Below are 111,146 nucleotides of genomic sequence, written 5' to 3' on the forward strand. Positions count from 1 at the left end.
GGTGTACAGCAGCAATGCCCAGCCGACCGGTACTAATAGGCCGAGGGCTTGTCCCAACACCGTACAAAACACATCACCACATGGAGCATGTGACGCGTCCACTAGGCAGTTCCCAACCAACAAACCCCAGGGGTTTGAAAAGTTGACAGAGTTACGGCGGCCATAGCGAAAGGGAAACACCCGGTCCCATACCGAACCCGGAAGTTAAGCCTTTCAGCGCCGATGGTACTGCAACCGCGAGGCTGTGGGAGAGTAGGACGCCGCCGGACAAACATTCAAGCAGGGGCCATCTGAATAGGTGGCCCCTGCTGCATTTCCCCGTCCGGGGACTAGGTTGGTCCCCGACACGCACGCCATCTGCGTGCACATCTGCACAGTGATCAGGACAAGGAAGGACGGCCACCGTGCCCGAGGAGCGTCGTAGCAAGGGGCCCGCACGAGGGGCCGGCCGGCCCGCTGCGCGGGGAGCCTCGTCAGCTGGTCGCGGTCGCAGCGCCGAGGGCGGCCGCGGCGGCCAGCCCAGCCGTGGCGGGCAGGGTGGCCGCGGGGCATCCGGGAGCCGCAGCAGCCAGGGCGGTGGACCTTCGCGCCAGCGCGACTGGAAGCGTCCCGCGGAGAAGCAGGGCCCGCGCAGCGACGAGCAGTCTCGCTACGACGGCCCGCCGATCCCCGAGGAGATCACCGGCAAGGAGCTCGACCGGGGGATCGCCGCCCATCTCAAGGGGCTGCCCGAGAAGCTCGCGGCCCGGGTCGCCCGTCACCTCGCCGCCGCCGGCATGCTCATCGACGAGGACCCGGAGGCGGCCTACCAGCACGCCCTCGCCGCTCGGTCGCGCGCGTCCAGGCTGGCCGTCGTCCGCGAGGCCGCCGGCGAAGCGGCCTACGCCGCCGGCCACTATGCCGAGGCGCTTGCGGAGCTGCGTGCCGCCAAGCGGATGAACGGCGCCACCGACTACCTGCCGATCATGGCCGACTGCCACCGGGCGCTCGGCCAGCCGGAGCAGGCGATCAAGCTGGCCAAGAGCCCGTCCGTCGTGAACTTCGCTCCGGAGGCGAAGGCGGAGATGACCATCGTCGAGGCCGGTGCGCGCCGGGACATGGGCCAGCTCGACGCCGCGCTGCGCACGCTGGAGCTCGCGCCGCTCACGTCCAAGAGCCGCGCCTCGTGGGTCGTGCGGTTGCGCTACGCCTACGCCGACACCCTCGAGGCTGCCGGCCGGGAGAGCGACGCGCTGGCCTGGTTCCACCGCACCCACGCGATCGACAGCGACGAGATCACCGACGCGGCGGCGCGAGCCGACGCTCTCGAGCGCCGACAGGCCTGACCCGGGCGCAACCCCGGGTGCGCCGGGTGAGGATCGACAGGACACGGTCACCCGTCACAGTGCTCACTGGCATTCCTGCGCCACATCAGTCACAATGAGACCAAACCACATACGTGTCATCCGACCCTGTTCCTTGAAAGTCCGGTCGCCAGGTCGCTGGGGAAGGCGCCGCTGGAGCGCCGGTACTTCAAGGAGGTCACGGTGACCACACGCACTGCAACCCGCCCGGACGGACCCGGGACACGCGGGATCCTCTTCGTGCACTCTGCTCCCTCCGCGCTCTGCCCGCACATCGAGTGGGCGGTCGCCGGAGTGCTGGGCGTTGCCGTCAGCCTCGAGTGGACCCCGCAGCCCGCCCAGCCCGGCTGCTACCGCGCCGAGCTCTCGTGGACGGGGGCTGCCGGCTCCGCCGCGGCCGTCGCCTCGGCGCTGCGAGGCTGGAACCACCTGCGCTTCGAGATCACCGAGGAGCCCACCCCGTCCAGCGAGGGTGCCCGGTTCTCCTTCACGCCCGAGCTCGGCGTCTTCCACGCGGTCACCGGGCTGCACGGAGACATCATGATCCCCGAGGACCGGCTCAAGGCGGCTGTCGTCAAGGCGGCCCTCGGCGACACCACGTTGCTCAACGAGATCGACAAGCTGCTCGGCAAGCCGTGGGACGACGAGCTGGAGACCTTCCGCCACGCCGGCGAGGGCGCGCCGGTCCGCTGGCTGCACCAGGTGGTCTGAGTCCGGCTCAGGGGCGGCGGAGCCGGAACGTCGAGATCGGCAGCATGACCTCGTGGGGCTCGAGCGGGTCGTCGTACCAGGACAGCTTGCCCGTGATCGTGAACCTGCCGGGGCGGGTGGCCCACCTGCACAGGCTGTAGGTGCCCCGGCCCGTGGTCTCGTCGTCGTCGCTCACGAACATGTGGGCGTGCACCGCCCTGCCGCGCGGATCGATCACCGAGGTCTCGAGGGTCCAGTCGTCGGTGGGCAGCTGCAGGGCGTAGCTGAGCCAGTAGGTGTGGCAGCCTCGCCGCAGGCGACGGTCGGGCGCGTGGGTCGTCCCGGTCGCGTCGGCCTGCTGCTCCGCCTGCGCCTCGGACGACGGCGAGCTGCCGAGGAGAGCGGACGTCAGGGTCTCCGGCAGGTCTTCCTGGGCCGGAGCCGGAGAAGTCACTCCCACGCTCGCGAGGGCGAGCAGGGCGGCGATGGCGGCGCGCTTCATGTGGGTTCCTCCCGGGCGGTTGCTCCGAGGACCAACGTCACGCACTGGGCGGGGTTACGCCGGCCCAACATCCCCGAGGCGCGTCACAGAGGGATGTTGCCGTGCCGCCCGCGGTGCACGCCCGAGGTGTCGATCTCGCGGCGGAAGGCGGCGGCGATCGCGCTGCGGGTGCGGGCAGGCTCGACGACCTCGTCGACCACGCCGATCTCGACGGCCTTGTCCACGCCGCCGGCGATGCGCTCGTGCTCGGCAGCCAGCTCGGCCTCGACCTGGGACCGGATTTCGGGGGAGACCTCCGCCAGCTTGCGGCGGTGGAGGATCCGGATGGCCGCCACGGCGCCCATGACGGCCACCTCGGCACCCGGCCAGGCAAGCACCCGGGTCGCGCCGAGGGAGCGCGCGTTCATCGCGATGTAGGCGCCGCCGTAGGTCTTGCGGGTCACCAGCGTCACCCGCGGCACCACGCACTCGCCGAACGCGTGCAGCAGCTTGGCGCCACGGCGTACGACTCCGTCCCACTCCTGGCCCACGCCCGGGAGGTAGCCCGGGACGTCGACCAGCACGATCAGTGGCACGCCGAACGCGTCGCACATCCGCACGAACCGCGAAGCCTTCTCCGCCGACAGCGAGTCGAGGCAGCCGCCCAGGCGGAGCGGGTTGTTGGCGACGACGCCGACGGTGCGGCCGCCGAAGCGACCCAGCGCCGTCACGATGTTGGGGGCCCAGCGCTCGTGCAGCTCCCGCATCGTGCCCTCGTCGAGGACCGCGTCGACGAGCGGGTGCACGTCGTAGGCGCGCTTCCTGGACTCCGGCAGCATCGCCGCCAGGTCGCGGTCGTCGACCGCGTCCTCGTCGAGGCTGCCCTGGGCGCCGAGCAGGGACGCGACGTCGCGCGCCTTGTCGAGCGCCTCGCGCTCGGACTCCGTGAGGATGTGTACGACGCCTGAGCGGCGGCCGTGTGGCTCGGGCCCGCCCAGGCGCAGCATGTCGACGTCCTCGCCGGTCACCGAGCGCACCACGTCGGGGCCGGTGACGAAGATCCGGCCGTCGGGCCCGAGGATCACCACGTCGGTGAGGGCTGGGCCGTAGGCGGCGCCGCCTGCAGCCGGGCCGAGCACGACGGAGACCTGCGGGATGACGCCGGAGGCCTGGGTCATCACCTGGAAGATCCGGCCGACGGCGTGCAGGGAGAGCACGCCCTCGGCGAGCCGGGCACCACCGGAGTGCCACAGGCCGATGATCGGCACGCCGTCGGTGATCGCCCGGTGGTAGGCGTCGACGACCACGCGGCAGCCGAGATCGCCCATCGCGCCACCCATCACCGTGGCGTCGCTGCAGAACGCGACCGCTGTGGTGCCGTGCACGCGGCCGATGGCCGCGAGCATGCCGGAGTCGTCGTCGGGGCTGAGCAGCTCGACAGTGCCCTCGTCGAAGAGGGCGGCGAGCCGGTGGAGCGGGTTGCGCGGATCCTGCTCGCGCGGGAGCCTGCCCGGGCGGGCGGGGCTTGCGGCCGGCGCTTCCTGCGCCGTCGTGGCCGCAGGGGTCACGAGGCGCTACCGAAGGCGACTGCGACATTGGCGCCGCCGAAGCCGAAGGAGTTGTTGAGCGCCACGATGTCGCCCTCGCGCAGCGGCCTGGCCTCGGTCGGGATGTCGAGGTCGACCTTGGCGTCCTTCTCGTCGAGGTTGATCGTCGGGGGGCTCACGTGCTCGCGGATCGCCAGCACCGTGGCCACCGCCTCGAGGGCGCCCGCGCCGCCGAGCAGGTGGCCGGTCATCGACTTGGTGCTCGTGACCACGCACTGGTCGACGGCGTCACCGAGCACGGCGTGCAGCATCAGGCCCTCGGCGATGTCGCCCTGGGGGGTGGAGGTGGCGTGCGCGTTGACGTGCACCACGTCGCGGGGGTCGATGTTGCCCGCCTCGAGCGCCGCCTTGATGGCGCGGGTGCCGCCGCGGCCCTCGGGGTCGGGCTGGGCGATGTCGTGGGCGTCGTTGGAGATGCCGGCCCCGAGCGCCTCGGCGTAGACCCGGGCGCCGCGCGCGCGGGCGTGCTCCTCGGACTCGAGGACGAGGATGCCGGCGCCTTCGCCGAGGACGAAGCCGTCGCGGGCGACGTCCCAGGGACGGGACACGGTGGTGGGGTCGGCCTCGTTCTTCGACAGTGCCATCATCTGCGCGAACGCGGCCATCGGCAGCGGGTGGATCGCCGCCTCCGTGCCGCCGGCGATCACGACGTCGGCGCGGCCGAGGCGGATCAGGTCGATCGCCATGGCGATCGCCTCGTTGCCGGACGCGCAGGCAGACGTGGGGGCGTGCACGGCCGCGCGGGCGCCGTAGGCGAGGCTGATGTTGGCGGCGGGTGCGTTGGGCATCAGCATCGGCACGGCCAGCGGCGAGACGCGGCGCGAGCCCTTGTCGCGGAGGGCGTCGTAGTTGGAGAGCAGGGTGGTCACGCCGCCGATGCCGGAGGCGACGGCGACGGCGAGGCGCTCCTTGTCGAGCTCGGCGGAGTCGAGGCCGGCGTCGGCCCAGGCCTCCTGGGCGGCGACCATCGCAAACTGGGTGGAGCGGTCCCAGCGGCGGGCCTTCACGCGGTCGAGCACGTCGGCGGGCTCGACGGCGATGCGGCCGGCGATCTTCACGGGGATCTGCTCTGCCCACTCGTCGTCGAGGTGGCGGACGCCGGAGCGACCGTCGAGAAGGGCTCGCCACGTCGTGGGCACGTCGCCGCCGACGGGGTTGGTGGTGCCGAGGCCGGTGATCAGGACGCGGGTTGTCATGCTCGATCCGTTTCGCTGGAGGGCTGTTCGATGGGAGGCGAGGGGGAGACTCGCCCGGTCCGCCGGCTGCGAGAGCGAGGGGCGGACCGGGCGGGAGGCTCAGCCCTGCGCGCGCTCGATGTAGGCGACGGCGTCGCCCACGGTCTTGAGGTTCTTCACCTCGTCGTCGGGGATGGTGACGCCGAACTTCTCCTCGGCGGCGACAACGACCTCGACCATGGACAGCGAGTCGACGTCGAGGTCGTCGACGAACGACTTGTCCATCTCGACGTCATCGGCGTCGACGCCGGCGACCTCGTTGACGATCTCGGCGAGGTCGGCGCGGATCTCTTCGGTGGTGGCCATCTGGGCCTTCCTTTCGGGGTGGGTGATGCGTTGGGCTGGGAGGGAAGCTCAGGGGACGGTGACGACCTGCGCGGCGTAGGCGAGCCCGGCTCCGAACGCGACGAGCAGGGCGGTGTCTCCGCTGCGCGCGTCGCCCTCGGCGTACATCCGGTCCAGCGCGAGCGGGATCGACGCCGCCGACGTGTTGCCCTGCTCGGCGATGTCGCGGGCGATGCGGACGTGCGGGGGGAGCTTCATCGAGCGCGCCATCGCGTCGATGATGCGCATGTTGGCCTGGTGGGGGACGAAGAGGTCGAGGTCGTCGATCGAGACGCCGGCGCGGTCGAGCGCCTGCTGGGCGACCTTGGCCATCTGGAAGGAGGCCCACCGGAAGACCGGGTTGCCCTGCATGACCAGGTGCGGCATCACGCCGGATCCGGGGGAGTCCTCGGTGCCGACGACGTCGCGCCAGTCCTCGCGCTGGCGGATCAGGTCGAACTGCTCGCCGTCCGAGCCCCACACGACCGGACCGATGCCCGGCTCGTCGCTGGGTCCGACCACCATGGCGCCCGCGCCGTCGGCGAAGATGAAGGCCGTGCCGCGGTCGGCCAGGTCGGTGATGTCGGTGAGTCGCTCGACGCCGATCACCAGAACATGGCGGGCGCTGCCGGCCCGCACCATGTCCGCGGCCAGCGCGACGCCGTGGCAGAAGCCGGCGCAGGCGGCCGAGATGTCGAACGCCGCGGCCTGGTCGGTGCCGAGCTCGTGGGCGATCGCGGTGGCGACGGCGGGGGTCTGGAGCAGGTGGCTGACGGTCGCGACCAGGACGCAGTCGACCTGGGCGGCCTCCAGCCCGGCCCGCTCGAGCGCCTGCCGGGAGGCGGCGACGGACATCATCTGCACCGTCTCCTCGGGCGTCGCCCAGCGGCGCTGCTTGATGCCAGAGCGCTGCTGGATCCACTCGTCGCTGGAGTTGATGGCCTCGATGACGTCGGCGTTGGGCACGATCCGCGACGGGCGGTAGGCGCCGAGGCCGAGGATGGCGGCGTGCGGCCCGCCGGTGACTGCTCCGATGCGGGTCATGAGCTGCTCCCCTCGGGGTGAAGGCGCACCAGCGGCTGGCCGGGGGAGACCAGGTCGCCGTCGTGGACCAGCCACTCGACCACCTGTCCGCCGTGGGGCGCCAGGACCGGGGTGCGGTCGCGGAGGCTCGCGACGTCGCCGATCGTAGCCCCCGCCGCGAGGACGTCGGACTCCGCAGCCTGCGCGTCGAGGTGGAAGGTGCCCTTGGCGGGGGCGACGACCATCCGCCACGTCGGCGTGGTCTCGATCATCGAGGCCTCACCGTGCTTGGCGCAGAACTCGCGCGCCGCCTCGAGCTGGTCGGGCGTCTTGAGGGCGAACGTCTCGACGCCCTTCATCGCGCGCTTGGCGATGCCGGTGAGGGTGCCTGCGGGCGGCATCTCGAGGATGCCGGTGACGCCGAGGTCGAGCATCGTCTCCATGCACAGGTCCCAGCGGACCGGGCTCGCGATCTGGCCGACGATCCGGGCCAGGACCTCGCGGCCGTCGTGCACGACCTGGCCGTCGCGGTTGGAGATGACCGGGGTGCGCGGGTCGTGCGTCGACACCGAGCGCGCCAGGCCGGCCAGATGGCTCACGGCAGGCTCCATGTGGACGGTGTGGAAGGCGCCCGCGACGCTCAGCGGCACCAGGCGGGCCTTGGCGGGCGGGTCTGCCGCAAGGGCTGCGAGCTGCTCGGCCGTGCCGGCGGCGACCACCTGGCCGGGGCCGTTGTCGTTGGCGGCGGTGAGGCCGTGGCGCTCGAGCGCGGAGAGTACGTCGTCGCGGTCGCCGCCGAGGACGGCCGTCATGCCGGTCGGGGTGGCCTCTGCGGCGGCGGCCATCGCGGCGCCGCGCTCGCGGACCAGCACCATCGCCTGCTCGGCGCTGATCGCCCGGGCACCCGCGGCCGCGGTCAGCTCGCCCACGCTGTGGCCGGCGACGGCACCCACGTGGCGGAACGCGTCGCCCGGGTGGGGGAACAGCTCGAGGGCGGCGACCAGGCCCGTGGCGACCAGGAGGGGCTGCGCGATCCGCGTGTCGCGGATCGTCTCGGCGTCGGCCTCGGTGCCGTAGTGGGCCAGATCGAGGCCCGCGACGGTCGAGAGCCAGTCGAACCGGCTGGCGAACGTGGGGTCCTCCAGCCAGGGGCTGAGGAATCCGGGGGACTGGGCCCCTTGACCGGGAGCGACGATGACGAGCACACGTCAAGACTGCCGGGACCGGCGCTGGCAGACGGGGTCGGCGCCGACGAAAGTGCACCGCCAAGTTTGTAGGGATCCTACAATTGCGCGCGCCCGAGGTTACGGGTAGACGTGCAGCAGGTTACGACCGCCCGGACTGTCGGCCGAGCACCAGGGCGATCTGGAGCGTGAAGCCGTCGCGGGGAGTCGCCGGGGCCAGCCCGGTCACGTCGGCCACTTGCCGGAGCCGGTAGCGCACGGTGTTGGGGTGCACGAAGAGCGTGCGGGCGGTCGCCTCGATCGAGCAGCCGTGCTGCATGTAGGCCGACAGGGTCTCGACGAGGGTGCCCCGGGCGCCGAGGAGGGGCAGGTAGACCTCATCGACGAGGTGCCGCCGTGCGTGACCGTCGCCCGCCAGCGCCCGCTCGGGCAGCAGCTCGTCGCTGCACACCGGTCGCGGCGCCTCAGGCCAGCCATCCGCGGCCCGGTGGGCCGACAGGGCCGCCCGGGCCGAGGCGTGCGCCCGGCTCAGGTCGTCGGTCACCGGGCCGACCACGACCGGCCCCTCGCCGAACAGGCCCGCCACCACGTGCGCCGCCTTCCGGGCGTCCTGCACGCCGCCCAGCACGACCACCAGCCGCTCGCCCTGCGTGGCGCACAGGGCGTCCATGCCGGCGGCCCGCGCCACGCGGCGTACCTCCTCGAACACGTCGGTCTCGGCGCGCTGCCCGGGGACCGCGCCCAGCACCACCGCGACGTCGCCACGCGCCCCCCAGCCCAGTGCGCTGGCGCGGGAGAGCACCGTCTCGTCGGCCTCGGAGCGCACCACCGCGTCCACGACGAGCGCCTCGAGCCGGGCGTCCCACGCGCCGCGGACCTCGGCCGCGCGGGCGTAGACCTCGGCGGTCGCGAACGCGACCTCCCGGGCGTAGCGCAGGATCGACTGGTGCACGTCGGGAGCGTCGGCGGGATCGAGGAGGTGGTCGATGTTGGACTCCACGACCTCGATGCTGACGCGGATCAGGTCCACGGTCTGCTTGAGGGTGATCACGCCGGTCAGCTCGCGCGGGGCGGCACCGAAGACCATGGTCGCGAGCTCAGGCGTGTCGACCTCGGGGTCGTACCACTCCACGAAGCCGCGGATGCCGGCCTGCACGATCATGCCCACCCAGGAGCGGTGCTGGGCGCTGAGCTCGTTGAACCAGGGCATGTCGCTGGCCATCCGCGCCGTGGCCGCGGTGCTGAGCGCTCCCGTCGAGCGCTGGAGGACGCTCGCCGCGCGACGACGGGAGGGGGACATATCGGTGAGGCTAGTCACATGTGCCTCGGCGGTCACTCGGGGGTGGAGGTCCCATAACGAATTGGCTGCATCCGCCTCCGTGAGGGGTCGGCCGCTCGTGACCTGGGTATCGATATCTGGTTGAATCGCGAAACATCAGATCTGAGGAGGCGTCATGTCCGAGGTCGAGTTCGTCACCATCCACGGGCATCGGCGAGCCTTCGTCAGGAAGGGCAGCGGGCCGGTGCTCCTGCTGCTCCACGGCCTCGCGTGCGACCACACCACGTGGTCCCCGGTCATCGACCGGCTGGCGAAGCACTACACCGTGATCGCACCCGACCTCCTCGGCCACGGGCTGTCGGACAAGCCGCGCGCGGACTACACCCTCGGCGGCTACGCCAACGGGATGCGCGACCTCCTCACGCTGCTGGGCATCGACCGGGTGACGGTGGTCGGCCACAGCTTCGGGGGCGGCATCGCGATGCAGTTCGCGTACCAGTTCCCCGAGCGCACCGAGCGGATGCTGCTGGTCGCCCCAGGGGGCCTCGGGCCCGAGGTCACGATGCTGATCAAGCTGATCCAGGCGCCGGGCTGGGAGCCCGTCATGCGGCTGCTCACGCAGCCCGGGCTGCGCCACGCGAGCACGACTGCGCTGCGCGTGCTCTCCACGGTCGAGACCGCCCACACGCGCGACCTCGACGAGATCGCCGACATCCTCGAGTCGTGGAAGGACCCGCGCACCCGCTTCGCCATCCGCCACCTCGTCCGCGCTGCCATCGACTGGAAGGGCCAGATCGTCACGATGTCCGACCGCGCCTACCTCACCGAGACGGTGCCGGTGGCCGTGGTGTGGGGCCGCGACGACCAGGTGCTCCCGGTCCACCAGCTCGAGAGCGTCGCTGTCCTCGCGCCCCGGGCGGCGACGTACGTCTTCGAGCTTGCCGGCCACTTCCCGCACAAGGACCACCCCGAGCGGTTCGTCGAGGTGGTGCACGACTTCGTGCGCACCACCCAGCCGTCGAAGTACAGCCGCGCGCGGATGCGCCAGCTGCTCCAGCGCGGGAGCCTGACGCCCGTGCGCCAGGCCGAGGGCGGCGAGGCTCCGGTGGAGCCGGTGCGCGCCCTGGCCTGACGCCGGGTCGGCGTCAGGCGTCGCCGCCCTCCTGCATCACGCCACGGACTGCGGTCGGGTCGTCGATCCGGTACCTCGCCGCGGCCTCGGCCACCTTCGCCACCGGCACCTGGCCCGCGTCGGCCAGCGCCTGCAGCGCCTGGACGACCACGCACTGGGCGTCGACGTGGAAGTAGCGTCGGGCGGCGGGGCGGGTGTCGGCGAAGCCGAACCCGTCGGTGCCGAGCACGCGGTAGTCGGCGGGCACCCAGCGGGCGATCTGGAGAGGTACGGCGCACATGTAGTCGGAGACGGCGACCACCGGGCCCTCGACGCCCGCGAGCTTGTCGGCGACGTAGGCGGTGCGCTTGGCCTCGGTCGGATGGAGCAGGTTCCACTCCTCCGCCGCGACGGCGTCGCGGGCGAGCTCGTTCCACGAGGTGACCGACCAGGTGTCGGCCTGCACGCCCCACTCCTCGGCGAGCAGGCGCGCGGCCTCCGCCGCCCACGGCATGCCGACGCCCGAGGCCATCAGCTGGACGCGCGGGCCCTCGCCCTGCGCCACGCCCACCCGATGGATGCCGCGCAGGATGCCCTCGACGTCGGCGTTCTCGGGCTGCGCGGGCTGGTCGACCGGCTCGTTGTAGACGGTGACGTAGTAGATGACGTCCTCCGCCTCCGGGCCGTACATCCGCTCCAGGCCGGCCTTCATGATGTGGCTGACCTCGTAGGCGAAGGCGGGGTCGTAGTGGACGATCGCCGGGTTGGTCGAGGCGATGAGCGGCGAGTGTCCGTCGGCGTGCTGGAGACCCTCACCGGTCAGCGTCGTGCGGCCGGCGGTGGCACCGATCAGGAAGCCGCGTGCGAGCTGGTCGGCCATCGCCCAGATCGAGTCGGCGGTCCGCTGGAAGCCGAACATCGAGTAGAAGATGTAGAACGGGATCATGTGCTCGCCGTGGGTGGAGTACGCCGATCCCGCGGCCGTCGCGGAGGCCATGGCCCCGGCCTCGGAGATGCCCTCGTGCAGCATCTGGCCCTGCGCGGACTCCTTGTAGGCGAGCAGCAGTTTGCGGTCGACCGACTCGTACTGCTGGCCGCCCGGGTTGTAGACCTTGGCGCTCGGGAACATCGAGTCCATGCCGAACGTCCGGTACTCGTCGGGCGCGATCGGCACGATCCGGTCGCCGATCTCCGGGTCCTTCATCCAGTCCCGGAGCAGCCGGACGACGGCCATCGTGGTGGCGATCTTGTTCTTGCCGCCGCCCTTGCGCAGGTCGGCGTAGACCTCGTCGCCGGGCAGCTTCAGCGGCTGGGCCCGGACGACGCGGCGGGGGAGCGAGCCGCCGAGCGCGTTGCGGCGCTCGAGCATGTACTGCGTCTCCGGGGCCTCGGCGCCGGGGTGGAAGAACGGCGCGCCGCCGGTCTTCTCGTAGGACTCCTCGAGATCGCGGTCGCTGATCGGGAGGTAGAGCCGGTCGCGGAACCGCTTGAGGTCCGCCATCGTCAGCTTCTTCATCTGGTGGGTGGCGTTCTTGCCCTCGAGGGCGTCGATCGTCCAGCCCTTGATGGTCTTGGCCAGGATCACCGTCGGCTGGCCGACGTGCTTGGTGGCGGCGTCGAACGCGGCGTAGACCTTGCGGTAGTCGTGGCCACCGCGCGGCAGCTTCTCGATCTGGTCATCGGACATGTGCTCGACCATCGCGCGCAGACGGGGATCGTCGCCGAAGAAGTGGTCGCGGATGTAGCCACCGGTCTCGGTGGAGTAGGTCTGGAACTGGCCGTCCGGGGTGCTGTTCATCCGGTTGACCAGGACGCCGTCGACGTCGCGGGCGAGCAGGGCGTCCCACTCGCGGCCCCAGACGACCTTGATGACGTTCCAGCCGGCGCCGCGGAAGTTGGCCTCGAGCTCCTGGATGATCTTGCCGTTGCCCGTGACCGGGCCGTCGAGCTGCTGCAGGTTGCAGTTGATCACCCAGGTGAGGTTGTCCAGCTCCTCGCGCGCGGCGACGCGGATGGCGCCGAGCGACTCGGGCTCGGCCATTTCGCCGTCGCCGAGGAACGCCCACACGCGCTGGTCGGAGGTGTCCTTGATGCCGCGGTTGGCCAGGTAGCGGTTGAAGCGGGCCTGGTAGATCGAGTTGATGCCGGTGAGGCCCATCGAGACGGTGGGGAACTCCCAGAAGTCGGGCATCAGGCGGGGGTGCGGATAGGACGAGAGGCCGGCGCCCTTGCCGTGCTGGACCTCCTGGCGGAACCGGTAGAGCAGCTCCTCGTTCAGACGGCCCTCGAGGAACGCACGGGCGTAGATGCCGGGGGAGGCGTGGCCCTGGATGAAGACCTGGTCACCGCCGCCGGGGGCCTCCTTGCCGCGGAAGAAGTGGTTGAAGCCGACCTCGTAGAGGCTGGCGCTCGACTGGTAGGTGGCGATGTGGCCACCGACCTCGAGGCCCTTGCGGTTGGCGCTCGACACCATCACCGCGGCGTTCCAGCGGATGAAGGCGCGGATGCGGCGCTCGACCTCCTCGTCGCCGGGGAACCACGGCTCCCGCTCGGACGGGATGGTGTTGATGTAGTCGGTGCTGCGCAACGCCGGCACCCCCACTTGCTTCTCGCGAGCGCGCTCGAGCAGGCGCAGCATCACGTAGCGGGCCCGCTCGCGCCCGCGGTCGTCCAGCAGCGCGTCGAACGAGTCGAGCCACTCGAGGGTCTCGTCGGGGTCGATGTCGGGAAGCTGGGTGGGGAGGCCCTCGTGGATGACCGACGGGGTGGCGCCGGAGTGCATCGCGGGGCGGGACTGGTCAGGGTGGGACACGTCACTCACAGGGGCATCGTGTCACCTTCCGACAGCGGACGAAATCTACCGATGAGTACGTGATCCCTGCGCGGACAGTGCGCGACACGGGGCCCGCGGACCGGGACAGGGTTGCGCCCCCGCGTCAACTCCGGTGGACTACGTTCACTTCCCGCGTGACGCGCGGGCCGGCAAGTCCGCAGATTGCGGAGATCTTCGAACGACGGAGGCGTGGCGTTGAGCTCGACGGTGGGTGGCGGAGCCGCCCCGACAGCAGGACCGGCAGAGCGGCTTGGCTTGAAGCCCGGGATGGTGATCCAGGAGCTCGGCTGGGACTCCGACACCGACGACGAGCTACGGGTCGCGATCGAGGACGCCATCGACGCGGACATGGTCGACGGTGACTACGGCAACGTCGTGGACGCCGTCCTGCTCTGGTGGCGCAGCGAGGACGGTGACCTCGTCGACGGCCTCGTGGACGCGCTCACCGACCTCGTGGGGGGCGGGTCGATCTGGTTGCTGACCCCCAAGGTGGGACGAGCCAACAGCGTGGACCCCGCCGACATCGCCGAGGCTGCGCCGATCGCGGGCCTGTCCCAGACCACCACCGCCTCGGTGTCAAAGGACTGGATGGCGACCCGGCTGGTCGCGCCCAAGACTCCCGCCTGACCTCCGCACGGCGGATCCAGACTCAGGACTGACGACTTGAACAAGCTCCGTGGCCGTGCGGCCGACGCTGCCACCTCGCTGCGCGTCCTCGCCTCCTCCGGCGTCATCCGGCCCTACGGCCCGGGCACGCTCGCCGGCCTCGTCGGGGTGCTTCGCAACTGGGGCACGGGCCCGGCCGGTGGCTTCATCTCGCTGGCCCTCCGCGAGCCCGGTCGGGTCGGCCTGATCGACGAGCTCGGCGAGCTCACGTTCGGGCAGCTGCACCAGCGCAGTAACGCGCTCGCGCGCGGGCTGGCGGGCCTGGGCGTCCGGGAGGGCGACTCGGTCGCGGTGATGTGCCGCAACCACCGCGGGTTCGTGGACGCCACCGTCGCGGTCGCCAAGCTGGGCGCCGACATCCTCTACCTCAACACCGCGTTCGCCGGCCCGCAGCTGGTCGACGTGCTGGCGCGCGAGGACCCGACCGTCGTCATCCACGACGAGGAGTTCACCGGCCTGCTCGCCGGCGCCCACGTGGAGCGCCGCGTGATCGGCTGGTCGGAGTCGGGGGAGGGCACCACCCTCGAGTCGCTCATCGCCTCGCACGACGACCGCGACGTCACGCCGCCGTCGCGGCACTCGCGCCTCGTGATCCTCACCTCGGGGACGACCGGCACACCGAAGGGCGCCCCGCGCAACGAGGCCGGCATCGACGCCGCCGTCGCGCTGCTCTCGCGGATGCCGCTGAAGTACGGCTGGCGCACGCACATCGCTGCGCCGCTCTTCCACACCTGGGGCTTCGCTCACCTCGCGCTCTCGATGCTCCTCGGCTCCACCGTGGTGCTGCGCCGCAAGTTCGAGCCCGAGGGCGCCCTCCAGGTCGTCGAGAGCCACGGCTGCCAGTCGATGGTCGTGATCCCGGTGATGCTCCAGCGGATCCTGGCGCTCGACCCCGAGGTGCTCGACCGCTACACCCTGTCCTCGCTCGAGGTCGTCGCGGCGTCGGGCTCCGCCCTGCCGGGTGAGCTCGCGCTGACCTGGATGGACCGCTTCGGCGACAACCTCTACAACATCTACGGCTCGACGGAGGTCGCCTACGCCTCGATCGCCATGCCGTCGGACCTGCGCGCGGCGCCGGGCGCGGCGGGCAAGCCGCCCCACGGCACCGTCGTACGCATCTATGACGAGGCCGGCCGGCCGGTGCCGGACGGGCAGAGCGGGAGGATCTTCGTCGGCAACAGCCTGCTCTTCGAGGGCTACACCGGTGGCGGCGGCAAGGAGATGATCGACGGCCTGATGTCCAGCGGCGACGTCGGGCGCTTCGACGAGCACGGCCGCCTGCACATCGAGGGCCGCGACGACGAGATGATCGTCTCCGGAGGGGAGAACGTCTTCCCCAAGGAGGTCGAGGATTGCCTCGTCGGCCACGACGCGGTGCTCGAGGCGGCCGCGGTGGGCGTCGACGACCCCGACTTCGGCAAGCGGCTCCGGGCGTTCGTCGCCACCTCGGCCCAGGTCACCGAGGACGAGCTCAAGGAGCACGTGAAGGCCAAACTGGCCCGCTACAAGGTGCCGCGTGAGATCGTCTTCGTCGACGAGCTGCCGCGCAACGCCACCGGAAAGATCCTCAAGCGCGAGCTCACCGAGTGGGCCGGCAGCCAGGACGTGGGCACGGCATGACCGAGCTCGAGATCGGCGGCCCGGCGCCTGACTTCACCCTGCGCGACCAGTTCGGCCAGGACATCACGCTGTCGTCCTACCGGGGCAGCAAGGCCGTCGCGCTGGTCTTCTACCCCGCGGCCTTCTCGGGCGTCTGCACGGGGGAGATGGCCACCATCCGCGCTCGCCTCGACGAGTTCATGACGTTCGACACCGAGGTGCTGGCCATCTCGTGCGACCCGACCTACTCGCTGCGCGCCTTCGCCGATGCAGAGGGACTCAACTTCCCGCTGCTCTCGGACTTCTGGCCGCACGGCGCGGTGACGTCGGCGTACGGCGTCTTCGACGAGACCAAGGGCAAGCCGCGCCGTTCGACGTATGTCGTCGACCGGCAGGGGCTGGTGCGCTGGTCGGTGCACAACCCCAGCCCGGAGGGCCGGGACCTGGACGAGCTCCTGGCCCAGCTCCGCGCGGCCGTCTGAGAGCGTCGGGAGGCGGCCCGGGGCGGGCCAGCAGAAAAAGTTCCTGCGATTTTTTCAAGATTTCAATGACAGGACTTGAACCGGACACGTAAAGTTCAACGTGTCGAGCCGCTGGTGACCCGAGACGCCAGCGGCTCGACATTAATTTTGCCCCGGGGCGGCGGTTCCGCCGGTGCGGAGCCGCTCGCGTAGGCTGGGCCGGCCCGCTCGCCACGCGCAGCGCGGGCACGCGCGTCGGTAGCTCAGCGGTAGAGCACTCGGTTTACACCCGAGCGGTCGGCGGTTCGAAACCGTCCCGACGCACCATGCCTTCCCCGGGTCCTCGTCGGTCCGGGTCCTCGTCGGTCTCCGGCACCGATGAGAGGGCTCTCATCGGTGGCTCATGGCCACCTCACCGCACCCCGGCACGGTGGTGCTCGTCCACAGCCGAAAGAAACCGGGCCGGCGTGGCTGGGCAGCTGGCCCAGCCCCGGTGCCGGGCTCTGACGAGAGGAACACCATGAAGAAGCTGATCCCCACCGCCCTGCTGGGAGTCGCGGGCCTCACCACCGTCGGGCTCCTCGGCCTGCAGGCCCCCAGCGTGCAGGCCGACGAGCTGGCCAAGCGCGACGAGGACGTGGTCGAGCTGGTGCTCGTGGCCGACGACGACGATGACGACACCAACACCGACGACGGTGGCGGCGACGACACCGACACCGGTGCCAGCGCCAGCACCCACGACGGCACCCGGAGCAACTTCACCGGGGTGAGCCGCGACCGCGACATCAGCCGCTCGGACAAGACGCGCGACTGGACCCGCGAGGGCAACGGCAAGAAGCGGGACTGGTCGGCCAACAGGACCAACGACCGCAGCCGCAACGACACCCGCGGCTGACGATGGCGCGGCACGAGGACAGCTGGGGCCTGCGCGAGGGGGACGCGCTGGCACCCGAGCTGACCGCGGTGCGTCTGCTCGGGGGCGGCCACGCCTACGAGGCGTGGCTCGCCTTCGACGAGGTCACCTGGTCGCCGGTGGTCGTCAAGGTCCTCCGGCCGTCGCAGGTCGACGACGCCTCCTCCCGGCGCGGACTGCGCCGGGAGGTGGCGGCCCTGGCCGAGGTGAACCACCCGGTCGTGGTGCGGGCCCTGCGCCACGACCTCGACGGTGACCGCCCGCACGTGGTGCTCGAGCAGGTCGACGGCCCGCGGCTCTCCACGCTGATCCGGAGGTACGGCCCCCTGCAGCCGCAGCAGTACCTGCCCCTGGCGATCGACGTCGCTGCGGCGCTGCACTACCTGCGGCGGGTCGGGTGGGTGCACCTCGACATCAAGCCCAGCAACGTGATCATGGGCGCCCCCGCACGGCTGATCGACCTCTCGGTCGCCCGGCCGGAGGAGGAGGCGCGGACGCTCACGCACCTGATCGGCACGGACGCCTACATGGCGCCGGAGCAGTGCGACCCGGGCGCCCGCGTCCCGTCGTACGCCAGTGACGTCTGGGGGCTGGGGGCCACGCTGCACCACGCGGTGTCGGGCAGCCGGCCGTTCGCCGACGGCGACCCCGACGCCGCGGACCTGGCGGACCGCTTCCCGCAGGTGGCCGGCCGGCCGCGGCGGCTGCCCGCGGGCGTGGCGCCCGAGGTCGCGAAGGTGGTCGAGGCCTGCCTCGACCCCGACCCCGATGCCCGGCCGCTGCCGCACGAGGTCGCCGACACGCTCGCGCCGGTGCTGGCGAGCCAGCCCCGCGGGTCGCTGGCGGGCTTCAAGGTGCGCGGCTGAGTCAGGCCCGGAAGCGGTAGCCGACGCCGCGGACCGTCTCGATGGCGTCGGTGCCGACCTTCCGGCGCAGGTAGCCGACGTAGACGTCGACGACGTTGGATCCCGGGTCGAAGTCGTAGCCCCAGACGTGGTCGAGCAGCTGCTCGCGGGTGAGCACCTGCCCCGCGTTGAGCATGAAGATCTCGGCGAGCGTGAACTCCCGCGCCGACAGGTCCAGTTCGCGCCCACTGACCGTGACCCGCCGGGTGCGCCGGTCGAGGGTCACGGCGCCGGCCACGAGCAGGTCCTCGTGGGACCCGGCGTCGGCGCCGTCGGCCTGCCGCAGCCGCACCCGCACCCGGGCGACCAGCTCGGCGAAGCGGAACGGCTTGGGCATGTAGTCGTCGGCGCCGCCGTCGAGCGCGGTGACCGTGTCGGTGACCGAGTCGCGGGCCGTCAGCACGATCACCGGCATCCGGCTGCCCTGGGAGCGCAGCTGGTCGAGCACCTCGAAGCCGTCGATGTCGGGGAGCCCGATGTCGAGGACCATCAGGTCGAAGCGGCCGGACAGCGCCTCGTCCAGGCCCGCCAGCCCAGAGCCGACCACGGTGGGGTGGTGGCCCTCGGCGCGCAGGCCCTTGGCGACGAACGAGGCGATCCGCTGCTCGTCCTCCACGATCAGGATCTGGGCCATGCTGCCTCCTCGGGGTCCAGGGTGATCACGAAGCACGCTCCGCGCGGGGTGGCGTCCTCGACGTGTACGGCGCCGCCGTGGGCCGTCACGATCGCCTGCACGATCGACAGGCCCAGCCCGAAGCCCTCGTCGTCCGGAGCCACGACGCTGCGGCCGAACCGCTCGAAGATGAGCTGGTGGTCGGCCGCCGGCACGCCCGGGCCGGTGTCGCGCACCCAGAGGTGCACGCGTCCGCCGCGCAGCTCGGAGCCGAGCGCGATCGTGTCGCCGTCGCGGGTGTGCTTGACGGCGTTGTCGGCGAGCTGGAGCACCGCCTGGGTGATCCGCTGCTCGTCCATCGGCACCTGGCCGGCGGCCGCGGCGTCGAGCCGCCAGTCACGCTCGCCCAGCCCCCGCGCCTTCGCGAGCAGCATGTGGGTCAGGTCCTCGAGCTCTACGGGGGCGACGTTGAGGAAGTCGGGACGCCGGCTCTTGGCCAGCAGGATCAGGTCGCCCACCAGGCGCGCCATCCGGTCCACCTCGTCGAGCAGCAGCTCGCGGGTGCGGTCGAGCTCGGCCGGGTCGTCGGCGTCCAGGAGCTCCAGGTGGCCCCGCAGCACGGTCAGCGGCGTGCGCAGCTCGTGGCCCGCGTCGTCGAGGAACTGGCGCTGCGCGGCGAAGCCGGAGTCGAGCCGCTCGAGCATCCCGTTGATCGTGCGGGTCAGCGCCGTGATGTCGTCGTTGCCGCGCTCGGGGATGCGGCGCGAGAGGTCGGTGGCGGTGATGTCGCGCGCCGTCTCCTCGAGCGTGCGCAGCGGCGCCAGCAGCCGGCCGGACTGGAACGCCGCGATCGTGGTGATCAAGCCGAGCGAGAGCAGGGCGACGAGCGTGTAGGTGCGCAGCGTGCGGTTGAGCTCGGCGTGCTCGTCCTCGAGGAAGTTGACGATCACCAGGGCTCCGCGCCCCTGGTTGTTGGAGATGGGCACCGCCGTCACCCACACCTCGCCGAACTGGTCCGAGTGGATCCTCGTCGTGCCGCCGTCCGCCGCGGTCTCCTCCACGGCCCGGACGTACGCCGGGTCGTCGAGGACCTCCTCGCCGTACCTGTTGCGGGTGATGATCGGCTGCGTGCCGCTCACGTAGCCGACGAGCATCTCGTCGTCGTCCGGGACGTTGCGGGTCAGGAAGACCCGCAGCACCCGGCCCACGTTGTCGAAGGGATCACCCGTGCGGGGGTCGACGCGGAGCGCGCGGAACTCGGCGATCTCCTGGTCGATCTGGTCGTTGACGGCGCGCTCGATGCGGGCGGACTCCAGGGTGTAGACCAGCAGGCCGGCGCCGGTCATGGAGAGCGCGGTCAGCAGCGCGATGACGACCGCGATGCGGGTGCGGACCGACACCTGGGCCAGCCTGCCGCGACGGCGCTCAGTCTTCCCCTTCGTCGTCCTCCCCGCCCCCGTCGTCGGCGCCGTCGTCGGAGCCTTCGTCGGTGTGGGAGCCGTCGTCCCGTCCGTCGTCGTCCGCGGAGCCGTCGCCCGTCGTGGAGTCGTCATCGTCCTCCTCCGGCTGGCGCTCGCCCTCGTCGCTCCCGACCTGGCTCGGCCTGGGTGTCACCACACGGACCTCATTGTCGTCCGTCTCCCGCCCGTCGTCATCCGGCGCGCGGGGGCGGGCCCCTCGCGGCGCCGGCTCGCTGGCCGGGGCGTCGCGGATGATCACGGGGTCGCGGTCGGAGGGCTCGCCGGCGCCGGACGCGACGAGCGAGCCCACGACGTACGCCATCATCGGCAGCACCAGGGCGAGAACCACCAGCACCTTCACCAGCGAGCTCATGGCGCGAGTCTGGACGGCGCAGGTGGGGCCGTGGTGAGACGACGATGAGAAGGCTCTCATCAGCGGGACGGGGTGCGCCCACTCGTCGCACGAGTCCGGCCGCCGGGCGACGAACCTCTCGGCAGCGGGCCGTCCCGCGTGCCACAGTGATCGTGACCACACCCGAGCGCAAGGGAGCCCCATGTTCGTCCCCTTCTCCGTCAACGACTTCCTGGACCGGGCGCGCACCGTCTACGGCGAGCGTGTCGGCGTGGTCGACGAACCGGTCCAGCCGGCGCCGTCCCTGGGCGACGTGACGTACGCCGAGCTGGCGACGCTCGCCCGCCGGCAGGCCGCGAAGCTCGACGAGCTCGGCCTCGAGGTGGGCGACCGGGTCGCCGTGGTCTCCCAGAACAGCGCCCGGCTGCTCACGTCGTTCTTCGGGGTCTGCGGCTCGGGGAGGGTCCTGGTGCCCGTGAACTTCCGGCTCCGGCCGGACGAGGTCTCCTACATCGTCCAGCACTCCGGGGCGCGGGTGGTCTACGTCGACCCCGAGCTCGACGAGGCACTGGCCTCGGTCACCGCCGAGCACCGGTTCGTATTGGGCGACGACGACGACCTGTTCGCCCCCGAGGGCGTGGAGCCGCGGCCGTGGGAGCCGGACGAGGCCGCGACCGCCTGCATCAATTACACCTCCGGCACGACCGCGCGCCCCAAGGGCGTGCAGATCACCCACCGCAACATCTGGGTCAACGCCGTCACCTTCGCCATGCACGCCGGGGTCAGCGACCGCGATGTCTACCTCCACACGCTGCCGATGTTCCACGCCAACGGGTGGGGCATGCCGTTCGCCACCACCGGGCTGGGCGTCCCGCAGGTCGTGCTCCGCAAGGTCGACGGCGCCGAGATCCTGCGCCGGGTCGAGCAGCACGGCGTCACGTTCCTGTGCGCGGCGCCGGCCGTCGTCGCGTCCGTGCTCGACGCGGCAGCCACCTGGGAGGGGGAGATCCCGGGGCGCGACCGCGTGCGGATCATCTGCGCCGGCGCGCCGCCGCCGACCCGCACCATCGTGCGGGTGCAGGAGGAGCTCGGCTGGGAGTTCATCCAGATCTACGGCCTCACCGAGACCTCGCCCCTGCTCACCATCAACCGGACGCGCTCGGAGTGGGACGACCTGCCGGCCGAGGAGCGGGCGTCGCGGCTCGTCCGCGCGGGCGCCCCGGCCCTCGGCGTACGCCTCGACGTGGACAAGGAGGGCGAGGTGCTCGCCCGGTCCAATGTGGTGCTCGAGGGCTACTGGGAGCAGCCCGAGGAGTCGGCGAGGGCGCTCGAGGGCGGCTGGTTCCACACCGGCGACGGTGGAGTGCTCGGCGACGACGGCTACCTCACGATCAGCGACCGCAAGAAGGACGTGATCATCACCGGCGGTGAGAACGTCTCGTCCATCGAGGTCGAGGACGTGCTGTTCTCCCACCCCGCGGTCGCGGAGGTCGCGGTGATCGGCGTGCCGGACGAGAAGTGGGGCGAGACGATCAAGGCGCTGGTGGTGCTGGCCGACGGGGCCTCCGCCACCGAGGCCGAGCTGATCGCCTGGTGCAAGGAGCGGGCCGCGGGCTACAAGGCGCCCACGTCGGTGGAGTTCCGCGACGAGCTGGCCCGCACGGCGACCGGCAAGCTGCAGAAGTTCATGCTCCGCCAGCCCTACTGGGAGGGTCGTGAGCGGCAGGTCGGCTGACAGGGCGGCCGTCGCGGCCTACCTGGGCGCACAGGCCCAGGAGATCGCGGCGCAGCACGCCGCCCTGCTCACGGGTGCGGAGTCCTCGGTGCACGACCTGCGGGTGGCCGTACGCCGCTTCCGCAGCACGCTGCGCACGTTCGGGGCCGAGCTGCCCCCGGCCGACGAGCTCGACGCGCGGCTCCGCGCCTGGGGAGCCGCGCTCGGCGTGGTGCGTGACCGCGAGGTGCTGCTCGAGGTGCTCGCGGGCGCGCCCGCCGGACAGGTGCGCGACACCCTCCTCGAGGAGGTCGGGGGAGACCTGGCGGTCCGACGCGTGCTGGTGCAGGCCGGGCTCCGGTCGCCGGAATGCATCCGGCTGGTGTCCGAGGCCGCGGCGTACGCCGGTGGCGTGCCCGCCGACGACCGGGACGTCTCCCGCCACGTCACCAAGGCCTGCAAGCAGGCCCGCCGCCGCCTCCGCAAGGCCGGCACGGAGGTCGAGCGGCTGCACCGGGCGCGCAAGGCCGCCAAGCGCGCGAGGTATGCCGCGGAGGTGGTCGGCTGGAAGAAGAAGCGGCGCCGCCACCAGCAGGTGCAGCAGCTGCTGGGCGTGCATCGCGACTGCCTCGTGGCGCTCGCCCACGTCGACGCCGCAGGCGGGCTGGCAGACGCCGGTGCGACCGCGATGGTCGCCGACCTGGCCGGCCGCGCGGAGGCAGCCCGCCTGAGCGCCCTGGAGGCGTCCTAGCCCCTGCGGCCGGTGCCGTGCGCCCCTCTACGCTCTGGTCCATGCCCGCACTCGCCGACGTCGTCGACCTCCTCCACGGCTGGTACCCACCCGCCACGGCCGACTCGTGGGACGCCGTCGGCCTCGTCGCCGGCGACCCCGCCTCCGAGGTCCGCAAGGTGATGCTCGCGGTGGACCCGACGGCCGACGTCGCCCGGGAGGCGGTCGACTGGGGCGCCGACCTGCTGCTGGTGCATCACCCGCTGTTCCTCAAGGCCGTGCACGGGGTGCCGGCGACGACCCCGAAGGGCCGCACGCTGCACACCCTGCTGGCCGGGGGCTGCGCGCTGCTGGCCGCGCACACCAACGCCGACCAGGCGGCCGGCGGGGTCTCGGAGTCGCTGGCGCTCGCGCTCGGTCTCACCGACCTGGCGCCGATCCACCCGGCTCCCGGGCCGCGGCTCGACAAGGTCGTCACCTTCGTCCCGCACGAGCACGCCGAGGCGGTGCGCTCAGCGATGGCCGCCGCCGGCGCCGGGGCGATCGGCGACTACGACTCGTGCTCGTTCTCCACGAGCGGCGAGGGCCGGTTCCGGCCGCTGGAGGGTGCAGGTCCCGCCCTCGGCAGCGTCGGCAGCCTCGAGGTGGTCCCGGAGACGCGCGTGGAGACCGTGGCCCCGCGCTCGCGGCGTACTGCCGTCGTCCGCGCGATGCTCGCGGCGCACCCCTACGAGGAGCCCGCCTTCGACGTCATCGAGCTGGCCGACCCCGGCACGTCCTCGACCGGCACGGGCCGGGTCGGGTCGGTGGAGCCGACCACCTTGCAGCACTTCGCCGAGTCGGTGGCCGCCGCGCTGCCCGCCACCGCGCACGGCGTGCGGGTGGGGGGCGATCCCGACCGGGAGGTACGCCGCGTGGCGGTCTGCGGCGGCGCGGGCGACTTCCTCCTCGACGACCTGGTGGGCAGCGACGTCGACGCCTACGTCACCAGCGACCTGCGGCACCACCGTGCGGGGGAGTTCCTCGAGCACGGCGGACCGGCGCTCGTCGACGTGGCGCACTGGGCGGCCGAGTGGACCTGGCTGCCGGTGGTCGCGGCGCGGCTGTCCGAGGCCCTGGGCGATACGGTGAGCACTCGCGTCAGCACGCTGTGCACCGACCCCTGGCAGTTCCGTATCTGAGGAGATCGACGTTCCCTTGAAGGCCGACCCGTCCGACCAGCTCAAGCTCCTCGACGTGCAGGAGCTCGACGCCCGCGCCGACCAGCTGCGCCACCAGCGCCGCTCACTCCCCGAGATCGCCGAGATCGCCGGCCTCGAGGCGCAGCGCCGCACGCTCGCCGACCAGCTGCGCGACGCCAAGATCCTGGTGGACGACCTCGCCGTCGAGCAGCGGAAGGCCGACGCCGACGTCGAGCAGGTCAAGGCCCGCCGCACCCGGGACCGGGAGCGGATGGACGCCGGGCTGATCAGCAACCCCAAGGACCTCGAGCGGATGCAGCACGAGCTCGAGTCCCTCGAGCGGCGGATCACCACGCTCGAGGACGAGGAGCTCGAGGTGATGGAGCGGCTCGAGGACGCACAACGCACCCTCGACCAGCTCCAGGCCGAGAGCGCCCACCTGGAGGAGCGGCTCGCCACCCTCGCAGAGGAGCGCGACCGCAAGCTCGCGCATCTCGACACCAAGCTCGCCGACGTCGAGTCCGAGCGCGGCCCGGCGGCCGAGGGACTGCCCGCCGACCTGCGCGCACTCTACGACCGGCTCCGGGAGCAGAAGGGCGGAGTGGGCGCCGCTGCCCTGCGCGCCCGCCGGTGCAGCGGCTGCCAGCTCACGCTCGACGCCGCCGAGCTCGCGACCATCAAGGCCTCGCCCGGCGACGAGGTGATCCGCTGCGAGGAGTGCCAGCGCATCCTGGTGCGGACGCCCGAGTCCGGTCTCTGACACCACCGGTGCGATGACGCAGGTCGACGCCTACTGGGAACGCGGCCGGACCTCGCTGCGGGCCCGCGTCGACCGGCTGCGGGGCAAGGCCTGGGCTGTCGGGCAGTGCGCCGTGGCTGCCGGGATCGCCTGGTGGCTGGCGGCCGACGTGCTGGACCACCAGTCGCCCTTCTTCGCGCCGATCGCCGCGGTCGTCTCGCTCGGCACGTCCTACGGACAGCGCCTGCGCCGGGTCGCCGAGATCACGGTGGGGGTGGCCGTCGGCGTCTTCCTCGGCGACCTGGCGACCCACGTCCTCGGCACGGGCGCCTGGCAGATCGCGCTGATCGTGGGCGTGGGGATGACCGCGGCGCTGCTCCTCGACGCCGGCGTCCTCCTCGTCACCCAGGTCGCCATCCAGGGCATCATCGTGGCCGTGCTCGCCCCCGCACCCGGCGACGCCTTCCTCCGCTGGACCGACGCGCTCATCGGCGGCGGCGTCGCCCTGGTCGCGGCGACCGTCGTGCCCCGGGCCCCGCTGCGCCGGCCGCGGGAGCAGGCGGGCGCCGTCGTGCACCGGATCGCCGAGCTGCTGAGGGCTGCGGCCGAGAGCCTCGTCGACGGCGACGTCGACAGGTCGCTCGAGGTGCTCCGCGACGCCCGGGGGACGGACGCGCTGATGGAGGAGCTGCGGGCCGCGTCGTCGGAGGGGCTGTCGGTGGTGCGCTCGTCACCCTTCCGGCGCCGCCACATCGAGCGGATGCGGGTGCTGGCCGAGCTCACCGAGCCCCTCGACTTCGCGCTGCGCAACACCCGCGTCCTGGTCCGCCGGGTCGCGGTCGCCTGCTATCGCCGCGAGCCCGTCCCCGCGTCGTACGCCGCCATCACCCGTGACCTCGCCGACCTGGCCGACCTCGTGGCCCGCGAGCTGGAGCAGGGCCGCATGGCGACCCGAGCCATCGACCCGCTCATCGCGCTCGGCCGCGCCACCGCCACCGTCGACCCCACGGACGACCTGTCGGCGGCGGTCATCCTGGCGCAGGTGCGCTCGCTGATCGCCGACCTGCTGGCGATCTGCGGGATGGACCCCTTCGAGGCGACCGACGCCATCCCGCTGCGGTGAGGGCTCGCTGCGTCAGACCTCGGTGACGACGACGTCGAGCCGGGTCCCCTTCGGGGTCGGCTCGCCGAGCTCGACCTTCCAGCCGAGCCGGGTCAGCTCGTCCGCCAGGGCTCCGGGCGTGCGCGGGTCGGCGCCGTCCTCGAGCAGGTCGCGCACCAGCCGGCCCTTGGTCGCCTTGTTGAAGTGGCTGACCACCTTCCGCACGCCGCCCACCTCGTGGAGCACGCGGACCGTGGCCACGCGCGGCGCGAGGGCGCCGGACGGCCGCCAGAACGCGGCGTACGTCGTGGACCGCAGGTCGACCAGCAGCCCGCGGCCGACGGCGGCCTCGACCACAGGGCCGAGCGCCTCACGCCAGACGCCGGCGACCGGGCCGAGGCCGGGGAGGGACACGTCGCCGGACAGGCGGTAGGCGGGGATGCGGTCGCCCGGGCGGACGAGCCCGAACGCCGACGAGGTGATCGCGACGCGGGTCGCGGCACCGCGGCGCGCGGCGGGTGAGAGGGAGCCGAAGCCCAGGGCGTCGAAGAGCACGCCGGTGTAGACGGCGTCGGCGCGGGCGGTGGGTGAGGAGTGCAGCCGCGCGTTGAGGTCTACGAGGTCCGCCTGCGTGCCGCCGAGGCCGAGGACCTGCGCGGCCCGGTCACGGTCACCGCCGCAGAGCGCGACCAGGGCCTCGAGCACGCGCGCCCGCGCATGGGTGAGGCCGGGGGAGGTCTGCCCGGAGAATGACAGCGTGGCGAGATCGAGGGGGCGGCCGCGACGCGGCTGCGCCTTGCCCTCGCTCGGCGGAAGCAGGATCAGCACGCGCCAAGGGTAGGGACCCTTGCAGCCCGCCGCCCTGCGCGGGGGTCACCTGCCTCCGCCGGCGTGGGTTCACATCTGCCGGGTTACTTGAAGGCGTCCTTGACCTTCTCGCCTGCCTGCTTGAGGTCGGCCTTGGTCTGGTCGGTCTTGCCCTCGGCCTCGAGGCTCTCGTCGTCGGTCGCCTTGCCGGCGGCCTCCTTGGCCTTGCCCTTCGTCCCCTCGGCCATGTTCTCGAGCTTGTCCTTGTCGCCCATCGCGGGCCTCCTTTTGTCTGCCAACGTGTCGTCGGACCACCGTCCGGTAACCGTGGGCGCGAGCAGCCAAACGTCAAGGGGGTCTGGCTAGGGTGCTGGTCATGCCGAGCAACCGCGTGGTTACAGTCCGCACCGTCGACGACACCGTCAGGGCCGAGGCCCTGCGCGAGGGGATCGCGGCGATCCAGGCCGAGATGAAGCTGTCGTCCGACTTCCCGGAAGCCGTCGAGAAGGCGGCCGCCGAGGCGGCGGCCAACCCGCGCCTGCCCTCGCTGGACCGGACGGACATCCCGTTCGTGACCATCGACCCGGAGACGGCGAGGGACCTCGACCAGGCACTCCACCTCGAGCGGGACGGGGACGGCTACGTCGTGCACTACGCCATCGCCGACCTGGCGGCGTTCATCACCGCCGGCGACCCGATCGACGTCGAGTCGCACCGCCGCGGGGAGACGCTCTACGGCGCCGACTCCAAGATCCCGCTGCACCCGAAGGCCATCTCGGAGGACGCCGGCTCGCTGCTGCCCGACCAGGTGCGCCCCGCCTTGCTCTGGACGATCAAGGTCGACTCGACGGGCGAGGGCATCGAGGCCAACGTCGAGCGGGCGCTCGTGAAGTCGCGGGCCAAGCTCTCCTACGACGACGTGCAGAAGCAGATCGACGACGGCACGGCCGACGGGGTGTTCACCCTGCTGCGCGAGGTGGGCGAGCTCCGCCTCGAGCGGGAGGCGGCCCGCGGCGGCGTCTCCCTGCCGCTGCCCGAGCAGGAGATCATCGACGAGGCCGGCAGGTGGCACCTGGAGTTCCGCAGCCTGCTCCCCGTCGAGCAGTGGAACGCACAGATCTCGCTGCTCACCGGCATGGCCGCCGCCTCCCTGATGGTCTACGCCCGCGTCGGGCTGCTCCGCACGCTCCCGCCGGCCGATCCGCACGACGTCCAGCGCCTGCACCGCACCGCCCGGGCGCTCGGCATCGAGTGGCCCGCCGAGCTGCTCTACCCCGACTTCATCCGCACGCTCGACCCGACGAAGCCCCACCACGCCGCGATGGTGGTCGCGTGCACGCGGCTGCTCCGCGGGAGTGGGTACGTCGGGTTCAACGGCGAGCTGCCCGAGCTGGCCCAGCACTCGGCGCTGGCCTCGGAGTATGCCCACGTCACCGCGCCCCTGCGCCGCCTCGTCGACCGCTACGCGCTCGAGGTCTGCGTCGCGCTCTGCGCCGGCACCGAGGTGCCCGACTGGGTGCTCGCCAAGCTGCCCGAACTGCCCGAGACCATGCGGGAGAGCGGCCGCCGGGCCAACCAGTACGAGAACGCGGTGCTCAACCTCGCCGAGGCCCACCTGCTCGCCGACCGGGTGGGCGAGGTCTTCACCGGGGTCGTCGTCGAGGCCGAGGAGAAGGACGAGCGGCGGGGCGCGGTGACGATCCAGGACCCCGCCATCGAGGCCCTCGTCGTCGGCTCCGCCCCTCTCCCGGTGGGCGAGGAGGTCAGGGTCACGCTCGCGAAGGCCGACCCGGCGACGCGCGAGGTGGAGTTTCGGCTCGGCTGACCTCGCCTCCCGGCGTACCGGCTCTGTTGCCGGGGCGGCGGGGAGAATGTGGCGAATGGGCTGGCCTGTAGGCCGGGTTCTGTCCGCCGAAGCGTGGCGACCATCCATCTCGGGCGACCGTTGCCGGCCGCCTCGTGCGGTCTACCCGTGTGCTCGGACGGGCCGCCCTCGCACGCACACTGTCTGACCTTGCTCCGGGTGGGGTTTGCCGAGCTGCGACGGTCGCCCGCCGCACTGGTGGTCTCTTGCACCACCGTTTCACCCTTACCACTGCACGCAGTGGCGGTCTGTTCTCTGTGGCACTTTCCCGCGGGTTGCCCCGGATGGCCGTTGGCCATCACCCTGCCCTGTGGAGCCCGGACCTTCCTCGGCGCCACCTGCCGTGAAGCAGGGAGCGACGCGGTCGCCCGGCCAGCCCATTCGCACACACAGTCTAGTGCAGGGAGGTGCCCTGCACCGCCCCACCGGACGGGTGCTCAGGACGCGTCCTCCAGGATGCGCGTGATCGGGCCGCCCGCGAGGGCGGGGGAGTTCGCCGGTGTCGCCCAGACGGTCTCCCGGAGGAAGGCGAGGAAGCGCTCGGCCTGGTCCGTCCCGGTGAACTCCAGGTCGACGAGGACGTAGGCGTCGTCGTCGACCGGACGGCGTACGTGGTAGGCGAGGACCCCGGCCTGCTGGCGGGCAGACTCGAAGCGGTCGAAGGCCGATCGCCAGGTGGGGTAGTCGCTGATCGGGTGCTCGATGCGGAGAGTGGTCATGCCTCACGGTCGCGCCGTTCCGGAGTCGGCACCATCCCCGGAACACGGGGGTAGCGTGCGGGGATGTCCCCGTCGGCATCGGAGCTCTCCGCGCGCGTGGAGGCTGCGGTCCGCGACCAGCACGACAGCCGGTCGCTGCGCGTCCGCGCGTTGGGTGTGGTGCGCTCCGTCGTGCCGTACGACGCGTTCGCGTGGCCGCTGACGGACCCGGAGACCTCGGTCGGCACGGACCCGCTGGCAGACGTCCCCAGCCTGAGCGAGCTGCCCACCCTGATCCGCCTGAAGTACCAGGCGCCGCACAGGTGGACCTCCCTGAACGGCGTGCAGACGCTCGCCGGCGCGGGGCCGTCACCGTGGCGCGAGCTCCTCGCCGGCCACGGGATCCGCGACGTTGCCTCCCTCGCGTTCACCGACCGCTTCGGGTGCTGGGCCTTCCTCGACCTGTGGCGGGAGCGGGAGTTCTCCGCGGAGGAGGTCGCGCTGCTCGCGGCCGTCCGCCCGGCGCTCACCCGGGCCCTGCGCGACTGCATGGCGCACGGCCTGCGGGTGGCGCCGGCACCCTGGGCGGAAGCGGGACCGGCTGTCCTGCTGCTCTCACCCGCGCTCGACGTCCGCGAGCAGACCGAGCAGGGCGAGCTCCTGCTGCGCCAGCTGCTCCCGACCGAGGCCGACCGGGCGCCAGTGCCCGCCGGCGCCTACAACGTGGCAGCCCAGCTCGAGGCGGTCGAGACGGGCGTCGACAGCCACCCGGCGGTGGCGCGGTCCCTGCTGCCCGACGGTCGGCTGGCGCGCTTCCGCGCGGCGCGCCTCGGTGGGCCCGAGGGCGACATCGCGGTGACCATCGAGCCGGCACCGCCCGCCGACCGGCTGGCGTTGTTCGGGGTGGCCCACGGCCTGACGCCGCGTGAGCGTCAGGTGCTCGCCTGCCTCGCCGACGGCGACGACACGCGCGGGGTGGCGGCCCGGCTGTCGATGAGCGAGCACACCGTCGGCGGCCACCTGAAGGCGATCACGGCCAAGACGGGGCTGCGCAGCCGCCGTACGCTGCTGGCGCGCGCGACGGCCTGACGGCCACGTCAGGGGTTGGTCAGCACCTCGGCGCCGTCCCTGGTGACGAGCAGCGTGTGCTCGAACTGGGCGCTGCGCCGGCCGTCCTTCGTGACGACGGTCCAGCCGTCGTTCCACATCTCCCACTCGTGGGTGCCGAGGTTGAGCATCGGCTCGATGGTGAAGGTCATGCCGACCTCGATCAGGTCGGCGAAGTGGGGCGAGTCGTAGTGGGGGACCACCAGCCCGGAGTGGAAGTGCGTGCCGATCCCGTGGCCGGTGAAGTCGCGCACCACGCCGTAGCCGAACCGGTTGGCGTAGGCCTCGATGACCCGGCCGACCACGTTGATCGTGCGGCCCGGCTTGACCGCCTTGATGCCGCGCTCGAGCGCCTCGCGGGTGCGCTCGACCAGCAGCCGGGTCTCCTCGTCGACGTCGCCGGCGAGGAAGGTGGCATTGGTGTCGCCGTGCACTCCGTCGAGGTACGCCGTGATGTCGATGTTGACGATGTCGCCGTCCTCGACGACACGACTGTCGGGGATGCCGTGGCAGATGACCTCGTTGACGCTGGCACACAGCGACTTCGGGAAGCCCTTGTAGCCGAGCGTCGACGGGTAGGCGCCGTGGTCGCACAGGAACTCGTGGCCGATCCGGTCGAGCTCGTCGGTGGTGACGCCCGGGACGACGTGCGACCCGACGAGCTCGCGCGCCTGCGCGGCCAGCCGGCCGGCGATGCGCATCTTCTCGATCGTCTCGTCGTCCTTGACCTCGCGGCCCTCGAACTTCGCGGGCGCGGGCTTGTCGACGTACTCCGGCCGCTCGATGTGGGCGGGCACGGGACGACGCGGCGAGATCACACCAGGGGCTACGGCTGTCACGACGGTCGAGTGTAGTTTCAGTGGCATGAGGGACTCGGAGCCGGAGTACTGGTACTGCCTCGTGCACAACACCGTCGAGGGCCGGGAGGGCTGCCGCAACGCGGACCGCCTCGGTCCCTACTCCTCCGCCGAGGAGGCCTCTCGCGCTCTGGAGAAGGTGCAGGAGCGCAACGAGGCCTGGGAGAACGATCCCGTCTGGAACGACGACGTCGAGCCGCCGGCCGACGGGGCCCAGTGACCGCAGCGCCCACGCCTCGTCCGGAGGCCTCGCCGTGGGCCTTCGCCGGGATGGTCGGCATGGCGGGGGCCTTCTTCCTGCTCGCCGCGACGCCCACGATCCTCGACGCCCCGTGGTGGGTCACCGCGCTGCTGTTGGCCGCCTGGGCGGTGGCGCTCTACTTCGCCTGCTCGTGGTTCGTACGCCGCCCGCGTGCGGTCGTCGTGCTGCCGCTCGTGCTCGCGGTGTGCTGGTTCGCCGTCGTGCTGCTCGGGGCGCGCTTCCTCGACTGGGCCTGAGTCCGCCTCAGCGCGGGGAGACCCGGAGCACCCGGTCGCGCGCGCCGTTGCTCGTGGTGACGAGCAGGTCGCCCGAGGCGGTGCTGGTCACCGAGCGCAGCCGGCCGAACTGCCGCATCGCCCGTGGCGCGCGGGTCCACTGGAGCCGGCCACGGTCGTCGAACTTCATGAACACCAACCGCGAGGCCTTGAGGGCGGCGACGGCCAGGGTGCCCTGCAGCCGCCCCCACTCGCGGCCGCGGACCCACGCCGCCCCCGACGTGGCGAGGGTCGGGCGGCCCGAGCTCCACCGGGCCTCGACCTGCCGCCCGGGCAGCCGGTGGTCGGTCATCGGGACGCGTTCGTCATAGCCCGGCCCGGGGTCCCACCCGTAGTCGCCGCCGGACTGGAGCAGGTTGACCTCGTCATCGCGGGACGAGCCGTGCTCGACCGACCACAGCGTGCCGTCGGCGCGCTGGGCCAGGCCCTGGACGTTGCGGTGTCCGTAGGTCAGCACGTAGCGGCGCCGCCGCTCGTCGCCCGCCCAGGGGTTGGTGGGCCAGGGGTCGCCGGTCGCGGGGTCGAGCCGGAGCACCTTGCCGCCGAGGCGGTCGAGGTCACGCGACACCCCACTCCTCGCCGAGTCACCGGTGCCCACGAGCAGCGAACCCTCGCTGTCGACGAGCAGCCGGCAGCCGCCGTGCCGTCCGCTGGTCGAGGGCAGGCCCTTCACCAGCACGCGCCGGTCCGCGAGCCGGTGCCCCTCGAGGCGCCAGGACACGACTCGCACGTCGTGCCCGTCCGCGCGCCTGCCGCCGTGGCACAGGTGGATCCGCCGGTTCTGGGCGAAGCCCGCGTCGACGGCGAGCGACATCAGCCCGGTCTCGCCCGACACCCAGACGTCGTCGCGGGGGAAGGAGACGGTGTGCCGCCGGCCGTGCACGACGAGGCTGAGCCGCGCCCGGTCCCGCTCCGTGACGAGCAGCCGGCCACGGTCGAGCTGCTGGACGTCCCACGGGACCTCCAGCCCGCCGACGACCTGCTGCACCCGGAGTCGCGGCAGCCGGGACTCCTCCGCCGACGCCGGGACTGACGTCATCAGCGGGAGGGCGAGGACGAGAGTGAGGAGCGTCGTACGGCAGCAGCGCATGGCCCGACCGTAGTGGGGCGGCTGCCGCCCGTGAAGGTCAGAAGGTGTGCTCGGGTCCGGGGAAGGTGCCGGCCCGGACGTCGTCGGCGTACGCCCTGGCTGCCTCGAGCAGGACGCCGTGGACGTCGGCGTACTGCTTGACGAACTTCGCCATCCGGCCGGTGCGGAGGCCGAAGGCGTCCTGCCAGACGAGGACCTGGCCGTCGCAGCCGTTGCCGGCGCCGATGCCGATGGTCGGGATCTCCAGCTCCTTGGTGACCCGGGTGGCGACGTCGCCGGGCACCATCTCCATGACGACCGCGAAGGCGCCGGCGTCCTGGACGGCGCGTGCGTCGGCCAGCAACCGGTCGGCGGCCTCGCCGCGGCCCTGGACGCGGTAGCCGCCCAGCGCGTGCTCGGACTGCGGCGTGAAGCCGATGTGTGCCATGACCGGGACGCCGCCGCGGGCGCACTTCTCGATCACGGGGGCCATCTCGGCCCCGCCCTCGAGCTTGATGGCGTGGGCGCCGGCCTCCTTCATGAAGCGCACGGCCGTGAGGTAGCCCTGCTCCGGCGAGGCCTGGTAGCTGCCGAAGGGCAGGTCGCCGACCACCATGGCGCGCTTCGCCGATCGGGCGACCGCACGGGTGAGGGGGAGCAGCTCGTCGACGGTGACGGGCAGCGACGTCTCGTTGCCGTAGACGTTGTTGGAGGCGCTGTCGCCGACGAGCAGCACCTCGATGCCGGCCTCGTCGAAGGTGGCGGCGGTGTACATGTCGTAGGCCGTCAGCATCGTGAACTTCTCGCCCCGCTCCTTCATCTCCCGGAGGTGATGGGTGCGGATCCGCTTGACGGGCGCCGCGGGCGCCGGTGCTCCGGTGCCGTAGGGCGCGGTCTCTTCGGCCATGGTGTGACTCCTCGTGATCTCGAGGCTCCCTGGTGGAGTCCCCGGACGCTGGGTTCAACGCAGAACCACGATCAGGCTAGTCCCGGGGGAGGCATACGGCGCTGTGGCGGCGCTCACGTGCGGGTGCGCCCGGGGGCGTCAGCGGAGGAAGCCCAGATAGTCCGTGGGTGGGGCCTGCTCGGCGTACTCGTCGTCGCCGCCCGCTGCATCGAGGGTGTTGAACTCCAGAGTGGCCGTGGAGATGGCGGCGCCTTCGTCCCATGACACCGACACGCGCACGTTGCCCTGGGTGGCCGTGATGTCGGACGTGGTGCCGGGACGTTCGACCGGCATGCCGTGGTCGGTGAGGACCTGCTCGACCTTGTCAAGGCGTGGCTCTCCCTTGACCTCCCACGTGGACCCGGCCTGGTAGTCCCACACGCCGAAGCCGCCCCGCTCGATGAAGCGGGCCTCGAGCTCCTCGGGCCGGCTGCCGATGGCCTCGACGAGGTCGGGCAGCAGTTCTCTGGCCAGGGAGTCCATCTCCGCCTTGAACTCCTTCGCCTCGCCGCCGGCGGACTCCCCTCCACCCGACTCGTCGTCGCCGGAGGCATCCAGCGAGCAGGAGGTCAGCGCTGCGAGAACAGCCAGCGCCAGGGCGACTCCGAGAAGGGTGCGGGCCATGGGCAGCATGCTAGACACCCGGTTCACCGCCACAGGCCGCTGAAGTCGTCGTAGCGGTCGCCGACCCAGTCGGTCCCCTTGTCCCAGGAGTCCTTGATCTCCTCCTTGGTCGTCTCGATCTCCTTCTCGACCTGGTAGGTGACCTCGTCCTTGACCCAGTCGAACGCGTAGTCGTTGGCGTCCTTCTCGCGGCCTTCCACGACCTGAGGCTCGTCGCCCTGGACGATCTCGGTCAGATTGGCGAGGGAGGTGCTGTCGGGGTTGAAGTAGGACGTGTGGTTCTCGATGCCCTGGCCGATGTCGTCGGCGTGGAACTCCGGACCCGGATCCACGGGGAAGACCTTGGCGCCGAAGTCCTTCTGGGCAGGGTCCTCACCCATCCCGACGTCACCCTCCCTGCCCAGCCAGGTGACGAAGTCGTTGTCAGCAGAGCCGACGTAGACCTTGCCCTCGGGCATGCCGAGGTCGGAGACGTCGTGGACTCCGCCACTCGCGCCGGGGCTGCCGATCAGGGTGAGGGAGTCGGCATGGAGCCCGTGGTCGTGGGCCGCGTTGGCGGCCGTGGTCGATCCGTAGCTGTGGCCGATCACCGAGAGGTGCGACCTCTCGCCCTCGTCCGTGGCCCGCAGGCCGTCGACGAACTGGCTGAGCAGGAGTCCGCCCGCCTCTGCCTTGTCCTCCGTGATGACGCTGCCCATGTCCCAGATCTCCTCGGGCGTGTCCCAGGCGTCCGCGGGATTGACGCTGGGCGCGTCGTAGCCCATCCAGGCGATGGTGGCCATCGAATCGCCCTTCTGGTTGGCCTCGTCGAAGAGTCGATAGGCGTCCTCGGCGTTCCCGACGATGGTGCTGCCGTCGTTGGTGATGCCGGGCACGATGACTGCAGTGTTGTCGGCGGTGTCGGGGTCGCCGTAGCTGACGGCTACGGCGCCGTCGCCGTCGAAAGCGGCGGGCTGGTAGACGAGCAGGTTGACGTCGACCGGCTCTCCTGTGTTGCGGTCCTTGTCGCTCCCGGGTAGGGCGAGCGCGTCCTCGGCGGCCTCGGCCCTCTTGAGCAGCTCCTTCTCCTCGGTGGACAGCTCGTCCTCGGGCACGTTCCGCAGCCGGTCGAGGTCGCGTGCGAGCGACGTGCGGTTGGACTCGTCCCGGTCGCCGGTGGGGATGCCGTTGGTGTTGCCGACCAGGTCCGGGTCGGAGATCTTGAGCGCCTCCCTCTCCGCGGGGGAGAGGTCCTTCCACCAGTCGTTGACGGCGTCGGCGTCGTCGCCGAGGCCGGCGAGCTCGTCCTTGAGCGCCGCGGTGTCGACGCGACCCTTCCCGGTCGCGGCCTTCGCGCCCTCGCCGACGGTGTCCACGGACGTGAGCGCGGCGATCACCCGGTCCTCGGCCCGCTCCACACGCTTCCAGAACGTGTCGATCCGCTCGACGAGGTGGTCCACCCGCTCCTTGAGGCGGTCGGCGCGGGCCTGGAGCGGCTCGGTCTGCGAGGCGTCGGCCCCTTCGATGTCGGCAATGAGGTCGTCGATGGCCTTGTTGAGGTCGACCCGGTCGGTGACGAGCTGGTCGCGATCCTCGTGGAGCTGCACGACCTGGTCGGCGTAGACGTCGCAGGCGGTGGTCGCCTTCTCCAGGGCCGCAGTCATCGCGTCGCAGTCCCTGGCGAAGATCGTCATCGCGTGGTCGGCCGCATCGGCGGCGTTGCCCGACCAGTTCGCGGGCACGCCATGGGCTCGCGTCCACGACGTCACGTCGCTGACCGCGGTGGCACATCCCCGAAGGGCCGAGGCGAACGAGGATGCGGTCTTGCTCGCCTGGAGCGGGTCGATGGGCCCGACCCTGGCGGGCACGTGGATGGTCGTCATCAGTAGCCCCCCGCCGGATCGACGTGGCGGTCGCTCCACTGCATGAGCGACTGCATGCGGTCGACCGTCTCCTGGTCGGCGTAGTCGAGGTCGGCCGCCGTGTCGTCGAGCGCCTTGCCGTGCTTGCCGGCGGTCTCGACCAGCCGGTCGAGCTCCTTGCGCCACGCCTCGAGGAAGTCGTCGGCGACGGGCGAGACGCGGGGACCGAGCACGCCGGAGTCGGCCTCGGCGAGGGTGGTGCGGGCGCCCACGAGCTGCTCGCCCTGGTCCTCCCACTGGGTGGCGGCCTTCTCCAGGGCCGCGAGGTAGGCGATCAGGGTCATGCCGGAGCCCCCTGCTCTGCGACCTGCGCGATGACCGGCTCGGTCAGGTAGAAGGGCTGGCCGACGACCTGCAGCCCCACGGCGTACGGCGCGGCCCGCGCGACCAGCCGCACCGGACCCGCGAGCGCGGTGAGCTCGGGAGGCTGGTTGCCGGTCGGGCGCGCGTCCCAGCGCAGCTCCAGGAGGAGGTTGCCGAGGCTGCGCAACACGTCGACGCTGCCGTCACCGCGCTGCTCGTCGCCCAGGTCCTCGAAGCGGGTGCGGACGACCCAGCGGCGTACGAGCGGGTGCCGCTGCTGCCACCAGAAGCCGATCCGTGAGCTGGTCTCCAGCCCGAGGCGGCCGGCGACCGCGTCGAGGACGGCGTCCGCGTGCCGCTGGGCGGCGAGGCACTGGCCCACCGTCGCGGGCGGCAGGCCGGGGTCACCGGTGTGCTCCGGCGGCAGCATCACGATCTCCACGTCGGGGTGCTGCTCACGCAGCCGCCTGAAGAAGGGGTCCTGCAGGGCCGGATCCATCGGCGCCTCACTCATGGACGGGTTCTACCGCCGAGGAGGCCGCCGCAAACCCGGGACGCGCGGAGCGTCACCCGATGTTCTAGATTCGATGTGTGAGTGCCCAGGCCCCGTCCGCCGTCATCCTGATCCGCGCGAGCAACTTCATGCCCAACCCCGCCACGGCGGCGGACAACGCGTTCCAGCGCGACGTGCCCGAGGGGCAGAGCGACGCCACCACCGCGGCGAAGGCGCTGGCGGAGATGGACGCGGTCGCCCAGGCGCTGCGCGACGCCGGCGTCACCGTGCACGTCTTCGACGACGACGACCACACCAGGCCGGACAGCGTGTTCCCCAACAACTGGCTGTCCACCCACTCGGGCGGCTACGTGGCGGTCTACCCGATGTATGCCTCCAACCGCCGGCACGAGCGTCGCGCCGACATCCTGGAGATGCTCAAGTCGCACTACCGCGTCCAGACGATCGTCGACTACTCCGGCCTCGAGCCCGACGGCATCTTCCTCGAGGGCACCGGCGCGATGGTCCTCGACCATGTGTCGCGGGTTGCCTACACCGCGGTCAGCTACCGGGCCGACACCCACGTCCTCGAGCGGTTCTGCGCGGACTTCAACTACGAGCCAATGGCCTTCGAGGCGGTCGACTCCCACGGGGTGCCCGTCTACCACACCAACGTGATCGCCTGCGTCGGCACGGACGTCGCGCTGATCGCGCTGGGGATGATCCCCGACGTCGACCGCCGGGAGCAGGTGCGCGAGCGCCTCTCGGTCAACGGCCGCACGATCGTGGAGCTGACCGAGGAGCAGGTCCGCGAGTTCGCCGGCAACGCGGTGGAGCTGTGCGGGCGTACGCCGGAGGGCAAGCGCCGCTACATCATGGCCATGTCCGGCCGGGCCCGGCGCAGCCTCCGCCCCGACCAGATCGCCGTGATCGAGGAGTCCTGCGACATCGTCGCGATCGACATCCCCACCATAGAGCTGGCCGGCGGCTCCGTGCGCTGCATGATCGCGGGCATCCACCTCGACCGGCGTCCCCAGCAGGCGCCGGTCCTCACCGAGGCGGTGGAGGCCATCAACGAGGACAACCCCGTCACTCCCGACGGGCGCTATGTGGCCATGGCCGACGCCTGAGCCTACGCATCGACGAGCTTCTGATCCCGCTCAGCCTGATCGATAACGAGCGAGTCCCACGACGCTCCATCTTGCCCCCGCCTGAGCGGGGCAAGACGGAGCGCGACCACCGTCGGTTCGACAGGGTGGACCCGGTGTCTCCGGGTGACGCCATCGCCACCCGGTCGAGGACGGCGTGGACAGATGCTCCTCCCCGGCGCCTCTAGACTCGCCGACGTGGACTTCTACTCGGCCTACGCCCAGGGCTTCGCCCGCGTCGCGGCGGTGACCATGCCGATCGGCGTGGCCGACCCGGCTGTCAACGCCGCCACCGTGATCGAGCAGGCGCGGGCCTGCCACGACGAGCACGTGGCGGTCGCGATCTTCCCCGAGCTGTGCCTGAGCGGCTACGCGATCGACGACCTCTTCCTGCAGGACTCGCTCCTCGAGGCGGTCCAATCCGGACTGGCCGAGATCATCGCGGCGAGCGAGGACCTGCTGCCGGTGCTCGTCGTGGGCGCCCCGCTCGCCCAGGGCACCCGGGTGCTCAACTGCGCGATCGTCATCCACCGCGGCGAGGTGCTCGGCGTCGCCCCGAAGTCCTACCTCCCGACCTACCGCGAGTTCTACGAGCGGCGCTGGTTCGCGCCGGGCGACGACCGGTCCGGTACGGCGATCGCCGTCGCGGGTCGTGAGGCGCCCTGTGGCCCCGACCTGCTCTTCGCGGCGACCGACCTGCCGGGGCTCACCCTGCACGTCGAGGTCTGCGAGGACATGTGGGTGCCGATCCCGCCGAGCGCGCAGGCGGCGCTGGCCGGCGCGACCGTGCTGGCCAACCTGAGCGGCAGCCCGATCACCATCGGGCGGGCGGAGGAGCGCCGGCTGCTCGTGCGCAGTGCGAGCGCGCGCTGCCTCGCGGCGTACCTGTATGCCGCCGGAGGCCAGGGTGAGTCGACCACGGACCTCAGCTGGGACGGCCAGACGATGGTCTACGAGGTGGGCGACCTGCTGGGGGAGGGCGTGCGCTTCCCCGAGGGGCCGGTGCGCACGGTCGTCGACGTCGACCTCGACCGGATCCGGCAGGAGCGGCTGCGGCAGGGCAGCTTCGACGACAACCGCCGCGGGGTGGGCCTGGAGGCGATCGGGGCGGAGTTCCGCGTCGTCGACTTCACGCTCGAGGCGCCGACCGGCGACATCGGGCTGAGGCGCAAGGTCGACCGGTTCCCGTTCGTGCCGGACGACCCCGAGCGGCTGGCGCTGGACTGCTACGAGGCCTACAACATCCAGGTCTCGGGCCTGGAGCGGCGGCTGCAGGCCATCGCCGAGGGGAGTGGGCACAACTCCAAGCCGGTCATCGGCGTGAGTGGCGGTCTCGACTCGACCCACGCGCTGATCGTGGCGGCCAAGGCGATGGACCGGCTCGGCCGGCCGCGCAGCGACATCCAGGCCTTCACGATGCCGGGCTTCGCGACGGGGGCGGCGACGAAGTCCTACGCGACCCGGCTCGCCACCGCGCTCGGCGTGACGTTCGAGGAGATCGACATCCGCCCCGCTGCCGAGCAGATGCTCGCCGACCTCGGTCACCCCTACGCGGAGGGCGAGAAGACCTACGACGTCACGTTCGAGAACGTCCAGGCCGGCCTGCGCTACGACTATCTCTTCCGCCTCGCCAACCACCGGCGCGGCATCGTCGTCGGCACCGGCGACCTCTCCGAGCTCGCGCTGGGCTGGTGCACCTACGGCGTCGGCGACCAGATGTCGCACTACAGCGTCAACGCCGGCGTGCCGAAGACCCTCGTGCAGCACCTGATCCGGTGGGTCATCTCGCACGGGGAGTTCGCCGACGACGTCAACGCCGTGCTCACCGAGATCCTCACCCAGGAGATCACCCCCGAGCTGATCCCGACCGAGGAGGGCGTCAAGCCGCAGGCGACCGAGGACTCGGTCGGGCCCTACAACCTGCAGGACTTCACGCTCTTCTGGGTGATGCGCCACGGCTTCCGGCCGAGGAAGATCGCCTTCCTCGCCTGGCACGCGTGGCGCGACGCCGCCTCCGGTGAGTGGCCGCCCGGCTACCCGGACGCCTCGCACGTCGAATACGACCTGCCGGCGGTGAAGAAGTGGCTCGAGGTCTTCGTGCGCCGCTTCTTCGCCAACCAGTTCAAGCGGTCGGCCCTGCCCAACGGCCCGAAGGTCAGCGCCGGCGGCACGATGAGCCCGCGCGGCGACTGGCGGATGCCGAGCGACGCGAGCGCCGCGGCGTGGCTTGCCGATCTGGCGGACATCCCCGACTGAGTCGGCGGACCGGCCCGGTGGTGTAGGACCGCCCGGACCGGGTGGCAATGGGGCATGACCGAACCCCCTGGAGCTGGAGAGCGCGCAGACGACCAGCCAGGTCGCGACGCTGGTCGGTGACCTGGCCGAGGACCTGAAGGCCGCCCAGGACTCCATGGCTCAGGTGCGGCAGAGGCGAGGAGCGGAAAGCTGACGGTCGACGGGTTCTGGGTGCGCAACCCGGAGGCCGGCCCGGCGTCGGCGGGCATGCTCGCCGCCGACGCCACGCCCGCGGAGCGCGAGGCATGGGTCCGTCAGCCGGGGCTTCCGTGGCCATGGGCCTGATCGGAACGGTCTGGGGGCTGGGCCTGACACTCGCCGCACTCTTGGTCGAGTCCGTTCCGCTCGCAGTGATCCTTGGCGTAGTCGCCCTGTGCATGCTCGTCCTGGGCCTCGAGGGATGGCGCATCCTGCTGCGTCGTCCCGAGCTGCGGATCAGCGCCGACAAGATCGACTTCCACGGCCCGGGAATTCACTCCGAGCTCGCGTGGGAGGACGTCGGCACCGTCGAGCTGCGTGACCTGGGCACCCGCTGGTCGGCGGTGCACGTGTCCGCCCGGCGGGGCGCACCGTCGTACCGCGCCGAGCTCAGCCGGCTGATCCTGCCGACGGACCGCATGCCGCAGCCACCCGGGATCGCGGTGCGCCTGGGGCTCGTGGATGACCCGGCACGACTGCTCAAGCTGCTCCGGGCGATGCACCCGGGAGAGCGCAGCGGCCGGGAGGCCATGATCAGCCGTGGTCTCCCGGCCGACTCGGGCTACCAGCTCAGCCCTCCGTGTGGTGCCACTTCGTGGCGAGCCGCGCCATCGCGACGGCGCAGACGCCGACGGCGAGGGCGCCGATGCCGAGCATCATCATCCCGTCGACCATGAACAGGGAGATGGCGGTCAGCAGCATCCACAGCGCGAGCACGTCGCCGCCGATCCTCGGGACGAAGAGGATCAGGGCCGCGATGACGATCTCCGCAGCGCCGATCCACATCACGGCGTCGGCCATGGTGCCGGGGAGCACGTCGTCGACCCACGTGGCCAGGAACTGCGTCCAGGCGGTGTCGGTGAACGCGATCAGCTTGTCGAGGCCGAACAGCAGGGTCCCGGCGAAGAAGGCGACCCAGAGTCCGAGAAAGGCCTGGCGGGCGGCATCCACGCGGGCGATGCTGCCGAGGTCGTGCAACTCGTCCCGGAAGTCGTGGCCCATGTCGTGCCAGGCATGCGTGAGTGCAGCCATGACGGATCCTTTCCGAAGGCCCGTCTCGGTGCCCGGGACGGGCAGTTTTGTAAGGGACTGTTGCTTTGACGATAGACCTGCCAGACTGTAAGAGCAAGGAGTGTCTCTGCTAGAGATGGTGACCATGTCCGAGGAGGCCCTCGCCCGCCGCGTGCACCGGGTCGGCGCCCTGGCCGACCCCGTCCGGCGCGCGCTCTACCGGTTCGTCGCGGCCCAGCCGGGGGCGGTCAGCCGCGACCAGGCGGCCGACGGGATCGACGTGCCCCGCCACACCGCCAAGCACCACCTCGACAAGCTGGTCGACGAGGGGCTGCTGGTCACCGAGTTCAGGCGGCTCACCGGGCGCACCGGGCCCGGCGCCGGACGGCCCGCGAAGCTCTACCGCCGTGCACGCCGCGAGATCGGCGTGAGCATCCCCGCGCGTCGCTACGACCTGGCCGGCTCGGTGCTGGCCGACGCCGTGCACCGGACGCTCGGCGGCACGCCGATGCGGGGCGCGCTCGAGGAGGCAGCCGCGCACGCCGCGGCGGAGGCGGTCGCCGACCTGGCCACCGCCGAGGAGGCTCGTGCGGGGGAGACGCCGGTCGAGCGCACGGCGGCCGCGCTCGCGCCGTACGGCTATGAGCCCAGCGTCGAGAGCGAGGTCATCGAGCTCGCCAACTGTCCCTTCGACCGCCTCGCCCGCGACCACCCCGACGTCATGTGCGGGCTCAACCGCGAGTTCCTCGGCCGGGTGGTCGGGGTGACGGGCGACGGCGAGCTCGAGGTGGAGCCGCGTACGCCGGCGCGCGAGTCCTGCTGTGCGCGCGTGCGTCGCGCGGGCGGAGCCGGGGCCGCGCCCACGCGCTCCGCCGGTGTGACCTGCCCCTAGGCTGTGCCCATGGGCAAGCAGGAAGACTTCGTGCTCCGGGCGCTCGAGGAGCGCGACGTCCGCTTCGTGCGGCTGTGGTTCACCGATGTGCTGGGCTTCCTCAAGTCTGTCGCGGTGGCCCCGGCGGAGCTCGAGGGTGCCTTCAGCGAGGGCATCGGGTTCGACGGCTCGGCGATCGAGGGCTTCGCCCGGGTCTATGAGGCCGACATGCTCGCGATGCCCGACCCGTCGACGTTCCAGATCCTGCCGTGGCGCTCGGGCGACGGCCCGTCGACCGCCCGGATGTTCTGCGACATCAGGATGCCGGACGGCAGCCCCTCCTACGCCGACCCGCGCCACGTCCTCAAGCGCACCCTCGGCAAGGCCGCCGAACAGGGGTTCACCTTCTACACCCACCCCGAGATCGAGTTCTACCTCTTCCAGGACAGCCCCGAGCCCGGCATCGAGCCGCGCCCGGTGGACCGCAGCGGCTACTTCGACCACACCGCACAGTCGAGGGGCGCCGACTTCCGCCGCGAGGCGATCACCATGCTCGAGGCGATGGGCATCTCCGTCGAGTTCAGCCACCACGAGGGCGGTCCCGGGCAGCAGGAGATCGACCTGCGGTACGCCGACGCGCTGAGCACGGCGGACAACGTCATGACGTTCCGCACGGTCGTCCGTGAGGTCGCGCTGAGCCAGGGCATCTGGGCGAGCTTCATGCCTAAGCCGTTCACCACCCACCCGGGCTCCGGCATGCACACCCACGTGAGCCTCTTCGAGGGCGACCGCAACGCCTTCTTCGAGGCCGGCTCGGAGTATCAGCTGTCCAAGACCGGCCGCCAGTTCATCGCCGGCGTGCTGCGCCACGCGCGCGAGATCACCTGCGTCACCAACCAGTGGGTCAACTCCTACAAGCGCCTGATCGGCGGCGGCGAGGCCCCGTCGTACATCTGCTGGGGCCACAACAACCGCAGTGCGATGATCCGCGTCCCGATGTACAAGCCCAACAAGGGCCAGTCGACCCGCATCGAGCTGCGCACGATCGACGCCGCGTGCAACCCCTACCTCGCCTTCGCGGCCACCCTCGCCGCGGGCATGAAGGGGATCGAGGAGGGCTACGAGCTGCCCCGCGAGGCCGAGGACGACGTCTGGTCGCTCACCGAGAAGGAGCGCAAGAGCCTCGGCATCGAGCCGCTGCCCAAGAACCTCTCCGAGGCGATCTCCATCGCCGAGGACTCCGAGCTGCTGGCGGAGACGCTGGGCGAGCACGTCTACGACTTCTTCCTGCGCAACAAGCGCGCCGAGTGGGAGGCCTACCGCGGCCAGGTCTCGGCCTACGAGCGCGACACCATGCTGCCGGTCCTCTGACCGACGACGACCCGCCCGATGCCCCCCACCGCAGGTCAGCTGGTCCGGCTCGGCTTCGCCGACTCTGCGCGGGCCGCCGACCGGCTGGCCGCGCTCGGTGACCCCGGGCCGCCGTTGCTGACCGCGATCGGCACGGCCGCCGATCCCGACCAGGCGCTGGCCGGGATGCTGCGGCTGGCTGCCGCCGTCGAGGCGCACGAGGGCGTCGAGGGCCGCCGCGCCATGCTGGCCGAGATCGCCGACGACGAGGGCACGGCGATGCGCCTGGCCGCCGTGCTCGGCGCCAGCGTCGCGCTCGCCGACCACCTGGCGCGGCATCCCGAGCAGTGGCGCGAGCTCACGGACCCGACGCTCGGCAGCACCCGCCCAGCGGCGTACGCCGTGCGCGCGGCGCTGCTGGAGGCGGTCGGCGCCGACCCGGCGGACCCGGAGCCGGTCGCCACGCGTCCCGACGCGGAGGCCGTCGACACGCTGCGCGTGGAGTATCGGCGGATCCTGCTGCGGCTGGCGGCCCGCGACCTGGCCCACCACCTCGGCGTCGACGACGCCGCGGCGGAGCTGTCCGACCTCGCGGCCGGGACCCTGGAGGCGGCGCTGGCGATCGCCCGCGCCCGGATCGGCGAGCCGGCAGCCAGCGCGCGGCTGACCGTGGTCGCGATGGGCAAGTGCGGAGGCCACGAGCTCAACTACGTCTCCGACGTCGACGTGATCTTCGTCTTCGAGCCCGCGGCGGGGGCCTCGGAGTCGCTGGCGCTGCGCTCCGCCACGCAGCTGGCCAGCCACCTGATGCGGATCTGCTCCGAGCACACCGCCGAGGGCACGATCTGGCCGGTGGACGCGAACCTGCGCCCCGAGGGCTCGCAGGGTCCGCTCGTGCGCACGCTCGCCAGCCATCTGGGCTACTACGAGCGGTGGGCCAAGACGTGGGAGTTCCAGGCGCTGCTCAAGGCCCGGCCGGTGGCCGGCGACCGGGCGCTCGGCGCCGCCTACGTCGCGATGGTGCAGCCGCTGATCTGGTCTGCGGCGGAGCGGGCCGGGTTCGTCGAGGACGTGCAGGCGATGCGGCGGCGGGTGCTCGACCACACCCAGTCATCCATGGGGGAGGCGGAGGCCGAGCGCCAGCTCAAGCTCGGCTCGGGCGGGCTGCGCGACGTGGAGTTCGCCGTCCAGCTGCTGCAGCTGGTGCACGGCCGCGCCGACGAGTCGCTGCGGGTGGGCGCCACCCTGAGTGCGCTGACCGAGCTGACCCGCGGCGGCTACGTCAACCGGCAGGACGGCGAGCAGCTGCACCGGGCCTACGCCTTCCTGCGGACCCTCGAGCACCGCATCCAGCTGCACCGCCTGCGTCGCACCCACGTCGTACCGGACGACGAGGAGTCGCTGCGGCGCCTCGGCCGGTCGCTGGGGCTGACCTCCGACCCGGTCGAGGCGCTCGAGCGGGAGTGGCACCACCACCGGCTCGAGGTGCGGCGGCTGCACGAGAAGCTCTTCTACCGGCCGCTGCTGGCGGCGGTCGCGAAGATCCCGGGCACCGACGCGCGGCTCTCGCTCGAGGCGGCGGAGCAGCGGCTGTCGGCGCTGGGCTACGTCGACCCCAAGGGCGCGCTGCGCCACCTCGAGGCCCTGACCCGCGGCGTCACGCGCTCGTCCGACATCCAGCGCACCCTGCTGCCGGTGATGCTCGAGTGGTTCGCGGACACGCCCGACCCCGACGCGGGCCTCTTCGGCTTCCGCCGGCTCAGCGACAGCCTGGGCCGCACGCCGTGGTACCTCACGATGCTCCGCGACGAGGGCGAGGTCGCCCAGCGGCTGGCCTTCCTGCTCGGCACGTCGCGCTACGCCACCGACCTGCTCGAGCGCGAGCCGCAGGGGGTGAAGATGCTCGGCGAGGACCTCGCCCCGCTCTCGGCGGAGGCGCTCACCACGGAGATGCGGTCGGTGGCCGGGCGGCAGGCCGGCGCCGAGGACGCGGTGCGTGCGGTCCGTGCCGTCCGCCGCCGCGAGCTGCTGCGGATCGCGTCCGGCGAGCTGCTCGGGCTGACCGACGTCGAGGACGTGGGCCGCGGACTGTCGCGCCTCACCGATGCCACGCTGGAGGCGACGCTCGGCGTCGCGATCGAGGCGGTGCGCCAGCGGCGCGGCCTCGACGCCGCGCCGACGCGGATGGCAGTCGTCGCGATGGGCCGCTACGGCGGCTTCGAGCTGTCCTACGCCAGCGACGCGGATGTGATGTTCGTCCACGAGCCCGAGCCGGGCGTGGAGCCGCAGCGGGCGGCGTCCTTCGCGCAGGCGGTGGTGGGGGAGCTGCGCCGGCTGCTGGCGATGCCGGCGACCGACCCGCCCCTCGAGATCGACGCCGACCTGCGCCCCGAGGGCAAGCAGGGCCCGATGGTCCGCACCCTCGACGCCTACGCCGCCTACTACGCCAAGTGGTCGCACGTGTGGGAGTTCCAGGCGCTGCTGCGCGCCGACGCGGTGGTGGGCGACGAGGGCCTGCGGCGCCGCTTCACCGAGCTGATCGACCCGCTGCGCTTCCCGCCGGGCGGGATCGACGCCGGCACGGTCGCGGAGGTGCGCCGGGTCAAGGCCCGGGTCGACGAGGAGCGGCTGCCGCGCGGCGCCGACCGGCACACCCACCTCAAGCTGGGCCGTGGCGGGCTCGCCGACGTCGAGTGGACCGTGCAGCTGCTGCAGATGCAGCACGCCGGGACGGTGCCCGGGTTGCGGACCGCGCAGACGCTCGCCGCGCTCGAGGCCGCGTGCGAGGCCGGGCTGGTCTCGGCCGGGGACGCCGCGACGCTGACCGAGGCGTGGCGCCTAGTCAGTCGGGTGCGCAACGCGGTGACGCTGGTCAGCGGCAAGGTCGCCGACCAGCTGCCCCGCGACCTGCGCGAGCGGGCGGCCGTGGCGCAGGTGCTGGGCTACCCGCAGGGGGAGTCGGACCGGATGGTCAACGACTACCTGCGCACCACCCGCCGGGCGCACTCGGTGGTGGAGCGGGTGTTCTGGGACTGAAGTAGATTCCTTCAGAATGGCCAGAATGAAGTTATAGTCTTTATATGGCGAATCTGAAGAGCATGGCTTCAGCCACGCTCATCGGCGACCTCGTGGGCTCCCGTTCCGTGGTCGATCGACAGCGCCTGCACGGCAGCCTGCAGGGGATCCTCGACGAGGTCAACGCCCGGGCCCGTCCGCGCTCACCGCTGCGGATCACGGTGGGCGACGAGTTCCAGGGCGCCTTCGCGAGCGTCGGCCAGGCCGTGGCCGCGGCACTGCGGATCCGGCTCGCCCTCGCCCCGGCGTACGACGTGCGGCACGGGGTCGGCTGGGGGGAGGTGACCGTGCTCGTCGACGAGCCCCGGGTCGAGGACGGGCCGGGCTGGTGGATCGCGCGCAAGGCGGTCGAGGCGGTCGAGGAGGCCGAGCGGAGGCCGGCGACGAGGAGCCGGCGCACCGCGTACCGCGCCGTCGAGGGAGCCGGCGGGCCGGACGAGGCGGCCGTGGACGCGGCGCTGATGCTGCGCGATGCGCTGCTCGACGGCCTGTCGGAGCGGTCGCTGTCGGTGCTGCGTGGTCTGCTGGCCGGGAGCACCCAGCGGGAGATCGCGGACGAGCTCGGCATCAGCGCGTCGGCAGTCTCCCAGCGGGTGCGGGCCGACCACCTGGGTGCCCTGGTGGCGGCGGAGCGACGGCTTGAGGAGCTGGGCTGATGGGAGTGGTGGGGTGAGCTGGATCGCGCTGCTGCTCATCGGCGTCGCCGTCGCCGACCTCGCCCACTCGGTGTGGCCGGTGCGGGTCGTCCCCGAGTGTGTCGGCGCCATCGCCGCCGTGCTGGTCGGTCTGCTCGCGGGGCTCACGTCGGGCGTCGACGTGGCGGCGCTGGTCGTGATCGCGGCCGTCGTGGTCGCGTGGGGCCAGACCGTCACCCGGGGCTTCGGGGGCCGCGGCCCGGTGTGGGTGCCACTGCTCCTGCTGGGCGTGGCGCTCGCTGTCGCGATCGGCGTCTCGGGCGAGGCAAGCCCGGCCGGAGGCTGGGTCGGCCGCTGGCTCGACGGTGCCGCGCTCCCGGTGGTGTCCTCGCTGACCGCCGACCGGGCGCTGCTCCTGCTCGGCGCCTTCCTGGTGCAGATGTCCACCGGCAACGTGCTGGTCCGGCTGGTGCTGGCGGCGACCGGCACAGTCAACCCTGCCCGCCACGGCCGACCCGACGACCCGGAGATGCAGCTCAAGGGCGGCCGCCTGCTCGGGCCGATGGAGCGGGTCTTCCTCCTGTCGCTCGGGCTCGCCGGCCACGTGACCGCGGCGAGCATCGTGGTCGCGGCGAAGGGGCTGCTGCGGTTCCCCGAGCTCTCCTCCCGGCGCGACCAGGAGCGGATCCACCAGCTCACCGAATACTTCCTCGTCGGCAGCTTCGTCAGCTGGATGGTCGCGCTCGTCTCGCTGGTGCTGCTCGCGCGCTGACGCACCGGCGGGCGGGTGCCTCCCGGTGGTGACCGGCCTCGCATGCTGCCACGATGGGGCCATGACCGACACCGCCGCCCCGGCCGCAGCCGACCTCGCCACCGAGCTGCTCGACCTCCACCGCGATCCCAGGCTCCTGACCCTCGTCAACGTCTGGGACGTCGCCAGCGCCCGCGCCGTCGCCGGCGTGGAGGGCACGAAGGCGCTCGCCACCGCGAGCCACGCGATCGCGTCGTCCTTCGGCTATCCCGACGGGGAGAACATCCCGCTCGACCTGATGCTTGACATGTGCGGGCGGATCGCCGCCGCGGTCGACCTGCCGGTCTCGGCCGACCTCGAGGGAGGGTACGGCGACGCGCCCGAGGCCGTCCGCCGCGCGATCGCCGTCGGCGTGGTCGGCGCCAACGTCGAGGACCAGATGAAGCCGGTCGCCGAGGCGGCCGCCCAGGTCGAGGCGATCATGGCCGCGGCTGCTGCCGAGGGCGTGCCCGACTTCGTGCTCAACGCCCGCACCGACGTCTACGCCAAGGGACGCGGCCGGAAGCGCGACGAGCTGCTCGCGGACGCGATCGAGCGCGGTCGCGCGTTCCTCGACGCGGGGGCGCCGGTCGTCTTCGTCCCGGCGATCCTGTCCGAGGAGGACGTCGCCGCGCTGGTCGACGCCTTCGGCCCGCAGCGGCTCACCACGATCGGCATCCCCGGCAGCCCGTCGCTCTCCCGCCAGGAGGAGCTCGGCGTCGCCCGGGTGTCCTACGGCCCGATGCCGCAGCGCGTCGCGCTGACCGCCCTGCAGGAGCTGGTCGAGGAGGTCCACCGCGGCGGGGGAGTGCCGGCGACGATGCGACCTCTTACCTAACCGAGGGCGGTGACGTCGTCGGCTCGCGCGGCTAGGGTCGACGGCATGACCGCCACGGAGCGCCTCGCGGCGCTCGAGCCGACATGCACCCTGGCCGCGGCGCTCGAGCTCTTCGACAGCCTGCCCGCCGTGAAGTCCACCGAGCTGACCGGGCGCTGGCGCGGGCGCGAGCTGCGCACCGGCCATCCGCTGGACGGACTTCTCGAGGCGTCGGGGTGGTGGGGCAAGCAGTTCGACGGCGTCGACGACGTGCACCCGCTGCTGTTCGCCGACCCGTCCGGCGAGCTCTTCGCCGTCGACCCCCTCCGCGTCCCGATCGGCTTGACCGGCAAGCTGCCCGTGTCGGTCGTGGCCCGGGGCCGGGCTGCCCTGGGCGTCGCCAAGCACGCGCTCCGGACCTCCAGGCCGAGGGCCCGGCTCCGGGACCTCGAGCACCGCGGCGTCGTGACGGCGTCGATGGTCTATGACCACCTGCCGATCATCGACTCCTTCCGCCGCGTCGACGAGGAGACCATGCTCGGGGCGATGGACCAGCGAGGGGAGCCGCTGCCCTACTTCTTCATCCTGTCCCGGGACGATGGCGGCCTTTGAGATCAGGGCGCTCGACGCCGACACGTGGGACGCCTTCGCCGCGCTGGCGGAGAAGCACAACGGCGTGTGGGGCGGCTGCTGGTGCACGTGGTTCCACCCGGAGTGCCCCGAGAAGCACGTGAGCTCCGAGGGCAACCGCGCCCTCAAGGAGCGCCTGGTCCGCGGGGGACAGGCGCACGCCGCGCTGGTCTTCGACGGTGACGCGGCGGTCGCGTGGGCCCAGTACGGCTCGCCCGACGAACTGCCGGGCATCTACCACCTCAAGGAGTACAGCGCAGGCCTCAACAACTTCCCCGACTACCGCATCACCTGCCTGTTCGTCGACCGTGACCACCGCCGCAAGGGAGTCGCCGCAGTCGCGGTCGCCGGGGCCTTGGACCTCATCGCCCAGGCCGGTGGGGGAGTCGTGGAGGCCTACCCCGAGGACACCCACGGCAAGCGGAAGTCCGGCTCGCTGCTCTACAACGGGACGAGGAGCCTCTTCGAGCAGGCGGGCTTCACCTACGAGCGGCCGAAGGGCAAGAACCACTGCGTGATGCGCAAGACCGTCCCGGCCGCCTGAGGGGGCGGCCAGCTGCGTCGGTGGAGGCGGACTAGTCCGTCGGGCGTCCTGGTGGCCAGGAATCCCGACCAACCAGGGACTCGCGCCCATGGCCCCCGGGACGCGTCGAGCCCTATCTTCGAGGCACCGGCGAGAGGGGGGCGAGATGCCAGAGGTATTCCTGCACATCGGCCTGCCCAAGACCGGCACCACGAGCATCCAGTCGGCGATCGACGCCAGCGCTGACACACTCGCGAAGCACGGGATCCTGGTCCCCGGCGGCAGCCACCGCGTGCAGCGGACGGCAGCCTACGACCTCCTCGGCCAGCGCATCGTCGGCGGCGACTCCCGCAGCACGCCCGGCAGCTTCCAGGCGCTGATGGCAGAGATCGGGGCCTTCGAGGGCGACCGCGCGATCGTCTCCGACGAGGACCTCGGCTCCGCCTGGCCGCGCCAGGTACGACGCGTCGTACGGGCCCTTTCGGGGTGCGACGTCCACGTCATCCTCGCGCTCCGCGACCTGGCCCGCACCCTGCCCTCGGCCTGGCAGCAGTCCGTCGTGATGGGTGGGACGACACCGTGGCGGGAGTGGGTGGCCGGGGTGAGGTCGCCCGACGAGGGGTCGCTGCGAGCGGGCATCTCGTTCACCCGGCGGCAGGATGCGCTGCACGTACTCGACGTGTGGGGCGCCTGCGTGCCGCCGGAGCGGATCCGGATCGTGACGGTGCCGCCCCCCGGCTCACCGCCTGAGGAGCTGCTGCGGCGCTTCGCCGAGGCAGCCTGCATCCCCGCCGAGCTGTGGCCGACCGACCTTCCGACCCGCAACGACTCGCTCGGCGCTGCCGAGGTCGAGCTGCTGCGGCGCATCAACTCCGAGCTGACGACCAGCATCACCCAGGCCCAGCACCGCTACGTGGTGGAGTCGGGGCTGCGCCCCGGCTGGCGGGTGCCGGGCTCCCGTCCGCTCCGGCTCCCGGCGGAGGACGCGGAGTGGGTACGCGCGCGGAGCGAGGCCACGATCGCGGAGCTGAGGGCCCGGGGCTACCCAGTGATCGGCGACCTGGACGACCTCCGACCGAGGATGCCCCAGCATGACGGCCGCCGACTCGACGACGTCACCGAGCACGAGTTGCTCGAGGCCGCCGAGGTCGCCCTCACCGCCCTGGCCACGTCCCACGGACAGCTCTTCCGCCGCCACCGGCGGCTGCTGCAGAAAGAGGATGCCGAGAGGGCGCCGACTCGGCGGGAGCTGATCGAGAGCACCAGCCGCGCCGCCCTCTTCCGGCTCCGCAAACAGGCCCTGGTCATCGGTGAACAGCATGAGGTGATCGGCGCGGCCGTCCGACGTGCTCCCGGATGGGGCGCGGCTGAGCGCCCGGCCACCGAGCCATGGCACGCAGCCGGCCAGCCCCGCCATGATGGGCCGATGCGCTACGCGATGACCGGCGCGACCGGCTTCCTCGGCGGGGTCCTCGCCCGCCAGCTCCGCGACCAGGGGCACGACGTGGTCGCCCTCGTCCGCGACCCCGCCAAGGCGGGGCACCTCGAGGTGATGGGCGTCCAGCTCGAGAAGGGCGACCTCGACGACTGGGAGGCGCTCGACCGGCTCGTGCGCGGCGCGGACGGGTTCTTCCACGTGGCCGGCTGGTACAAGCACGGCGTCCGGGAGCACCGGACACTCGAGCACGTCAACGTCGACGGCACCCGCAACGCGCTCGCTGCGGCCAGGCGCGCCGGCGTGCGCACCGTCTACACCTCGACCTGCGCGATCAACTCCGACACCGCCGGCGAGCGACGCGACGAGTCCTACCACCACGACGGCCCCTGGGCGTCGGCGTACGACCGCACCAAGTGGGAGGCCCACCAGGTCGCCCGGGAGTATGTCGCGGAAGGGCTCGACGTCATCACCGTGCAGCCCAGCGTCATCTACGGCGCCGGCGACACCGGGTCGACGATCGGCCAGATCACCCGCGACATCCTCGCCGGCAAGCCGGTCCTCGGACCGCGCGGCGGCGGCAGCTCCTGGGTGCACGTCGAGGACTGCGCGGCCGGGCACATCCTGGCGATGGAGCGGGGGAGGCCGGGCGAGTCCTACATGCTGGCCGGTGAGACCGCGTCGTACGCCGAGGTCTTCAGGCTGGTCCGCGAGGTGGCCGGGAAGCGCGGGCCGATCCTCCTGCTGCCGAGGTCGCTGATCCGCGCCGTCGCGAGGCTGACTGCTCCGGTCGAGAAGGTGGTCAGGCTGCCGCAGGCGATGACGGCCGACGCGGCACGCGCCGGCCTGGCGACCTACTTCGGCGACGGCAGCAAGGCGCGCCGGGAGCTCGGCTGGACGTGCCGGCCCCTGCGCGAGGGCATGACGGAGACGGTGCGCGCGGAGATTGCCACTGCCTGAGCCCGACCTCTCCAGCCGCTGACCAGCCCTTCGCCATGAGGGCTCGGCGCTATGCGTCCCTGAGCACGAACTCGTTGCCCTCGACGATCGGTACGACGCTCCCGTCGGCGCCGATGCCCTCGATCTGCACCTCTGGGCTGCCGACCACGATGTCGACGTGCGTGCCCGACTGGTTGAGGCCGGACTCGATGCGCTGCTCGGGCGTCATCTCGATGCCGTTCTCCCAGGCGAAGGCGAAGCCGTTGCCCCAGGCGATGTGGGAGCCGACGTTCTCGTCGTAGAGGACATCCTTGAAGAGCAGGCCGGTCTCGCGCACCCGGGAGTCGCCGTCGACGATCGAGACCTCGCCGAGGTGCTTGGCGCGTGCCACGCTGTCGAGCTGGGCGCGGACGGCCTCCTCGCCGCGGGCTGCGGTCGCGCCGACGATGGTGCCGTCGTGCAGCCCGATCGCGAGGTCCTCCACGACGGTGCCCATCCCGGGCAGGAAGAACGGTGCGGTGGTGCGGACGTGGCCCTCGGCGCGGCGCCAGTCGGGGGAGAAGTAGACCTCCTCGGTCGGCATGTTGGGGGCGAACTCCACCCCGTCAGCGCTCTCCAGCGTCGCGGCTGCCCATCGGCTCGAGGGGCTGAGCCCGAGCGTCACATCGGTGCCCGGGCCGCGGTAGCGGACGGCGTCGAAGCCGCGCGCGTTGAGGATGTCGCGGCGGGCCTTGAGCTTGGCGATGTGGTCGCGCCAGGCCTGCACCGGGTCGTCCTCGTCGAGGCGCATGGCGTGGGCAACGGCGTCCCAGAGCCGGGCCACGTCCTCGACCCCGATGCTCGCGGCCCAGCCGGGGGTCGGGGCGGCGACCATCGTCCAGGCCACGGTGCCCGACATCATCAGGGGGAAGACCTCACGGAGCAGGGCGACCGGCTGCGACGCGGCAAGCCGAGCGGGGTCGAGGCCGTCCATCAGCTCCGGCAGCGGGTTGCCGGTCAGGGTGATGATCGCCGGCCGGTCCTCGTTCCAGGCCCGGACGGCGTCGATCTGTGATGGCCTGACGAACCCGAGCATGTCCTCGGGCGCGTGCTCGACCTGGGCACGCTGGAGGTGGGGATCTGCGTAGTCGATCGTGACGTGCGAGGCGCCCACGCGATAGGCCTCCGCGGCGAGTGCGCGGGCCACCGCAGCCTGCTCGGGCAGCCCCCTGATCTCGACGCGCTGGCCCACCTGGACGTTGGCGCCGATCCGGATGACCAGCCGTGCGTAGGCCTCGAGGAGGCGTTCGTAGGGCTCGGTCGCAGCCGTGCTCATCACGGCACGGTAGGGCGAAGGCCGCCCCCGGAGGGAATGGCCCGATCTACCGGTTCCTGACCCTGGCCGCATGACAGGAACCGGTCCGGGGGAAGTTCCTCCGTAACGAATCGGAGCCGCCCCAGTTGCACCTATGCAGCACTCGGGGGAGCAGCACACCAGCTGAAGCCGCACGCCGCGATCCGGCGCGCCACCACAGAAGGAACACTGCATGCACCAGCGCCTCGCTGTACTCGTGGCCCTGATCGTCGTCTCTATCGCGGGCTGGGCCAACCTCGCCAACGCCAGCCCGGCCGACGACTACGTCGGTCCCTACTTCGGAGACGGCAACCTGCCTCCGGGCTGCATCAAGGACATGAGCCGGGACAACCCCGACAACATCTGCTTCCACGCGAAGACCGGGCTCAACACCCTCGACTCGCCCAAAATCGACGTCGCCGTGCTCGTGCCGGCCTCCCCGACTGCCGAGCGTGACCTGCGGATCATGCGCCAGGCCGCCGAGGCCTGGGAGGGCGGCATCCACTACCTCGCCGACGAGATGGGGCTGGACTGGCTCCGCGACGGGGTGGAGTTCAACATCTCCCCGAGCATCGTCAGCCTCGCGGACGGCGAGACGCCGAGCACCTTCCCGCTCTACGACCCCGAGATCGTGATCCTCGCGACGAACCCGGTCGGCGGCCTCGGCATCGGCGTCGACCCGACGTACCTCACTGACGAGCTCGGCATCTTCGACGAGAACGGCGTGCCCTGCCACAACATCCCCAACCCGTTCTCCCTGGACGCCTGGGAGGGCATGCCGGGGTACGACGGGCACCACGGTGACGGCGGCGGCTACTACGTCGAGGACTGCGGCGGCGCAGGCGGCAACGTGTGCTTCTCGGTCAACGGCGCCATCGACCCGGTCCCTGGCGTGACCGACACCTTCTCGCTCTTCGACCTGGTGCTGCACGAGACCGGTCACTGCCTCACCCTCGGCCACGTCGGCGACGGCGCGGAGGGCGCGTGGGGCCAGGTGCCGACCAACGACATCATGGCCTACAGCTCTGACCCGCCCGGCCAGAACAAGTGCGTCTCCACGCTCAACGTCGAGGCCTTCGCCACCCGGATGAGCCGCTACCTCGACGTCAACGGCGACAACGCCGTCGACGAGTCGGACCACCTCGACCCCAACGACGTGGCCGGCGACGGCGCCAACTCGTTCCAGGTACAGCACCCGGACGACCACCTCTACGCCTCGTCCACCGGCTCGGTGTGGGACTGCCCGCAGCCCGACCTCGGCGCGGTGCCCGGCGAGCGGGTCGACTGGACGCCGGAGCCGGCGGAGACCAGCGACCCGGTGCTCTCCGTGAGCACGCCGGCGCACGGCGCGGAGACCTCCGACGGTCACGTGCACGTGATCGGCACGGTCGAGCGCCGGCCGAAGACCGCCCCTCCGACCTCGCCGACGAGCTCGCACGACGACGCAGAGGGCGACGCCTACAGCACCTTCACCGACATCTCGAACATCCAGGTGGAGGTCACCGACCTCGACGTCATCGCCACGATCAAGGTCGCCCAGCTGTGGCCGAAGGACCAGACCAGCCTGCCCAAGTACGGCGTGAGCATCGGCGGTCGTGAGATCGAGTCCTTCATCCCGGAGCCCGACAACCCGGCCGACGTGGTCACCTACGACCACTCGATGGAGGCCCAACTGCCGAGCGAGTGGTCGTCATGGGACGCGACCGCCAACACCGTGACGTTCACGATCCCGCGCAGCTATCTCGCGCAGGGCAGGGTCGTCGCGCCGTACGACATCTTCGCGCTGACCAGCTTCCGCGCGCCCACCAGGCTGTGGACCCTCGTGGCCGACGACCGGGCACCCGACGCGGGTGCGATCGGCGTGGCGGCGCCGGCCGGCCCGGACACCAGCTCCGGGACCTCGACGACGTCCTCGTTGACCGGCGGCTCGACCGCCGGCGCCGTGCTCGACACGGTCGTCCTCGAGCGCGAGGGCGGCAACAAGTTCCGGGTCACCGACAGCACCCTCGGCGAGACGGGTGGCCCCAGCCACCACTTCACGCTCCAGGTGCCCCAGAAGAGCACGGTCGAGCTGCTGCTCGGCTGGCCCGACCTCAGCGACCTGGACATGTACGTGACGGGCGCGGCCACCGGCAACGCGGCCTCCGCGGGCCAGCCCGAGGCGCTCCGCCTGGAGGACGTGCAGGGCACCCTCGACATCGAGGTCGCGCCATACCTGGTCGTCGGCATCCCTGACACGACCTACACCCTGCAGGCCACGATCGTGCCCAACCCGACCGGAGGTGGCACCATCACCGACACCGACGGTGACGGCGTGACCGACGACGAGGACGCCTGCCCGGCACGGCCCGGCGTCGGCAGCTCCGGGTGCCCGGTGCCGTCGGACGAGAAGGTGACGGTCTACGTCGACGGCGCCGCCGCTGCCAGCGAGGGCGTCGAGTCCAGCAACGGCCCCGACAGCTTCGCGCTCGACGTGACGGTGCCGACCGGCTCGCACGAGGTGAAGACGGTGTGGACGCAGGACGACGAGGTCCTCGCCACCGACGTCCGGACGGTCGTGCACGCTGCGCCTGGTGTCGACCGTGACGGCGACGGCGTCGCCGACGCGCGCGACAACTGCCTCGAGCAGCCCAACGCGGGCCAGGCCGACCTGGACGGCGACGGCAAGGGCGACGCGTGCGACTCCGACGTCGACGGCGACGGCCACTCCAACACCAAGGAGCGGGCGCGTGGCACCGACCCCTTCGACGCGGCCTCCTACCCGGGCAAGAAGAAGAGCGGCTCGCTGCTGTAGGACCGGGTGGCGCGAGCAGCCACACATAGGTCGAGCGAAGTCGAGGCCCGCGGGGCCGGTCGTCTGCGGAACGGCCGGCACCGCGGCGTTGCCGGGCCAGACCGTGCAAGTCCGTGCACGTTCAAGGTCCACGGAGGTGCCGGCCCCGGTCAGCGAGTCAGTCCTCCACGCGGGCGTTGAAGCCGCCTTCGCCGAAGCTCGTGACCACGGTCCCGGACGTGGGCAGGTCGATCTCGGCGCAACCCCGGCTGTTGGCCTCTTCGGGCAGGCGGCACAGCAGCGTCGGCCCGGTGGCGTCGAGGGCGTAGTCGCCGTCGCCGTCGACCTCCGCGAGCGTGCCGCCGAGGCCCTCCGCAGCCGCCTGGTCGAGCGTGAACGACGCCCGTCTCAGGTCGTCGGGCTCGCCAACCTCGGCCCACAGGTCAGGGGCGCGCTCTGCCGGCAGGACGAGCATCCAGCCGCCGCCGTCGGAGGCGTCACCGAGACCGGTGTCGTCGACGAGCACGCTGCGGCCCTCGAGTCCGTCGCCTCCGCACGCAACCGCGGCGAGCAGGACCAGCGAGAGGGCGAGGGCCTTGGTCACGGCCTCATCCTGCCCGCGCCGGCCCGGTTGCGCCGGTCAACGTTCCAGCAGCCGCACGATCTCGTCGACCCCCGCGCCGCGCGCTCATCGCGGCGAGCTGGTTGGCCTCGGTGCCTCGCACGGCCGACCCGTCGGAGCGTCTCCACCCAGCTCGCGGACGGCCGCTGCTGTGGCACGCGCTGGCGCTGTGCTGAAGAAGACCGGGCGGTGGCGCTCGGCCTACGTGCGCCGGTGGAATCTCACCGCGCCGTCGGAGAGATAGGTGGTCGTGTAGGCGGGGTCGTGGATGCGATGGTGGTGCCAGGGACGAGCGAGAACGGCCTTCTCGAGGTCAGTCCGGCCACCCTTGGCCCAGGGGTCCCGGTGGTGGACCTCGCACCAGGCGGCGGGATGGTCGCAGCCTTCGACCTGGCAGGTCTTGTGCGCGAGCACCTTGGCGACGCGCTGGGCCCGGGTGAACAGGCGCTTGCTGCGGCCGAGGTCGAGGACCTCCGACCTGCCGCCCATGACGGCCGGGATGATGCCGGCCTTGCAGGCGAGGAGGCGGGCCTGGGAGGCGGAGATCCTGGTCCCGTCACCGAGCATCGCGGTGCCGAGGCCCTTGGTCAGGACCTCGAGGCCCAGGGTGACGATCATGGTGGTGGCATCGCCGCCGTGGATCGGCATCCGCGCGGGGTCCATGGTGTGGAGCAGTGCGATGAAGGCCTCGCCGCGGAGCCGGTCGGCGGGGAGCCGCGTGCCTGTGGCGGGGTCGATGAAACCGTTCTCGAGCGCGTCGGTGCGCGGCGACGTGAAGGCGTCGAGGTAGGTCCTGAGCCGAGTGGCCTCGGCCTTGGGCATCCGGACGAAGAGGTGGACCGTCCCGTCCCCGCGGTCGCGCATCCGCAGCTGGGTCGCTGCGGCCGCGCGACGCTCGGCCTCCTCGAGGCGCTTGCGCTCGGCCTCGTCCACACGATCAGGGGCGACGTAGGCCATGATCCGCTCGCCGACGACCTTGAGCTCCGAGAGACTGAGCCGGGGCGCTTCGTCGACCAGGGCCTGCTCGGCCTTCGCGAGCAGCTCGGCGGCGTTGACGATCTGTGGGTCGCCCTTGAACGCCCGCTCGAGCTCGTCGAGCGCATCGACGATGACCTGCACCTGGGGAGTGGTCAGCTGGCCACCCGGGTCCGCGACCTGATGACGGCCATCCTGGCGAAGGGCATGGCCGCGTCGCCGGAGGTCGCCGAGGAGACGGGCGCCCGGGATGTCGCGAAGTGGCTGGCCCACGAGGCGATGCTCCGGCCGAGCCAGACGCACGGCGACCTGCGTGTCGGACACGCGCTCTCCAGGTCGTGGCGCAGGGCCTCGGCTGCCTACTCGGCCGGCCACTGCCATCACGCGGCTGTGGACGGTTTCGGGACGGAAGCGAGGTCGGAGTCGTGGGTGTGCCGCCTGCGTTCCGGAACGCGATCCGTCACGCGACGGGGGTGCGGCTGGCCGGCCTGCCGTTCACGCCCGAGAAGCTGCTGACCCCGGCCGCCAGCCCGACGCACGCCGCGAGGTAGAGCACCCCAGCGAGGTCGGACGCCCACACACTGAAGCCCGACCCGACGAACTCCACGAGCAGGAACACCCATACCACCGGCCCGACCCACCGGGGGCCGCGCCGGCTGCGGAAGTGAGCGATCGAGAGCAGCAGGAGCCCGAGCACTGTGCCGAGCAGCCCGGCGGCGAAGAACGGCAGCAGCCACGGCCACGACTCGAGGTCGCCGACCAGCGCGGCGTACGCCCCACGGTGCTCGGGCGACTCGGCCATCAGCAGCTGGAGCATCATCACGCCGCCGATGACGGTGTGCCCGAAGGCGCCGAGCACGGCGAGCACGCCGCCGGCGGTGGCGAGGCGGGGGCTGGCCGGGCGGAGCCAGGCGGCGACGCCGGCCATCGCGACGGCGAAGGGCAGCTGGCTGACGATGAAGGCCAGGGCGCTGATGGCCACGGCGGGGCCGGCGTCGGCCAGGGACGCGAGCCGGTCGGCGGGGTCGTCGAGGAACCCCGGCTCCAGCAGGGTCCAGACGACGGACAGGACCGCGGTGGCGACGAGGCAGACCGCAGTGGTGAGGCGAAGGTGTCGGTTCATGCCACCAGTGCACGCCCGGCGCGGGGTCGTCGTCGTCGGCCCTGGGAGGTCTGCACTGTCATCCCTGGAATGACGTCGCCGGGCGCCGGCGATGCCTACCGTTGACGTCATGGCACGGTGGCGAGCGCACGCGGTCGACGCGCTCCTGGTCGCGGTCGTCCTCGCGGCCGGGCTCGCCGAGGTGTGGGTTCCGTTCGAGTCGCGCACGGGCGACGGCGACCCGCTGCTGACCAGCCTGCAGGTCGGGCTGATCGCCGCGGCGCTGTGGTGGCGGCGTACGCAGCCGTTGCCCGCCCTCGCCGTGGTGTGCGCCGCGATGTTCGGGTTCCACGCGGCCGGGGTGGCCTACCTGCTCTTCAACGGCCAGTTCGTGCCGCTGGTCGTGATGACGTTCGCGGTCGCTCGCCACGGGCGCGGGCGGGTGCCGTACGTCGGGGGCGCCGTCGTCGTCGGGACGATGCTCTACGCCGACCTGACGATCCCGGACTTCGGCGACGTCTCCGAGCTGATCTTCCACTGGAGCGTGCTGACGACGTCGTACGTCCTCGGCAGCTGGCAGCGGCTGATGGCCGCCCGCGCCGAGGAGGCGCAGCGCCGGGCGATCGCCGCGGAGGTCGAGGCCGCAGAGAAGGCGGCCGCGGCGGTGCTCGCGGAGCGCACCCGGATCGCCCGCGAGCTGCACGACGTGGTCGCGCACGCGATGAGCGTGATGGTGGTGCAGGCCGGGGCGGCGGAGGGGGTGGAGGGTACGCCGGAGGAGGTGCGCCGGCTCCTCGGCTCGATCCGGGGCACGGGGGCCGGGGCGCTGGCCGAGATGCGGCGGCTGGTGACGATGCTGCGCGACCCCGACGAGGCCGCGTCGCGCGCGCCGCAGCCCGGCCTCGCCGCGCTCGAGACGCTGGTGGCCGAGGTCCGGGAGACGGGGCTGCCGGTCACGCTCGAGATCGTGGGGGAGCCGCGCGAGCTGCCCGCCGGCCTCGACCTCGCGGCGTACCGCATCGTCCAGGAGGCGCTCACGAACGCGCGCCGCCACGCGGCGTCGGCGACAGCGGTGGTGGTGACGGTCGACTTCAGCGGCGACGAGCTGCGCCTCGGCGTGCGCGACGACGGCATCGGCTGCCGGGACACGGCCGGGTCAGGGCACGGTCTGATCGGGATGCGGGAGCGGGTCACGATGTACGACGGGTGGTTGCGCGCCGGTGCGCTGCCGGACCGCGGCTTCGCGGTCGAGGCGGCGCTGCCGCTGGAGCGGGCATGACCCGCGTGCTGATCGTGGACGACCAGGAGCTGCTGCGCGCGGGCTTCCGGATGATCCTCGAGCAGGGCGGCCACGAGGTCGTGGGGGAGGCGGGCGACGGAATCGAGGCGGTGGAACGGGCGCTCGTGCTGCTGCCCGAGGTGGTGCTGATGGACGTGCGGATGCCGCGGCTGGACGGCATCGAGGCGACCCGGCGGATCACCGCCCGCCTGCCGGCGACACGGGTGGTGGTGCTGACGACGTTCGACCTGGACGAGTACGTCTACGACGCGGTGCGCGCGGGCGCCTCGGGCTTCCTGCTCAAGGACCTTCCTCCCGCCGACCTGGTCCGCGCCGTCGACGTCGTCGCCGGGGGAGAAGCGATGCTGGCGCCGCAGCTGACGCGGCGCCTGCTGGCGCGGTTTGCCACGACTCCGGTGCCTGCTGCTGGCCTGCCTCAGGTGACCGAGCGGGAGAACGAGGTGTTGCGGCTGGTCGCCCGTGGGCTGTCGAACACCGAGATCGCGGAGACGCTGTTCCTCAGCGAGGCGACGGTGAAGACGGGCGACGGTGAAGACGTATGTCTCCCGGCTGCTCGCGAAACTGGGGCTGCGGGATCGGGTGCAGCTGGCTGTGCTGGCTTATGAGTCGGGATTGGTGCGCCCGGGCGCTGGGTGAGCGTCGGTGTTGAAGAAGGCCGTCAATGGGCCCGCCGATGGTTGAGGAGGGCCGTCAAGGCCATCGCGAAACCAGCGCACCGGTCGGCCCTCGCCCGTAGTCCTGTCGGGCGGGGTTACCGTTCGGAGTAGAACACTCGAAGCGCGCTCGGGCGAAGGACTCGGAGGAAGACTGGCGATGAGGCAGAACCTCACCACCGACGCCGTCGAGCGCTACATCGAGGCGTCCCCGGAGCTGCTTTACGACATCGTCTCGGACGTGACTCGAACGCCGGAACTCTCACCGGAGATCGTCAAGTGCACGTGGGTGAAGGGTGCGACCGGCCCGGCGGTCGGCGCGCGGTTCCGCGCCATCAACTCCGTGGGCCGTGGACGGACCTGGCCGAACTGGCCCATCGTGATCACCGCTGACCGCGGCCGCGAGTTCGCGTTCAGCCGCACGGAGCCGTTCGCCGGCACCCTGGAGTGGCGCTACCGGTTCATCCCGGAGGGCACGGGCACGAGGGTCGTCGAGTCCTACACCGTCACCAAACCAGTCACGCCCATCGGCTGGTTCTTCATCGACACGGTGTCCCGGTTGAAGGACCGGGCCGGTGATCTGCGCTGCGGGATGACCGAGACATTGGAACGGCTGGCCGCGGTCGCCGAAGGGGAACACATCTCCTAACCGCGGGACACGTTCCTCGAGGTGCCCCCTCGCGTTCCGTGTCCGTGCTGGCCCGCCTCAGGCCAGGGCCAGCCGGTAACCCGCGCGCCCACAGGGTCAAGTCCGGCGTTTGGACTGCCGATGACATCAGGTGACAGCCTGCTGCAGGTCCCTGTCTCCTATAAGGACTCGACATGCTTTCTCGGGTATCGCTTCTCTCGACTCTGCTCATCTCCATTCTCCTCTCGACCTCCGGCACCCCGGCGCACGCCGCGGCCGCGGAGACCTACGAACGGCAAGCGGTGCAAGCCACCAACGCCGCCCGCGACGCACATGACCTCCCAGCCTTGCGCACCGACAACTGCCTCTCGCGCTTCGCGAACCGGCAAGCGCGTCGCATGGCCGACCAGCAAGTCATGTTCCACCAGGACCTGCACCCGATCCTTCGTGCCTGCGGACTGCGCTCGGTGGCTGAGAATGTCGCCTACGGCTACTCCACTGGCAGATCCGTGGTCACCGACGGGTGGATGGAGTCGCCCGGCCACCGTGCCAACATCCTGACCGGCGCACACCGCATCGTCGCCGTTGGCTCCGTCATGGACGAGGGCGGCCGCTGGTGGACGGCACAGGTACTCGGTCGCCGCTAGCACCTCGACCTAGCCAACTCCGCGCGCTCAATCCCGAGAGTGCGGCCGTTGCGATGGACAATGACGCGGTGACCGAAACCTGCGGCGAGCTGCCGGACCCACCTCGCCGTGCCCCGGATGTGGAGGACGACTTCACCGACGGCCCCCGCCCCGATCTGTGGATAGCTCACTACCTGCCGCACTGGACGACTCCGGATCGTTCAGCCGCTCGATATGACACCTCGGCGGAGGGTCTCCGGTTGCGTATCGATGCGGAGCAGCCCGACTGGCGTCCCGAGGACAGGTTGCTCCGGGTCTCGAATATCCAGACCGGCAACTACTCCGGCGACCTCGGATCACGCCGCGGAACCCACCGCCACCGAGAAGACGGGCTCGTGGTGCGCACCCCAGGTCCGACGCGGCTGCTCTGGGCCCCCTCCGCGGGGCGGGTGGACGTCAGGGTGAGCGCGACCCGTGACCAGGATTGCATGCTGGCCGCATGGCTCGTCGGAACTGAGCACGCAGACGACCGCGCGTCCGGTGAGATCTGCATGTGTGAGATCGACGCCGCTGCTGTCGACGAGACCACCGTCGCCAGGTCGGGCGTGAAGGCGCATGGAGACGCACGGCTCACCACTGACATGGCTCAGGTCGAGCTGCCGTTCGACGCCACGCACCCGCACACCTGGACCGCGATCTGGGGCCAGGGTGAGACCATCATCGGCTGCGAGGGAGTGGTCTTGCGACACCTTCGTCAGGCACCTGACTATCCACTGTTTCTCATGCTTGACCTCTTCGAGGTCGGTAGCCCTCGTGGCGAGTATCCCAAGACCGCGACCATCCATTCCGTCCGCGGCTGGCACAGCGACTAGGTGCCGCCACAAGCCGCGGCGAAAGCCTCTCAACGCCATCTGGAACGCCATGGGCCAACCACCGGCGGTGGCGTCACTCCGCCGTGAGTCCGCACCGAATGGCGGAGGACGCTGCCGTGGACTGCTGGTCCCACGCATGCCTGGCTCGCGATGCGGTTGACGCGGCGCGGGAAGCACCATGCGCCATATTGGTGACATTGCCCGTGTCACGTCGGCCGGTGATCCAAGGCCTCGTATGGTCGCGCCACGAAGTGTGGTGGCACGCCGCTCGCCTACGTCCGCCGCACGCACTCACACATTAGGGATGGTCGTCATGGCACAGCGCGTCATTGGGGTAATGGCTCTGGTTCTCGCGGCGTTGGCGGGAGGCAGTTCGGCCGCCTTCGCTGAGGTCCAGGTGTTCACAGTCCACCTGGCCCCGTCGGGTGATCCGGACGGTTCGGGCGTCGCGACTTTGCGATTGCAGCCCGACGAGGGGCTTGTCTGCTACTCCATCGTCGTTCGCAACATCGGTGCCCCCACGGAGCCAATGCCAGGGCTGGGTTCGGCGCACATCCACACACTGGACTCTGGTGGCATCGCGATCGACCTCGACACCGTCTTCAGGGCAACCGGAACCAGCACCCACATCGCCACGGACTGCGTCAGCGCCGACAGCGACACCATTGATGCGGTGCTCGCCGACCCCGAAGAGTTCTACCTCAACGTGCACACCGCTCAGGCCCCGGCGGGTGCCGTCCAGGGCAGCCTGGCCGCAGGGTGACCCCGGTCTTGAGAACCCGCGCCGCGACAGGACCGAGCCGTCCGGCGGCGGAAGAAAACCGCAGCCCACAGGCGGGTGAAAGCAGGTCGACGTCGCACCCGCGCGGGGTAGTTCGCATGCGCATGTTCAGCTCCTCGACCAGCACATTCCACCTGTCACCTACGTCATAGGCCCCACGCCTGTGCGGTTCCCTGGTGCCTTCGGAAATGTCTCCCTCGAGAAGCTCGGCCACGGCCGCGCGCTCTATCCAGTCGGCGTACTCAGCGTGCGTCCAACGGTGCTCGCGGACGAGCGGGCCTGGACTGGTTCGCGGGCATGGCCGATGAGAACCACGCCGCCGAGCAGGGCCGCGACGTCTACGGCGCTTACTTGCAGGAGCACGTCCTGCCCGTCCTGCTGGCATCCCCGGAGGAGGTCGCCGCTGCGCTGGGAGGGCTGGTGACACCGGTCGACAAGGCCGCCCTGGACGCGCCCTTCTGCGACTGGATGAGCCGCACCTTCAACCACGCTGCCGCTCAGGGCGTGGTCGGCATGCGCGACGACGGGCTCGCGGCGGTTGCGCCGTGGGGCTTCGCCCTGGCCGACATCCGGGTGCCGGTCGCCGTCTGGCAGGGTCGTCAGGACGCGATGGTGCCGTACGAGCACGGCGTCTGGCTCGCGGAGCACGTGCCGAACGCCGAGGGCCACCTGTTCGAGGGCGAAGGCCACCTGTCCCTGCTCACTCGGCTCGACCGGATCCTTGCCGATCTCAAGCGCCTCGGCGGGATCAGCTGATCGCACAGCTCGCGCGCTCGCCGGCCTTGGCAGAGACGCCGGCAGGGCTGGCACATGCGGCAACGGGGATGGCGACCGTTCGAGATGGCGCGGCATGATCTACAGGTGAAGCCGCACGACGACGACACGGTCCGGCAAGGTTTCGCGGCCATGCAGGCCCGCGACTGGCGGAGGGCTCGCGAGATCCTCGAGTCTGTGTCGGAACCCACCGCCGAGGTGTTCGATGCGCTCGCTCACGCGTCGTACTGGATGGGTGAATATCCTGCGAGTCTTGCTGCGCACGAACGCGCGTACCGGCAGTTCCTCGCTCGCGGCGACAAGCGAAGCGCCGCGATGACGGCGCGCGGGATCGCCTGGCTACAAGCCGGGATCTACGGGAACTGGTCGGTCATGCAAGGTTGGTACTCACGGGCGGCGGCGTTGTTCGAGGAGTCCGGCGAGGGATCGGCGCTGGGATGGGCTGCCAACCTGCGTGCCTGGTTCTCAACCGATGGCACCGAGCGCTCACGATGGGCGGTGCAGGCCCTCGAAGCCGCCGTGAAGTTCGACGACTGGGATCTTCGGGCCGACACGATGAGCTTCGTCGGCGAGCATCTTGTGCTCGAAGGACGGACCACTGAAGGTATGCGCGCCCTCGACGATGCGCTTGCCGCGGCGACGGGCGGCGAGGTGCGCGATTACATCGTGCTCGAGGATGTGTTCTGCCGGATGCTCGCGGCCTGCGAACGAACCTCTGACGTCCCTCGAGCGGAGCAGTGGCTGGCTGTGCTCGAGAAGACCGCAGGAAGGCTGAACACCAAGCCCGGAGCCGCCGTCTGTCGCGCTCACTTCGGTGGGGTTCTGACGTCCGCGGGCCGTTGGGAGGAGGCGGAGGACCAGTTGATCTCGTCGCTCAGGATCTTCGACGAGGGATACGGCGGGATGCGGTTCATGCCACTTGTCCGTCTCGCCGTGCTGCGGGTTCGGCAAGGACGACTCGAGGAGGCGGCCGAGTTGCTCGACGGATACGAGGAGCTCGACGCCGCCCACGCGCTCGTGCCCCTTTACATCGCCCGCGGGAAGCATGGTCTCGCCGCCGAGATCATCGAACGCGCCCTTGGGGAGTCGGCTGACGCGGCTTCTCGCGGAGCGCTCCTTGCGTTACAGGTTGACGTCGCCCTCGCAGCCGCCGACGTCGCGGCCGCGCGGGAGGCTCTCGAAGACCTCGAGAACTGTGCCCGCACCACCCCTACCGGCCATCTTCGCGGCCTGGCCGCCTTCGCGAAGGGCAAGGTATGTCTGGCCACGAGCGATGATGCGCACGACTGTCTCGCGCAAGCTGTGTCGGCCTTCTCCGCAAGCCAGATGCCGCTGGAGCATGCGCGAGCGCGGCTGGCGCTGGCGCGCGCCGTGGCTTCGTCGAAACCACAGGTGGCCGAGGCGGAAGCGCGCTCCGCCCTCGAGAAGTTCCAGTCGATGTCGGCCGCGCGCGACGCGGATGAAGCCTCTGCGTTCTTGCGGTCGCTCGGTGTTTCCGTCTCGACGGGCCCGAGAGGGCTTGGCGCTCTCACGAAGCGCGAGGCCGAGGTGCTCGAGCTCCTCGGCCGCGGCCTGTCGAATCCGGAGATCGCTGACCGCCTCTACATCAGCCGAAAGACGGTCGAGCACCACGTGGGCAGCATCCTCACCAAGCTCCAGCTGCGTAGCCGCTCCGAAGCCGCCGCCCACGCCGTCCGCGAGAAGTCAGCCCGCAAATAGGGGAGCTCCCCGATGCACGCGTGAAGCGCCTGGTCCAGCCTGATCAAGCAAGCGGATCAAGGAGGCGGACATGGGTGGGAGCAAGTACGACGTGATCGTGGTCGGGGCGCGGTGCGCCGGATCCCCGACGGCCATGTTGCTGGCGCGCCGGGGATATCGCGTTCTGCTGCTCGACAAGAGGCACTTCCCGAGCGACACCGTGTCGAGCCACTTCATGCAGCAGCAAGGGGTCGCGCTCATCAAGCAGTGGGGACTCCTCGAGAGATTGGTGGGCCTGGGCGCCCCGCCGGTGCGCTCGACGTCGCTGAACTTCGGGCCGTTCGTCATCCGCGGCAGTGCCCTGCCGATGGATGGAGTCGTGGAGGCCTATGCGACGAGGCGAACGCTGCTCGACGAGATGTTGCTCGACGCGGCAGCCGAGTCAGGGGCCGAGGTCCGTGAAGGGTTCACGGTCGAGGGCCTGACGTTCGAGAACGGCGTCGTAGCCGGAGTCCGAGGTCGACTGAACGATCGCGAGATGACGGAATCGGCCGCGGTCGTCGTCGGCGCGGACGGCCGAAACTCGATGGTCGCGCGAGAGGTCGGTGCGCCCATGTACGACGCGGTGCCCCCGCAGGCGGTGACCTACTACTCGTACTGGAGCGACGTCCCTACCGACGGGCTCGAGATCTACGTTCGCCCGGACCGTTCCTGGGGCATGTTCCCGACGAACGAGGGCTTGACCTGCATTGCCCTGAGCTGGCCTGTCTCCGAGTTCGAGGCGAACCGGCACGACGTCGAGGGCAACTTCCTGAAGACGCTCGAGCTGGTCCCGGACGTCGCCGAGCGGGCGCGTGCAGGGACTCGCGTCGAGCGGTTCAGAGGGACAGCGGACGTTCCGAACTTCTTCCGCAAGCCCTTCGGCGACGGGTGGGCGCTGGTCGGCGACGCGGGTTACCACAAGGACCCGTGCACCGCCCAAGGCATCGGCGACGGGTTCCGCGATGCGCAGCTCCTCGCGGAGGCCATCGACACCGGTCTGTCCGGCCGTCAGCCCATACACGAGGCACTGGGCCGGTACGAGAGAGCGCGCAACGAGCACGCCATGCCGATCTATCAGTTCACCTGCGAGCTCGCCGCACTGCAGCCACCGCCGCCCGAGAAGGCCGCGCTGCTGGCAGCGGTGGCGCAAGACCCCCAGACAAGCAATCGTTTCGTCAGTCTCATCGCGGGATCGGTGTCCTTTGCCGAGTTCTTCGCCCCCGAGAACATCGAGCGAACCATGGCGGTTGCCGGTTAGCCCGGGCGGCTGCAGCTGCTCACCTCGGCTCTGTCAGAGGGTTGCCAGGAAGTAGGACAACACGAAACCGGCGGCGGTGCTGAGGGCGACGGCGGGGCCGCCCTGTTCGTAGGCCTCGGGCATCAGGGTGTCGGCCAACGACGCGAGGACCGCCCCCGCTGCGAATGCCAACGGCAGGGAGACGGTCTCGTCGGAGGCGTTCGCGAGTGGACCGGCGCCCACTACGACGGCGAAGGTCAGCAGCACCGCGCAGGCGGTCCATGTACCCAGGATGAACCGTTGCGAGCGACCCTGGGTGCGCATCGACGCGCTGCCGACGAGCGCCTCAGGGAAGTTGGACACGAAGATCGCCACAAGCAGGGCCACGCCCGCCGCATCGTCGCCGAGGGAGACCCCCAGCGCCACGTTCTCTGGGACACCGTCGAGGGTGACCGCAGCAAGCAGCGCCAATCCGGCCACCCCGGTAGTCGATGCAGGGCTGGGCGCTTCGTCGGCGCTGGCGGCGTCGACGTCGAGCTTTTCGCTGCCGTGGTCCTCCTCGACGTCTCCTTCGGCCCACCGGTCAAGGCGTTGGCTGACGAGCGTGAAGACGATGGCGCCCACCAGGAGGCCCAGGGCGGCGCGCCAGATGCCGCCCTTCTCGTACGAGTCCTCGAACAGCTCGAACGTCAGTGCACAGATCAACGCCCCTGCAGCGAACGCGAGCATCGCTGCCAGCACACGCTTCGGGATCTGCAGTCGGCCACCAGCCAGTGCTCCCAGCACCAACGCGCTGGACGCGATGGCGCCGTAGACCAGCGAGGTCACCACGCTCCACATCGTACGCAATGGCCGGCCGGGCGTGGTTCGACGTCGAGGGCGAGCCGCGTGCGGGTACGTGGAGGCTCGAACAGCAGATGGCTGCTCGTGGGCCCATCCAGCAAACGAGGTCGACGGCGCACCCAGGATGCCCGCGCGCAGTCTCGCTGCGAATCAGCCAGATCTGCACGCGGCTCTGGTGTCGTCAAGGAGATCTTGAGCAGCAGACAGGGTCGCGCGGAGTTCGGCTGCTGTCTTGCCGATGTGCCCGCAAAGTCGGTGGGCGCGCTGGCTGAAGCCGGCTGGCGCGTGGGGCAGGTCTCCGACGGACGCGACTGCCCCCTTCTCGTTGATCAGCCAACGCCCTGCATCGGCGTGCAAGGCATGCGCGCACAACAAGACGATTCGAAACAGACATCCGGCCACATAGGCACTATCCGCTCGGGTTACGGCCTTGCGGGCGTTCTCCAGCGCGAAGGACGCCTCCCACAGCTGTGCGACCAGTGTCTCCCGGAGCTGGGGCGGATAGGTGCGCGTCTCCTGCTGCAACGCCGTCAACTCCCCGGAGGCGTCGGCGAGTATGCGGGCGAGGGCGACCTCGCCGGCGTAGGCGAAGTCGGGTACGCCGAGGGGGTGCCCCGCCTGGCAGTGAAAGCGAAAGCGGCCGTGCTCGGCGTCCCGCCAACTCATGCGTACCCGGTCGATATCGCGGTAGATCCAGTCCACGGCGGTCCCGTCGAGGTCCAGCCACGCCCCGCCGTCAACCCAGGGCCCCCACTCACCCGGGACCGTCACGCGGGCCTCGTCACCGGCCCGACGGCGTGCCAGCTGGCCGAGCGCATCGACGTCGAGAGGAGGGCGGTAGTACAGACCGAGGTCCACATCGGACTCGGGTGTGTGTGCCCCTCGAGCCCGGCTGCCGCGCAGCGTCACCGCCTGGATACCCGCGATCTTGATGAGTTGGCCGGCGAGTTCCTGCAGTGCCTCGTCGCTGATCACCGGCCCATCCTCGTACCCACCGCGCAGCGCTTTCCACGTGTTATGCGTGACGCAACGCTCATGTCTTTCTGAAGCAAGGGCCGCTCAGCCGATCCGCAGCCTGCCCTGGTGCCTAAGTCATCCTGCTCCATGTGGCCTCAGGCAACGCCGGGGGTCGCGGGCTGGCTCGCTCGCATCAGGTGGGAACGACAATCACCTTCCCGAGCGCGCGTCCCTCGCCGACACGAGCTAGTGCGGCGGAGACCTCGTCGAGTGCGAAGGTGCGATCGATGTGGATCCTCACATCACCGGCAACGCAGAGGTCGGCAACGGGCTCGAAGTGGGGCGGGCCTTGCTTCACGACCAGTACGCCGATCGAGCGACCGGTGACCCGCCCGACGACCGAGCCGACGGTCAGCACGCGCAGCAGCGCGCGAACCGATCCGCCCACGCAGCGATATGTGCCGCCGGACGTCAGCGCGCGCCGGTAGGCGAAGACGGAGCGGGACGCGACCAGATCGAGGATCAGGTCGTACCGCCTGGTCGTCCGAGTGAAGTCCACTTTCGCGTAGTCCACGACCTCGTCCGCGCCCATGGAGCGCATGAAGTCCTGCTTCATGGCGTTGTCGACACCGGTCACCTGCGCACCCAGCCTCTTGGCGAGCTGTATGGCGAAGGCACCTGACCCCCCGCCGGCGCCGTTGATGAGCACCCGGCTACCCGCCATGGCCTTTTCCGTACCTCGCACCGCGATCGCCCCCGCCTGCGGAATGGTTGACGCCTCGGCGAACGTGAGCTGGGACGGCTTGAGGGCGAGTGCCGACTCCGGCGCCAGCGCGTACTCCGCGAAGCCACCCATCAGCGCCAGGTTGTCGCCATACACCTCGTCTCCGGCTCGGAACCGGCTCACCCCTTCCCCGACCTCGTCGACCACGCCGGCGATGTCCGATCCGAGTGTGCGCAGGGCCGGGGAACGCAGTCCGCCGATCCGGGCATAGGCGGGCCATCCCCGGAGGGACTCCCAGTCGCTGAGATTCACCGAGGTCGCGGCGACCTTCACCCGCACCTGGCCTGCGCGGGGAGAGGGCACCGGCACGTCCTCGAGACGCAGCACATCAGGCCACCCATACCGGTCGCGCACGACCGCCTTCACGTCCGGCCCCATACGGGGGTACCCGTGGCCATGGGGGCAACCTACAAGGCAGAGGCATGACCGGGCCGCGCGGCGGCCTCCGCGTGCGGCATTCCGCCGCGTGAAAGCGCCGGGCAGGCCAGTTCAGCTCAGGCGCGCGCCTGAGCACGGTGACGAGCTTTGTCAGGTCACCGGTGACGCGGTTCTCAGCCGGCGTGACCCTCGGGATCCTCCTCGGGCTCGAAGGTGCTGCCTTCGCCGTCGGTGCTACCGATCTCCACGCCGGCGGCTTCCTGCTCCTGACCTATCTCGTCCTCGGGCTTGCCTACGCCGGGACCGTTCGAAGGTGCGCTCATCAGTCATCTCCTCGCCTCGACAACGGTGTACCCGTCCCAGATGCGGCAGATGCGCGAGGAATCCTCATGAGATGCCGCTGGGACCCGGGTGCCCCACCACCACGGCGATCAGATCCCGCCCAACCTCCACGATCGTCTCGGCCGGCAGCGGCCCGTCTATTCCAGTCACAAGCGCTGATCGCTCTGCAGGGCCGGCGTCCGGTGTCCGTTCGACTGAACGAGGTCCTCGTTCGTCGAGCGGTATGCGTCCCCAGCTACGGTGCCAGAGCGGGCTTCCCGCGCGCTTGCGGTGTGGTGCTCCGGTGCGCTCATCTGCTGCTCCGCCGCTGCGCCGACCTGCTCGGCTCCGTCCTGAGAGGAGTAGTCGGTCGACGCCAAGGCTGCAGGCACGGTGGCGTCGAGTTCAGGCGGTGCGACATGTGCGGGACGGAGCCTCGGCGGTGCAGCAGACCACGCTCTCAGCGTCCCCAGCACCTCGCCGTAGAAGCCGTCGACTGCGGTTAGCACGGAGTCGATGAACGACCCTCGACCCCGGCCGCGCTTTGTGCCGAGGGGGCTGCTCACCGCGAGCCTAAACGAGCGCAACTCCTTGGTCGGGTCAAGAATCAGGCTGGCCGGGTTCTCGCGGACGTTGGATAGCAGCTCGGCAGCCTGCGAGCCGCGGGCATGCGCGACGAAAGCCTCCACTCTGGTTCCGTCTGGCGCGTTCTTCAGCTGACGCACCAGCCAGTTCACCCGGGTCGTGGCGCGTCCTTCGCGGGGCGCTTCCACGTCGACGTGGCAAGTGACCTTCCCGGCGCGCAGGTCCGCTGTCACTACCAGATGCCCGACGGTGTCAGGGATGCGGATGGCCCCTGAGAGCTGGCCGGTCGTACACAGCGACTGCGCCAGAGCCTGGGCCCGCACCACCGGGTCGGCAGCCTCCTTCCGGGACAGGAGGGGAATGACCTCGGTGCTGAGCTGGCGGCCGAGTTGCAGGCTGGCAAACCGCAGCAGTGCGTCGAACCGCGCCACGACCTCTGCGATGCCCCTGTCCGAGGTGCGCAGGGCGTCCGCGGCGACCTGATCGCGTACGCCGACCCAGGCTTCCCCCATGTCATCGAACTCCAGCGCCCCGGACTTGCGATGCTCGAGGTAGCGGATGAGTTCGCAGAGAATCCAGGCTTGCTCAGGGTCCGCGACGCCGCGGAACTCCTTCTGCATGACTGCCTCGGCGAGCACCTGGGACCACGACAGGTGGTGGAGGGCGACCTTCTTGAGCTTCCGTTTGTCGACCTTGGTGGGATGCTGACCGGCTACTGCGGGGATCTCGTTCGAGATGGTGATGACGGCGTCGTAGCCGTTCTCCCGGGCGATGTCGAGGTAGTTCTCCAACTGTTCGGCCACTAGCTGGTTCGGGCCGGTCTTCACCTCCACCAGTGCGGTCCAGGATTTCGAACCGCGGGACACCCGGATGAGTCCGTCGGGGTACAGCCGCCTCTCGCCAGGGGTGAACGGCACCTCGATGAAGCACTCCAAAGTGCCGGCGGGGGCCCCGAAGGGCTGGACAATCCCACGGCCGAACTCCTTGACCGCCGAGAGTACGGCGAGAAGTGCGGACGTTGCGCGGCGCTCCTGCTCTTCGGCGCCATTGATCCCCGAAGTCGGGATGAGGCGTGCCTCGTGCCAGGTCTCCTCGGCCATGAGTGTCCCCCGTCTATCGCATCGCAAGGCTCGCCGCTTGCCGGCCAGGTCGGCCGTCCAGGCGACGGGAGCGAAAGCGACGCTTGTTCGCGGCGAATCTGTGGCCGAAGTCGTGTGCCGCGCCTGCCGTCGCACTTGCGTCTTACCGCCGCCATAGCCTCGCAGGGCTGCCGATGGGCGCGCGACCCTCCCATTCTCCGGTCCTCGACAGCCGCGGGCTGCCGGTTTGGCCACCTCGACGTAAGGCAACTGCGACCGGGTTAGGGCCAGAGCGAGTGGTAGGCGTTCAGGGCCTGTTGGCCACCGAGGTGCGCATACAGCACCGTTGAGGCGTTTGAGATTTCGCCGCTGGAGACGAGGTCGATGAGCCCGGCAAGCGACTTCCCCTCGTAGACCGGGTCTGTGATCATCGCCTCGAGCTCGGCGCCGAGCCGCATCGCCTCCATGGTGGAGTCGACCGGGATTCCGTAACGGTCACCCGCCCAGCCCTCGAGCACCTGGATCTCGTCGTCTCGCAGGTCGCGCCGCAGTTCGATCAACTCGGCAGTGTGCCGGGCGATCCGGGCAACCTGGTCGGTGGTCCGTGCGAGTGTCGCCGAGGCATCAATGCCGAGCACACGGCGTCGCACGCCAGTGAGTTCCTCCAGGGCAGCAAACCCCGCGATCATCCCGGCGTGCGTCGAACCCGTGACCGTGCAGACCACAATGGTGTCGAAATGCACGCCGAGCGCAGTCTCCTGCTCGGCTAGCTCGAATGCCCAGTTGGCGAAGCCCAAACCACCGAGGCGGTGTTCACTCGCCCCCGCAGGAATGGGATACGGCTTGCCCCCCTCTCTTCGACTTCACGCAGCGCGTCCTTCCACGACGTGCGAATGCCGATGTCGAACCCGGACGGGTCGAGCCTGATGTCGGCCCCCATCATGCGCGAAAGGAGGATGTTGCCCACTCTGTCGTTCACTGGGTCGTCCCACGGGACCCACTTCTCCTGTACGAGACACGCCTTGAGCCCGAGATGGGCCGCCACAGCCGCCACCTGCCGCGTGTGATTCGACTGAACGCCGCCGATCGACACGAGCGTGTCGGCGCCGCTCGCTAGCACGTCGGGGACGATGTATTCCAACTTGCGAATCTTGTTGCCCCCGTACGCCAGACCACTGCTGACGTCCTCACGCTTGGCCCACACATCGGCGCCACCGAGGTGAGCAGTCAGGCGGGCCAATCGGTGGACCGGACTCGGCCCAAACGTCAACGAGTGCCGGGGAAAATCGTGCAGCTTCATCAGTAGGGCCTCTCTCGGCGAGGATGCCAACCCGGTCACTTTCACGCGAGCGGTTGCAGTGACACTTGAAGGTGGAAACCGTCCTCGCCAACCAGAGTCCGCAAAATTCACGGACACGGTATCTGACTCATCACCAGGTAGGCAGTGGACTTCGCGAGGGACGCGTTGTCCTCGCGCCTCATCCCGCCGCCCTTTCGGCGCACGACTCTGGGGTGTTCGTGGCCGAGTCGGCCGGCATGTCCTGGCTGCGTCAAGCAGTCGGACGTCGGGACGTCATGGGGCCTGGGAAGTGGAGGACCAGGACACGAGCGCCTCCGCCGGCTTGCGTGCGGCGGCTTCTAGAAGTCTGGCGATCGTCGTGGCGAGATCCACGCTCAACCGGTGGTCCGCCGGGTTGTCCCGAAGAGCGCGATAGAGGCCCAGGTAGTGCGCGGCCTTCCGGCCCGCGGATCCGGTATAGCCGAGGTGGTCCACGGCGCCCCCTGAACTGAGAACCAGGGCCGTCATGGACGTGTGGTCGATTCGTACCTCGACGCCGGCGTCGTCGAACCGGATCGCGGTCTGCTTGCTGGTGTCTGCGGCCAGCCAGTTCGATGACAGGACGGTAACGCCGCCGTCGTGGTCGAGCGTTGTCATGGCGCGATCGACCTCGTCACTGTGTGCGACGACGTGCCATCCGGTGGCGAATGCCGCCGCGACGCTGAGCTGGTTGGGTCCAGAATCCACCCAAGTGCTGACGTAGCTGGCTCGCTGCTGCTCCGACAGCCCCGAGTACGCATCATTGAAAACACAGAGGATCTGGGACGGCTTGCCCCAGCCGGGATTCTGCTGCACCACCGTCCTCGCCCACTCGACCTCGGGGGAGAAGGCGAAGTGGTGAGCAACTCGAACGCGTGAGGCGATGCGGTCGCGACCATGCGACTGCTCAAGCTGTCTGATCCCCGAGGCGGTGGTTACCAGAGGCTTCTCGCTGAGGATCATCGCATCGCAACGTTCGAGCAGGTCGGAGACGATTTCGAGGTGCGTGTTGGTAGGAGTCGCCACGACCACCAGGTCCGGTTCGATTCCCGCCGCGAACGCCTCATCCAGGTCACGAAAGAGCGGGACGACGTCCTTCTGAGCGGGACTCGGATCCACGCCGCCGACAATCTCGATGCCCGCGTCTGAGGCCAGGACCTCCCGGTGCGTGCGCGCAATGGTCCCAAGACCGACGAGCAGCACTTTTTGACGACCGCTCAATCGAGTCTCCATCCCTCTTCGACGAACCGGGCTCGGCCGGGCAAGCCTAAGCGTTGCGAGACGGTGGTCGGTCGAATCCTCTCGTCGAGCGCCGACGCGGCCACCCGATGCCTCGCGGAGCCAGACGAGCACCAACCCGCAGCGGAACGTGGCGCGTCCCTGCGGAGTGTGGGACTCCGCCGCCAAAAGATCACCGATCCGGGCCTGCGCGGCGTCGAAACTGAGTCGGAGGTTGCTGACAAGCCAGCCCTCGCCCAGTGCGTCATTCCGCCGCGATGGTGACTCCACCGCTTGGGTGACCGGTCGGGTTTACATGATTCCAAGACTGCGGCTGCAGGCATGTCGAGAATGCTTCGGCAGCTTCGTCCTTGGACCAAAGACCAGACAAGCACTGGAGGATGGAAGACATGTCTCACATCAGGCACTTCGACCACGTCGGAATCACCGTCGCCGACCTCGACTCGGTGACGGCGTTCTTCGCCGACCTCGGTCTCGAGGTCGAGGGCCGCACGTTCGTGGAGGGCGAGTTCATCGACACGGTCATCGGCATTCCGGACTCGCGGACCGAGATCGTCATGCTACGGCCGCCCGACGGAGGAGCCGGGGTCGAGCTCGCGAGCTTCGTCAGGCCCGACCACGAGCCCGGATCGCCCACCGCGATGGCCAACGAGCTGGGTCTGCGTAGCATCTGCTTCGAGGTCGACGACCTCCAGGGGGCCGTCGACGGCCTGGCTGCGAACGGATACGGACTGGTCGGCGGGATCGGTCAGCACGAGAACACCTGGCGGATGGCCCATGTGCGCGGGCCGGAGGGAATCGTCGTCTCGCTGACCGAGCGGATCGCCTGACGCAGAGTCGACCGCTGTCTGTGCGTCGTTCCACCGCGGGTGGCCGGCAACGGCTGACCGACCGGACTGCCGATGACAAGGCACGTCGGCTTCGTCAACGGTTTCGCACATGCGAAGTCACGACCTGGCCGCACACGCACATAGTCGCTCAGCGGGTCCTCGATACCTTGGGACGTGGACACGAATCGCCGTGACCTCAACCCTGACGGACCGCGCTCGGCGCAGCGAACGAGGAGTGGAGACGCATGGCGATCAAGTCAATCGTCGAGATGAAGGCGAAGCCCGGAAGACGGGACGAACTGTTGGGCACGCTGCAGCAGATGTCACCCGGCGATGTGCCGGGCTTCATCGCCGCCGAGCACTGCCGCAGCATCGAGGATGAAGACACCGTCATCGGCATCTACGACTGGAAGTCGAACGAGGGGCGTGTGGCCTGGTCACAGTCGCTCCATCCCGGCCCGCGGGATCAGTTGACGGACTTGCTCGCAGCGCCCATGCGCATCGTCCTGGCAGAGCACATCGAATAGACACGACGGCAAGGCGAGCGGTCGTGCCGATGAGAGGTCGTGGACGTCAGAAGCCGCATCGCCCGCTCCAGGGCCACGTGGATCGCAGGGTTCGTCTAGGTGGCCGGGGTCTCCGCGGCCCTCTTGATCGAGGCGGCCTCCGTCTCGACGTACCGCTTGGTCAGCGACCGCGTCATCAGCCAGCCGATCCCGGACAGCGGACCGGACACGGTCACGGCCAGGGTGAGCCGGCTCCCGTCGGGGTGCGGCTCGACGAAGTGCGCGGCGGTGACGGTGACGCCGGGTGAGCTCGACTCCCAGGTGTACGACGACCCGTCGGCCAGCTCGGTGACCGTCCATACCGCTGGGGGCAGCCGGGGCTGCCGCAACCAGGTGCGGGAGCCGACGGCCAGCGGTCCGGGGTCGAGACGCTCCACGGCATCGACCGTCGGGATCCGCTCGGGCCAGCGCTCGACGTCGACGACCACGGCCCAGACCCGCTCGGGCGGGGCCGCGATGGTGACGGTGTGCCGCAGGCCGGGCATGCGCTGAGTCTACGAGCCGACGACCGGACTGGTAGCGGGCTGCACCCGCCCTCTCATCAGCGTGAGGCGTTCTGCGTCAACAAGTTGGGGTGGGGTCCCTGGCTCGGCGTCGGTCCCTGCATAGCGGTAACGGAGCTGGGTGCTCGGCAGCGTGTGATCGGGTTGTGTCGACGACGGGCCGGGCCTGTAAGGAGAATGATTCTCACTATGGCATAGTCGACGGCGCCCGCCCACGTGGGGGGACCGCATCACAGACGCATCAACACCTAGGAGACGTGCATGAACCGCAAGGAACTCGTCGAGACCGTGGCCCGGGAGGCCGGCCTGACCGCGGCCCAGGCCACCGCGGCCGTCGCCGCCGTGCTGGATGGCGTGGTCACCTCGGTCGCGCGGGGCGAGAAGGTGAACCTGCCGGGCTTCGGCACGTTCGAGCTGCGCCACCGGGCGGCTCGCTCGGGCCGCAACCCGCAGACCGGGGAGGCCATGGAGATCGCGGCGAGCGATGCGCCGGCCTTCAAGCCGGCCGCGGCCTTCAAGCAGGCGGTCGCGGACCGCTGAGACGACCGGGGAGGGCGGCGGTCGGCAGGGCCGCCGCCTGCGGAGAGCTAGCGCGAACGGCGCCGGCAGTCCGCGCAGGTGCCGAACAGCTCCACCGTGTGGCTGACCTCGCTGAACCCGTGCTTGTCGGCGACCTCAGCGGTCCAGCGCTCGACCGCCGGTCCCTCCACCTCGACGGCCTTGCCGCACGAGCGACAGACCAGGTGGTGGTGATGCGTCTCGCCGCACTGCCGGTAGACCGCCTCGCCGGCGTCGGTCCTCAGCACGTCGGCCGACCCCGACTCCACCAGCGACTGGAGAGCCCGGTAGACGGTCGCCAGCCCCACAGAGGCGCCGCCCTGGCGCATCGCAGCGTGGATGTCCTGGGCGCTGCGGAAGTCGTCACGCCGCGCGAGCTCGTCGCGGACTGCCTGGAACTGTCGCGTCGTACGCTCGCGGGCGGCGGGACGCGCGGACGCGCCCGCGTCGGAGGCTGCCGCCACTGGACCTCGCTCACCTCGGGGGAATCCCAAGGTACCGCGGGACGGCGAGTGGATCGTGTCGGTGTCCGATGCCATCCTGTGCCCCGGGTCATCTCGTGGCCCGGCAACCGCTCACCGCTGGCCCAGGGGGACTGACCGACGATGACGACCACGACCGCTGAGACGCGCTCGACGGGCCGCGGCGACTGGCAGGGCTGGCTGGTCGTCGGCCTGCTGCTGCTCGCCGTACCAGCCGAGAGGCTGCTGGGCGACCTGCTCGCGGCGTCGGCGTTCCAGACCTGGGCGACGGTCTTCCTGGCCGTGGTGGTGCAGTCGATCCCGTTCCTCGTGCTCGGCATCGTGCTGTCCGGGCTCATCTCCGTGCTGCTGTCGGAGCGGCTGGTCGCGCGGGTGATGCCGAAGCGCACCGCGCTGGCCGTGCCGTTCGCGGGCCTCGCCGGCGTCGCCCTGCCCACGTGCGAGTGCGCGGTGGTGCCGGTGGCCAACGGGCTGACCCGCCGTGGGCTGCCCCCGGCCGTCGCGCTGACCTTCATGCTGGCGGCGCCGGCGGTCAACCCGGCCGTCATCGTCTCGACCGCGGTCGCCTTCGGTGGACGGGTCGACATGGTTGCCGCCCGGTTCGTCGCGTCGCTGCTCACCGCGATGGTGATCGGCTGGATCTACGTGTGGGCCGCCGCCCGCTTCCCGGCGCTGAAGCTGCCGACCCTGCGCGACCGGCTGCACCACCACGACGGCGAGTCCCGGTGGGAGCGGTTCCTCGCCGCGGCGTGGCACGACTTCCTGCCCGCGGCGGCCTTCCTGGTGCTCGGCGCGATGATCGCCGCCGCCATCAACGTGCTCGTGCCGGTGCAATGGGTCGAGGCCGTTGCCGGCCACCCGTTCCTGGCGGTGCTCGCGCTCACCGTCTTCGCCTTCGTCATCGCCCTGTGCAGCGAGGCCGACGCCTTCGTCGCGGTCAGCCTGACCGCCTTTTCCGACACCGCCAAGCTGGTCTTCCTCGTGGTCGGCCCGGCGATGGACATCAAGCTCGCGGCGATGGAGGCCGGCCAGTTCGGCCGGGCCTTCGCCGTCCAGTTCGTGCCGCTCGTGCTGGTCGTCGCCGCGACGACCGCCTGCCTCGTCGCATGGGTGATCCTGTGAACCGCGCCGGCCAGTCCATGGTGCTCACCGTGCTCGGCGCCGTCGCGCTGCGGATCGCGTGGACCGACGAATACGCCCGCTACGTCAACGCGTGGATGCGTTGGCCGCTCTTCGTCAGCGGCCTGCTGCTCGTCGGGCTCGCGCTCACGTCGCTGCTGTCGTCGAAGGAGAACGACGACCACCCGACCACCCACGTCGCCTGGCTGCTGCTCCTGCCCGTCGCCATCGCGTTCGTGGTCCAGCCGCCGGCGCTCGGGTCGTACGTCGCGGAGCGGCGCTCCAACGAGGTCGCGCCCGCGGCGTACGAGGAAGCCGCCGTCGCGCCGCTGCCCGAGGGCGACGTCATCGACCTGCCGGTCTCCGGCTTCGTCGCCCGCGCCACCATGGAGGGCGGCGGGCTCGAGGGCCGCCCCGTGCGGCTGACCGGGTTCGTCACCCACGACAAGCAGGGCGGCTGGTACGTCACCCGGCTCACCATGTTCTGCTGTGCCGCCGACGTCTCCGCCTTCAAGGTGCGCGTCGACGGCGCCGAGGCGCCGGCCAAGGACACCTGGGTCCGCGTCACCGGCACCTGGGTCGACGGCACCGGCATCGACCCCGAGGCCGGAGCGACACCGGCCGTCACCGCCTCGGAGGTCACGCCGAGCAAGGCGCCCACGTTCACCTATGAGTGAGCCCGTCGGGCGCGCTCGGGTGGTGCGGGTGTCGCTGCTCCTGCTGATGGTGGTCGGGATCGCGGTCGTGCTGCTCCTGCGCCCCGACGGCACCGGGTCGCCGTCGTCGGAGCCCTCGCCCTCGTCGTCCTCGCCGACGCCCACCGAGACCGTGTCGCCGCCGACCGCGAGGAGGCCGCCGGGGGAGCGGGCCTTCTGCGCCGGTTTCGTGTCCCTCGCCGATGCCCAGGCCCGGTACGCCGACGACCCGGCCGCGCAGGGCGCCGCACTCGAGGAAGCAGCGGACCGGATGGTGGGCCTCGGCGTCCCCGAGTCGATGCCCCCTGCGGCCGGGGGCGGCTACTACACGTTGCTCAACGGGATCTACTCCTCGCTGGGCAAGGCGCTCGACCCCGCCGCCGTGCCCGGCGCCCTGCCGGGTGAGCAGCTGCCCGACTCGGGCGCCGCGTTCTCGGCGTACCTCGCTCAAGCCTGTCCGGCCTAGGCGACCCGGCGGATCGGCCCGAGCCACGGCTCGAAGCCGTCCTCGGCCACCTGCCAGCCGGTCGTCTCGTCGGAGCGGAGCAGGAGGTCGCCGAAGCCGGGTCGCAGCTGAGGCGGGGCGACACCGACGCCGGTGACGACGATCCGGGTGAACGGGGCGCGGGAGCCCCAGGTGCCGCAGGCGCCGACGCTCAGCTGGCCGCCGGCGCCGTCCCAGTGGAGCACCCGGTCGGGGCGGCTCGGCAGCCAGAAGCAGCCGCGGGAACGGTGGGCGCCGGTGCCGAGCACGTCGAGCGACTCCAGCAGCCGCTCGGGGTGGAAGGGCCGCTCCGAGCGCAGGTCGACCTGCCAGACCCCCTCGGCCATGACGCGGGGGAGCCGTCCGGTGCGGGCAGGCTCGGTCCAGGCCGCGGTGGCGGCGTGCTGGTGGAGGCGGTCGGTGAGGAGGGCGGACTCGAGGGAGCTGGGGCCCTCGACGACGAGGACTCCGGGCCGGGCCAGGGCCTCGACGAGTCCGCGCGCGACCGGGTCGGCCGGCCCGTCGAGCACCACGACGTCGGCGTGCTCGACCATCGAGCCGAGCACCTCGCCGACACCGCGCCGGTCCTCGTGGGAGCTGTGCAGGCCGCGCTCGGCCAGGAGGTCGTCGCCGAGCAGGTCGCGGACCGGGTGGGCGGCGCCCATCGCGGTCACCACCGCCGAGATGCGCAGGAAGCGCGCCAGCCGGGTGTCCAGCGAGATCACCGCGCACAGGTGCGCGGGCGCCGCGCCGACCGGGAGGTGGGCGACGATGCTCTGCCACCGGCCCTCGCGGGCCAGGCGCTCCAGGGTCGGCACGATGTCCTCGCGGATCGCGCAGGAGACACAGGCGTGCTCGAGCTCGACCTCGTGCTGCTCCAGCACGCCGGTCACGTCGCTGACGGTGCGGGTGAGCAGCTGGCGCTCGACGTCGATGTGGTGGCGCACCGCGACCGTGCCTGGCAGGTCGAACTGCAGCCCCACCGTCGTCGCCGCCATCGCGTGGGGGTCCACGCCCGCCAGCAGGACCACCGGCACCCTCATCGGCCGAGCCTCCCGTCGGTCCTGCGGTGCTCAGGCAGTGGTGCGTGCGTCATGCGGCCTCCCGTAGTTGTAATGAGAATCGTTCTCAACCCTGGCAGAGAGTATCCGTTCGCGCCACTGGGGGAGGGGTCTCGATACGGGCTCGCTTCGCTTCGCCCTGCTCGACCACCGAGGCCGAGGCCAGGGTCGAATGCCCCACCGACGTCAGGTTCTGGGGAAGGAGTGACGCCTGATCACTTCGGGCCATTGACCGGGGAACGATCGGTTGGGCTTCCGTCGAGCGCCTGCGAACGTCCGTGGCGGCGCTCTACGGTCCACGGTCATGGTCCTCTTGAGGGTGACGGCCGGCATGGCGGCAACGGCGTTGACGTGGTCTCTCCTTGCCACAGGCGCAGTCGCCGCACCTGATGTCGACCCTCGGAATGCTCCGTCCACGCTGTCGCGGAACACCGACCGTCAGCAGGTCGTCGACGACTACTACGGCGTGCTGGTCCCGGCCACCGAGGCGCCGTTCTCGTGGAACGGCTCGGTGGCGTCGTGCGACCCGGGCGCTCCGACAGCCGCTGAGCAGGGACCGACACTCGCGGCAGTCAACTACATGCGCAACCTCGCTGGGCTGGCTCCCGTCACCTTCTCGCCGGAGCTGTCGGCCCGCGCCCTCAAGGCCGCCCTGATCATGCAGGCGAGCAAGACCCTCACGCACGACCCGACGTCGAGCATGGCCTGCTACACGAAGGACGGCGCTTCGGCGGCCGGCCAGTCCAACCTCGCCTCGGGCGTCACCGCGGCGCGGGCCGTCCTCGCCTACATGGTGGATCCGGGGGCCCTCAACACCATCGCATCGCACCGCCGCTGGATCCTCCACCCGCCGACCCGCGTCATGGGGAGCGGGTCGACCACCTCGATCAACGCGCTGACGGTGTTCGGCTCCGGTGTCACCGTGGACAAGGCGCCCACCGCTCCCGAGTGGATCACCTGGCCGACCGCCGGCTACTTCCCGGCTCCGCTGGAGCCGGACGGACGCTGGTCCCTCCAGGCCTCCAGGTCCGACACCGACCTGCGCGGGGCGGTCGTCTCCGTGACCGGACCGGGCGGGCCGGTCCCGATCGCGAACACGGCGACGGAGCGCGCCTGGGTCGTGTGGGACCTCGCCACGGCTCCCGCTCATTCCTCGTCCGACCAGCACTACACCGTGACGATCTCAGGGGCGAAGCGCGACCGGAAGCGCCTCGCGCCGTTCTCCTACACGGTCACGCTCGCTGCCATGGAGGTCCGGAACCTCGCGCTGCCCCAGGTCCAGGGACAGCACGCGGTCGGGCAGACCCTCTCGGTCACGCCAGGGTCCTGGGCCCCGGCGTCGCCGTCGCTGGCCTACCAGTGGCGCCGCAACGGGGTCGCCATCCCCGGCGAGGTGCTGAGCACCTACGAGTTCACGGCCGAAGACGTCGGGGGCGACCTCGATGTCCTCGTGACCGCGTCGCGGCCGCGACACGTGACGACCAGCGTGTCGACGAGTGGCACCGCAGCGCCCGAGACGCTGGCCCAGCCGCCGGCGAGTGAGACGGAGCAGAGCCCGCGCGATGCGGTGCTCGTACGCCGGGGGGTCAAGGTCGTCGGCAGGCCCGTCGTGGGCGGCCGGCTGCGCGCCAAGGGCGCCCGCTTCGACCCCGGTAGCGTGCGGCTGCGCTACTCCTGGGAGCGCAACGGCCGGACCATCAAGGGTGCGAGGAAGTCGACCTACCGTCTGCGCGCCAAGGACCGGGGCAAGCGACTCCGCGCCGTCGTGACGGCCACGAAGGCGGGGTATGCGCCGCTGACGGTCCGCAGCACTGTCAGTCGGAGGGTGCGCGGCTGAGGGGAGGTCTCGACTTCGCTCGTCAGGCGCGCGTTGCAGCCACGACCACCGGGTGGGGCGAACCCAGTAGCCCCTCCTTGCGGGCGACCCGGGCGGCCAGCCCGATGGTCGCGAAGGCGGCGACCACGTTGATCGCCAGCATGGCGATGCTCTTCACCAGCACGAACGTCTCGAGCGACTGCGACTGCAGCAGCCACAGGGTCAGCGTCGCCTTCGCGAGCCCGAGCACTGCCCAGAGGGCCGTCAGGTGCCAGAAGAGACGCCGGACCCGCGGCCGTGACGCCAGCTCCTGGTCCATCGGGTAGAAGTCACCCGCGAGCCGCGCCACCAACGGGCGGGTGCTGGCGAGCGAGAGCAGGAACAACGCGGCGACGACGCCGTCGCTGATGACCGGCTGGAGGAAGTAGAGCCACGTGCTGTCCGCCACGGCAGAGAGTGCGGTCCGGCCGGTCAAGAGGATCGCGGCGAGGATGAGCAGGCCCGAGGCGCGCCGCCTGGTCACCGCGCGCCACGCGATCGCGCCGTACGACCACACGAGGGCCGCGACGATCGCGGTCCACACGCCGGCGAGCACGAAGAAGGCGTAGAAGACCACCGCGGGGATCACCACGGCGATCAGCAGGCTGAGCGAGACCCGATGGATCACGGCCGCCAGACTCGGGCGGTGCGGCGGAGAAGCCAAGGGAGCCGGTCCTGCCGGCCGTCGGACAGCCGGGCGTGAGTGTCGATCGCCGCGAAATGACGACGTGTGCTCGGCGTCTGCGGGTTCCTCGGCTGCTTCAGTGTACGCGGCCGCGCGCCGCGGGGGTCAAACTCCCGCCAGGTAGGGGTCGGCCCACGCGCTGATGATGCGGGCCGCCCGCTTGGCCTGGTTGCGGCCGGTGAGCAGGTGGTCGGCGCCCTCGAGGGACACGAAGCTGCGCGGGTGCCGCGCCGCCCGGAAGATCTCGCTCGCGTTCGCGATGCCCACCGTGTTGTCGGTCGGCGAGTGCATGACCAGCAGGGCTCGGCGCAGCGTACGGATCTCCTCATGGAGGTCCGCTGCGCGCACGTCCTCGATGAAGTGCCGACGCAGGGTGAGCGCCTTCCCGCCGATGAGGAAGGGCGCCTCGCCGTCGGAGAGGATCCGCTCGACGAGGGCGTCGTAGTTGTGCTCGACGTGCTCCGGTTCGTACGGCGCGCCGATGCTCACCACGGCGCGCACCGTGTCGACCTCGTGGGCTGCGGCGATGACGGCGGCCCCGCCGAAGGAGTGGCCGACCAGGAGGCGGACCTCACGGCCGGCTTCGTTCATGAAGCGCGCCGCCTGCACGGTGTCGGCGACCTTGTGCGAGAAGGACCCGTCGCCCCAGTCGCCCTCGGAGTCGCCGAGCCCGAGGTTGTCGAACCGCAGCATCCCGACGCCCTCGCTGGCCAGCTGCTTGCAGATCCGGCTGGCGGCAGGGCAGTCCTTGCCCAGGGTGAAGCCGTGGGAGAACACGCCCCAACCCCGGATGGGACCAGCGGGGTGGTCGATGAGACCGGCAAGACGCGGGCCGCTCGTGCTGGGGAACCAGACCCGCTCGCTCACGTCGCACATCCTCGCAGAGCCGTGAGGGCTGGGATCCCCGCGTCCACCGCGCGGGCCGCGGCGTCAGCCCTCGGGGCCCTCGCCCGCGGCGATGTGCTGCGCGAGGTACTGCGGGGCGCCCACCCGCTCGATCGCGTCGAGCTGGCTCTCGAACCAGTCGGCGTGGCGCTCCTCGTCGCGGACCATCTCCTCGAAGACGGCTGCCGTGCCGTGGTCGCCGAGGTCGTGGCACTCCTGGGCGGCGGCATTGAACTGCTCCACCGCGGCCTTCTCGCTGGCCAGAGCCAGGGCGAGCATCTCCTCGGCGGTCTCGCCGACGGTGATGGCGTTGAGCTTCTGCAGGTTGGGATGGCCGTCGAACATGAGGATCCGGTTGATCAGGTCGTCGGCGTCCTTCATCTCGTCGATCGACAGGTCGTAGAACACCTTGCCGAGGCGCGCGAAGCCCCAGTTGTCGAGCATGCGCGCATGCAGGAAGTAGGTGTTGGTGACGGTGAGCTCGAAGGTGAGCGCGTCGTTGAGCAGCTCGACGATCCGGGGATTAACTGGCTGCACCGTCCACCTCCAGGAGTTCGCGATCCTGCGCCTGATGCTGGCACACAAGTGCCTTCACCGTGAAGATGCAGGACCCGCAATCCTGGGCGGCTCCGGTCGAACGGCAGACGGCCCCCACCGTGCGGGCACCCTGCGCGACGGCAGTGTGTACGTCGCGGTCGCTGACGACCGCGCAGTGGCAGACGATCACGGGGGACTCCGGAGCCGAGGTGGTTAGGTGAGGCAAGCCTAACCTCATCTGGTCCTGCATGTCACGGTGTCTCGGCTCACTCACTCTTGCCCCCGCTCAGAGGAGGCAAGAGTGAGTCCGGCCGATTCCCGCCACTAGAGTCGAGCCGCCATGAGCGGCGACCTCTACATCCTTACCCGGGACGACATGCAGCAGTCCGCGGTCGACCTCGAGGATCCGCGTCGGCTGGTGTTCGACTACGTCCGGCGCATCGGTGACGTGGTCGACGCGCTGCCGCCCGGGCCGCTGCGCGTGCTGCACGTCGGTGGGGCCGCGATGACGCTGCCGCGCTACGTGTGGGCGACGCGGCCGCGCTCGTCGCAGATCGTGCTCGAGCCGTCTGTGGAGATCATCGAGCAGGTCCGCGCGGAGGCGCCGCTTCCGGCCCGGAGCGGCATCAGGGTGCGGCCAGTGGACGGGCGGAACGGGATCGGGGACGTCCGCGACGGCTCGCAGGACCTCGTGATCCTCGACGCGTTCGCCGGCGGGGTCGTCCCCGAGGAGCTCACCTCGGGCGACTTCGTCGCGGAGGTGCACCGGGTGCTCGGTCCGGGTGGCGTGTTCGTCGCCAACCTGGTCGACAAGCCGCCCTTTCCCAGGATCCGCTCGTTCGTGGCGGCCGCGCGCGAGATCGGGGCCATGGCCGTCGGTGCCGAGCCCGCGACCCTCAAGGGCCGTCGGGCCGGCAACCTGATCGTGGTGTCCGGCGAGCTGCCGGAGGCGCCGTTCGGGAGTCCCTCGCCGCTGGAGTACCGCGTTTTCGAGGGTCGCGCGGTCGCCGATGCGTTCGGGGGGGCGAAGCCGGCGTGAGCACCGGCAGCATCGCTCCAGGTCGTGCCATGGTGTGAAGGTGCGCGATCCCGAGGGCGCCCCACCGCAGCAGCCGGCAGAGACCCTGCAGGTTGGACCGTCCCGGCCGCCGTTGTCCGACAGGCTGCCCTCCCGGTGGCGGATGCCGCTCGTGGCGTTGGGTGCTCTCGTGCTCGGCGCCGCCGCCGGCGCAGGCGCTGTGCTGTGGTCGCAGGACCAACCGGAGCGGGCGCCGTTCCGCGGGGATGAGCACGCCGTCGAGCTGATGCTCCTCGACGTGGCGCCGGGTCGCACGCCGGAGGGCTCGGCGTCCGCAAGCACGCTGGAGATCGAGGCAGGGCTGCTCCTGTCCGGTGTGGTGACGTCCACCGTCGTGGGGATCGACCCGCCGCGCGGCGGGTTGGAGGTCCGCGCTCCGGCCCTGCCCGTCACCGTGTCGCCCAGGGCCCGGTACCAGTCGATCGAGCTCGAGCTCGTCATCGACGACTGCGAGGCGGCCACCGGATGGACCCCGGGGGACCGGTCCTTCACGATCACCTGGCGGGACGAGCACGGCCGGGTCCACCTCGACCGGGCGGGCGACTTCGACCCGGCCACGGGTCGCGCGCTGGCCCGGCACGTCCATGCTCTGTGCGAGGACGAGTAGCCAGGCGACCGCGGCGCCGGGTGGGTACCGCCCGGCCATGTACGCCGACCACCTGCTGCTGCCGTGGCTCCACTGCCTGCTCGGCGAGCTGCCGGACGTCCGGGTCTACGACGCGCACACCCACGTCGGTGAGCACGACCCGAGCAGCTTCACCGCCCGGGTGGACGAGCTCCTGGAGTCGCTGGACGCCGTACCGGCGAAGGCGGCCGTCTTCCCCCTGGCCGAGCCGGACGGCTACCGCGCGGCGAACCTCGCCTGCGCCGAGGCGGCGGCTCGCAGCGACGGCAGGCTCGTGGCGTTCGTCCGCCTGACGCCGGCCGAGGTCGGGCAGGGGCTCCTGGAGGAGGGGCTCGCCGCGGGGGCTCGGGGGATCAAGCTGCACCTGACGAGCGACGAGTTCGACCTGGACGACTCCCGGCTCGAGGCCGTCTACGAGGTCGCCGACCAGCGGAGGCTCCCGGTGGTCGTGCACGCCGGTCCGGAGGGGGAGTCGATCGGCGGGACCGCCCTGGAGATCTGCTCGCGCTGGCCGGGGCTCCGGCTGGTGCTCGCGCACTGCGCCCTGTCGGACCTCGGCACCCTGTGGCGCCGAGTCGCCGAGGCGCCCAACCTGTTCTTCGACACGGCGTGGTGGGCTCCGGCGCACCTGCTGGCGCTCTTCCGGCTCGTCCCGCCGGGCCGGATCCTCAACGCCAGCGACCTGCCCTACGGCACCCCGGTGTCCCGCACCATGGCCACGGCACGCTGTGCCTACCAGGCCGGACTCGACCGGACCCAGCTCGTGTCGGTCCTCGGCGGGCAGTTCGCCCGACTGGTCGACGGTGCCGATGCCCTCGACCTGGGCCCACCGCCCTCGGGCGAGCGCCGCGTGCCGGGCCCCGTCCTGGAGATCCTGTCCTCGACGCTCCTCACTGCCCAGGAGGCGATGCAGCGAGGCCTCGAGCCGGGCGTCCCGCTCGACGTCGCCCGGCACGCCTGCCGGGTGCCCGACGACGACCCCGATGCACCGGTCGTCGCCTCGGTGCGGCGGCTCCTCGACCTCTACGAGGAGCACCACGAAGGCCTTCCGCGACGCAACCAGTTCACCCCCGGCCGGGACCTCTTCGCCGCGGCCGCGGTCGTGGCGCGTACGCCGGCGGCGCCGCTGCCCTGACGGGTCACCCTGGGCGGCCGTCGGGGTTCTGGGGGACTTCCGCCTCGTCGCGCCGGGCGGTCAGGGAGGATGATCCGGTGATCACCGTGCCGCGCCCCCGCCCCCGGGCGATGCCGCGTGCGGCGCTGGCGACGGCCGAGATCATGACCGGGGTGACACTGGCCCACACCTCGGCGGGTGGGGCCTTGCCCGACCTGCCGTGGCTCGTCGCGCTGGCGGGAGTGGTGTTCGCGGCTTCCGTGCCCGTGGTGACCGGCCGCGCGTCGCTGCCCTGGATGCTCGCCGGCGTGGGGACCGCCCAGCTCGGCATCCACGTCCTGCTCACGCTGATGGACCCGGCCCAGGACCACGCGGGCCACGTGCACCACGCGAACGCGGCGGGGGCACCCCTCGAGCTGAGCTGGCAGATGGCCGCCGCCCACGCGGCCAGCGCCCTGATCACCGCGGCCGTCTGGCGGCTGCGCCGGCGGCTCGCCGAACTCGTCCTGGCAGTGCCGGGGGCCACGCTGTCGCTGCCGGACTGCGCCCGGCCCCCCGGCGTACGACGCTCGCCGCAGGCGCACGCCCCCCGGCTGTGGCTGGCGGGTGCCCCTCGCCGCGGTCCGCCGGCGCAGCTGCGCTGCGCCTGACCACCTGGCACGTCTGGGAGCTCGGGCGTGGCTGAGGCCTACCCGGAACCGAACTCCAGACAGGACACAAGCACCATGCACATCCGACGTCTCCTGGCGCCCCCGGCCGCTGCCGGCGTGGTCGTCCTCGCGCTCGCCGCCCCCGCCGGCGCGCACGTCACCATCACCCCGGACACCACCGCCGCGGGCGCCTACGCCGTACTCACCGTGAGCGTGCCCCACGGCTGCGAGGGCTCGCCGACCAGGAAGGTCGCGATCCAGATCCCCGAGGAGATCCTCGCCGTCACGCCCACCCGCAACGCGCTGTGGCAGGCGGCCAAGGAGAAGGAGCAGCTCGCCGAGCCGGTCACCGACGCGCACGGCAACGAGATCACCGAGCGGGACGCGGTCGTCGTCTACACGACGAGGAAGCCGCTGCCCGACGGCTACCGCGACGCCTTCGAGCTCTCCGTCCAGCTGCCCGACGCGGAGGGCGAGACGCTGGCGTTCCCGGCGATCCAGACCTGCACCCGGGGCGAGACCGCCTGGACCGAGGTCGCCGCGGAGGGACAGGACCCGCACGCCCTCGAGCATCCCGCGCCGACGGTGACGATCACCGCCGCCGAGGGCGAGGGCCACGAGGAGGCCGCCGAGGGCGAGACCGAGCCGAGCACGGGGTCCGAGGGGAGCGGCACCCTGGGTGCCGTCGGCCTCGGTGCCGGCGTGCTCGGCCTGCTCGCCGGTGGTGCCGCGCTCGTCCAGGTGCGCCGTCGCGGCTGACGAGGTGACCGACGTGCCCCGGCGGTCGTCGCGGTGGCGGGCCATCCGGCTCGTCACCGCGGCGGCCGCCTGCCTGCTGGCCGTCGTCAGTACGGCGCCGCCCGCCGCCGCGCACGCGACCCTGCTCAGCACCGACCCGGTCGACGGGGCGGTGCTGGCGGAGTCACCCGGTGCGGCGACGTTCTCCTTCGACGAGCCGGTGACGGTGGCCGCCGACGCGGTGCGGGTCTTCGACGCCGCGGGTGAGCCGGTCGAGTCCACGGCCACGACGCGCGACAGGGTGATGACCGTCGACCTGCCCGACGAGCTCGCCGACGGCAGCTATGTCGTCGCCTGGCGGGTGGTCTCGGCCGACGGACACCCGGTCGCCGGGTCGCTCACGTTCGCGGTCGGCGAGCCCAGTCCCCGAGTGGAGCCGCCCCCCGTGGCCGAGCTCGACGACCCGGCCGTCACCACGGCCCTCTCGATCACCCAGGCGATCGTCTACCTCGGGCTCTTCCTGACCGTCGGGCTCGCCGTGTTCCTCGCCTTCCTGCTGCCCGCCGGCGTGCGGGCCGACCGGCCTCGGGAGCGAGCTCGCCGCGTCGTGTCGGTCGCCTCCGCGTGCTGCGCCCTGGCCGCCGTGCTGTCCGTCCCACTCGGGATCCTCGACCAGCAGGGCATCCCCGTCGCGAACCTCGCCGACGCGGACAGCTGGACGAGCGTCACGGCCGGCACCCTCGTCGCGCTCGTGCTGCTCCTCGCCGGCCTCCTCGCCGTCCGGCTCTCGCTCGGGTCGCGCCTCGACGGGCCCCGCGCCCGCGGCGTACTCCTCGCCGGCGTGGCCCTCGCCGTGTCTGCGCCCGCCGTCACCGGGCACACGCGCACCTTCGGGCCGCAGGCCGTGGTGATCGCGACCGACGTGCTCCACGTGCTTGCCGGCGGCGTCTGGCTCGGCGGCCTCGCCGGCCTGGCCCTCACCCTGCCCACGATCGCCGGCAGGGGGAGCGATGCGGCCGTCACCCTGGCCCGCTGGTCCACCGTCGCGGCGGGCGTGCTCGCGGCCCTCGTCGCCAGCGGCAGCCTGCTCGCCTGGCGGATCGTCGGCTCGTGGGACGGCCTGCTGCACACGACGTACGGCCGGATGCTGCTCGTCAAGATCGGCCTCGTCGCCGTCGCCGTCGCCCTCGCGACGTGGAACCGCTTCGTGCTCCTGCCACGGGCCAGGAGCGATGACGGCCACCGGGAGCAGCGGGCGAGCGCCGTGCGGCTTTGGCGCGTGGTGTCGGCTGAAGTCGCGGTGGTCGTGCTGGTGCTGGGGCTGACGGGGTTCCTCGTCGACCGGCCTCCGCGCGCGAGCGCCGAGGAGGTGCCGGAGGGGCGCACGGGCGTGGTCGCGACGATGCTCGGCGAGGAGCACCAGGTGCTCGCCACGTTGAGCCCTGGCCGCGTGGGTCAGAACACCGTGCGGATCCAGCTGCAGGACCTCGCGGGCGAGCCCGTCGAGCCGTCGCGGCTGCCGGTCGTCCGGGTGCGCTCCAGCGAGGTCGACCTGGGCGAGCTCGACCTGACCAGCGACGCCGCCGGCACCTTCCGCGCCGAGGTGGTGCTGCCCGAGCCCGGCCGCTGGGAGATCCAGGTGAGCCAGCGGCTGGGGGAGTTCGACAACCCGGTCGGCGTGCTGACCGTCGAGGTGGACTAGCTGACCTGGACGCCGACGGGCAGGGTGTGGACGAACCCGTCGACCCGCGCCTGCACGAACGCGAGGTAGCGGCCCGGCTTCTCGAACTGGGTGTGGAACTCCAGCCGCGTGCCGTCGGCCCCGACCTCCGGCTGCCCCAGCGGGTGCATGTGCACCACCGACCCCGACCTGGTGTGGAACGCCGTCACGTGGGCGAAGGTGCCGAGGTAGGGGCCGAGCCGGACCGCGCGGCCCTCCGCGTCGCGCACGACCAGGACAAGCCGGCCGAGGTCGCCCACGGTCACCGCGCCCTCGACGGCCACGGTCAGCGTGCCGTCGTCACCGACCTCGGGGATCGGCACCGGCTCCGGCTGCCAGCGGCCGGCCACGTGCGCCGCCGAGCCGAGCATCACGGCGTCGCCGTTGCCGCCGTCGTCCCGGGCCACGAACTCCGCGACCACCCGGTAGTGGCCGCCCTCCGGCAGGGTCAGCGGCGCCGACCACGTCCCGCGCCCGTCCTGCGTGGGATGGAGGTGGCGGAAGACGGCGAGGTCCGACCGCACGACGTACAGGTGGAGGTCCTTGGTCTGCTCGGGGATGTACGCCGTGACCGGGCGGTCGTCGGGCCCGGTGACCCGGAACCGGACCTCCCCGGGCGCGCCGGCCTTCCGCGGCAGCGAGACGTCGCGCAGGGTGTAGCCCACCTCGTAGGCGCGGGTGCCGTCGCCGACCAGGAGCGAGACGTGCTCCTGGCCCGAGCCGTGGGTGTGCGGAGTCGCCTCGCCGTCCGCGGGGGACTGGCCGCTCGGCGAGCCGGCCTGGCCGCTCGGGTCGGCGTCGCAGCCGGCGAGGGCCGCGAGGACGACCAGTGCGAGGACGAGGCTCCGGGGGCGGGGCTTCCTGGTCACGGGGGTCAGTGTCCCAGCCGGTGGCTGCGCGCCGTGAGCGGCGTTGGGTGGCTGCGAGCGACGTCCTGGGCTCGTCTCACAGGCCCATGTCCTTGGCGATGATCGTCTTCATCACCTCGGAGGTGCCCCCGTAGATGCGGTTGACCCGGTTGTCGGCGTAGAGCCGGGCGATGGGGTATTCGTTGATGAAGCCGTAGCCGCCGTGCAGCTGCAGGCATCGGTCGATCACCCGGTGCGCCACCTCGGTGCAGAACAGCTTGGCCGACGCGGCCTCCGCGGCCGTCAGCTCGCCCGCGTCGAGCGCCTCGAGCGCCCTGTCGGTGACCGCCTCGGCGGCGTCGACCTCCGCCTTGCAGGCGGCGAGCTCGAACTTGGTGTTCTGGAAAGACGCGACCGGCTTGCCGAAGATGATCCGCTGCTCGACGTACTCCTGGGCGAACCGCACCGCCGCCCTGGCCTGTGCGTAGGCGCCGTGGGCGATGCCCCAGCGCTCGGAGGGGAGGTTCTTGCCGAGGTAGGTGAAGCCCAGGTCCTCCTCGCCGAGCAGGTCGTCGACGGGCACCTTCACGTCCTCGAAGGACAGCTCCGCGGTGTCGGACGTGCGCAGGCCGAGCTTGTCGAGCTTGCGCCCGACGGAGTAGCCCTCGGAGTGGGTGCCGACCGCGAAGAGGGAGATGCCGAAGCGCCGGTCGTCCTCCTTCGGCGGGCTGGTGCGTGCCGCGACGATGACCCGGTCGGCGTGCACGCCGCCGGTGATGAACGTCTTCGCGCCGTTGAGGACGTAGTGGCTGCCGTCCTCGGAGAGCTTCGCGCTGCTGCGCATGCCGGCCAGGTCCGAGCCGGTGCCCGGCTCGGTCATCGCCAGCGCCCACATCTCCTCGCCGGTGACGAACTTCGGCAGGTAGCGCTTCTTCTGGTCCTCGGTGCCGAGCATCTTGATGTAGGGCAGGGCGAGCAGCACGTGCGCGCCGGAGGCGCCGAAGCTGACGCCCGCGCGCGAGGTCTCCTCGAACTGGATGGCATAGAACTTGTGCGAGTCGAGGCCGGCCCCGCCGTACGCCTCCGGCACCGAGATGCCGAACAGCCCCAGATCGGCGAGCTTGGCGTAGAGCGCCCTGGGGACGATGCCCTCGGTGAACCACTCGTCGTAGTAGGGGACGACCTCGGCCTGGATGAAGGCCCTCAGGGTCTGGCGGAAGCTCTCGTGGTCCTCGTCGTACACGGTGCGGCGCATGGGTCTCCTTCGTTGCCCGGGTGAGACACCCCGGGGTGTCGAGGCATCATTCCAACAAGTCCGCAGGGCTCGAGGCCGTCGGTGTCTCCTACGCTGGTGGCCACGCACCGAGGAGGCCGACCGTGACCACGCAGCCCAGCCGCCGGGTCGGGCGTCCGCCCGCCACGCTCAACGGCCAGACCGTGCCCGAGCGCCTGGTCGAGGTCGCGCTGAGGCTGTTCGCGGAGAAGGGCTTCGAGAGCACCTCGGTGCAGGACGTGGTCTCCGCAGCAGGGGTGACCAAGGGCGCGATGTACCACTACTTCGGCTCCAAGGACGAGCTGCTCGCAGAGATCTACTCCCGGGTGCTGCGCCTGCAGATGGAGCGCCTCGAGACCTTCGTCCACCTGGACGCCCCGGTCGACGAGCGGATCATGGGGGCCGCCGCGGACGTGGTGGTCACCACCATCGAGCACCTCGACAGCACCACGGTCTTCTTCCGCTCGCTGCACCAGCTCAGCCTCGACAAGCAGGAGGAGGTACGCCGCGAGCGCCGGCGCTACCACGAGGCCTTCCGCGGCATGGTGCTCGAGGGGCAGCGGTCGGGCATCCTCCGCGAGGACGTCGACGCCAACCTGATCGTGGACTACTTCTTCGGGTCCGTGCACCACCTGCCGATGTGGTGGAGGGCCGATCGCGGTCTCGACGCCCCCGAGGTGGGGCGCACCTTCGCGTCCCTCCTCCTCGACGGCCTCCGACGCCCCGTCCAGGGTCACGCCGGCTGACGTGCCCCGACGATGCGCAGGGCCAGCGCGGCGTACGCCTCCCCGAGGACCTCGGGCGACCAGCTGCGGTCCTCCCGGTACCAGCGGGCGATGTCGACGCCCATCGACAGCAGCGCCGTCGCCGCGATCCGCGGCCCGGGGCAGTCGAAGCTGCCGTCGGCCACGCCGCGCTCGACCAGCGACCTGATCTCGACGCTGATCTCGCGGCGCAGGGCGCGGATCTCCTCGCCGTGCTCGGGGCTCAGCGCGGCGAGCTCGTAGTTCACGACCCGGGCGCTGATGTGCGCCCGGGCGTGGTGCGCGGCGAACGAGCGGACGGCTGCCGCCAGCTGCTCGGCGGGGGAGGTGCTCGTGGCGACCGCGTCGCGGACGAGCTGGAGGGTGAGCTCGTGACCGGTCCGGGAGATCTCCTCCAGCAGCTGCTCCTTGGAGCTGTAGTGGACGTAGAGCGCGGCCGGGCTCATCCCCGCCGCCGCGGCGATGTCCCGGGTCGTGGTGCCGTGGAAGCCGCGCTCCGCGAAGGCGGTCACAGCGGCCTCCAGAAGGCGTATCCGGGTGTCCTCGCCGCGGCTGCGTTCGCTGCCGGCCATGTCGGATCTCCCATTCGCCTGCCCCGTTGACGTGCCCGGGTGGCTCGGGCACAGTGGTGCGAGCGTACTAAGCAAACGCTTAGTTTGGAAGAGGAGACCACCTGATGCGTTTCGAGGGCAAGACCGCGATCGTCACCGGCGCCAGCCGCGGCATCGGGCTGGCGATCGCCGAGCGGCTGGTCGCCGACGGCGCCCGGGTCGTCATCACTGCCCGCAAGAAGGAGGCCCTGGACGAGGCCGTCGCCCACCTCGGCGGCCCGAAGGTGGCGCTGGCCGTGGCCGGCAAGGCCGACGACCTCGACCACCAGGCCGACACGATCCGGCAGGCGATCGAGACGTTCGGCAGCCTCGACATGCTGGTGAACAACACCGGCATCAACCCGGCGTACGGGCCGATCGTCGACCTCGACCTGGGTGCCGCCCGCAAGGTCGTCGAGGTCAACTGCATCGCCGCGCTCTCGTGGGTGCAGCAGGCCCACCGCGCCTGGATGAAGGAGCACGGCGGCGCCGTCGTGAACGTCTCTTCCGTCTCCGGCATCAGGCCGGCGCCCGGGATCGGGTTCTACGGCGCCAGCAAGGCGATGCTCATCTCCCTGACCGAGCTGATGGCGCTCGAGCTCGCGCCGGACATCCGCGTCAACGCGGTCGCCCCGGCGGTCGTGAAGACGAAGTTCGCCACCGCGCTCTTCGAGGGCCGCGAGGAGCAGGTGGCCTCGGCCTACCCGCTCAAGCGCCTCGGCGAGCCCGAGGACATCGCCGGAGTGGTCGCGTTCCTGCTCTCCGAGGACGCCTCCTGGATCACCGGCCAGCTCGTCGTCATCGACGGCGGCGTCACCCTGGGCGGAGTCACCGAGTGACCGTCGTCAAGGACCAGGGCGTCGTCGTCACCGGTGCCGCCGGCGGCATCGGCAAGGCCCTCGCGGCGCGTCTGGTCGCCGAGGGCGCACGCGTGGTCGTCAACGACCTCGACCCGGCCGCGACCGAGGCCACCGCCGAGGAGATCGGTGCGCGCGCCGTCCCCGGCGACGCCGCCTCGGAGGCGGGCGTCGCGGCCCTGGTGGCCGCCGCCCGCGACCACCTCGGCCAGGTCGACGCGTGGTTCGCCAACGCCGGCATCGTGCGCGGCCTCGGCCTCGAGGCCAGCGAGGCCGAGTGGGCGGCGAGCTGGGAGGTCAACACGATGGCCCACGTGCGGGCCGCGCGGCTGCTGGTGCCGGAGTGGCTGGAGCGGGGCGGGGGCACCTTCGTGGTCACCGCGTCCGCGGCCGGGCTGCTGACCGCGCTCGGCACGCCGACGTACTCCGTGACCAAGCACGGCGCCGTCGCCTTCGCCGAGTGGCTGTCCGCGACCTACCGGCACCGCGGGATCGTGGTGCACGCGATCTGCCCGCAGGGGGTCCGGACCGACATGCTCGCCACAACTGGGCCGATGGAGAAGCTCCTCACCGCAGACGGTGCGCGCACGCCCGAGGAGGTCGCGGACGCGACCCTGGAGGCCATCCAGGATGGCCGGTTCCTGGTGCTGCCGCACCCCGAGGCGGGCGACTACTACCGCAACCGCGCCGCCGACCCGGACCGCTGGCTCGCGGGCATGAACAAGCTGCAGCGCTACCTGGAGGCAGAGGAGTCAGACCGATGAAGGCATGGCAGGTGGCCGAGCTCGGCGAGCCGGAGAAGGTGATGCAGCTGGTGGACGTGCCGGAGCCGACTCCGCGTCCGCGCCAGCTGGTCGTCCGGGTGCTCGCGTCGCCGGCCAACTTCCCCGACGCGCTGATGTGCCGCGGGCTCTACCAGGTGAAGCCGGACCTTCCGTTCACCCCCGGGGTCGAGCTCTGCGGCGAGGTCGTCGCGCTCGGCCCGGAGACGCAGGGCTTCGCCGTGGGGGACCGGGTCGTCGGTGCCGGCGTGCTGCCGCTCGGCGGCTTCGGGGAGCTGGCGCTGATGGACGTCGCGACGACGTTCCCCGCGCCCGAGTCGCTCGACGACGCGCAGGCCGCGAGCCTCTACATCGGCTACCAGACCGGATGGTTCGGGCTGCACCGCCGGGCCGCGCTGCGCGCCGGGGAGACGCTGCTCGTGCACGCCGCCGCCGGCGGCGTGGGCAGCGCGGCGATCCAGCTCGGCAAGGCCGCCGGCGCCCGCGTGATCGGCGTCGTCGGCGGTCCCGACAAGGCCGAGGTCGCCCGGCGGCTCGGCGCCGACGTGGTGATCGACCGGCACCGGCAGGACTTCGTCGAGGTCGTCAAGGCCGAGACCGGCGGGCGCGGAGCCGACGTCGTCTACGACCCCGTGGGCGGGGAGACCTACCAGCGGTCGACCAAGTGCATCGCGTTCGAGGGCCGGATCCTCGTCGTCGGCTTCGCCGGCGGCGACATCCAGTCGGCCGCGCTCAACCACGCCCTGGTGAAGAACTACTCCATCGTCGGGCTGCACTGGGGCCTCTACAACCGCTACGACCCGCCGGCCGTCCAGCAGTGCCACCGCGCGCTCACCGAGCTGGCCGACCAGGGCCTGGTCTCGCCCCTGGTCAGCGAGCGGCTCGCCCTCCCGGACGTCGCCGCAGGCGTCCAGCGGCTCGCGGACGGCGTCACGGTCGGCCGGGTCGTGTACGACGCGGCGAGAGGAGTCCACGCATGACCACGTCGACCGAGGTGAAGGTCTTCCACGGCATTCCCGAGGTCGAGGCGGCCGTCGGCACCCACCTGGGCTACTCCGGGTGGCACACCGTCACCCAGGAGCAGGTCAACCAGTTCGCCGAGGCGACCGGCGACCACCAGTGGATCCACCTCGACCTCGAGAAGGCGAAGGCCGGGCCGTTCGGCGGCACCATCGCGCACGGGTTCCTGACGCTCGCGCTGGTGCCGATGCTCGTCGCCGAGGTCTACCGGATCGAGGGCGTGAAGATGGGCGTCAACTACGGCGCCGACAAGCTGCGGTTCCCGTCCCCGCTGCCGGTCGGCTCGCGCGTGCGCGCCGGTGTCGAGCTGCTCAAGGTGACGCCCAGCTCGCTGGGCTACCAGCTGGCGAGCCGCGTGACGATCGAGATGGAGGGCGCGGAGAAGCCGGCCTGCGTCGTCGAGATGCTCGCCGTCGTGGTGCCCTGATGGCCGAAGCGGGCGTCCAGGCCCCCGGACTCGACCTGGTCCGGCTGGGGGAGTGGTTCGCCTCCGAGATCCCCGGGGCGGGCAAGGAGCTGACGGCCTCCCTGATCGCCGGCGGCAAGTCCAACCTCACCTTCGTGGTCACCGACGGGGAGCACGAGTGGATCGTGCGACGCCCGCCGCTCGGCCACGTGCTAGCCACCGCGCACGACATGGGCCGCGAGCACCGCGTGATGACGGCCCTGCGGGACACCGCGGTGCCGGTGCCCCAGACCTACGGGTCCTGCGCCGACGACTCGGTCATCGGGGCGCCGTTCTACGTGATGGAGCGGGTCGCGGGCACGCCCTACCGGATGGCCCGCGAGCTCGAGCGGCTCGGAGCCGACCGCACGCGCACGATCGCCACCCGGCTCGTCGACACCATGGCTGCGCTGCACCTGGTCGACCCGGCCTCCGTGGGGCTCGCCGACTTCGGCCGGCCGGAGGGCTACCTCGCCCGCCAGGTCAGCCGCTGGAAGAAGCAGCTCGACGCGTCGTACAGCCGTGACCTGCCTGCCGCCGACGAGCTCTACAGCAGGCTGGCCGCCGACATCCCGGCCGAGTCGGCCGTCGGCATCGTCCACGGTGACTACCGCCTCGACAACGTGCTCGTCGACGAGCAGGACCGGCCCACGGCCGTGCTCGACTGGGAGATGGCCACCCTCGGCGACCCGCTCAGCGACCTCGCCCTGATGCTCGTCTACCACCGCCTCGGCGAGGCGAGCGGTGGCAGTGCGGTCACCAACGCCTCCCAGGCGCCGGGCTTCCTGAGCGAGGACGAGGTGATCGCGCGCTACGCCGAGGTCACCGGCCGCGACCTCGCCCGCTTCGGCTTCCACCTCGGCCTCGCGGCGTACAAGCTCGCCGCCATCCTCGAGGGCATCCACTATCGCCACCTCCACGGCCAGACGGTCGGGGAGGGCTTCGACGACCTCGGCGACGCGATCCACCCGCTTCTCGACGCCGGTCTCACCGCACTGAAGGAGAAGGACTGATGGAGTTCGCATTCGACGCCCGGACCGAGGAGCTGCGCGCCACCCTCCAGGACTTCATGGACAGCCACGTCCACCCGGCCGAGCCGGTCTTCCACGAGCAGCTCGAGCAGCTCGACAACCGCTGGGCCTGGGACTCCGCGCCGGTGCTCAAGGAGCTGCGGGACGAGGCCCGCTCGCGAGGCCTGTGGAACCTCTTCGCCCCAGGGGAGGAGGGCGCGGGCCTGACCAACGTGCAGTACGCCCCGCTCGCCGAGATCTCCGGGCGCAGCGGCCACCTCGCACCCGCCGCGATGAACTGCGCCGCGCCCGACACCGGCAACATGGAGCTGCTCTCGCAGTTCGGCACCCCCGAGCAGAAGGAGCGGTGGCTCGAGCCGCTGCTGGCCGCCGAGATCCGCTCCGCGTTCGCGATGACCGAGCCCGCGGTCGCCTCCTCCGACGCCACCAACATCGCCACCCGGATCGAGCGCGACGGCGACGAGTACGTCCTCAACGGCCGCAAGTGGTGGATCACCGGCGCGATGAACCCGAACGCCAGGATCTTCATCGTGATGGGCAAGAGCGACCCGGGGGCCGACCGGCACCGCCAGCAGTCGATGATCCTCGTCGAGCGCGACACCCCGGGCCTCGAGATCCACCGCGGCATGACCGTGCTCGGCTACGACGACCACGAGCACGGCGGCCACGCCGAGCTGTCCTTCACCGACGTGCGCGTGCCGGCGACGAACCTGATCGGCAACGAAGGCGACGGCTTCGGCATCGCCCAGGCCCGGCTCGGCCCCGGCCGCATCCACCACTGCATGCGCAGCATCGGCATCGCCGAGCGGGCGATCGAGCTCATGTGCGAGCGCGCCGAGGCCCGCGTGGCCTTCGGCAAGCCGCTCTCCGAGCAGGGCGTGATCCGCGACTGGATCGCCGAGTCCCGGGTGCGGCTGGAACAGCTGCGGCTGCTGGTGCTCAAGGCCGCCTGGCTGATGGACACCGTCGGCAACAAGGCCGCGCATACCGAGATCCAGGCGATCAAGATCGCCACCCCGGCGACGGTCGAGTGGATCCTCGACAAGGCCATCCAGGTGCACGGTGCCGGCGGACTCTCGCAGGACTTTCCGCTCGCGAACATGCTCGCGGGCATCCGCACGCTGCGCTTCGCCGACGGCCCGGACGAGGTGCACAAGAACGCGCTGGCCCGCAACGAGATCCGGCGCCAGGCCGCTGCGCGGGCGGCGCGATGAGGACGGTCGCGGAGGTGCGGGAGCGGGTCGCCGATTTCCTCGCCGGCCACGACCCGGCGAGCACCGAGCACCTGGAGTTCCTCCGGGCTCGCACCGCGACGCGGACGGCTACTACTACTACGTCGTCGATCGCCTCAAGGACCTCGTCATCCGTGGCGGCTACAACGTCTACCCGCGCGAGGTCGAGGAGGCGCTCTACGAGCACCCCGACGTCGTCGAGGCCGCGGTCGTGGGGAAGCCCGACGAGCGGCTCGGGGAGGAGGTCGTCGCCTTCGTCGCCCTGCGGCAGGGCAGCACCGCGACGGCGGACGACATCACCGCACACTGCAAGCAGCGGTTGACGGCCTACAAGTACCCGAGGGAGCTCCACGTACTGCCCGAGCTGCCCAAGGGAGCGACCGGCAAGATCCTCAAACGCGAACTCAGGAGCCAGGCATGAGCACGACCACCACCCAGATCCGACTCGCGTCCTACCCCGTGGGAGAGCCGGGCGACGACACCTACCAGAGGGTCACCGAGCCGCTGCCGGACCTGCAGGACGGGCAGGTGCTGCTGCGCACCATCTACCTCTCGCTGGATCCCTACATGCGCGGCCGGATGAGCACGGCCAAGTCGTACGCCGCGTCGGTGCCGCTGGGCGACGTGATGGTCGGCGGCACCGTCTGCGAGGTCGTGGACTCACGCTCCCCGGAGCGCGCCGCCGGTGACCTGGTCCTCGCCTTCACCGGCTGGCAGACGCACGCCGTGGTCGAGGCCCGGCACACGCGGCGGCTGGACCCGGCCGCGGCGCCGATCTCCACGGCGCTCGGGGTGCTCGGGATGCCCGGGTTCACCGCCTACGCCGGGCTGCTGGAGATCGGCCGCCCGCAGCCGGGGGAGACCGTCGTAGTGGCGGCGGCGACCGGGCCGGTCGGCTCGGCCGTCGGCCAGATCGCCCGGATCCGCGGTGCCCGCGCCGTGGGGATCGCCGGCGGCCCGGAGAAGTGCCGTGTCCTCCGCGAGGAGCTCGGCTTCGACGCGGCGGTCGACCACCGCTCGCCGACCTTCGTCGAGGACCTCGCGGCTGCCACCCCCGACGGCATCGACGTCTACTTCGAGAACGTCGGCGGGCCGGTCACCGAGGCCGTCGTACGCCGCCTCAACAGGTTTGCCCGGATCCCGGTCTGCGGCCTCGTCTCGCTCTACAACGCCACCGGGGTGCCTGAGGGTCCCGACCAGCTGCCCGGCTTCATGCGCCGGGTGCTCACGCTGAGCCTGACACTGCGCGGGTTCATCCAGGACGAGTTCATCCGTTCCCACCACGACGCCTTCCTGGCCGACATGTCGGGCTGGGTCCGCGACGGCTCCGTGCGCTACACGAGGACGTGGTCAAGGACCTCGAGAACGCGCCCGAGGCGTTCCGCGGGCTGCTCCGCGGCGACTACCTCGGGAAGGTGCTCGTGCAGGTGGGGGAGGACACGAGCAAGGGCTGAGCGGGCCCGACCTGCGGGGCGCGGTGGACCGGCTCGCCGCCGACCCAGGTCTCGAGGACGTCGATCTTCGCGAGCGCGCCCGCGGGGCAGGAGAGCGGGTCGTCGGACAGCACGGCCAGGTCGGCGAGCTTGCCCGGAGCCAGAGAGCCGCGGTCGTGCTCGGAGTGGACGGCGTAGGCACTGCCCAGGGTGTAGCCGCGCAGCGCGGTCTCGACGTCGAGAGCCTCCTCGGGCAGCCACGGCGCCCCGCCGCTGAGAGGGGCGCGGGTCACCGCGCACTGCAGCCCGATCATCGGCTCCATCTCCGCGACGTTCCAGTCGCTGGAGAGGGCCAGCACCGCGCCGTGCTCGGCCAGCGACCGCAGCGGCCAGGCCTGGTGCCACCGGTCCGGCCCGATCGCCTCGGCCCAGGCGTGCCCGGGCCCGGCGATCTCCGGGCTGGCGTGCCGGGGCTGCATGCACGCCACCACGCCGAGCTCGGCGAAGCGGGGCAGATCGGCGGGGCGCACGCACTCGACGTGGACGACCTGGTGCCTGACGTCGCGCGGCCCGTTGACCTCGCGCGCCCGCTGCACGGCGTCGAGGACGGTGGTGATGCCCCGGTCGCCGGTGGCGTGCACGAAGAGCTGGAAGCCGTCGGCGTCGAGCCGGGTGACCAGCTCGGCGAACTCCTCCGGCGGGTAGTAGGTGTCGCCCCGGTGTCCGGGCTCGTTGGCGTACGGCGCGTGGAGGGCCGCCGTGTGCGGCTCGACGACGTCGTCGATGTAGAGCTTGAGCGGGCCGACCCGCAGCCGGTCGTCCGCGTGGGTGCGGGCCAGCCCCGCGAACTCGGCGCGGTCGGCCTCGGTGGTGCCGCGCGGATGGAACATCGCGAGCACGACCCGCGAGCGCAGCCGGCCCTCTGCCCGGGCGCGCAGGAACAGCGGCACGTCGTCGGGGGAGTTCTGCGGCTCCACCACGGTGGTGATGCCGCACGCCACGGCGTGGTCGAGGCTGCTCAGCAGCCGGTCGTACTGGCGCTCCGGGTGGGCCCACGGCAGGCCGAGGTCCGCGAGCGCACGCATGCCGGCCCGGGCCAGGCCCTTGACCGCGAAGTCGGCGACGAAGCCGGTGGGACGGCCGTCGGCGTCGAGCTCCGCGGTGCCGAAGGGCAGGTCGGCCCGGTCCGGCTGGGCGAGCGGAGTCGAGACCCGGGCGACGCCCAGCGCCTGCAGGGCCGGTGTGTTCAGCCAGAGGGTGTGCACGTCATAGCTGAAGACCACTGCCGGCCGGTCGGGGACCAGCGCGTCGAGCTGGGCGGCGGTCGGGTGGGCACCGTCGGCGAGGCCGGCGTAGGCGTAGCCCTCCGCCTCGACCCACGCGGCCTCGGGGTGCTCGGCCTGCCAGCGGGCCAGCCGCTCACCCACCTCGGCCATCGTCGAGGCGCCGGCCAGCTGGGCGCATGCGGCGTCCGAGCCGAGCCGCACGTGGTTGTGCGCGTCGATGAAGCCCGGCACCACGGTCCGGCCGGCGAGGTCGACCACCTGGGCGGCGTCCCGTACGGCGTGCGGCGCGTCGGCGAGCAGTCCGGCCCACGCCACCCGGCCGTCCCGGATCGCCAGGCTGTCGGCCGCCGGCACGGCGGGGTCGAGCGTGTGCACGACCCCGCCGGTCAGCAGGACGTCGACCGTCACCGGTCCTGCTGCGGGTCCACCAGGAAGCGCGAGCTGCCCCGCGGCCGGAGGTAGCCGTAGTAGTAGGCCAGCGCACCGCCCACCATCGCGGCCACGATCAGCAGGTCGCCCGTGGCCGACTCCGACAGGGCGTAGCCCACGCCCACGATGACCAGGACGGGTGCCAGCGGCCACAGCGGCATCTTCCAGCCGGCGTGCGGGCTCCGGCGTACGGCGAGGGCCGCGACCGCCAGCGTCAGGTAGACCGACGAGACGATCACCGAGGTGATGCCGAGCAGCGACTCGATGTCGACGAGGTAGGCCATCAGCGCGCCCGGGAGCGCGACGGTGAGGGTGGCCAGCACCGGCGAGCCGAAGCGGGGGTGCAGCGAGCTGAGCGCCCGGTTGACCGGCTCGGGCCAGGACTTGTCGCGGGCGGAGGAGTAGATGACCCGGCCGTTCTGGATGACCATCACGATGACCGCGTTGAGGATCGCGATCGCGATGCCGACGCTCACGGCGGCGGAGACGCGCGGACCGGCCCAGGTGGTGACGAAGTCGGGGAAGGTGCCCTCCGCGAGGTCGCTCAGGCTGCCCACGCCCATGACGGTGGCGATGGTGGGGATCACGATGATGGCTGCGCCGATGAACAGGGAGCCGAACACCGCGCGGGCCACGTTCTTGCGAGGCTCGATGATCTCCTCGGCCAGGTACGACGCGGTGCCGAAGCCGTTGACCACGAAGGTCGACACGGCGAGGCCGGAGAGCACGATCGCGGCGGTGAGCGGGGTCAGCGTGGTGCCGTCCAGGGCCTGCGGGTGCCACAGGGTGTCGACGCCGCGCTCGGCGTGCGAGAAGCCCAGATAGGCGACGACCGCGGCGGCCAGCGTCTCGATCACGAGGAAGGCGCTGGTGACGTAGGCGTTGGCCTTGATGTCGAGGAGGCCGGTGGCGGTGGCCAGCAGCATCACGATCGCGCCGGTCGTCGCCCGGTCGAGGTCGACGATGGGGGCCAGGTAGTCGGCGGTGCCGAGCGCGATGACCGGGGGGATGACGATGAGCGTCGCGGCGGTCATCACGAAGGTGACCCAGCCCAGGCTGCGCCCGAGCGTGTGGGTGACCATCACGTACTCGCCACCGCTGCTCGGCGTACGCGTCCCGAGCTCGGCGTAGCAGGCGCCGACGCCGACCGAGATGAGCACGCCGGCGAGCAGGGTGAGCACGACGCCGGATCCCTGGCTGGCCAGCAGCTCGGGGACGATGATGAACAGGCTGGACGCCGGAGTGATGCAGGAGACCGTGAGCATGATCGCCGCGACCACGCCGAGGACCGGCTTGAGCCCCTCGGGGCGGCGAGCGGTGGGCTCGTCGGTGAGCAGGGGCGGGGCGGACTCGCCGGGGAGTGTGGCCATGGTTACCTCACGGGTGTAATTTGAACGACATACAAACGATGTGACCTGAACTATGAACCCCCCAGGGCCCTAGGGTCAAGGGGTGGCCGAGGAAAAGACGCCTGAGAAGACGCCTGAGAAGACGCAAGGCAGGACGCGGGGAAAGGCTCCCCGGCGTCACCGCCGGATGGACCGTCCCCGTGAGCGGGTGCTCGAGGTGGCCTGGGACCTGCTGATCGAACGCGGGCTGGCCGACCTCACCCTGGCCGAGCTCGGCCGACGCGTCGACACCAGCCCCGGGCACCTCCTCTACTACTTCGGCAGCAAGGACGAGCTGCTGCTCGAGACGCTCCGGTGGAGCGAGGAGCAGCTGTGGCAGCGCTGGACGGTCATGCGCGCCGAGCCGACGCCGGTCGGCGAGCGGGTGCGCGCCTTCTGCGAGCTGTTCCTGCCGGTGGCGCCGGGCGATCCGCGCTGGCTGCTCTGGATCGAGGCCTGGCCCCGGGTGCTCCGGGTGGAGCCGCTGCGCGAGCCCTACCTGGCGCTCGACGCGCGCTGGCACGACGCGCTTGCCGAGCTGCTTGCCGAGGCCGACGTCCCCGAGCCGGACCATCTGGCCCGGCGGATCTGTGCGCTGCTCGACGGCTTCAGCGTCGCGCTGGCCCTGGACGAGGAGGGACTGACGGTGGCGGAGGTCTGTGACCACGCGCTCGCCCTCCTGCCGGCGCACCTCACCGACGTCAGCGTCTCCTAGCCGCTCCGGACTACTCCGCCGGCCCGGGCGGCCGGTCAGCCGAGCCCCGTGCGGAACCCCTCGCGCCACGTGGCGTACCGGGGGGACCAGCCGAGCTCGCGCTTCGCCTTCGTGTTCGACGACCCGCGAACGGTGGTCATCAGGGCGATGCCGAACTGGCCGACCATCGGCCGCGCGAGCCAGGCGGGGAGCCGCATCGGCTTGCGGGCGCCGAGCTGCTCGGCGAGGTAGGGCAGCCACTCGGCCACCGGTGCTGGCTCGTCGTCCACGACGATGTAGACGCCGGGTGCGCCTCTCTCGACCGCGGCGGCCGTCGCCGCGGCCGCGTCGTCGATGTGGATGAACGACCACATCCCGGTGCCGCCACCGACCACGGGGAGCTTCCCGCGCCGGAGCATGTCGGCCATCAGGCCGTCGCGCGCCATGGCGTTGCCCGGGCCGTAGAACGTGCCGTACCGCAGCACGATGCCGTCGATGCCGTCCGTCGCGGTGACTGCGTCCTCGGTGTGACGGATGGCCCGCAGCGTCTCCCGCGCCTCCTTGCCGGGGTCGTCGATCATCGGGTCGTCCTCCGACTTGACCCAGGCGCCGCGACGCTCGTTGGTCCACGAGGTGTAGCTCTGCGCGACGAAGCGCCGTACGCCGTGCTCCTGGGCAGCCGTCAGCAGGTGGTCGGTGCCCTCGGTCCGCAGGCGGTTCGTCATCGCGAACTCCTTGCCGAACTTCTTCGGGTTGCCCGTGATCCCCGAGAGGGCGGTGAGCTGGTGGACGATGACGTCCGGCTTGGCCTCGGCCACGGCGGCCCGGACACTGTCCGGGTCGAGCGGGTCCATAACGATGCCCGTCGCCCCCTGCGCCTCGAGGCCCGCCACGGCGGTCTGGTGGCGGCTGGTCCCGAACACTTCGTGCCCGGCCTCCACCAGGAGGGGAACCAGGCGGCTACCCAGCGCTCCGGTCGCGCCGGCGATGAAGATTCGCATTGTCCTTCTCCCTTCGTCATCCCCTCCGACGAAGCAGCCTCCGTGGCTGTGACGGGTCTCGTGATGGGATCTGGGGCGTGATGGACCTGGCCATGGCGCACGACGACCTCCGACCGCTCATGTTCTCGATCGCCTACCGCATGCTCGGCAGTGTCGCGGAGGCGGAGGACGTCGTGCAGGAGGCGTTCCTGCGCCTGCACCGCCGCGAGCAGGACGGTGTCGACGTCGGCAACCTGGAGGCGTACGCGACGACCGTCACGACACGCCTCGCCATTGACACCCTGCGCTCGGCGCGCATCCGGCGCGAGCGGTACGTCGGTCCCTGGCTGCCCGAGCCGCTGGTCGACTCCGACACCGCGGATCCCGCGCGCCGGATCGAGCTGGACGAGACCGTCTCGACCGCCTTCCTCGTCCTGCTGGAGTCCCTCACCCCGGTCGAGCGGGCGGTGTTCGTGTTGCGGGAGGTCGTCGGCTACGAGTACGACGAGATCGCGGCCGTCGTCGACAAGAGCGAGGCCAACTGCCGGCAGGTCTTCGCGCGGGCGAAGAAGCGGATCAACGAGGGGAAGCCCCGGTTCGAGCCGTCCCGCGAGCAGCGCGACCGGATGGCGGCCCAGTTCCTCACCGCCCTCACCGAGGGCGACATGGCCGGTCTGGAGCGGCTGCTGGCCGAGGACGTCGTGTTCGTGGGCGACGGCGGTGGCCGGGCCCCGGCGATCCAGAAGCCGATGGTCGGGGCCGTCGCGGTCACCCGGTTCCTCCTCGGCCTCAAGCGCCGGGGCGAGGCGTTCGGCGTACTCCTGGACCTCGTCGACGCCAACGGCCAGCCCGCCCTGCGCACCCGCGCCCCCGACGGTTCCCTGCTCGGCGTCATGGCGATCGACGTCGACGAAGGCCGGATCGTCCGCCTGCACAACGTCCTCAACCCCGACAAGCTCGGCCACCTCGGCCGGGTCGGCGACCTCACCGCCCTGCTCGGCAGCAGCCGATAGCCCGGCGCCATCGCCCTGCGGCCACGGGTTCGAGCACACACGAGCCGGCGGTGGTCACCCTGCTGCTCGAGGCATTCTCGCCGGACCCCTTGCGCCCTGGTGGCCTGCGCCAGTACTTTTGAACGACACTTTGAGCGACGTTCAAACATCGAGGAGGCGGTCATGGCGGCACCACCCCATCCCGCTGCAGGTCCTGTGACGGCCATCAGGACGACCCGCAGGCACCTCAAGCGCGACGCGATCGCGCGCGCCGCGATCGAGCCGCTGAGCAAGCGCGGCCTGCGCAACGTCACCCTCACCGACCTGGGCGCGGAGCTCGGGATGTCGGGCGCCCACCTGCTCTACTACTTCGAGAGCAAGACCGACCTGTTCATGGCCGCGCTCCGGATGGTCGAGCGCGACCTCCGCGACCAGGCCCTGGAGGCCTTCGAGGCGCTCCCGAGCGCCCGGGACCGCTGGGACCACCTGATCGAGACCGGCGCCCCCGCCGGCCTCAACGACAGCGGCCTGCTGATGTGGCTCGAGGCCTGGTCCGAGGCGGTCCACGACCCCGGCATGCGGGCGCTGATCTCCGAGCTCGAGCAGCAGTGGCAGGCGCTGCTCGTCGACACCCTGCGGTACGCCGTGGCGCGCGGTGAGCTGCCCGACAGCATGGACGTCGACTCGACCGCCGAGGGCGTCTCCGCCCTGCTGGACGGCCTCACGATCCGCGTGATCGTCGGCTACCGCTCCCTCGACCATGCCGCCGCCATGCGGCTGGTCGGCCAGTTCACCTCCCCGCTGCTGCCGTGGCGGGAGCCCCACGACCCGGAAGGCGAACAGTGAGCAGCACCTGGGCGATGCCCGCCGAGACCACCCCCCACGACGCGACGTGGATGGCGTGGCCGTCCGGCTCCTACACCCTCGGAGAGACCGCGGCCGAGGCGGAGGCCGCGCGGCGTACCTGGGCCGACGTCGCCAACGCGGTGGCCGAGTGGGAGCCGGTGCACCTGCTGGTGCCGCCGTCGGAGCGCGCCGAGGCCCGCCGCCTGCTGGGCGCCGGGGTCACCTGCCACGAGGTACCGCTCGACGACGCGTGGTACCGCGACATCGGCCCGACCTTCGTGGTCGACACCGACGACGCGGGGGAGCGCCGGCTCGGTGCGGTCAACTGGACCTTCAACGGCTGGGGCCAGCAGTCCTGGGCCACCTGGGAGCACGACGCCGTCGCCAGCCTGGTCGCCACCGAGGCGTCCGGGGCGGTCCGGATCGACTCCGCGATGGTCAACGAGGGCGGCGGCATCCACACCGACGGGGCCGGCACCTTCCTGGTCACCGAGAGCGTCCAGCTGGACCCGGGCCGCAACCCGGGGTGGACCCGGGCGCAGGTGCAGGCCGAGCTGGCCCACACGGTCGGGGCCCGCGAGCTGGTCTGGCTCGAGCGCGGTCTCACCCGCGACCACGAGCGCTACGGCACCCGCGGCCACGTCGACATCGTGGCGACGTTCGCCGACCGCGGCGTCCTGCTGGTCCACGACCAGCGCGACCCGGCCCACCCCGACCACGCGATCACCCGCGACGTCGCGGCCACCCTGGCCGAGGCGCGCGACGCCGACGGCAAGCCGCTCGACGTGCTGGCGCTGCCCGCCCCGGCGGTGCTGCGCGACGAGGAGGGCTGGGTCGACTACAGCTACGTCAACCACTACGTGTGCAACGGCGCGGTGATCGCCTGCTCCTTCGCCGACCCGCACGACGCCGAGGCCCGCGACGTGCTGGCCGACGCCTACCCCGGTCGCCACGTCGTCCAGATCGACGCCCGCCCGCTCTTCGCGCGCGGCGGCGGCATCCACTGCATCACCCAGCAGCAGCCCTGCCTCAGCGCAGACGTCCCGGAAGGATCCCGATGAAGCTCGTCACCGCCCCCGCCCAGCCCTCGCCCGCCCGTGTGGAGGACGGCCCCGGCCGCCGGCTCACCGTCGGCGTCGTCCAGATGCACTGGGAGGCCGACGCCGCGCGGCACGCCGCCACCCTCGCCAAGGGGATCGGGCTCGCCGCCGGTGCGGGCGCGCAGGTGGTCTTCCTGCCCGAGCTCACGCTGTCCCGCTATCCCGCCGACACGCGGCCGGAGGGCCGGCCGGCCGACCTCGCCGAGCCGCTCGAGGGTGGGCCGACCCACACCTTCGCCGCTGCGGCCGCGGCCGAGCACGGGGTGCTCGTGCACGCCTCGCTCTACGAACAGGCGCCCGGGCCCGCCGGTGAGGACGGCCTCGGCTACAACACGGCCATCCTGGTCGACCCGGCCGGCCGGATCGTCGCACGCACCCGCAAGCTGCACATCCCGGTGACCGAGGGCTACTTCGAGGACCTCTACTTCCGGCACGGTCCGGCCGACGAGCCCTACCCGGTGCACCAGGTCGACCTGCCCGGGTCCCCGCGCCTCGGCCTGCCGACCTGCTGGGACCAGTGGTTCCCCGAGCTCGCGCGGGCCTACTCGCTGGCCGACGCCGAGGTGCTCGCCTACCCGACCGCGATCGGCTCCGAGCCCGACCACCCGGACTTCGACACCCAGCCCCTGTGGCAGTCGGTGATCGTCGGCAACGGCATCGCCAACGGGCTCTTCATGGCCGTGCCCAACCGCTGGGGCGACGAGGGCCGGATCAGCTTCTACGGCTCGTCGTTCGTCTCCGACCCCTACGGCCGGGTGCTCGGCCAGGCCCCCCGCGAGGGCGACCACGTGCTGGTGGCCGAGCTCGACCTCGACCAGCGCGCCGACTGGCTGGCCCTGTTCCCGTTCCTCGAGACGCGCCGACCGGACACCTACACCGGCCTGGTCGACGCGTCGGGCCGGGCGGCCGGCCGAGGGTCTTGCCTTTTGGCTCCGGGCCGCCTAGGTTGAGACCAGTTTGAGCGTCGTTCAAATCGACGGCGCGACGGGAAGGCAGAACATCAGATGACCAGCTTCGACACCGTCGTCGTGGGGGCCGGCGTGACCGGCCTGACCGCGGCCCACCGCCTCGTCGAGGGAGGCCAGGACGTCCTGGTCCTGGAGGCGCGCGACCGCGTCGGCGGACGGCTCCGCACCGAGACCCACCACGACTCCGACTTCGAGATCGGCGGCCAGTGGGTCTCGCCCGACCAGAGCGCGCTGATCGGCCTGCTCGACGAGCTCGGCCTGGAGACCTACCCGCGCTACCGCGAGGGCGAGTCGCTGTACGTCGACCGCGAGGGCGTCGCCCACCGGTTCGTCGGCGAGGAGCTGCCCGTGGCCGAGCGGACCGGCAAGGAGATCGACCGCCTGGTCGGGCTGCTCGACGACCTCGCCGCACAGATGGACCCCGACCGGCCGTGGGAGCACCCGCAGGCCGCCGAGCTCGACCGGGTCACCTTCGGCCAGTGGCTGGAGCAGCAGTGCGACGACGAGGAGGCCCGCGACAACATCGCGCTCTACGTCGGGCCGGCGATGCTCACCAAGCCGGTCTGGTCGTTCTCCGCCCTGCAGGCCGTGCTGATGGCGGCGAGCGCCGGCTCC

Annotated in this window: 111 protein-coding genes, 1 tRNA gene, 1 rRNA gene, 1 other RNA gene and 2 pseudogenes (1 of these 116 running past the window's edge); 68 read left to right on the plus strand and 48 right to left on the minus strand. The window is 71.5% G+C overall.

The window, feature by feature from the left end:
• Positions 1–152 precede the first annotated feature (152 nt).
• From rrf to DDE18_RS13980, 3 genes are all read left to right on the plus strand, one after another.
• Positions 153–269: ribosomal RNA gene (gene rrf, locus DDE18_RS13970) — 5S ribosomal RNA — on the plus strand.
• A 135-nt stretch (positions 270–404) separates the two neighbouring features.
• Positions 405–1,325 carry a tetratricopeptide repeat protein gene (locus DDE18_RS13975; RefSeq protein ID WP_116572901.1) on the plus strand — a complete coding sequence of 307 codons (921 nt, stop codon included), beginning with the start codon at positions 405–407 and terminating at the stop codon, positions 1,323–1,325.
• 201 nt (positions 1,326–1,526) lie between these two features.
• Entirely contained in the window at positions 1,527–2,054 is a 528-nt protein-coding gene (locus DDE18_RS13980) for a DUF3145 domain-containing protein (protein ID WP_165821158.1), read from the plus strand.
• A gap of 7 nt (positions 2,055–2,061) precedes the next feature.
• On the opposite strand, the gene DDE18_RS13985 is transcribed toward DDE18_RS13980, so the two are convergent.
• The 7 genes from DDE18_RS13985 to DDE18_RS14015 form a co-directional block, all read right to left on the minus strand.
• Complete coding sequence (locus DDE18_RS13985) at positions 2,062–2,535, minus strand: hypothetical protein (RefSeq protein WP_116572902.1); 474 nt, start codon at positions 2,533–2,535, stop codon at positions 2,062–2,064.
• Between the two features lie 83 nt (positions 2,536–2,618).
• Positions 2,619–4,082: an acyl-CoA carboxylase subunit beta gene (locus tag DDE18_RS13990; protein ID WP_116572903.1), complete on the minus strand. Its 1,464-nt coding sequence runs from the start codon at positions 4,080–4,082 to the stop codon at positions 2,619–2,621.
• Positions 4,079–5,317: a beta-ketoacyl-ACP synthase II gene (gene fabF / locus DDE18_RS13995; protein WP_116572904.1), complete on the minus strand. Its 1,239-nt coding sequence runs from the start codon at positions 5,315–5,317 to the stop codon at positions 4,079–4,081. The genes DDE18_RS13990 and fabF overlap by 4 nt, the downstream gene beginning before the upstream one ends.
• A gap of 99 nt (positions 5,318–5,416) precedes the next feature.
• The gene (locus tag DDE18_RS14000; RefSeq protein ID WP_116572905.1) at positions 5,417–5,662 is read right to left on the minus strand and encodes an acyl carrier protein; all 246 of its coding nucleotides are present in this window, start codon (positions 5,660–5,662) and stop codon (positions 5,417–5,419) included.
• Between the two features lie 48 nt (positions 5,663–5,710).
• Positions 5,711–6,724, minus strand: a complete 1,014-nt coding sequence (locus tag DDE18_RS14005; RefSeq protein ID WP_116572906.1) for a beta-ketoacyl-ACP synthase III — start codon at positions 6,722–6,724, stop codon at positions 5,711–5,713.
• Positions 6,721–7,908, minus strand: coding sequence for an acyltransferase domain-containing protein (locus tag DDE18_RS14010; protein ID WP_116572907.1), 1,188 nt, complete (start codon positions 7,906–7,908; stop codon positions 6,721–6,723). The genes DDE18_RS14005 and DDE18_RS14010 overlap by 4 nt, the downstream gene beginning before the upstream one ends.
• Positions 7,909–8,029: 121 nt before the next feature.
• A complete protein-coding gene (locus DDE18_RS14015; RefSeq protein ID WP_116572908.1) occupies positions 8,030–9,187 on the minus strand; it encodes a PucR family transcriptional regulator in 1,158 nt (385 codons plus the stop codon).
• Between the two features lie 154 nt (positions 9,188–9,341).
• Here DDE18_RS14015 and DDE18_RS14020 point away from each other — a divergent pair, with 154 nt between their 5' ends.
• On the plus strand, positions 9,342–10,298 hold the full coding sequence (locus DDE18_RS14020; protein ID WP_116572909.1) for an alpha/beta fold hydrolase: 957 nt from the start codon (positions 9,342–9,344) through the stop codon (positions 10,296–10,298).
• Positions 10,299–10,311: 13 nt separating this feature from the next.
• Here DDE18_RS14020 and aceE read toward each other — a convergent pair whose 3' ends face one another.
• Positions 10,312–13,059 (minus strand): pyruvate dehydrogenase (acetyl-transferring), homodimeric type, encoded by a 2,748-nt coding sequence (gene aceE, locus DDE18_RS14025; protein WP_116573219.1) that lies wholly within the window; start codon positions 13,057–13,059, stop codon positions 10,312–10,314.
• Positions 13,060–13,305: 246 nt separating this feature from the next.
• Here aceE and DDE18_RS14030 point away from each other — a divergent pair, with 246 nt between their 5' ends.
• The 6 genes from DDE18_RS14030 to DDE18_RS14055 all read left to right on the plus strand — a co-directional run bounded on the left by DDE18_RS14030 (position 13,306) and on the right by DDE18_RS14055 (position 17,615).
• Entirely contained in the window at positions 13,306–13,737 is a 432-nt protein-coding gene (locus DDE18_RS14030; protein WP_116573220.1) for a DUF3052 domain-containing protein, read from the plus strand.
• A 36-nt stretch (positions 13,738–13,773) separates the two neighbouring features.
• A complete protein-coding gene (locus tag DDE18_RS14035; RefSeq protein ID WP_116572910.1) occupies positions 13,774–15,396 on the plus strand; it encodes an AMP-binding protein in 1,623 nt (540 codons plus the stop codon).
• Positions 15,393–15,857 (plus strand): peroxiredoxin, encoded by a 465-nt coding sequence (locus DDE18_RS14040; protein ID WP_116572911.1) that lies wholly within the window; start codon positions 15,393–15,395, stop codon positions 15,855–15,857. Before DDE18_RS14035 ends, DDE18_RS14040 begins: the two co-directional genes overlap by 4 nt.
• Before the next feature lie 231 nt (positions 15,858–16,088).
• A tRNA-Val gene (locus DDE18_RS14045) sits at positions 16,089–16,163 on the plus strand.
• Positions 16,164–16,356: 193 nt separating this feature from the next.
• The gene (locus DDE18_RS14050) at positions 16,357–16,731 is read left to right on the plus strand and encodes a hypothetical protein (RefSeq protein WP_116572912.1); all 375 of its coding nucleotides are present in this window, start codon (positions 16,357–16,359) and stop codon (positions 16,729–16,731) included.
• Positions 16,732–16,733: 2 nt separating this feature from the next.
• Positions 16,734–17,615 (plus strand): serine/threonine-protein kinase, encoded by an 882-nt coding sequence (locus DDE18_RS14055; RefSeq protein WP_116572913.1) that lies wholly within the window; start codon positions 16,734–16,736, stop codon positions 17,613–17,615.
• 1 nt (position 17,616) lies between these two features.
• On the opposite strand, the gene DDE18_RS14060 is transcribed toward DDE18_RS14055, so the two are convergent.
• From DDE18_RS14060 to DDE18_RS23685, 3 genes are read right to left on the minus strand one after another with little or no spacing between them, the layout of a single operon-like run.
• Complete coding sequence (locus tag DDE18_RS14060) at positions 17,617–18,288, minus strand: response regulator transcription factor (protein WP_116572914.1); 672 nt, start codon at positions 18,286–18,288, stop codon at positions 17,617–17,619.
• Positions 18,273–19,667 carry a sensor histidine kinase gene (locus DDE18_RS14065; RefSeq protein WP_245916709.1) on the minus strand — a complete coding sequence of 465 codons (1,395 nt, stop codon included), beginning with the start codon at positions 19,665–19,667 and terminating at the stop codon, positions 18,273–18,275. Before DDE18_RS14065 ends, DDE18_RS14060 begins: the two co-directional genes overlap by 16 nt.
• Positions 19,668–19,692: 25 nt before the next feature.
• Entirely contained in the window at positions 19,693–20,100 is a 408-nt protein-coding gene (locus tag DDE18_RS23685) for a hypothetical protein (RefSeq protein ID WP_245916711.1), read from the minus strand.
• Positions 20,101–20,281: 181 nt separating this feature from the next.
• Between DDE18_RS23685 and DDE18_RS14070 the strand changes: the two genes are divergently transcribed.
• The 5 genes from DDE18_RS14070 to DDE18_RS14090 are packed head-to-tail and all read left to right on the plus strand — an operon-like array spanning position 20,282 to position 25,566.
• Positions 20,282–21,814, plus strand: a complete 1,533-nt coding sequence (locus tag DDE18_RS14070; protein ID WP_116572916.1) for an AMP-binding protein — start codon at positions 20,282–20,284, stop codon at positions 21,812–21,814.
• Positions 21,795–22,544, plus strand: a complete 750-nt coding sequence (locus DDE18_RS14075; RefSeq protein ID WP_116572917.1) for a CHAD domain-containing protein — start codon at positions 21,795–21,797, stop codon at positions 22,542–22,544. Before DDE18_RS14070 ends, DDE18_RS14075 begins: the two co-directional genes overlap by 20 nt.
• Positions 22,545–22,585: 41 nt before the next feature.
• Entirely contained in the window at positions 22,586–23,704 is a 1,119-nt protein-coding gene (locus DDE18_RS14080; RefSeq protein WP_116572918.1) for a Nif3-like dinuclear metal center hexameric protein, read from the plus strand.
• Positions 23,705–23,720: 16 nt separating this feature from the next.
• Complete coding sequence (locus DDE18_RS14085) at positions 23,721–24,464, plus strand: zinc ribbon domain-containing protein (RefSeq protein WP_245916712.1); 744 nt, start codon at positions 23,721–23,723, stop codon at positions 24,462–24,464.
• Positions 24,465–24,477: 13 nt separating this feature from the next.
• A complete protein-coding gene (locus DDE18_RS14090) occupies positions 24,478–25,566 on the plus strand; it encodes an FUSC family protein (RefSeq protein WP_116572919.1) in 1,089 nt (362 codons plus the stop codon).
• Between the two features lie 12 nt (positions 25,567–25,578).
• Here DDE18_RS14090 and yaaA read toward each other — a convergent pair whose 3' ends face one another.
• Together yaaA and DDE18_RS14100 are read right to left on the minus strand one after the other, a co-directional pair.
• Positions 25,579–26,373: a peroxide stress protein YaaA gene (gene yaaA, locus DDE18_RS14095; protein ID WP_116572920.1), complete on the minus strand. Its 795-nt coding sequence runs from the start codon at positions 26,371–26,373 to the stop codon at positions 25,579–25,581.
• A gap of 83 nt (positions 26,374–26,456) precedes the next feature.
• Positions 26,457–26,627 (minus strand): CsbD family protein, encoded by a 171-nt coding sequence (locus tag DDE18_RS14100; RefSeq protein WP_116572921.1) that lies wholly within the window; start codon positions 26,625–26,627, stop codon positions 26,457–26,459.
• A gap of 101 nt (positions 26,628–26,728) precedes the next feature.
• On the opposite strand from DDE18_RS14100, the gene DDE18_RS14105 reads away from it, so the two are divergent.
• The gene (locus tag DDE18_RS14105) at positions 26,729–28,177 is read left to right on the plus strand and encodes an RNB domain-containing ribonuclease (protein WP_116572922.1); all 1,449 of its coding nucleotides are present in this window, start codon (positions 26,729–26,731) and stop codon (positions 28,175–28,177) included.
• A gap of 52 nt (positions 28,178–28,229) precedes the next feature.
• Here DDE18_RS14105 and rnpB read toward each other — a convergent pair.
• Positions 28,230–28,596: RNase P RNA component class A (gene rnpB, locus DDE18_RS14110), an RNA gene on the minus strand.
• Positions 28,597–28,653: 57 nt separating this feature from the next.
• A complete protein-coding gene (locus tag DDE18_RS14115; protein WP_116572923.1) occupies positions 28,654–28,935 on the minus strand; it encodes a hypothetical protein in 282 nt (93 codons plus the stop codon).
• A gap of 63 nt (positions 28,936–28,998) precedes the next feature.
• Here DDE18_RS14115 and DDE18_RS14120 point away from each other — a divergent pair, with 63 nt between their 5' ends.
• Positions 28,999–30,003 carry a helix-turn-helix transcriptional regulator gene (locus tag DDE18_RS14120; protein WP_211754556.1) on the plus strand — a complete coding sequence of 335 codons (1,005 nt, stop codon included), beginning with the start codon at positions 28,999–29,001 and terminating at the stop codon, positions 30,001–30,003.
• 8 nt (positions 30,004–30,011) lie between these two features.
• On the opposite strand, the gene map is transcribed toward DDE18_RS14120, so the two are convergent.
• Complete coding sequence (gene map / locus DDE18_RS14125) at positions 30,012–30,887, minus strand: type I methionyl aminopeptidase (protein ID WP_116572924.1); 876 nt, start codon at positions 30,885–30,887, stop codon at positions 30,012–30,014.
• Here map and DDE18_RS14130 point away from each other — a divergent pair.
• Positions 30,886–31,098 carry a hypothetical protein gene (locus tag DDE18_RS14130; RefSeq protein ID WP_116572925.1) on the plus strand — a complete coding sequence of 71 codons (213 nt, stop codon included), beginning with the start codon at positions 30,886–30,888 and terminating at the stop codon, positions 31,096–31,098. The two genes, map and DDE18_RS14130, sit on opposite strands and share 2 nt — an antisense overlap.
• Entirely contained in the window at positions 31,095–31,376 is a 282-nt protein-coding gene (locus tag DDE18_RS14135) for a hypothetical protein (protein WP_116572926.1), read from the plus strand. Before DDE18_RS14130 ends, DDE18_RS14135 begins: the two co-directional genes overlap by 4 nt.
• 7 nt (positions 31,377–31,383) lie before the next feature.
• Here the strand turns inward: DDE18_RS14135 and DDE18_RS14140 are convergent, their stop codons facing one another.
• From DDE18_RS14140 to DDE18_RS14165, 6 genes are all read right to left on the minus strand, one after another.
• The gene (locus DDE18_RS14140) at positions 31,384–32,454 is read right to left on the minus strand and encodes a PQQ-dependent sugar dehydrogenase (RefSeq protein WP_165821159.1); all 1,071 of its coding nucleotides are present in this window, start codon (positions 32,452–32,454) and stop codon (positions 31,384–31,386) included.
• 88 nt (positions 32,455–32,542) lie between these two features.
• Entirely contained in the window at positions 32,543–33,391 is an 849-nt protein-coding gene (gene panB / locus DDE18_RS14145) for a 3-methyl-2-oxobutanoate hydroxymethyltransferase (RefSeq protein WP_116572928.1), read from the minus strand.
• Positions 33,392–33,529: 138 nt separating this feature from the next.
• Entirely contained in the window at positions 33,530–34,054 is a 525-nt protein-coding gene (locus DDE18_RS14150) for a hypothetical protein (RefSeq protein WP_133241226.1), read from the minus strand.
• Positions 34,055–34,077: 23 nt separating this feature from the next.
• A complete protein-coding gene (locus DDE18_RS14155) occupies positions 34,078–35,916 on the minus strand; it encodes an alpha/beta hydrolase (RefSeq protein ID WP_116572930.1) in 1,839 nt (612 codons plus the stop codon).
• Positions 35,916–36,239, minus strand: coding sequence for a hypothetical protein (locus DDE18_RS14160; RefSeq protein WP_116572931.1), 324 nt, complete (start codon positions 36,237–36,239; stop codon positions 35,916–35,918). The genes DDE18_RS14155 and DDE18_RS14160 overlap by 1 nt, the downstream gene beginning before the upstream one ends.
• On the minus strand, positions 36,236–36,772 hold the full coding sequence (locus DDE18_RS14165; RefSeq protein ID WP_133241227.1) for a hypothetical protein: 537 nt from the start codon (positions 36,770–36,772) through the stop codon (positions 36,236–36,238). The genes DDE18_RS14160 and DDE18_RS14165 overlap by 4 nt, the downstream gene beginning before the upstream one ends.
• A 77-nt stretch (positions 36,773–36,849) precedes the next feature.
• Here DDE18_RS14165 and ctlX point away from each other — a divergent pair, with 77 nt between their 5' ends.
• Both ctlX and DDE18_RS14175 read left to right on the plus strand, forming a co-directional pair.
• Complete coding sequence (gene ctlX / locus DDE18_RS14170; RefSeq protein ID WP_116572933.1) at positions 36,850–37,881, plus strand: citrulline utilization hydrolase CtlX; 1,032 nt, start codon at positions 36,850–36,852, stop codon at positions 37,879–37,881.
• Between the two features lie 183 nt (positions 37,882–38,064).
• Positions 38,065–40,155, plus strand: coding sequence for an NAD(+) synthase (locus tag DDE18_RS14175; protein WP_165821160.1), 2,091 nt, complete (start codon positions 38,065–38,067; stop codon positions 40,153–40,155).
• Positions 40,156–40,962: 807 nt separating this feature from the next.
• Here DDE18_RS14175 and DDE18_RS14185 read toward each other — a convergent pair.
• Entirely contained in the window at positions 40,963–41,424 is a 462-nt protein-coding gene (locus DDE18_RS14185; RefSeq protein ID WP_116572935.1) for a hypothetical protein, read from the minus strand.
• Between the two features lie 124 nt (positions 41,425–41,548).
• Here DDE18_RS14185 and DDE18_RS14190 point away from each other — a divergent pair, with 124 nt between their 5' ends.
• The 9 genes from DDE18_RS14190 to DDE18_RS14230 all read left to right on the plus strand — a co-directional run bounded on the left by DDE18_RS14190 (position 41,549) and on the right by DDE18_RS14230 (position 52,489).
• Positions 41,549–42,295 carry a helix-turn-helix transcriptional regulator gene (locus DDE18_RS14190; RefSeq protein ID WP_165821161.1) on the plus strand — a complete coding sequence of 249 codons (747 nt, stop codon included), beginning with the start codon at positions 41,549–41,551 and terminating at the stop codon, positions 42,293–42,295.
• Between the two features lie 9 nt (positions 42,296–42,304).
• Positions 42,305–43,645: a glutamine synthetase family protein gene (locus tag DDE18_RS14195; protein ID WP_116572937.1), complete on the plus strand. Its 1,341-nt coding sequence runs from the start codon at positions 42,305–42,307 to the stop codon at positions 43,643–43,645.
• An 18-nt stretch (positions 43,646–43,663) separates the two neighbouring features.
• Positions 43,664–46,660 (plus strand): bifunctional [glutamine synthetase] adenylyltransferase/[glutamine synthetase]-adenylyl-L-tyrosine phosphorylase, encoded by a 2,997-nt coding sequence (locus DDE18_RS14200; RefSeq protein WP_116572938.1) that lies wholly within the window; start codon positions 43,664–43,666, stop codon positions 46,658–46,660.
• 62 nt (positions 46,661–46,722) lie between these two features.
• The gene (locus DDE18_RS14205) at positions 46,723–47,355 is read left to right on the plus strand and encodes a SatD family protein (protein ID WP_116572939.1); all 633 of its coding nucleotides are present in this window, start codon (positions 46,723–46,725) and stop codon (positions 47,353–47,355) included.
• A gap of 13 nt (positions 47,356–47,368) precedes the next feature.
• Complete coding sequence (locus DDE18_RS14210) at positions 47,369–48,106, plus strand: hypothetical protein (protein WP_116572940.1); 738 nt, start codon at positions 47,369–47,371, stop codon at positions 48,104–48,106.
• Positions 48,107–48,167: 61 nt separating this feature from the next.
• A complete protein-coding gene (locus DDE18_RS14215; RefSeq protein WP_116572941.1) occupies positions 48,168–48,962 on the plus strand; it encodes an isocitrate lyase/PEP mutase family protein in 795 nt (264 codons plus the stop codon).
• Positions 48,963–49,007: 45 nt separating this feature from the next.
• Complete coding sequence (locus DDE18_RS14220; protein WP_116572942.1) at positions 49,008–49,553, plus strand: DUF4334 domain-containing protein; 546 nt, start codon at positions 49,008–49,010, stop codon at positions 49,551–49,553.
• Positions 49,540–50,115 (plus strand): GNAT family N-acetyltransferase, encoded by a 576-nt coding sequence (locus DDE18_RS14225; protein WP_116572943.1) that lies wholly within the window; start codon positions 49,540–49,542, stop codon positions 50,113–50,115. Before DDE18_RS14220 ends, DDE18_RS14225 begins: the two co-directional genes overlap by 14 nt.
• A 145-nt stretch (positions 50,116–50,260) precedes the next feature.
• Complete coding sequence (locus tag DDE18_RS14230; protein ID WP_165821162.1) at positions 50,261–52,489, plus strand: NAD-dependent epimerase/dehydratase family protein; 2,229 nt, start codon at positions 50,261–50,263, stop codon at positions 52,487–52,489.
• 49 nt (positions 52,490–52,538) lie between these two features.
• Here the strand turns inward: DDE18_RS14230 and DDE18_RS14235 are convergent, their stop codons facing one another.
• Positions 52,539–53,783, minus strand: a complete 1,245-nt coding sequence (locus DDE18_RS14235) for an aminopeptidase (RefSeq protein ID WP_165821163.1) — start codon at positions 53,781–53,783, stop codon at positions 52,539–52,541.
• A 211-nt stretch (positions 53,784–53,994) separates the two neighbouring features.
• Here DDE18_RS14235 and DDE18_RS23690 point away from each other — a divergent pair, with 211 nt between their 5' ends.
• On the plus strand, positions 53,995–56,595 hold the full coding sequence (locus DDE18_RS23690) for a thrombospondin type 3 repeat-containing protein (protein ID WP_116572946.1): 2,601 nt from the start codon (positions 53,995–53,997) through the stop codon (positions 56,593–56,595).
• A 157-nt stretch (positions 56,596–56,752) separates the two neighbouring features.
• On the opposite strand, the gene DDE18_RS14245 is transcribed toward DDE18_RS23690, so the two are convergent.
• From DDE18_RS14245 to DDE18_RS14255, 3 genes are all read right to left on the minus strand, one after another.
• A complete protein-coding gene (locus tag DDE18_RS14245; protein WP_116572947.1) occupies positions 56,753–57,178 on the minus strand; it encodes a hypothetical protein in 426 nt (141 codons plus the stop codon).
• A gap of 219 nt (positions 57,179–57,397) precedes the next feature.
• The gene (locus DDE18_RS14250; RefSeq protein WP_165821164.1) at positions 57,398–58,495 is read right to left on the minus strand and encodes an HNH endonuclease signature motif containing protein; all 1,098 of its coding nucleotides are present in this window, start codon (positions 58,493–58,495) and stop codon (positions 57,398–57,400) included.
• A 136-nt stretch (positions 58,496–58,631) separates the two neighbouring features.
• Entirely contained in the window at positions 58,632–59,294 is a 663-nt protein-coding gene (locus DDE18_RS14255) for a DUF4386 family protein (RefSeq protein WP_165821165.1), read from the minus strand.
• Between the two features lie 109 nt (positions 59,295–59,403).
• Between DDE18_RS14255 and DDE18_RS14260 the strand changes: the two genes are divergently transcribed.
• The 9 genes and pseudogenes from DDE18_RS14260 (at position 59,404) to DDE18_RS14300 (ending at position 67,905) form a co-directional block, all read left to right on the plus strand.
• Entirely contained in the window at positions 59,404–60,552 is a 1,149-nt protein-coding gene (locus DDE18_RS14260) for a sensor histidine kinase (RefSeq protein ID WP_165821166.1), read from the plus strand.
• Positions 60,549–61,209 (plus strand): annotated as a pseudogene (locus DDE18_RS14265) (response regulator). The gene DDE18_RS14260 and the pseudogene DDE18_RS14265 overlap by 4 nt, the downstream one beginning before the upstream one ends.
• Before the next feature lie 177 nt (positions 61,210–61,386).
• Entirely contained in the window at positions 61,387–61,875 is a 489-nt protein-coding gene (locus tag DDE18_RS14270) for an SRPBCC family protein (protein WP_116572950.1), read from the plus strand.
• A gap of 173 nt (positions 61,876–62,048) precedes the next feature.
• Entirely contained in the window at positions 62,049–62,501 is a 453-nt protein-coding gene (locus DDE18_RS14275; RefSeq protein ID WP_116572951.1) for a CAP domain-containing protein, read from the plus strand.
• A gap of 53 nt (positions 62,502–62,554) precedes the next feature.
• Positions 62,555–63,352 carry a LamG domain-containing protein gene (locus tag DDE18_RS14280; protein WP_211754557.1) on the plus strand — a complete coding sequence of 266 codons (798 nt, stop codon included), beginning with the start codon at positions 62,555–62,557 and terminating at the stop codon, positions 63,350–63,352.
• Between the two features lie 313 nt (positions 63,353–63,665).
• On the plus strand, positions 63,666–64,115 hold the full coding sequence (locus DDE18_RS14285) for a CHRD domain-containing protein (protein WP_165821167.1): 450 nt from the start codon (positions 63,666–63,668) through the stop codon (positions 64,113–64,115).
• Positions 64,116–64,430: 315 nt separating this feature from the next.
• Positions 64,431–64,889: an alpha/beta fold hydrolase gene (locus tag DDE18_RS14290; RefSeq protein WP_211754558.1), complete on the plus strand. Its 459-nt coding sequence runs from the start codon at positions 64,431–64,433 to the stop codon at positions 64,887–64,889.
• Between the two features lie 105 nt (positions 64,890–64,994).
• Positions 64,995–66,626, plus strand: a complete 1,632-nt coding sequence (locus DDE18_RS23695; protein WP_165821168.1) for a response regulator transcription factor — start codon at positions 64,995–64,997, stop codon at positions 66,624–66,626.
• Between the two features lie 91 nt (positions 66,627–66,717).
• Positions 66,718–67,905, plus strand: coding sequence for an NAD(P)/FAD-dependent oxidoreductase (locus DDE18_RS14300; protein ID WP_211754559.1), 1,188 nt, complete (start codon positions 66,718–66,720; stop codon positions 67,903–67,905).
• A gap of 33 nt (positions 67,906–67,938) precedes the next feature.
• On the opposite strand, the gene DDE18_RS14305 is transcribed toward DDE18_RS14300, so the two are convergent.
• The 8 genes from DDE18_RS14305 to DDE18_RS14330 all read right to left on the minus strand — a co-directional run bounded on the left by DDE18_RS14305 (position 67,939) and on the right by DDE18_RS14330 (position 75,370).
• On the minus strand, positions 67,939–68,715 hold the full coding sequence (locus DDE18_RS14305) for a ZIP family metal transporter (protein WP_165821169.1): 777 nt from the start codon (positions 68,713–68,715) through the stop codon (positions 67,939–67,941).
• Between the two features lie 162 nt (positions 68,716–68,877).
• Positions 68,878–69,702, minus strand: coding sequence for a nucleotidyltransferase family protein (locus DDE18_RS14310; RefSeq protein WP_116572955.1), 825 nt, complete (start codon positions 69,700–69,702; stop codon positions 68,878–68,880).
• Between the two features lie 175 nt (positions 69,703–69,877).
• Entirely contained in the window at positions 69,878–70,846 is a 969-nt protein-coding gene (locus DDE18_RS14315) for an NAD(P)-dependent alcohol dehydrogenase (RefSeq protein WP_281258381.1), read from the minus strand.
• A 173-nt stretch (positions 70,847–71,019) separates the two neighbouring features.
• Entirely contained in the window at positions 71,020–71,169 is a 150-nt protein-coding gene (locus DDE18_RS23000; protein ID WP_165821170.1) for a hypothetical protein, read from the minus strand.
• Between the two features lie 165 nt (positions 71,170–71,334).
• Complete coding sequence (locus DDE18_RS14320) at positions 71,335–72,852, minus strand: hypothetical protein (protein ID WP_211754561.1); 1,518 nt, start codon at positions 72,850–72,852, stop codon at positions 71,335–71,337.
• Between the two features lie 260 nt (positions 72,853–73,112).
• A complete protein-coding gene (locus DDE18_RS24035) occupies positions 73,113–73,628 on the minus strand; it encodes a pyridoxal-phosphate dependent enzyme (RefSeq protein WP_281258382.1) in 516 nt (171 codons plus the stop codon).
• The gene (locus DDE18_RS24040) at positions 73,598–74,131 is read right to left on the minus strand and encodes a pyridoxal-phosphate dependent enzyme (protein WP_281258383.1); all 534 of its coding nucleotides are present in this window, start codon (positions 74,129–74,131) and stop codon (positions 73,598–73,600) included. Before DDE18_RS24040 ends, DDE18_RS24035 begins: the two co-directional genes overlap by 31 nt.
• A gap of 273 nt (positions 74,132–74,404) precedes the next feature.
• Positions 74,405–75,370: a Gfo/Idh/MocA family protein gene (locus DDE18_RS14330; RefSeq protein ID WP_165821171.1), complete on the minus strand. Its 966-nt coding sequence runs from the start codon at positions 75,368–75,370 to the stop codon at positions 74,405–74,407.
• Positions 75,371–75,777: 407 nt separating this feature from the next.
• Between DDE18_RS14330 and DDE18_RS14335 the strand changes: the two genes are divergently transcribed.
• Both DDE18_RS14335 and DDE18_RS14340 read left to right on the plus strand, forming a co-directional pair.
• Entirely contained in the window at positions 75,778–76,218 is a 441-nt protein-coding gene (locus DDE18_RS14335) for a VOC family protein (RefSeq protein WP_116572957.1), read from the plus strand.
• Positions 76,219–76,463: 245 nt separating this feature from the next.
• The gene (locus tag DDE18_RS14340; RefSeq protein ID WP_116572958.1) at positions 76,464–76,745 is read left to right on the plus strand and encodes a putative quinol monooxygenase; all 282 of its coding nucleotides are present in this window, start codon (positions 76,464–76,466) and stop codon (positions 76,743–76,745) included.
• A 95-nt stretch (positions 76,746–76,840) separates the two neighbouring features.
• On the opposite strand, the gene DDE18_RS14345 is transcribed toward DDE18_RS14340, so the two are convergent.
• Positions 76,841–77,269 carry an SRPBCC family protein gene (locus DDE18_RS14345; RefSeq protein WP_116572959.1) on the minus strand — a complete coding sequence of 143 codons (429 nt, stop codon included), beginning with the start codon at positions 77,267–77,269 and terminating at the stop codon, positions 76,841–76,843.
• Positions 77,270–77,548: 279 nt separating this feature from the next.
• On the opposite strand from DDE18_RS14345, the gene DDE18_RS14350 reads away from it, so the two are divergent.
• Entirely contained in the window at positions 77,549–77,827 is a 279-nt protein-coding gene (locus DDE18_RS14350) for an HU family DNA-binding protein (RefSeq protein ID WP_116572960.1), read from the plus strand.
• A gap of 47 nt (positions 77,828–77,874) precedes the next feature.
• Here the strand turns inward: DDE18_RS14350 and DDE18_RS14355 are convergent, their stop codons facing one another.
• Entirely contained in the window at positions 77,875–78,309 is a 435-nt protein-coding gene (locus DDE18_RS14355; protein ID WP_245916715.1) for a Fur family transcriptional regulator, read from the minus strand.
• A gap of 141 nt (positions 78,310–78,450) precedes the next feature.
• On the opposite strand from DDE18_RS14355, the gene DDE18_RS14360 reads away from it, so the two are divergent.
• From DDE18_RS14360 to DDE18_RS14370, 3 genes are read left to right on the plus strand one after another with little or no spacing between them, the layout of a single operon-like run.
• On the plus strand, positions 78,451–79,449 hold the full coding sequence (locus tag DDE18_RS14360; RefSeq protein WP_116572962.1) for a permease: 999 nt from the start codon (positions 78,451–78,453) through the stop codon (positions 79,447–79,449).
• Positions 79,434–80,123, plus strand: coding sequence for a TIGR03943 family putative permease subunit (locus DDE18_RS14365; RefSeq protein WP_116572963.1), 690 nt, complete (start codon positions 79,434–79,436; stop codon positions 80,121–80,123). Before DDE18_RS14360 ends, DDE18_RS14365 begins: the two co-directional genes overlap by 16 nt.
• On the plus strand, positions 80,116–80,607 hold the full coding sequence (locus tag DDE18_RS14370) for a hypothetical protein (protein WP_133241228.1): 492 nt from the start codon (positions 80,116–80,118) through the stop codon (positions 80,605–80,607). The genes DDE18_RS14365 and DDE18_RS14370 overlap by 8 nt, the downstream gene beginning before the upstream one ends.
• Here DDE18_RS14370 and DDE18_RS14375 read toward each other — a convergent pair.
• Positions 80,604–81,668 carry a CobW family GTP-binding protein gene (locus tag DDE18_RS14375; RefSeq protein ID WP_116572965.1) on the minus strand — a complete coding sequence of 355 codons (1,065 nt, stop codon included), beginning with the start codon at positions 81,666–81,668 and terminating at the stop codon, positions 80,604–80,606. The genes DDE18_RS14370 and DDE18_RS14375 overlap by 4 nt on opposite strands.
• 322 nt (positions 81,669–81,990) lie before the next feature.
• On the opposite strand from DDE18_RS14375, the gene DDE18_RS14380 reads away from it, so the two are divergent.
• Entirely contained in the window at positions 81,991–83,523 is a 1,533-nt protein-coding gene (locus DDE18_RS14380; RefSeq protein ID WP_116572966.1) for a CAP domain-containing protein, read from the plus strand.
• A 22-nt stretch (positions 83,524–83,545) separates the two neighbouring features.
• Here DDE18_RS14380 and DDE18_RS14385 read toward each other — a convergent pair whose 3' ends face one another.
• The 4 genes from DDE18_RS14385 to DDE18_RS14400 form a co-directional block, all read right to left on the minus strand.
• Positions 83,546–84,169, minus strand: coding sequence for a VC0807 family protein (locus DDE18_RS14385; protein ID WP_165821172.1), 624 nt, complete (start codon positions 84,167–84,169; stop codon positions 83,546–83,548).
• 162 nt (positions 84,170–84,331) lie between these two features.
• Positions 84,332–85,093 (minus strand): alpha/beta hydrolase family protein, encoded by a 762-nt coding sequence (locus tag DDE18_RS14390; RefSeq protein WP_116573228.1) that lies wholly within the window; start codon positions 85,091–85,093, stop codon positions 84,332–84,334.
• Between the two features lie 63 nt (positions 85,094–85,156).
• Positions 85,157–85,648, minus strand: a complete 492-nt coding sequence (gene bfr, locus DDE18_RS14395) for a bacterioferritin (protein ID WP_116572968.1) — start codon at positions 85,646–85,648, stop codon at positions 85,157–85,159.
• Complete coding sequence (locus DDE18_RS14400; RefSeq protein ID WP_342748950.1) at positions 85,635–85,898, minus strand: (2Fe-2S)-binding protein; 264 nt, start codon at positions 85,896–85,898, stop codon at positions 85,635–85,637. Before DDE18_RS14400 ends, bfr begins: the two co-directional genes overlap by 14 nt.
• A 90-nt stretch (positions 85,899–85,988) precedes the next feature.
• Here DDE18_RS14400 and DDE18_RS14405 point away from each other — a divergent pair, with 90 nt between their 5' ends.
• From DDE18_RS14405 to DDE18_RS14430, 6 genes are all read left to right on the plus strand, one after another.
• Entirely contained in the window at positions 85,989–86,687 is a 699-nt protein-coding gene (locus tag DDE18_RS14405; protein WP_116572969.1) for a spermidine synthase, read from the plus strand.
• A gap of 151 nt (positions 86,688–86,838) precedes the next feature.
• Positions 86,839–87,333: a hypothetical protein gene (locus tag DDE18_RS14410; protein WP_133241229.1), complete on the plus strand. Its 495-nt coding sequence runs from the start codon at positions 86,839–86,841 to the stop codon at positions 87,331–87,333.
• 37 nt (positions 87,334–87,370) lie between these two features.
• Complete coding sequence (locus DDE18_RS14415) at positions 87,371–88,486, plus strand: amidohydrolase family protein (protein ID WP_165821173.1); 1,116 nt, start codon at positions 87,371–87,373, stop codon at positions 88,484–88,486.
• Positions 88,487–88,563: 77 nt separating this feature from the next.
• On the plus strand, positions 88,564–89,115 hold the full coding sequence (locus DDE18_RS14420) for a hypothetical protein (RefSeq protein ID WP_116572972.1): 552 nt from the start codon (positions 88,564–88,566) through the stop codon (positions 89,113–89,115).
• A gap of 75 nt (positions 89,116–89,190) precedes the next feature.
• Positions 89,191–89,874 carry a YcnI family copper-binding membrane protein gene (locus tag DDE18_RS14425; RefSeq protein WP_116572973.1) on the plus strand — a complete coding sequence of 228 codons (684 nt, stop codon included), beginning with the start codon at positions 89,191–89,193 and terminating at the stop codon, positions 89,872–89,874.
• Between the two features lie 4 nt (positions 89,875–89,878).
• Positions 89,879–91,555 carry a copper resistance CopC/CopD family protein gene (locus DDE18_RS14430; protein ID WP_165821174.1) on the plus strand — a complete coding sequence of 559 codons (1,677 nt, stop codon included), beginning with the start codon at positions 89,879–89,881 and terminating at the stop codon, positions 91,553–91,555.
• On the opposite strand, the gene DDE18_RS14435 is transcribed toward DDE18_RS14430, so the two are convergent.
• On the minus strand, positions 91,552–92,442 hold the full coding sequence (locus tag DDE18_RS14435) for a hypothetical protein (RefSeq protein ID WP_116572975.1): 891 nt from the start codon (positions 92,440–92,442) through the stop codon (positions 91,552–91,554). The genes DDE18_RS14430 and DDE18_RS14435 overlap by 4 nt on opposite strands.
• A gap of 76 nt (positions 92,443–92,518) precedes the next feature.
• Positions 92,519–93,676 carry an acyl-CoA dehydrogenase family protein gene (locus tag DDE18_RS14440; RefSeq protein WP_116572976.1) on the minus strand — a complete coding sequence of 386 codons (1,158 nt, stop codon included), beginning with the start codon at positions 93,674–93,676 and terminating at the stop codon, positions 92,519–92,521.
• A gap of 122 nt (positions 93,677–93,798) precedes the next feature.
• Between DDE18_RS14440 and DDE18_RS14445 the strand changes: the two genes are divergently transcribed.
• Positions 93,799–94,440 carry a TetR/AcrR family transcriptional regulator gene (locus tag DDE18_RS14445; RefSeq protein WP_116572977.1) on the plus strand — a complete coding sequence of 214 codons (642 nt, stop codon included), beginning with the start codon at positions 93,799–93,801 and terminating at the stop codon, positions 94,438–94,440.
• On the opposite strand, the gene DDE18_RS14450 is transcribed toward DDE18_RS14445, so the two are convergent.
• Positions 94,428–95,030: a TetR/AcrR family transcriptional regulator gene (locus DDE18_RS14450; protein ID WP_116572978.1), complete on the minus strand. Its 603-nt coding sequence runs from the start codon at positions 95,028–95,030 to the stop codon at positions 94,428–94,430. The two genes, DDE18_RS14445 and DDE18_RS14450, sit on opposite strands and share 13 nt — an antisense overlap.
• A gap of 104 nt (positions 95,031–95,134) precedes the next feature.
• On the opposite strand from DDE18_RS14450, the gene DDE18_RS14455 reads away from it, so the two are divergent.
• The 8 genes and pseudogenes from DDE18_RS14455 to DDE18_RS14490 all read left to right on the plus strand — a co-directional run.
• Entirely contained in the window at positions 95,135–95,887 is a 753-nt protein-coding gene (locus DDE18_RS14455) for an SDR family oxidoreductase (RefSeq protein WP_116572979.1), read from the plus strand.
• The gene (locus DDE18_RS14460; RefSeq protein ID WP_116572980.1) at positions 95,884–96,669 is read left to right on the plus strand and encodes an SDR family NAD(P)-dependent oxidoreductase; all 786 of its coding nucleotides are present in this window, start codon (positions 95,884–95,886) and stop codon (positions 96,667–96,669) included. Before DDE18_RS14455 ends, DDE18_RS14460 begins: the two co-directional genes overlap by 4 nt.
• Entirely contained in the window at positions 96,666–97,667 is a 1,002-nt protein-coding gene (locus DDE18_RS14465; RefSeq protein WP_116572981.1) for an NADPH:quinone oxidoreductase family protein, read from the plus strand. The genes DDE18_RS14460 and DDE18_RS14465 overlap by 4 nt, the downstream gene beginning before the upstream one ends.
• Complete coding sequence (locus DDE18_RS14470) at positions 97,664–98,134, plus strand: MaoC family dehydratase (RefSeq protein ID WP_281258385.1); 471 nt, start codon at positions 97,664–97,666, stop codon at positions 98,132–98,134. The genes DDE18_RS14465 and DDE18_RS14470 overlap by 4 nt, the downstream gene beginning before the upstream one ends.
• Positions 98,134–99,165, plus strand: coding sequence for a phosphotransferase family protein (locus DDE18_RS14475; RefSeq protein WP_116572982.1), 1,032 nt, complete (start codon positions 98,134–98,136; stop codon positions 99,163–99,165). Before DDE18_RS14470 ends, DDE18_RS14475 begins: the two co-directional genes overlap by 1 nt.
• On the plus strand, positions 99,165–100,397 hold the full coding sequence (locus DDE18_RS14480; RefSeq protein WP_116572983.1) for an acyl-CoA dehydrogenase family protein: 1,233 nt from the start codon (positions 99,165–99,167) through the stop codon (positions 100,395–100,397). Before DDE18_RS14475 ends, DDE18_RS14480 begins: the two co-directional genes overlap by 1 nt.
• Positions 100,398–100,545: 148 nt before the next feature.
• The gene (locus DDE18_RS23700) at positions 100,546–100,836 is read left to right on the plus strand and encodes an AMP-binding enzyme (protein WP_281258390.1); all 291 of its coding nucleotides are present in this window, start codon (positions 100,546–100,548) and stop codon (positions 100,834–100,836) included.
• Positions 100,833–101,522 (plus strand): annotated as a pseudogene (locus tag DDE18_RS14490) (NADP-dependent oxidoreductase); the annotation flags it as partial. The gene DDE18_RS23700 and the pseudogene DDE18_RS14490, both read left to right, overlap by 4 nt.
• A 295-nt stretch (positions 101,523–101,817) precedes the next feature.
• Here DDE18_RS14490 and DDE18_RS14495 read toward each other — a convergent pair.
• On the minus strand, positions 101,818–103,542 hold the full coding sequence (locus DDE18_RS14495) for an amidohydrolase (RefSeq protein ID WP_116572984.1): 1,725 nt from the start codon (positions 103,540–103,542) through the stop codon (positions 101,818–101,820).
• A complete protein-coding gene (locus DDE18_RS14500; RefSeq protein WP_116572985.1) occupies positions 103,539–104,933 on the minus strand; it encodes an APC family permease in 1,395 nt (464 codons plus the stop codon). The genes DDE18_RS14495 and DDE18_RS14500 overlap by 4 nt, the downstream gene beginning before the upstream one ends.
• A gap of 166 nt (positions 104,934–105,099) precedes the next feature.
• Between DDE18_RS14500 and DDE18_RS14505 the strand changes: the two genes are divergently transcribed.
• On the plus strand, positions 105,100–105,666 hold the full coding sequence (locus DDE18_RS14505) for a TetR/AcrR family transcriptional regulator (RefSeq protein ID WP_116572986.1): 567 nt from the start codon (positions 105,100–105,102) through the stop codon (positions 105,664–105,666).
• Between the two features lie 35 nt (positions 105,667–105,701).
• On the opposite strand, the gene DDE18_RS14510 is transcribed toward DDE18_RS14505, so the two are convergent.
• The gene (locus tag DDE18_RS14510; protein ID WP_116572987.1) at positions 105,702–106,646 is read right to left on the minus strand and encodes an NAD-dependent epimerase/dehydratase family protein; all 945 of its coding nucleotides are present in this window, start codon (positions 106,644–106,646) and stop codon (positions 105,702–105,704) included.
• Between the two features lie 80 nt (positions 106,647–106,726).
• Between DDE18_RS14510 and DDE18_RS14515 the strand changes: the two genes are divergently transcribed.
• From DDE18_RS14515 to DDE18_RS14535, 5 genes are all read left to right on the plus strand, one after another.
• Positions 106,727–107,638, plus strand: coding sequence for an RNA polymerase sigma-70 factor (locus DDE18_RS14515; protein ID WP_116572988.1), 912 nt, complete (start codon positions 106,727–106,729; stop codon positions 107,636–107,638).
• Positions 107,639–107,800: 162 nt separating this feature from the next.
• The gene (locus tag DDE18_RS14520) at positions 107,801–108,463 is read left to right on the plus strand and encodes a TetR/AcrR family transcriptional regulator (RefSeq protein ID WP_116572989.1); all 663 of its coding nucleotides are present in this window, start codon (positions 107,801–107,803) and stop codon (positions 108,461–108,463) included.
• Positions 108,460–109,524 (plus strand): agmatine deiminase family protein, encoded by a 1,065-nt coding sequence (locus DDE18_RS14525; RefSeq protein WP_245916719.1) that lies wholly within the window; start codon positions 108,460–108,462, stop codon positions 109,522–109,524. The genes DDE18_RS14520 and DDE18_RS14525 overlap by 4 nt, the downstream gene beginning before the upstream one ends.
• The gene (locus tag DDE18_RS14530) at positions 109,521–110,513 is read left to right on the plus strand and encodes a nitrilase-related carbon-nitrogen hydrolase (RefSeq protein ID WP_116572990.1); all 993 of its coding nucleotides are present in this window, start codon (positions 109,521–109,523) and stop codon (positions 110,511–110,513) included. Before DDE18_RS14525 ends, DDE18_RS14530 begins: the two co-directional genes overlap by 4 nt.
• A gap of 54 nt (positions 110,514–110,567) precedes the next feature.
• A protein-coding gene (locus DDE18_RS14535) for a flavin monoamine oxidase family protein (protein ID WP_116572991.1) crosses the window boundary here: on the plus strand, positions 110,568–111,146 show its 5' end (the start). It continues 777 nt past the right edge of the window; only the first 579 of its 1,356 coding nucleotides appear in the window; the start codon lies at positions 110,568–110,570; the stop codon falls past the right edge of the window.

This window comes from Nocardioides gansuensis (genome assembly GCF_003076135.1).
Taxonomy (GTDB): domain Bacteria; phylum Actinomycetota; class Actinomycetes; order Propionibacteriales; family Nocardioidaceae; genus Nocardioides; species Nocardioides gansuensis.

Coding starts and splice junctions, on each gene's coding strand:
- DDE18_RS13985 (WP_116572902.1), bottom strand. CDS start 2,535: ATGAAGCGCGCCGCCATCGCCGCCCTGCTCGCCCTCGCGAGCGTGGGA.
- fabF (WP_116572904.1), bottom strand. CDS start 5,317: ATGACAACCCGCGTCCTGATCACCGGCCTCGGCACCACCAACCCCGTC.
- DDE18_RS14000 (WP_116572905.1), bottom strand. CDS start 5,662: ATGGCCACCACCGAAGAGATCCGCGCCGACCTCGCCGAGATCGTCAAC.
- DDE18_RS14005 (WP_116572906.1), bottom strand. CDS start 6,724: ATGACCCGCATCGGAGCAGTCACCGGCGGGCCGCACGCCGCCATCCTC.
- DDE18_RS14015 (WP_116572908.1), bottom strand. CDS start 9,187: ATGTCCCCCTCCCGTCGTCGCGCGGCGAGCGTCCTCCAGCGCTCGACG.
- DDE18_RS14020 (WP_116572909.1), top strand. CDS start 9,342: ATGTCCGAGGTCGAGTTCGTCACCATCCACGGGCATCGGCGAGCCTTC.
- aceE (WP_116573219.1), bottom strand. CDS start 13,059: ATGCACTCCGGCGCCACCCCGTCGGTCATCCACGAGGGCCTCCCCACC.
- DDE18_RS14040 (WP_116572911.1), top strand. CDS start 15,393: ATGACCGAGCTCGAGATCGGCGGCCCGGCGCCTGACTTCACCCTGCGC.
- DDE18_RS14050 (WP_116572912.1), top strand. CDS start 16,357: ATGAAGAAGCTGATCCCCACCGCCCTGCTGGGAGTCGCGGGCCTCACC.
- DDE18_RS14055 (WP_116572913.1), top strand. CDS start 16,734: ATGGCGCGGCACGAGGACAGCTGGGGCCTGCGCGAGGGGGACGCGCTG.
- DDE18_RS14060 (WP_116572914.1), bottom strand. CDS start 18,288: ATGGCCCAGATCCTGATCGTGGAGGACGAGCAGCGGATCGCCTCGTTC.
- DDE18_RS23685 (WP_245916711.1), bottom strand. CDS start 20,100: ATGAGCTCGCTGGTGAAGGTGCTGGTGGTTCTCGCCCTGGTGCTGCCG.
- DDE18_RS14070 (WP_116572916.1), top strand. CDS start 20,282: ATGTTCGTCCCCTTCTCCGTCAACGACTTCCTGGACCGGGCGCGCACC.
- DDE18_RS14080 (WP_116572918.1), top strand. CDS start 22,586: ATGCCCGCACTCGCCGACGTCGTCGACCTCCTCCACGGCTGGTACCCA.
- DDE18_RS14090 (WP_116572919.1), top strand. CDS start 24,478: ATGACGCAGGTCGACGCCTACTGGGAACGCGGCCGGACCTCGCTGCGG.
- DDE18_RS14100 (WP_116572921.1), bottom strand. CDS start 26,627: ATGGGCGACAAGGACAAGCTCGAGAACATGGCCGAGGGGACGAAGGGC.
- DDE18_RS14105 (WP_116572922.1), top strand. CDS start 26,729: ATGCCGAGCAACCGCGTGGTTACAGTCCGCACCGTCGACGACACCGTC.
- DDE18_RS14115 (WP_116572923.1), bottom strand. CDS start 28,935: ATGACCACTCTCCGCATCGAGCACCCGATCAGCGACTACCCCACCTGG.
- DDE18_RS14120 (WP_211754556.1), top strand. CDS start 28,999: ATGTCCCCGTCGGCATCGGAGCTCTCCGCGCGCGTGGAGGCTGCGGTC.
- DDE18_RS14130 (WP_116572925.1), top strand. CDS start 30,886: ATGAGGGACTCGGAGCCGGAGTACTGGTACTGCCTCGTGCACAACACC.
- map (WP_116572924.1), bottom strand. CDS start 30,887: ATGCCACTGAAACTACACTCGACCGTCGTGACAGCCGTAGCCCCTGGT.
- DDE18_RS14140 (WP_165821159.1), bottom strand. CDS start 32,454: ATGACGTCAGTCCCGGCGTCGGCGGAGGAGTCCCGGCTGCCGCGACTC.
- panB (WP_116572928.1), bottom strand. CDS start 33,391: ATGGCCGAAGAGACCGCGCCCTACGGCACCGGAGCACCGGCGCCCGCG.
- DDE18_RS14150 (WP_133241226.1), bottom strand. CDS start 34,054: ATGGCCCGCACCCTTCTCGGAGTCGCCCTGGCGCTGGCTGTTCTCGCA.
- DDE18_RS14155 (WP_116572930.1), bottom strand. CDS start 35,916: ATGACGACCATCCACGTGCCCGCCAGGGTCGGGCCCATCGACCCGCTC.
- DDE18_RS14160 (WP_116572931.1), bottom strand. CDS start 36,239: ATGACCCTGATCGCCTACCTCGCGGCCCTGGAGAAGGCCGCCACCCAG.
- DDE18_RS14165 (WP_133241227.1), bottom strand. CDS start 36,772: ATGAGTGAGGCGCCGATGGATCCGGCCCTGCAGGACCCCTTCTTCAGG.
- DDE18_RS14175 (WP_165821160.1), top strand. CDS start 38,065: ATGCTCCTCCCCGGCGCCTCTAGACTCGCCGACGTGGACTTCTACTCG.
- DDE18_RS14185 (WP_116572935.1), bottom strand. CDS start 41,424: ATGGCTGCACTCACGCATGCCTGGCACGACATGGGCCACGACTTCCGG.
- DDE18_RS14190 (WP_165821161.1), top strand. CDS start 41,549: ATGTCCGAGGAGGCCCTCGCCCGCCGCGTGCACCGGGTCGGCGCCCTG.
- DDE18_RS14195 (WP_116572937.1), top strand. CDS start 42,305: ATGGGCAAGCAGGAAGACTTCGTGCTCCGGGCGCTCGAGGAGCGCGAC.
- DDE18_RS14200 (WP_116572938.1), top strand. CDS start 43,664: ATGCCCCCCACCGCAGGTCAGCTGGTCCGGCTCGGCTTCGCCGACTCT.
- DDE18_RS14205 (WP_116572939.1), top strand. CDS start 46,723: ATGGCTTCAGCCACGCTCATCGGCGACCTCGTGGGCTCCCGTTCCGTG.
- DDE18_RS14215 (WP_116572941.1), top strand. CDS start 48,168: ATGACCGACACCGCCGCCCCGGCCGCAGCCGACCTCGCCACCGAGCTG.
- DDE18_RS14220 (WP_116572942.1), top strand. CDS start 49,008: ATGACCGCCACGGAGCGCCTCGCGGCGCTCGAGCCGACATGCACCCTG.
- DDE18_RS14225 (WP_116572943.1), top strand. CDS start 49,540: ATGGCGGCCTTTGAGATCAGGGCGCTCGACGCCGACACGTGGGACGCC.
- DDE18_RS14230 (WP_165821162.1), top strand. CDS start 50,261: ATGCCAGAGGTATTCCTGCACATCGGCCTGCCCAAGACCGGCACCACG.
- DDE18_RS14235 (WP_165821163.1), bottom strand. CDS start 53,783: ATGAGCACGGCTGCGACCGAGCCCTACGAACGCCTCCTCGAGGCCTAC.
- DDE18_RS23690 (WP_116572946.1), top strand. CDS start 53,995: ATGCACCAGCGCCTCGCTGTACTCGTGGCCCTGATCGTCGTCTCTATC.
- DDE18_RS14255 (WP_165821165.1), bottom strand. CDS start 59,294: ATGAACCGACACCTTCGCCTCACCACTGCGGTCTGCCTCGTCGCCACC.
- DDE18_RS14260 (WP_165821166.1), top strand. CDS start 59,404: ATGGCACGGTGGCGAGCGCACGCGGTCGACGCGCTCCTGGTCGCGGTC.
- DDE18_RS14270 (WP_116572950.1), top strand. CDS start 61,387: ATGAGGCAGAACCTCACCACCGACGCCGTCGAGCGCTACATCGAGGCG.
- DDE18_RS14275 (WP_116572951.1), top strand. CDS start 62,049: ATGCTTTCTCGGGTATCGCTTCTCTCGACTCTGCTCATCTCCATTCTC.
- DDE18_RS14280 (WP_211754557.1), top strand. CDS start 62,555: ATGGACAATGACGCGGTGACCGAAACCTGCGGCGAGCTGCCGGACCCA.
- DDE18_RS14285 (WP_165821167.1), top strand. CDS start 63,666: ATGGCACAGCGCGTCATTGGGGTAATGGCTCTGGTTCTCGCGGCGTTG.
- DDE18_RS14290 (WP_211754558.1), top strand. CDS start 64,431: ATGGCCGATGAGAACCACGCCGCCGAGCAGGGCCGCGACGTCTACGGC.
- DDE18_RS14315 (WP_281258381.1), bottom strand. CDS start 70,846: ATGGGGCCGGACGTGAAGGCGGTCGTGCGCGACCGGTATGGGTGGCCT.
- DDE18_RS23000 (WP_165821170.1), bottom strand. CDS start 71,169: ATGAGCGCACCTTCGAACGGTCCCGGCGTAGGCAAGCCCGAGGACGAG.
- DDE18_RS14320 (WP_211754561.1), bottom strand. CDS start 72,852: ATGGCCGAGGAGACCTGGCACGAGGCACGCCTCATCCCGACTTCGGGG.
- DDE18_RS24040 (WP_281258383.1), bottom strand. CDS start 74,131: ATGAAGCTGCACGATTTTCCCCGGCACTCGTTGACGTTTGGGCCGAGT.
- DDE18_RS14335 (WP_116572957.1), top strand. CDS start 75,778: ATGTCTCACATCAGGCACTTCGACCACGTCGGAATCACCGTCGCCGAC.
- DDE18_RS14340 (WP_116572958.1), top strand. CDS start 76,464: ATGGCGATCAAGTCAATCGTCGAGATGAAGGCGAAGCCCGGAAGACGG.
- DDE18_RS14345 (WP_116572959.1), bottom strand. CDS start 77,269: ATGCCCGGCCTGCGGCACACCGTCACCATCGCGGCCCCGCCCGAGCGG.
- DDE18_RS14350 (WP_116572960.1), top strand. CDS start 77,549: ATGAACCGCAAGGAACTCGTCGAGACCGTGGCCCGGGAGGCCGGCCTG.
- DDE18_RS14360 (WP_116572962.1), top strand. CDS start 78,451: ATGACGACCACGACCGCTGAGACGCGCTCGACGGGCCGCGGCGACTGG.
- DDE18_RS14365 (WP_116572963.1), top strand. CDS start 79,434: ATGGGTGATCCTGTGAACCGCGCCGGCCAGTCCATGGTGCTCACCGTG.
- DDE18_RS14370 (WP_133241228.1), top strand. CDS start 80,116: ATGAGTGAGCCCGTCGGGCGCGCTCGGGTGGTGCGGGTGTCGCTGCTC.
- DDE18_RS14375 (WP_116572965.1), bottom strand. CDS start 81,668: ATGAGGGTGCCGGTGGTCCTGCTGGCGGGCGTGGACCCCCACGCGATG.
- DDE18_RS14380 (WP_116572966.1), top strand. CDS start 81,991: ATGGTCCTCTTGAGGGTGACGGCCGGCATGGCGGCAACGGCGTTGACG.
- DDE18_RS14400 (WP_342748950.1), bottom strand. CDS start 85,898: ATGCAGGACCAGATGAGGTTAGGCTTGCCTCACCTAACCACCTCGGCT.
- DDE18_RS14405 (WP_116572969.1), top strand. CDS start 85,989: ATGAGCGGCGACCTCTACATCCTTACCCGGGACGACATGCAGCAGTCC.
- DDE18_RS14415 (WP_165821173.1), top strand. CDS start 87,371: ATGTACGCCGACCACCTGCTGCTGCCGTGGCTCCACTGCCTGCTCGGC.
- DDE18_RS14425 (WP_116572973.1), top strand. CDS start 89,191: ATGCACATCCGACGTCTCCTGGCGCCCCCGGCCGCTGCCGGCGTGGTC.
- DDE18_RS14440 (WP_116572976.1), bottom strand. CDS start 93,676: ATGCGCCGCACCGTGTACGACGAGGACCACGAGAGCTTCCGCCAGACC.
- DDE18_RS14450 (WP_116572978.1), bottom strand. CDS start 95,030: ATGGCCGGCAGCGAACGCAGCCGCGGCGAGGACACCCGGATACGCCTT.
- DDE18_RS14455 (WP_116572979.1), top strand. CDS start 95,135: ATGCGTTTCGAGGGCAAGACCGCGATCGTCACCGGCGCCAGCCGCGGC.
- DDE18_RS14465 (WP_116572981.1), top strand. CDS start 96,666: ATGAAGGCATGGCAGGTGGCCGAGCTCGGCGAGCCGGAGAAGGTGATG.
- DDE18_RS14470 (WP_281258385.1), top strand. CDS start 97,664: ATGACCACGTCGACCGAGGTGAAGGTCTTCCACGGCATTCCCGAGGTC.
- DDE18_RS14475 (WP_116572982.1), top strand. CDS start 98,134: ATGGCCGAAGCGGGCGTCCAGGCCCCCGGACTCGACCTGGTCCGGCTG.
- DDE18_RS14480 (WP_116572983.1), top strand. CDS start 99,165: ATGGAGTTCGCATTCGACGCCCGGACCGAGGAGCTGCGCGCCACCCTC.
- DDE18_RS14500 (WP_116572985.1), bottom strand. CDS start 104,933: ATGGCCACACTCCCCGGCGAGTCCGCCCCGCCCCTGCTCACCGACGAG.
- DDE18_RS14505 (WP_116572986.1), top strand. CDS start 105,100: ATGGACCGTCCCCGTGAGCGGGTGCTCGAGGTGGCCTGGGACCTGCTG.
- DDE18_RS14510 (WP_116572987.1), bottom strand. CDS start 106,646: ATGCGAATCTTCATCGCCGGCGCGACCGGAGCGCTGGGTAGCCGCCTG.
- DDE18_RS14515 (WP_116572988.1), top strand. CDS start 106,727: ATGGACCTGGCCATGGCGCACGACGACCTCCGACCGCTCATGTTCTCG.
- DDE18_RS14520 (WP_116572989.1), top strand. CDS start 107,801: ATGGCGGCACCACCCCATCCCGCTGCAGGTCCTGTGACGGCCATCAGG.
- DDE18_RS14530 (WP_116572990.1), top strand. CDS start 109,521: ATGAAGCTCGTCACCGCCCCCGCCCAGCCCTCGCCCGCCCGTGTGGAG.